This is a genomic window from Streptomyces sp. NPDC029044, from assembly GCF_040637495.1.
Taxonomy (GTDB): domain Bacteria; phylum Actinomycetota; class Actinomycetes; order Streptomycetales; family Streptomycetaceae; genus Streptomyces.
In genome coordinates, this window is record NZ_JBEZWN010000013.1 from 1 (window position 1) to 112,678 (window position 112,678).

96 protein-coding genes, 3 tRNA genes and 2 pseudogenes are annotated in these 112,678 nt (G+C 72.4%); 37 read left to right on the top strand and 64 right to left on the bottom strand.

The features are described from left to right. Both AB0E85_RS13985 and AB0E85_RS13990 read right to left on the bottom strand, forming a co-directional pair. On the bottom strand, window positions 1–182 hold a 182-nt coding region (locus tag AB0E85_RS13985), incomplete at its 3' end, for a hypothetical protein (protein ID WP_361925921.1). Continuing rightward, window positions 158–586 (bottom strand): peptidase inhibitor family I36 protein, encoded by a 429-nt coding sequence (locus tag AB0E85_RS13990; RefSeq protein ID WP_051814286.1) that lies wholly within the window; start codon window positions 584–586, stop codon window positions 158–160. The genes AB0E85_RS13985 and AB0E85_RS13990, both read right to left, overlap by 25 nt. Window positions 587–819: 233 nt before the next feature. On the opposite strand from AB0E85_RS13990, the gene AB0E85_RS13995 reads away from it, so the two are divergent. Beyond that, the gene (locus AB0E85_RS13995) at window positions 820–2,112 is read left to right on the top strand and encodes a helix-turn-helix domain-containing protein (RefSeq protein ID WP_361925924.1); all 1,293 of its coding nucleotides are present in this window, start codon (window positions 820–822) and stop codon (window positions 2,110–2,112) included. 83 nt (window positions 2,113–2,195) lie between these two features. Here AB0E85_RS13995 and nirD read toward each other — a convergent pair whose 3' ends face one another. Genes nirD through AB0E85_RS14010 form a run of 3 tightly spaced genes read right to left on the bottom strand, consistent with a single transcriptional unit; the run spans window position 2,196 to window position 6,375 of the window. Then, on the bottom strand, window positions 2,196–2,546 hold the full coding sequence (nirD, locus tag AB0E85_RS14000; RefSeq protein ID WP_361925925.1) for a nitrite reductase small subunit NirD: 351 nt from the start codon (window positions 2,544–2,546) through the stop codon (window positions 2,196–2,198). Next, complete coding sequence (nirB, locus tag AB0E85_RS14005; protein WP_361925927.1) at window positions 2,543–5,158, bottom strand: nitrite reductase large subunit NirB; 2,616 nt, start codon at window positions 5,156–5,158, stop codon at window positions 2,543–2,545. Before nirB ends, nirD begins: the two co-directional genes overlap by 4 nt. Then, entirely contained in the window at window positions 5,158–6,375 is a 1,218-nt protein-coding gene (locus AB0E85_RS14010; protein WP_361925929.1) for an FAD-dependent oxidoreductase, read from the bottom strand. Before AB0E85_RS14010 ends, nirB begins: the two co-directional genes overlap by 1 nt. Window positions 6,376–6,590: 215 nt before the next feature. On the opposite strand from AB0E85_RS14010, the pseudogene AB0E85_RS14015 reads away from it, so the two are divergent. After that, a pseudogene (locus AB0E85_RS14015) lies at window positions 6,591–7,443 on the top strand (TSUP family transporter). Window positions 7,444–7,479: 36 nt separating this feature from the next. On the opposite strand, the gene AB0E85_RS14020 reads toward AB0E85_RS14015, so the two are convergent. After that, window positions 7,480–8,382 (bottom strand): NAD(P)-binding domain-containing protein, encoded by a 903-nt coding sequence (locus AB0E85_RS14020; protein WP_361925931.1) that lies wholly within the window; start codon window positions 8,380–8,382, stop codon window positions 7,480–7,482. 105 nt (window positions 8,383–8,487) lie between these two features. On the opposite strand from AB0E85_RS14020, the gene AB0E85_RS14025 reads away from it, so the two are divergent. Then, window positions 8,488–8,880, top strand: coding sequence for a helix-turn-helix domain-containing protein (locus AB0E85_RS14025; RefSeq protein WP_361925933.1), 393 nt, complete (start codon window positions 8,488–8,490; stop codon window positions 8,878–8,880). Here the strand turns inward: AB0E85_RS14025 and AB0E85_RS14030 are convergent. Together AB0E85_RS14030 and AB0E85_RS14035 are read right to left on the bottom strand one after the other, a co-directional pair. Next, on the bottom strand, window positions 8,818–9,477 hold the full coding sequence (locus AB0E85_RS14030; RefSeq protein ID WP_361925935.1) for a class F sortase: 660 nt from the start codon (window positions 9,475–9,477) through the stop codon (window positions 8,818–8,820). The genes AB0E85_RS14025 and AB0E85_RS14030 overlap by 63 nt on opposite strands. 109 nt (window positions 9,478–9,586) lie before the next feature. Next, complete coding sequence (locus AB0E85_RS14035; protein ID WP_361925938.1) at window positions 9,587–10,108, bottom strand: hypothetical protein; 522 nt, start codon at window positions 10,106–10,108, stop codon at window positions 9,587–9,589. 267 nt (window positions 10,109–10,375) lie between these two features. On the opposite strand from AB0E85_RS14035, the gene AB0E85_RS14040 reads away from it, so the two are divergent. Beyond that, window positions 10,376–10,993 (top strand): NAD(P)H-dependent oxidoreductase, encoded by a 618-nt coding sequence (locus tag AB0E85_RS14040; RefSeq protein ID WP_361925940.1) that lies wholly within the window; start codon window positions 10,376–10,378, stop codon window positions 10,991–10,993. Between the two features lie 62 nt (window positions 10,994–11,055). Here the strand turns inward: AB0E85_RS14040 and AB0E85_RS14045 are convergent, their stop codons facing one another. After that, window positions 11,056–11,466 (bottom strand): gamma-glutamylcyclotransferase family protein, encoded by a 411-nt coding sequence (locus AB0E85_RS14045; protein ID WP_361925942.1) that lies wholly within the window; start codon window positions 11,464–11,466, stop codon window positions 11,056–11,058. A gap of 139 nt (window positions 11,467–11,605) precedes the next feature. Between AB0E85_RS14045 and AB0E85_RS14050 the strand changes: the two genes are divergently transcribed. Beyond that, window positions 11,606–13,252 (top strand): M4 family metallopeptidase, encoded by a 1,647-nt coding sequence (locus AB0E85_RS14050; protein ID WP_361925944.1) that lies wholly within the window; start codon window positions 11,606–11,608, stop codon window positions 13,250–13,252. A gap of 1 nt (window position 13,253) precedes the next feature. On the opposite strand, the gene AB0E85_RS14055 is transcribed toward AB0E85_RS14050, so the two are convergent. Then, window positions 13,254–15,374, bottom strand: coding sequence for a molybdopterin oxidoreductase family protein (locus AB0E85_RS14055; protein ID WP_361925946.1), 2,121 nt, complete (start codon window positions 15,372–15,374; stop codon window positions 13,254–13,256). Between the two features lie 393 nt (window positions 15,375–15,767). Here AB0E85_RS14055 and AB0E85_RS14060 point away from each other — a divergent pair, with 393 nt between their 5' ends. From AB0E85_RS14060 to AB0E85_RS14070, 3 genes are read left to right on the top strand one after another with little or no spacing between them, the layout of a single operon-like run. Beyond that, window positions 15,768–17,288 carry an amino acid adenylation domain-containing protein gene (locus AB0E85_RS14060; protein ID WP_361925948.1) on the top strand — a complete coding sequence of 507 codons (1,521 nt, stop codon included), beginning with the start codon at window positions 15,768–15,770 and terminating at the stop codon, window positions 17,286–17,288. Beyond that, window positions 17,285–18,541, top strand: coding sequence for a hypothetical protein (locus AB0E85_RS14065; protein WP_361925950.1), 1,257 nt, complete (start codon window positions 17,285–17,287; stop codon window positions 18,539–18,541). Before AB0E85_RS14060 ends, AB0E85_RS14065 begins: the two co-directional genes overlap by 4 nt. Window positions 18,542–18,572: 31 nt before the next feature. Then, window positions 18,573–19,340, top strand: coding sequence for an enoyl-CoA hydratase-related protein (locus AB0E85_RS14070; RefSeq protein WP_361925952.1), 768 nt, complete (start codon window positions 18,573–18,575; stop codon window positions 19,338–19,340). 135 nt (window positions 19,341–19,475) lie between these two features. On the opposite strand, the gene AB0E85_RS14075 is transcribed toward AB0E85_RS14070, so the two are convergent. Next, window positions 19,476–20,174 (bottom strand): ElyC/SanA/YdcF family protein, encoded by a 699-nt coding sequence (locus AB0E85_RS14075; protein ID WP_361925954.1) that lies wholly within the window; start codon window positions 20,172–20,174, stop codon window positions 19,476–19,478. Between the two features lie 214 nt (window positions 20,175–20,388). Between AB0E85_RS14075 and AB0E85_RS14080 the strand changes: the two genes are divergently transcribed. The 4 genes from AB0E85_RS14080 (at window position 20,389) to dnaG (ending at window position 25,925) form a co-directional block, all read left to right on the top strand. Continuing rightward, window positions 20,389–21,156 (top strand): sirohydrochlorin chelatase, encoded by a 768-nt coding sequence (locus tag AB0E85_RS14080; protein WP_361925956.1) that lies wholly within the window; start codon window positions 20,389–20,391, stop codon window positions 21,154–21,156. Window positions 21,157–21,298: 142 nt separating this feature from the next. Further along, complete coding sequence (locus AB0E85_RS14085; RefSeq protein ID WP_361925958.1) at window positions 21,299–22,576, top strand: deoxyguanosinetriphosphate triphosphohydrolase; 1,278 nt, start codon at window positions 21,299–21,301, stop codon at window positions 22,574–22,576. Between the two features lie 134 nt (window positions 22,577–22,710). After that, window positions 22,711–23,976, top strand: coding sequence for an FAD-dependent oxidoreductase (locus tag AB0E85_RS14090; RefSeq protein ID WP_361925960.1), 1,266 nt, complete (start codon window positions 22,711–22,713; stop codon window positions 23,974–23,976). A gap of 29 nt (window positions 23,977–24,005) precedes the next feature. Further along, complete coding sequence (gene dnaG / locus AB0E85_RS14095) at window positions 24,006–25,925, top strand: DNA primase (RefSeq protein ID WP_361925962.1); 1,920 nt, start codon at window positions 24,006–24,008, stop codon at window positions 25,923–25,925. A 6-nt stretch (window positions 25,926–25,931) separates the two neighbouring features. On the opposite strand, the gene AB0E85_RS14100 is transcribed toward dnaG, so the two are convergent. Next, entirely contained in the window at window positions 25,932–26,189 is a 258-nt protein-coding gene (locus AB0E85_RS14100) for a hypothetical protein (protein WP_361925964.1), read from the bottom strand. A 139-nt stretch (window positions 26,190–26,328) separates the two neighbouring features. Here AB0E85_RS14100 and AB0E85_RS14105 point away from each other — a divergent pair, with 139 nt between their 5' ends. Then, window positions 26,329–27,624, top strand: a complete 1,296-nt coding sequence (locus tag AB0E85_RS14105; RefSeq protein WP_361925966.1) for an RNA polymerase sigma factor — start codon at window positions 26,329–26,331, stop codon at window positions 27,622–27,624. Between the two features lie 100 nt (window positions 27,625–27,724). Here AB0E85_RS14105 and AB0E85_RS14110 read toward each other — a convergent pair whose 3' ends face one another. The 4 genes from AB0E85_RS14110 to AB0E85_RS14125 form a co-directional block, all read right to left on the bottom strand. Further along, window positions 27,725–29,653, bottom strand: coding sequence for an ABC transporter ATP-binding protein (locus AB0E85_RS14110; RefSeq protein ID WP_361925968.1), 1,929 nt, complete (start codon window positions 29,651–29,653; stop codon window positions 27,725–27,727). After that, window positions 29,653–31,386, bottom strand: coding sequence for an ABC transporter ATP-binding protein (locus AB0E85_RS14115; protein ID WP_361925970.1), 1,734 nt, complete (start codon window positions 31,384–31,386; stop codon window positions 29,653–29,655). Before AB0E85_RS14115 ends, AB0E85_RS14110 begins: the two co-directional genes overlap by 1 nt. A 110-nt stretch (window positions 31,387–31,496) precedes the next feature. Continuing rightward, window positions 31,497–32,945 (bottom strand): FGGY family carbohydrate kinase, encoded by a 1,449-nt coding sequence (locus AB0E85_RS14120; protein ID WP_361925972.1) that lies wholly within the window; start codon window positions 32,943–32,945, stop codon window positions 31,497–31,499. Between the two features lie 174 nt (window positions 32,946–33,119). Continuing rightward, window positions 33,120–33,425, bottom strand: coding sequence for a YtxH domain-containing protein (locus AB0E85_RS14125; protein WP_062926707.1), 306 nt, complete (start codon window positions 33,423–33,425; stop codon window positions 33,120–33,122). A gap of 159 nt (window positions 33,426–33,584) precedes the next feature. Here AB0E85_RS14125 and AB0E85_RS14130 point away from each other — a divergent pair. The 3 genes from AB0E85_RS14130 (at window position 33,585) to AB0E85_RS14140 (ending at window position 34,002) form a co-directional block, all read left to right on the top strand. Further along, window positions 33,585–33,657: transfer RNA gene (locus AB0E85_RS14130), tRNA-Asn, on the top strand. A gap of 5 nt (window positions 33,658–33,662) precedes the next feature. Beyond that, window positions 33,663–33,735, top strand: a tRNA-Asn gene (locus AB0E85_RS14135). 190 nt (window positions 33,736–33,925) lie between these two features. Further along, window positions 33,926–34,002: transfer RNA gene (locus tag AB0E85_RS14140), tRNA-Ile, on the top strand. 105 nt (window positions 34,003–34,107) lie between these two features. Here the strand turns inward: AB0E85_RS14140 and AB0E85_RS14145 are convergent. The 8 genes from AB0E85_RS14145 to AB0E85_RS14180 all read right to left on the bottom strand — a co-directional run bounded on the left by AB0E85_RS14145 (window position 34,108) and on the right by AB0E85_RS14180 (window position 41,794). Next, window positions 34,108–35,376, bottom strand: a complete 1,269-nt coding sequence (locus tag AB0E85_RS14145; protein ID WP_361925975.1) for a DUF418 domain-containing protein — start codon at window positions 35,374–35,376, stop codon at window positions 34,108–34,110. Window positions 35,377–35,609: 233 nt separating this feature from the next. Continuing rightward, window positions 35,610–36,719 (bottom strand): histidine kinase, encoded by a 1,110-nt coding sequence (locus AB0E85_RS14150; protein WP_361925977.1) that lies wholly within the window; start codon window positions 36,717–36,719, stop codon window positions 35,610–35,612. Further along, a complete protein-coding gene (locus AB0E85_RS14155) occupies window positions 36,716–37,411 on the bottom strand; it encodes a response regulator transcription factor (RefSeq protein ID WP_361925979.1) in 696 nt (231 codons plus the stop codon). Before AB0E85_RS14155 ends, AB0E85_RS14150 begins: the two co-directional genes overlap by 4 nt. 144 nt (window positions 37,412–37,555) lie before the next feature. Further along, on the bottom strand, window positions 37,556–39,349 hold the full coding sequence (gene uppS / locus AB0E85_RS14160) for a polyprenyl diphosphate synthase (protein ID WP_361925981.1): 1,794 nt from the start codon (window positions 39,347–39,349) through the stop codon (window positions 37,556–37,558). Between the two features lie 148 nt (window positions 39,350–39,497). After that, the gene (locus AB0E85_RS14165; RefSeq protein WP_361925983.1) at window positions 39,498–40,463 is read right to left on the bottom strand and encodes a YihY/virulence factor BrkB family protein; all 966 of its coding nucleotides are present in this window, start codon (window positions 40,461–40,463) and stop codon (window positions 39,498–39,500) included. Window positions 40,464–40,532: 69 nt separating this feature from the next. Then, entirely contained in the window at window positions 40,533–40,775 is a 243-nt protein-coding gene (locus AB0E85_RS14170) for a DUF6411 family protein (RefSeq protein WP_031131162.1), read from the bottom strand. A gap of 27 nt (window positions 40,776–40,802) precedes the next feature. Further along, window positions 40,803–41,003: a hypothetical protein gene (locus AB0E85_RS14175; protein WP_361925985.1), complete on the bottom strand. Its 201-nt coding sequence runs from the start codon at window positions 41,001–41,003 to the stop codon at window positions 40,803–40,805. A gap of 92 nt (window positions 41,004–41,095) precedes the next feature. Then, on the bottom strand, window positions 41,096–41,794 hold the full coding sequence (locus AB0E85_RS14180) for an ANTAR domain-containing protein (RefSeq protein WP_361925987.1): 699 nt from the start codon (window positions 41,792–41,794) through the stop codon (window positions 41,096–41,098). A 185-nt stretch (window positions 41,795–41,979) separates the two neighbouring features. Here AB0E85_RS14180 and AB0E85_RS14185 point away from each other — a divergent pair, with 185 nt between their 5' ends. Continuing rightward, complete coding sequence (locus AB0E85_RS14185; protein WP_361925989.1) at window positions 41,980–42,336, top strand: STAS domain-containing protein; 357 nt, start codon at window positions 41,980–41,982, stop codon at window positions 42,334–42,336. Beyond that, window positions 42,333–43,286, top strand: a complete 954-nt coding sequence (locus AB0E85_RS14190) for an anti-sigma factor RsbA family regulatory protein (RefSeq protein ID WP_361925992.1) — start codon at window positions 42,333–42,335, stop codon at window positions 43,284–43,286. Before AB0E85_RS14185 ends, AB0E85_RS14190 begins: the two co-directional genes overlap by 4 nt. Before the next feature lie 14 nt (window positions 43,287–43,300). On the opposite strand, the gene AB0E85_RS14195 is transcribed toward AB0E85_RS14190, so the two are convergent. From AB0E85_RS14195 to AB0E85_RS14250, 12 genes are all read right to left on the bottom strand, one after another. Continuing rightward, a complete protein-coding gene (locus AB0E85_RS14195; protein WP_361925994.1) occupies window positions 43,301–44,338 on the bottom strand; it encodes a rod shape-determining protein in 1,038 nt (345 codons plus the stop codon). Window positions 44,339–44,507: 169 nt separating this feature from the next. Then, window positions 44,508–48,779 carry an SAV_2336 N-terminal domain-related protein gene (locus tag AB0E85_RS14200; protein ID WP_361925996.1) on the bottom strand — a complete coding sequence of 1,424 codons (4,272 nt, stop codon included), beginning with the start codon at window positions 48,777–48,779 and terminating at the stop codon, window positions 44,508–44,510. Then, entirely contained in the window at window positions 48,769–49,773 is a 1,005-nt protein-coding gene (locus AB0E85_RS14205) for a MoxR family ATPase (protein ID WP_361925998.1), read from the bottom strand. The genes AB0E85_RS14200 and AB0E85_RS14205 overlap by 11 nt, the downstream gene beginning before the upstream one ends. Before the next feature lie 117 nt (window positions 49,774–49,890). After that, window positions 49,891–51,579, bottom strand: a complete 1,689-nt coding sequence (locus tag AB0E85_RS14210; protein WP_361926000.1) for a trypsin-like peptidase domain-containing protein — start codon at window positions 51,577–51,579, stop codon at window positions 49,891–49,893. Then, window positions 51,576–51,914: a CU044_2847 family protein gene (locus AB0E85_RS14215; RefSeq protein WP_361926002.1), complete on the bottom strand. Its 339-nt coding sequence runs from the start codon at window positions 51,912–51,914 to the stop codon at window positions 51,576–51,578. Before AB0E85_RS14215 ends, AB0E85_RS14210 begins: the two co-directional genes overlap by 4 nt. Before the next feature lie 80 nt (window positions 51,915–51,994). Beyond that, window positions 51,995–53,335, bottom strand: a complete 1,341-nt coding sequence (locus AB0E85_RS14220) for a carboxyl transferase domain-containing protein (protein WP_361926004.1) — start codon at window positions 53,333–53,335, stop codon at window positions 51,995–51,997. Then, window positions 53,328–54,773: an acyl-CoA synthetase gene (locus tag AB0E85_RS14225; protein ID WP_361926006.1), complete on the bottom strand. Its 1,446-nt coding sequence runs from the start codon at window positions 54,771–54,773 to the stop codon at window positions 53,328–53,330. Before AB0E85_RS14225 ends, AB0E85_RS14220 begins: the two co-directional genes overlap by 8 nt. Window positions 54,774–55,141: 368 nt before the next feature. Continuing rightward, window positions 55,142–55,588 carry a hypothetical protein gene (locus tag AB0E85_RS14230; protein WP_361926008.1) on the bottom strand — a complete coding sequence of 149 codons (447 nt, stop codon included), beginning with the start codon at window positions 55,586–55,588 and terminating at the stop codon, window positions 55,142–55,144. Next, window positions 55,585–56,985 carry a hypothetical protein gene (locus AB0E85_RS14235; protein WP_361926010.1) on the bottom strand — a complete coding sequence of 467 codons (1,401 nt, stop codon included), beginning with the start codon at window positions 56,983–56,985 and terminating at the stop codon, window positions 55,585–55,587. The genes AB0E85_RS14230 and AB0E85_RS14235 overlap by 4 nt, the downstream gene beginning before the upstream one ends. A gap of 185 nt (window positions 56,986–57,170) precedes the next feature. Continuing rightward, window positions 57,171–58,706 carry a DNRLRE domain-containing protein gene (locus AB0E85_RS14240; protein WP_361926013.1) on the bottom strand — a complete coding sequence of 512 codons (1,536 nt, stop codon included), beginning with the start codon at window positions 58,704–58,706 and terminating at the stop codon, window positions 57,171–57,173. Between the two features lie 196 nt (window positions 58,707–58,902). Then, the gene (locus tag AB0E85_RS14245) at window positions 58,903–59,202 is read right to left on the bottom strand and encodes a hypothetical protein (RefSeq protein ID WP_361926015.1); all 300 of its coding nucleotides are present in this window, start codon (window positions 59,200–59,202) and stop codon (window positions 58,903–58,905) included. A gap of 80 nt (window positions 59,203–59,282) precedes the next feature. Then, window positions 59,283–60,359 carry a MerR family transcriptional regulator gene (locus AB0E85_RS14250; RefSeq protein WP_361926017.1) on the bottom strand — a complete coding sequence of 359 codons (1,077 nt, stop codon included), beginning with the start codon at window positions 60,357–60,359 and terminating at the stop codon, window positions 59,283–59,285. A gap of 177 nt (window positions 60,360–60,536) precedes the next feature. On the opposite strand from AB0E85_RS14250, the gene AB0E85_RS14255 reads away from it, so the two are divergent. Both AB0E85_RS14255 and AB0E85_RS14260 read left to right on the top strand, forming a co-directional pair. Further along, window positions 60,537–61,415, top strand: a complete 879-nt coding sequence (locus AB0E85_RS14255; RefSeq protein ID WP_361926019.1) for a hypothetical protein — start codon at window positions 60,537–60,539, stop codon at window positions 61,413–61,415. A gap of 56 nt (window positions 61,416–61,471) precedes the next feature. Further along, the gene (locus AB0E85_RS14260; protein ID WP_361926021.1) at window positions 61,472–62,845 is read left to right on the top strand and encodes an MFS transporter; all 1,374 of its coding nucleotides are present in this window, start codon (window positions 61,472–61,474) and stop codon (window positions 62,843–62,845) included. Window position 62,846: 1 nt separating this feature from the next. Here the strand turns inward: AB0E85_RS14260 and AB0E85_RS14265 are convergent, their stop codons facing one another. From AB0E85_RS14265 to AB0E85_RS14310, 10 genes are all read right to left on the bottom strand, one after another. Continuing rightward, window positions 62,847–63,455 carry a hypothetical protein gene (locus AB0E85_RS14265; protein ID WP_361926023.1) on the bottom strand — a complete coding sequence of 203 codons (609 nt, stop codon included), beginning with the start codon at window positions 63,453–63,455 and terminating at the stop codon, window positions 62,847–62,849. Beyond that, window positions 63,421–64,248, bottom strand: coding sequence for an FkbM family methyltransferase (locus AB0E85_RS14270; protein WP_361926025.1), 828 nt, complete (start codon window positions 64,246–64,248; stop codon window positions 63,421–63,423). The genes AB0E85_RS14265 and AB0E85_RS14270 overlap by 35 nt, the downstream gene beginning before the upstream one ends. Beyond that, window positions 64,245–64,466: a Trm112 family protein gene (locus tag AB0E85_RS14275; protein ID WP_107454782.1), complete on the bottom strand. Its 222-nt coding sequence runs from the start codon at window positions 64,464–64,466 to the stop codon at window positions 64,245–64,247. Before AB0E85_RS14275 ends, AB0E85_RS14270 begins: the two co-directional genes overlap by 4 nt. Further along, window positions 64,463–65,368, bottom strand: a complete 906-nt coding sequence (locus tag AB0E85_RS14280) for a hypothetical protein (protein WP_361926188.1) — start codon at window positions 65,366–65,368, stop codon at window positions 64,463–64,465. The genes AB0E85_RS14275 and AB0E85_RS14280 overlap by 4 nt, the downstream gene beginning before the upstream one ends. A 15-nt stretch (window positions 65,369–65,383) precedes the next feature. Beyond that, window positions 65,384–66,130 (bottom strand): class I SAM-dependent methyltransferase, encoded by a 747-nt coding sequence (locus AB0E85_RS14285; RefSeq protein WP_361926028.1) that lies wholly within the window; start codon window positions 66,128–66,130, stop codon window positions 65,384–65,386. Continuing rightward, window positions 66,127–67,374 carry a condensation protein gene (locus AB0E85_RS14290; RefSeq protein ID WP_361926030.1) on the bottom strand — a complete coding sequence of 416 codons (1,248 nt, stop codon included), beginning with the start codon at window positions 67,372–67,374 and terminating at the stop codon, window positions 66,127–66,129. The genes AB0E85_RS14285 and AB0E85_RS14290 overlap by 4 nt, the downstream gene beginning before the upstream one ends. Beyond that, window positions 67,371–71,543, bottom strand: coding sequence for an alpha-(1->3)-arabinofuranosyltransferase (locus AB0E85_RS14295; protein ID WP_361926032.1), 4,173 nt, complete (start codon window positions 71,541–71,543; stop codon window positions 67,371–67,373). The genes AB0E85_RS14290 and AB0E85_RS14295 overlap by 4 nt, the downstream gene beginning before the upstream one ends. Next, a complete protein-coding gene (locus AB0E85_RS14300) occupies window positions 71,540–72,265 on the bottom strand; it encodes a class I SAM-dependent methyltransferase (RefSeq protein ID WP_361926191.1) in 726 nt (241 codons plus the stop codon). The genes AB0E85_RS14295 and AB0E85_RS14300 overlap by 4 nt, the downstream gene beginning before the upstream one ends. A 56-nt stretch (window positions 72,266–72,321) precedes the next feature. Then, window positions 72,322–73,512 (bottom strand): glycosyltransferase family 4 protein, encoded by a 1,191-nt coding sequence (locus tag AB0E85_RS14305; protein ID WP_361926034.1) that lies wholly within the window; start codon window positions 73,510–73,512, stop codon window positions 72,322–72,324. 218 nt (window positions 73,513–73,730) lie between these two features. Beyond that, window positions 73,731–74,726: a DUF3068 domain-containing protein gene (locus tag AB0E85_RS14310; RefSeq protein WP_361926036.1), complete on the bottom strand. Its 996-nt coding sequence runs from the start codon at window positions 74,724–74,726 to the stop codon at window positions 73,731–73,733. A 214-nt stretch (window positions 74,727–74,940) separates the two neighbouring features. On the opposite strand from AB0E85_RS14310, the gene AB0E85_RS14315 reads away from it, so the two are divergent. Together AB0E85_RS14315 and AB0E85_RS14320 are read left to right on the top strand one after the other, a co-directional pair. Continuing rightward, window positions 74,941–75,093, top strand: coding sequence for a hypothetical protein (locus tag AB0E85_RS14315; RefSeq protein ID WP_167345865.1), 153 nt, complete (start codon window positions 74,941–74,943; stop codon window positions 75,091–75,093). A gap of 2 nt (window positions 75,094–75,095) precedes the next feature. Further along, window positions 75,096–76,352, top strand: a complete 1,257-nt coding sequence (locus AB0E85_RS14320) for a helix-turn-helix domain-containing protein (RefSeq protein ID WP_361926041.1) — start codon at window positions 75,096–75,098, stop codon at window positions 76,350–76,352. A gap of 6 nt (window positions 76,353–76,358) precedes the next feature. On the opposite strand, the gene AB0E85_RS14325 is transcribed toward AB0E85_RS14320, so the two are convergent. Beyond that, entirely contained in the window at window positions 76,359–76,664 is a 306-nt protein-coding gene (locus tag AB0E85_RS14325) for a hypothetical protein (protein WP_361926043.1), read from the bottom strand. A gap of 21 nt (window positions 76,665–76,685) precedes the next feature. Then, the gene (locus AB0E85_RS14330) at window positions 76,686–78,302 is read right to left on the bottom strand and encodes a M6 family metalloprotease domain-containing protein (protein ID WP_361926045.1); all 1,617 of its coding nucleotides are present in this window, start codon (window positions 78,300–78,302) and stop codon (window positions 76,686–76,688) included. A 315-nt stretch (window positions 78,303–78,617) separates the two neighbouring features. Between AB0E85_RS14330 and AB0E85_RS14335 the strand changes: the two genes are divergently transcribed. The 3 genes from AB0E85_RS14335 (at window position 78,618) to AB0E85_RS14345 (ending at window position 81,386) form a co-directional block, all read left to right on the top strand. Next, window positions 78,618–79,577 carry a trypsin-like serine protease gene (locus AB0E85_RS14335; protein ID WP_361926048.1) on the top strand — a complete coding sequence of 320 codons (960 nt, stop codon included), beginning with the start codon at window positions 78,618–78,620 and terminating at the stop codon, window positions 79,575–79,577. 190 nt (window positions 79,578–79,767) lie between these two features. Further along, on the top strand, window positions 79,768–80,541 hold the full coding sequence (locus AB0E85_RS14340; protein ID WP_361926050.1) for an IclR family transcriptional regulator: 774 nt from the start codon (window positions 79,768–79,770) through the stop codon (window positions 80,539–80,541). Continuing rightward, window positions 80,538–81,386, top strand: a complete 849-nt coding sequence (locus AB0E85_RS14345) for an SMP-30/gluconolactonase/LRE family protein (RefSeq protein WP_361926052.1) — start codon at window positions 80,538–80,540, stop codon at window positions 81,384–81,386. Before AB0E85_RS14340 ends, AB0E85_RS14345 begins: the two co-directional genes overlap by 4 nt. A gap of 57 nt (window positions 81,387–81,443) precedes the next feature. Here the strand turns inward: AB0E85_RS14345 and AB0E85_RS14350 are convergent, their stop codons facing one another. The 3 genes from AB0E85_RS14350 to AB0E85_RS14360 form a co-directional block, all read right to left on the bottom strand. Further along, complete coding sequence (locus tag AB0E85_RS14350) at window positions 81,444–82,844, bottom strand: FAD-dependent monooxygenase (protein ID WP_361926054.1); 1,401 nt, start codon at window positions 82,842–82,844, stop codon at window positions 81,444–81,446. 213 nt (window positions 82,845–83,057) lie between these two features. Further along, window positions 83,058–84,287, bottom strand: coding sequence for a DUF6545 domain-containing protein (locus tag AB0E85_RS14355; RefSeq protein ID WP_361926056.1), 1,230 nt, complete (start codon window positions 84,285–84,287; stop codon window positions 83,058–83,060). Next, window positions 84,284–84,895, bottom strand: coding sequence for a toxin-antitoxin system, toxin component family protein (locus AB0E85_RS14360; RefSeq protein WP_361926058.1), 612 nt, complete (start codon window positions 84,893–84,895; stop codon window positions 84,284–84,286). The genes AB0E85_RS14355 and AB0E85_RS14360 overlap by 4 nt, the downstream gene beginning before the upstream one ends. Window positions 84,896–85,104: 209 nt before the next feature. Between AB0E85_RS14360 and AB0E85_RS14365 the strand changes: the two are divergent. Both AB0E85_RS14365 and AB0E85_RS14370 read left to right on the top strand, forming a co-directional pair. After that, window positions 85,105–85,266: pseudogene (locus tag AB0E85_RS14365) on the top strand (carbohydrate ABC transporter permease); the annotation flags it as partial. A gap of 52 nt (window positions 85,267–85,318) precedes the next feature. Then, window positions 85,319–86,830, top strand: coding sequence for an alpha-N-arabinofuranosidase (locus AB0E85_RS14370; protein ID WP_361926060.1), 1,512 nt, complete (start codon window positions 85,319–85,321; stop codon window positions 86,828–86,830). A 19-nt stretch (window positions 86,831–86,849) separates the two neighbouring features. Here the strand turns inward: AB0E85_RS14370 and AB0E85_RS14375 are convergent, their stop codons facing one another. Continuing rightward, entirely contained in the window at window positions 86,850–89,828 is a 2,979-nt protein-coding gene (locus tag AB0E85_RS14375; RefSeq protein WP_361926062.1) for a beta-galactosidase, read from the bottom strand. Between the two features lie 174 nt (window positions 89,829–90,002). On the opposite strand from AB0E85_RS14375, the gene AB0E85_RS14380 reads away from it, so the two are divergent. The 3 genes from AB0E85_RS14380 to AB0E85_RS14390 all read left to right on the top strand — a co-directional run bounded on the left by AB0E85_RS14380 (window position 90,003) and on the right by AB0E85_RS14390 (window position 91,945). Then, the gene (locus AB0E85_RS14380) at window positions 90,003–90,461 is read left to right on the top strand and encodes an Rrf2 family transcriptional regulator (RefSeq protein ID WP_020272842.1); all 459 of its coding nucleotides are present in this window, start codon (window positions 90,003–90,005) and stop codon (window positions 90,459–90,461) included. 311 nt (window positions 90,462–90,772) lie between these two features. After that, a complete protein-coding gene (locus tag AB0E85_RS14385; protein WP_361926064.1) occupies window positions 90,773–91,426 on the top strand; it encodes a DUF4360 domain-containing protein in 654 nt (217 codons plus the stop codon). 360 nt (window positions 91,427–91,786) lie between these two features. Then, a complete protein-coding gene (locus AB0E85_RS14390) occupies window positions 91,787–91,945 on the top strand; it encodes a hypothetical protein (protein WP_361926066.1) in 159 nt (52 codons plus the stop codon). 167 nt (window positions 91,946–92,112) lie between these two features. On the opposite strand, the gene AB0E85_RS14395 is transcribed toward AB0E85_RS14390, so the two are convergent. After that, window positions 92,113–92,892, bottom strand: a complete 780-nt coding sequence (locus AB0E85_RS14395; protein WP_361926194.1) for an alpha/beta hydrolase — start codon at window positions 92,890–92,892, stop codon at window positions 92,113–92,115. Between the two features lie 64 nt (window positions 92,893–92,956). On the opposite strand from AB0E85_RS14395, the gene AB0E85_RS14400 reads away from it, so the two are divergent. The 3 genes from AB0E85_RS14400 to AB0E85_RS14410 all read left to right on the top strand — a co-directional run bounded on the left by AB0E85_RS14400 (window position 92,957) and on the right by AB0E85_RS14410 (window position 94,418). Continuing rightward, window positions 92,957–93,505 (top strand): YciI family protein, encoded by a 549-nt coding sequence (locus AB0E85_RS14400; RefSeq protein ID WP_361926068.1) that lies wholly within the window; start codon window positions 92,957–92,959, stop codon window positions 93,503–93,505. A gap of 207 nt (window positions 93,506–93,712) precedes the next feature. Further along, entirely contained in the window at window positions 93,713–94,171 is a 459-nt protein-coding gene (locus AB0E85_RS14405; protein WP_361926070.1) for a PPOX class F420-dependent oxidoreductase, read from the top strand. 19 nt (window positions 94,172–94,190) lie between these two features. Next, the gene (locus AB0E85_RS14410; protein WP_361926072.1) at window positions 94,191–94,418 is read left to right on the top strand and encodes a hypothetical protein; all 228 of its coding nucleotides are present in this window, start codon (window positions 94,191–94,193) and stop codon (window positions 94,416–94,418) included. Window positions 94,419–94,531: 113 nt separating this feature from the next. Here AB0E85_RS14410 and AB0E85_RS14415 read toward each other — a convergent pair whose 3' ends face one another. The 8 genes from AB0E85_RS14415 to AB0E85_RS14450 form a co-directional block, all read right to left on the bottom strand. After that, entirely contained in the window at window positions 94,532–96,337 is a 1,806-nt protein-coding gene (locus AB0E85_RS14415) for a histidinol-phosphate transaminase (RefSeq protein ID WP_361926074.1), read from the bottom strand. 171 nt (window positions 96,338–96,508) lie between these two features. Next, entirely contained in the window at window positions 96,509–97,654 is a 1,146-nt protein-coding gene (locus AB0E85_RS14420) for an aldose epimerase family protein (RefSeq protein WP_361926076.1), read from the bottom strand. A gap of 56 nt (window positions 97,655–97,710) precedes the next feature. Beyond that, window positions 97,711–98,955 (bottom strand): multiple monosaccharide ABC transporter permease, encoded by a 1,245-nt coding sequence (mmsB, locus tag AB0E85_RS14425; protein ID WP_361926078.1) that lies wholly within the window; start codon window positions 98,953–98,955, stop codon window positions 97,711–97,713. Next, a complete protein-coding gene (gene mmsA / locus AB0E85_RS14430) occupies window positions 98,952–100,502 on the bottom strand; it encodes a multiple monosaccharide ABC transporter ATP-binding protein (RefSeq protein ID WP_361926081.1) in 1,551 nt (516 codons plus the stop codon). Before mmsA ends, mmsB begins: the two co-directional genes overlap by 4 nt. 46 nt (window positions 100,503–100,548) lie before the next feature. Next, entirely contained in the window at window positions 100,549–101,661 is a 1,113-nt protein-coding gene (chvE, locus tag AB0E85_RS14435; RefSeq protein WP_361926084.1) for a multiple monosaccharide ABC transporter substrate-binding protein, read from the bottom strand. A gap of 138 nt (window positions 101,662–101,799) precedes the next feature. After that, window positions 101,800–102,768 (bottom strand): hypothetical protein, encoded by a 969-nt coding sequence (locus tag AB0E85_RS14440; RefSeq protein WP_361926087.1) that lies wholly within the window; start codon window positions 102,766–102,768, stop codon window positions 101,800–101,802. Between the two features lie 127 nt (window positions 102,769–102,895). Next, a complete protein-coding gene (locus AB0E85_RS14445; protein WP_361926090.1) occupies window positions 102,896–103,900 on the bottom strand; it encodes an alcohol dehydrogenase catalytic domain-containing protein in 1,005 nt (334 codons plus the stop codon). Then, window positions 103,897–105,060 carry a mandelate racemase/muconate lactonizing enzyme family protein gene (locus AB0E85_RS14450; RefSeq protein WP_031108125.1) on the bottom strand — a complete coding sequence of 388 codons (1,164 nt, stop codon included), beginning with the start codon at window positions 105,058–105,060 and terminating at the stop codon, window positions 103,897–103,899. The genes AB0E85_RS14445 and AB0E85_RS14450 overlap by 4 nt, the downstream gene beginning before the upstream one ends. A 255-nt stretch (window positions 105,061–105,315) precedes the next feature. Here AB0E85_RS14450 and AB0E85_RS14455 point away from each other — a divergent pair, with 255 nt between their 5' ends. Together AB0E85_RS14455 and AB0E85_RS14460 are read left to right on the top strand one after the other, a co-directional pair. After that, window positions 105,316–106,131 (top strand): hypothetical protein, encoded by an 816-nt coding sequence (locus AB0E85_RS14455; protein ID WP_361926093.1) that lies wholly within the window; start codon window positions 105,316–105,318, stop codon window positions 106,129–106,131. A gap of 137 nt (window positions 106,132–106,268) precedes the next feature. Further along, complete coding sequence (locus tag AB0E85_RS14460) at window positions 106,269–106,487, top strand: hypothetical protein (RefSeq protein ID WP_361926096.1); 219 nt, start codon at window positions 106,269–106,271, stop codon at window positions 106,485–106,487. Window positions 106,488–106,695: 208 nt separating this feature from the next. Here AB0E85_RS14460 and AB0E85_RS14465 read toward each other — a convergent pair whose 3' ends face one another. After that, window positions 106,696–107,145, bottom strand: coding sequence for a MarR family transcriptional regulator (locus AB0E85_RS14465; RefSeq protein WP_361926099.1), 450 nt, complete (start codon window positions 107,143–107,145; stop codon window positions 106,696–106,698). A gap of 102 nt (window positions 107,146–107,247) precedes the next feature. Here AB0E85_RS14465 and AB0E85_RS14470 point away from each other — a divergent pair, with 102 nt between their 5' ends. Continuing rightward, on the top strand, window positions 107,248–108,270 hold the full coding sequence (locus AB0E85_RS14470) for an NADP-dependent oxidoreductase (RefSeq protein ID WP_361926102.1): 1,023 nt from the start codon (window positions 107,248–107,250) through the stop codon (window positions 108,268–108,270). Between the two features lie 94 nt (window positions 108,271–108,364). Continuing rightward, window positions 108,365–108,784, top strand: coding sequence for an organic hydroperoxide resistance protein (locus AB0E85_RS14475; protein WP_361926104.1), 420 nt, complete (start codon window positions 108,365–108,367; stop codon window positions 108,782–108,784). Between the two features lie 78 nt (window positions 108,785–108,862). Here AB0E85_RS14475 and AB0E85_RS14480 read toward each other — a convergent pair whose 3' ends face one another. Together AB0E85_RS14480 and AB0E85_RS14485 are read right to left on the bottom strand one after the other, a co-directional pair. Then, window positions 108,863–110,008 (bottom strand): serine hydrolase domain-containing protein, encoded by a 1,146-nt coding sequence (locus tag AB0E85_RS14480; RefSeq protein WP_361926106.1) that lies wholly within the window; start codon window positions 110,006–110,008, stop codon window positions 108,863–108,865. Then, window positions 110,005–112,587, bottom strand: a complete 2,583-nt coding sequence (locus AB0E85_RS14485; protein WP_361926110.1) for a M14 family zinc carboxypeptidase — start codon at window positions 112,585–112,587, stop codon at window positions 110,005–110,007. Before AB0E85_RS14485 ends, AB0E85_RS14480 begins: the two co-directional genes overlap by 4 nt. Between the last annotated feature and the right edge of the window lie 91 nt (window positions 112,588–112,678).

Sequence of the window (112,678 nt, forward strand, 5' to 3'; positions counted from 1 at the left end):
GGTGATCTAGGGGCGACTCCGCTCGCGGCGTCCTCGACCTGGGAGGCGGGCGGTTCGTCCGGCACGTTCACCTGGTCGTATCCGCTGCGCACCCCCCCGGCCGCGCCCGAGCAGACGGGCGTGCACGCCACCGCGTTCGTGCCGATGGCCGGTCCGGTCAGCCGCAGCTGCCCGAGATCCACCGGTGGGAGCGGACCTTGTACGTACCGGCGAGGTTTCCGCCGTGCTGCTGGCGGGTGCAGCCGACCCGGTCGCTGTAGTTGGCGCCCCGGTAGTAGGCGACACCGCTGGAGCTGCTGGTGCCGGCGTTCCACACGGACTTCACGTTGGTCGTGGCGGCCCAGGAACACCGGACGGCACCGCTCTGCCAGTCGGGGTCGGCCACGTCCCAGGCGCACTTGCTGCCGGTGAAGTTGGCTCCGGTCCAGAAGCAGATGTGCCCGGACGCGCAGTCCACCGCGGCGGGCGCGGCCGGAGCCGCCGACGCGGAGCTCGGCACGGCCAGGGTGGCGACGGCCGCGGCGCTGACGGCGAGCACGGCGAGCAGCGGGTTCGCACGGGAGTTCCGGCGGACGGAAAGGCGCATGAGCCTGGTCTCCTCGGAGGTCTGGGGACGGTGGTGCGGACAGCCCGACGCTGGCAAGGCTCGACCGGGCCGGGCAAGGACGTGGGGGCCCGATGGGACGCCGGGACGCCGGCGGGCCGAGCACCTGGCGCGTTCCGGAACCGTTGGGACGGCCATGGGACGCCTTTGGTGGCACAGTGTCGGCACGAGACGCCCGACCAGCGTCCGTGGGGATTCCCGAGGGGGGAACGGCCTTGTCCGCATGCCCGGAAACGGAGCGGTTCGCCGCGCTGTTGCGTTCGTTGAAGAGCCGGTCCGGCCTGAGTTACGAGGCCCTCGCCAGGAAGTCCGGCCTGGCCGGCTCCACCTTGCACCGTTACTGCCGGGGCGCGTCGGTGCCCCAGGACTACGGGAGCGTGCACCGGCTGGCCACGGTCTGCGGCGCGACCCCGGACGAGCTGCGCACCTTGCACCGCCTGTGGGCACTGGCGGACGCGGCGCGTGCCGCCGCGGAACGGGGAGCGGTGCCGGAAGCGGCAGGGAGTACGGAACCGGAAGCGCCCCAGGAAGCCGAACCGAAGGCCGAACCGCCGGCAGAGGGCAAGGCCGAACCGAAGGCAGAGGCAAAGCCCGAGCCGAGGGCAGAGGCGAAGGCTGAGGAGCCCATCAAGGCCCCGCCCCCGGACCAAGTCCCGGCCTCGACGGCCCAAGGCGCGGCCCCGGCCTCGACGGCCCAAGGCGCGGCCCCGGCCCCGGACGGCGACCGGGCACCGGAGCAGCCCGCCCTCGACGCGGCATCCCGGCCCGCGCGGCAGCCGCGCCGGCACCGGCTGCGCGTCACCGTCGTCGTCGCCGCGGTCCTCGCCGCCGTCACCGTGTCGGCCTGGGTGCTGTCGAGCGTCCGGTCACCCTCAGGCGACGGCGACGGCGACGGCGACGGCGCCGGTGCCGGAGGCGGCCGGAGCACCGGCGAGGCGGTCCGGCCGTTGTTCTCGGCCGGCTGCCCGCCCGTGATCGCGATGGGCGAGCACGACGAGTGCGTGCGGGAGGTGCAGCGCCTGCTGCACGCCAAGGGCGCGGACATCGGTGTGGACGGGGACTTCGGCCCCCAGACCCTGCGCCGCGTCACGGCCTTCCAGGTGCTCGCCGGACTACAGCCCAACGGGGTCGTGGCGGAGCCGACGAAGAAGGCGCTGTACACCTCGCCCGTCCGGATGCGGGTGTGGTCGCCGCGGAAGGTGCGGCAGCGGGTCCGGGAGGTGTTCCCCGAGGTGCCGGACAAGGCGGTGGCCATCGCCGACTGCCAGTCCTTCCTCGACCCGCTGCACATCCTCCCCAACACCAACGGCACCCGGAACTGGGGCCTGTTCCAGATCTCCGACGCCCGGCTGCGCGAACTGGGCGGCACACCGCGCGAGGCCCTGGACCCGGAGTGGAACATCCGGGCGGCCCGGAAGCTGTGGAGCAGGGACCGCGACTTCGGCGACTGGCCGCACTGCGAACGCGCGGCCGACGCACCCCGCTCCCCGGCTCCGGAACGGACGTGATCAGTACACGCTTCCGGGTCGAACAGCGGGGCGGGCGTCGATCATCAAGACGTCCGGTCAAGACCGTCGGTCCAGAGCCGCTGCTACGAAGTCCGCACCTTGTAGGCCGTCACCCGCACCGCCTCGTCGTCCAGGCACTGCCCGGACGTCAGGTCGAAGCGCTGCTTCAGCAGGGGCGAGGCGACGAACGGGCGGCCCTGGTGCGTGCCCGTCAGGCCGCGGGAGAGGACCGCCGCACCGGTGAAGGGGTCGCGGTTGTCGATGGCGAACAGCTCGCCGGAGCGGTCGCGGAAGATCGCGGCCTGCCTTCCGTCCGGCAGCAGTGCGGCCACCCCGCGGCCCGGGAGCAGCGTGCTCAGGTCGCAGACCGCGAACCAGTCGTCGTTCAGGGCGAGTTCGACCTTGAGGTCGGTGGTCTCCGGTGCCAGGGTCATCGCTGGGCGCTTCCTTCCAGTACGTCGGCGGGTCGCATGCCGATGGACAGCAGCGGCAGGTCGGGCTTCATCTGGTCGCGCTCGGGCACGAAGGCGACGACCGGGTCCGGGGTGTCCGGGGCGTTCACGAAGGACACGAACCGGGCGAGCTTCTCGGGGTCGTTGATGGTCTCGGCCCACTCGTCGCGGTAGTGCGCGACGTGCGCCCGCATCAGCTGCTCCAGCTCGTCGCAGATGCCGAGCGAGTCGTGGACGACGACGTCCCGTACGTGGTCGAGGCCGCCCGGGATCCGCTCCAGCCAGGTCGAGGTCCGCTCCAGGCGGTCGGCCGTACGGATGTAGAACATCAGGAACCGGTCGATCAGGCGGACCAGTTCGGCGTCCGACAGGTCCTGCGCGAGCAGGTCCGCGTGGCGCGGGGTCGCGCCGCCGTTGCCCCCGACGTAGAGGTTCCAGCCGTTGGCCGTGGCGATCACGCCGAAGTCCTTCGACTGGGCCTCGGCGCACTCGCGCTGGCAGCCGGAGACCGCCGACTTCAGCTTGTGCGGGGAGCGCAGTCCCCGGTAGCGCAGCTCCAGGTCGATCGCCATGCGGACGGAGTCCTGGACGCCGTAGCGGCACCAGGTCTGCCCGACGCAGGACTTCACCGTGCGCAGCGACTTGCCGTAAGCGTGGCCGGACTCGAAGCCGGCGTCGACCAGCCGGGCCCAGATCACGGGCAGTTGCTCGACGCGCGCACCGAACATGTCGATCCGCTGACCGCCGGTGATCTTCGTGTAGAGGCCGAAGTCGCGGGCGATCTCGCCGATCACGATCAGCTTCTCCGGGGCGATCTCGCCGCCGGGGATCCGCGGGACGACCGAGTACGAGCCGTTCTTCTGGAGGTTGGCCAGGAAGTGGTCGTTGGTGTCCTGGAGCGCGGCCTGCTCGCCGTCCAGGACGTAGCCGCTCGCGCCGATCGTCGGGGCGAGGGAGGCGATGATCGAGCCGACGGCCGGCTTGCAGACCTCGCAGCCGTCACCGCCCCGGGCCCCCTCGCGGCCGTGCCGGTCCAGCAGGTCCTGGAAGGTGGTGATGCGCAGTGCGAGGACGATCTCGTACAGCTCCTCGCGGGTCTGCCCGAAGCAGCCGCACAGGCCCTTGTCGACCTCGACGCCGGACGCCTCCAGCTCGGCGGTGACCAGCTGGCCGAGGACCTTGACGCAACTCCCGCAGGTCGTACCGGCCTTGGTGCACTTCTTCACCTCGGGCACGGTGGTGCACTTGTGCTCGGTGACCGCGTCGCGGATCGTGCCCTTGCGGACGTTGTTGCAGGAGCAGATGATCGCGTCGTCCGGCAGCGCGGCCGGGCCGAGCTGGGCGGGCGCCCCGGCACCGGCGGGCAGCACCAGCGACTCGGGCGAGACCGGCGGGACCGAGCCGGTGAACGCCTTGAGCGTGCCGTAGGCCTCCGCGTCGCCGACCAGGATGCCGCCGAGCAGCGTGCCGTCACGGCCGATGACCAGCTTCTTGTACAGGCCCGCGCGGGAGTCGGAGTAGACGACGTCCAGGCAGTCCTCGGCGGTGCCGTGCGCGTCGCCGAAGGACGCCACGTCCACGCCGAGCAGCTTCAGCTTGGTGGACAGGTCCGCGCCGGTGAACGACGCCTCGTCCGCGGCGATCGTGGCCGCCGCCGTCTCGGCCTGCTCGTAACCCGGCGCCACCAGGCCGTACACCCGCCCGTCGGAGGCCAGCGCGCACTCGCCGATCGCGAAGACGTGCGGGTCGGCGACCGTACGGCACTGCTCGTCGACCGTGATGCCGCCGCGCTCGCCGACGGTCAGGCCGCAGTCGCGGGCCAGCTGGTCGCGGGGGCGCACACCGGCGGAGAACACCACCATGTCGGCGGCGAGTTCGGAGCCGTCGGAGAGCTTCATGCCGGTGACGGCGCCCTCGGCGTCGACCAGGATCTCCTGCGTGCCCACGCCCGTGTGGACGGTCAGGCCCATCTCCTCGATGGTGCGCAGCAGCGCCGCGCCGCCGCCGTCGTCCACCTGGACGGGCATCAGCCGGGGCGCGAACTCCACGATGTGGGAGGTGAGTCCGAGCCCCTTGAGCGCTCCGGCCGCCTCCAGTCCCAGCAGACCGCCGCCGACCACGGCACCCACCGTGGCCTTCGACTTCGCGTACTCCTCGATCGCGAGCAGGTCCTCGATGGTGCGGTAGACGAAACAGCCCTCGGCGTCCTTGCCCGGGACCGGCGGGACGAAGGGGTAGGAGCCGGTGGCGAGGACGAGGACGTCGTAGTCGAAGACCTCGCCGGACCTGGCGGTGACCTTGCGGGCCTCGCGGTCGACGGCGGTCGCCGGGTCACCGACGTACAGCTCGATCCCGTGCGTCTCGATGAACTCCATGTCCGTCATGGACAGGTCCTCGGGGGTCTTCCCCGAGAAGTACGACGTGAGCGCCACGCGGTCGTAGGCCGGGCGCGGCTCCTCGCAGAGCACGACCACACGGTGCGTGGCGGTCAGGCCGCGCGCGGCGAGCGCTTCGAGGAAGCGCTGGCCGACCATGCCGTGGCCGACGAGCACGATCGTGGGGGTGGCCTCCGTGGCCTCCGGGGTGGCGGTCATCAGGAGCCTCCATCGTTGGTGAGCAGGTGGAGCAGCGGGCCGCCGTCGGAGGGGAGCGGCTCTGCTCCCTCCCAGGCGCGGGCGAGCGCGCCGACGGTGCCGAGTTCACCGACGAGGACCCCGCCGACCAGGCGGTCGTCGCGGACGACGACCTTGCGGTAGGTGCCGCGGGTGGCGTCGGTGAGCTGGACGACGTCGTCGCCCGGGAGCGCCTCGGTCTCGCCGAACGCGGCGAGGTCGAAGGGGCTGTCGTGCCCGTTCAGCGTGAGCCGGGTCAGGGAACGGGTGCCGGTGTAGCGGGCGTTCGCGTCACCGGCGAGCAGTTCCGCGAGCGCGTCGGCCTGTTCGAGCGCCGGAGTGGCGAGTCCGTACAGGACGCCGTCGTGCTGGGCGCAGTCGCCGATCGCGTGGATGTACGGGTCGGAGGTGCGCAGTTCGTCGTCCACGACGACGCCCTTGCGGACCTCCAGGCCGGCCGTCTGGGCGAGGCCCACCCGCGGATGGACACCGCAGGCGATGACCACCAGATCGGCGTCGAGCGCGTATCCGTCGGCCATCTCCACGGAGCGGACGGCGCCGCCGACGCAGCGCACGTCCCGGACGCGGCACTCGGTGTGCACCTCCACGCCCAGGTCGGTCAGGTGCCGCCTGACGAGCTTCGAGGCAGCCGGGTCGAGCTGGCGCTCCATCAGCCGCTCGGACTGCTGGGCGAGCACGACCTGGGCACCGCGCCGGGCGAGCGCCCGGGCGGCGGAGACCCCGAGGAGCCCGCCGCCGATGACGACCGCCTTCACACCCGGGCGGACCGCCTTGGACAGGCCCAGGCAGTCGTCCATGGTGCGGAAGGCGTGGATGCCCTCGGGCAGTTCGTGGTTCTCGGTGAACAGGCCGCGCAGGGGCGGCAGGACCGGGTTGGAGCCGGTGGCGAGGACGAGCCGGTCGTATGCGATCACCGACCCGTCCGCACAGGCGACGGTCCGCCGCTCGCGGTCGATCCCGGTGACCCGGCCGCGCGTGACCCGCGCGGGCGCCGGCAGGGCGATCACCTCGGGGCTGTACCGTCCGGCCAGCACCTCGGCGAGGAGCACCCGGTTGTACGGCCGGTGCTCCTCCTCGCCGATCAGCAGCGCGGGCGTGCCGAGCTCACCGAGCCGCCGGGCGAGCCGTACGCCCGCCAGGCCGGTGCCGATCACCACCACACGCTCATTCGAGGTCATGCACTTGAGCGTGCGGTGCCGGTGTTACCCGGCAGCATCACCTCTGTTTCCCGCGGGGAACGCTGCCCTCAGCGGCCCGGGGTGGTGGGTGTGAGGGTTCCTGACGTGCGGCGACGGCGGCTGTGAGGGTTTCTGACGTGCGGCGACGGCGGATGTGAGGGGCGTCGCACCGCCGTCGGCCCGGTGGCGCACCGGCCTCGCATAGGGTCGCGATCATGCCCGACATATCGCTGACCATGATCGTCCTGCTCTGCGTCGCGGCCCTCGCCGCAGGCTGGATCGACGCCGTGGTCGGCGGGGGCGGCCTCCTGCTGCTGCCGGTGCTGCTGCTGGGACTGCCGGCGAACACACCCGCCGCGCACGCGCTGGGCACCAACAAGGCCGTCGCCATCGTCGGCACCACGGGCGCGGCCGATGGGGGCACCTCCCACGCCCTTTAGGCAGTGGGGGAGTACGCCCGCAAGGCTCCCGTGGACGTCCGCACGGCCGTCCGCATCGGGCTGGCCGCCCTCGCCGGTTCCTCCGCCGGGGCCTTCTTCGCGGCCGGGATGAGCACCGAGGTTCTCAAGCCGGTCATCATGGTGGTGCTGCTCGGGGTCGCCGCCTTCGTGATCCTGCGCCCGGCCTTCGGTACTGCCCCCGCGGCCGGCCCGGCTTCCCGCCGGCGGATCCTCGCCGCGATCGGCCTCGCCGGCCTCGGCATCGGCTTCTACGACGGCCTCATCGGCCCCGGCACCGGCACGTTCCTGGTCTCGCGCTCACCGCCGTGCTCCACCTCGACCTCGTCACCGCCTCCGCCACCGCCAAGATCGTCAACTGCTGCTCCCCCAAGCTCTCGGCTTCGCTCGACCAGGGGGGACCCCCATCGCGGGCGCCCTCGCGACCTTCGCCTGGCAGGGCGCGGTGCTGTGGCAACTGGCCGCCCTGATGGCCGTCTTCAACCTGGCGGGCGGCACCCTCGGCGCCCACACCGCCCTGAAGAAGGGCAGCGGCTTCGTCCGGATCGTGCTGCTGACGGTGGTGTTCGCGCTGGTGGGGAATCTGGCGTACGAGCAGTGGATCGCCTAGCCGCCCCCCGGATCGCCTAGCCGCCGACCGGATCGGCTAGGCGCCGCGCCGCAGGTCCAGCAGCTGGATCATCCCCGTCCCGTCCTCGTCCCCGTGCCCCTGCGCCACCCGCCTCTCCATCAGCTCCAGGTACGGCGCCAGCAGCTCGGGGCTGACGTGCTGCTCCTCGGCCGTGCGCAGGAACGTGGGGACGCCCGCCGCCTGCATCGCCAGGTTGGAGACGACGTCGCGGGTGTAGTCGCCGCTCTCCAGCCGGTCGGCCGTCTGGTGCACGGCCGGGGCCATCGCGGTCAGCCAGTCCGCGAGCAGCGGCGCGAACTCCTTCGGGGCGATGTCCTCCGGGCGCACCAGGGCGAACGCGTGGAGCATCCCCGCGAACATGCCGTTCATGGCGCTCAGCAGGGCCACGTCGTAGAGGGCGGCGAACCCGGGGTCGGCTCCGACGTAGCGGGCGCCGGCCGGGACGGCGAAGGTGTCGCGGTGCTCCTCGAACAGCTCCGCCGAGCCGCTGTAGAGGACGTAGCCGCCGGAGCCGGCGACCCCGATCATCGGCGGTACGGCCATGATCCCGCCGTCCAGGAACCGGGCACCGCGCGCCTCGGCCCAGGCGGCACGCGTACGGCCCTCGCCCGGGGTGCCGGTCGTCAGATTCACCAGGTCCCGCCCGGCGAGACCGGCCCCGTCGAGGGCGTCGCCCACGGAGGCGTCGTCGAGCAGGCAGACGATCACGAGCCGGTTCGCGGCCACGGCCTCGGCGGCGCTCCGGGCGACGACGGCACCCTCGGCGGCGAGGGCCTCAGCACGGGCGGGGGTGCGGTTCCAGACGGTCACCTCGTGCCCGGCGGCGAGCCAGGCCCGGGCGAGGGCGGTGCCCATGGCGCCGGTGCCGAGGAGGGTGAGAGAAGAAGGGGTCCGGGGAGCAACTGCGTTGTCGGTCATGGCGTTTAGGCTCGTCGCAGGGGAAGCGCCGCTCAAGTACGTACTTCGAAGTGGGTGGTTACCCCGGGGGAAGAGTCCAGGCAGCGAAGGGGGAGGAGACCGGGCATGGCGACGACGGGACGGCGGCCGGGCGCGTACGTCTGCGGGATCGACGCGGCGATGGACCTGATCGGCGGCAAGTGGAAGGTGCTGATCCTCTGGGCGCTGAACGAGCGGCCCTGCCGCTTCGGCGAGCTGCGCCGGGAGCTGCCGGGCGTCACCGAGAAGGTGCTCGCCTCGCACCTGCGGGAGATGGAGGCCGACGGCCTGGTGCACCGCGAGGCGTACGACGAGGTGCCACCGCGCGTGGAGTACTCGCTGACGCCCCGAGGCGTGACCCTGAACGCGGCGCTGGAACCGCTGGGGGCCTGGGGGAGGGCCAACGTCCTGGGCGGGTCACCGGCTCCCGGTCAGATGCGCGAAGACGACGACGTTGCCCTGGTACCCGGTGCCGCGTGAGTAGGTGCCGCCACAGGTGATGACCCGCAACTCGGGGCGCCGGGCGGGGCCGTAGACCCTCTCGTCGGGGAAGTCCTTCGCGGCGTGGACCTCGACGGCGTCCACGGTGAACACCGCGACGCCGCCGTCCCGCCGGTCCACCTCGATCGTGCTGCCCCTGGCCAGGGCGCCGAGGTCGTAGAACACGGCGGGTCCGTCGGCGTTGTCGACGTGGCCGGCGACGATCGCCGTGCCCCGCTCCCCGGGGGTCGTGCCGGCCTCGTACCAGCCGGCGAGGTTCTTCTCCGCGGCGGGCGGCACGTCGAGACTGCCGGTCTTCGTCAGGCCGAGCCCGGTCAGCGGCGCGTTCACCCCGATCGCGGGGATGCGGATCCGGTCGGGCGGTGAGGGCGGCAGCGCGGGCGCGGCGCGCCGCTCACCGGCCCGGCCGTCCAGCCCGGCCCGGGCCTGCGCGGCGGACGGCTGCGGCGGGGCTTGCGTCCCGGCGCCGTCACGCAGCAGCCACACCCCGGAGCACAGGGCGAACACGGTCAGGGCGGCCATGGCGGTGTTCGCGGGATCGCGGACGCCGCTGCCGAACCTGGGGAACCCGCGCATACCCACCCCCTTTCTGATCCGGCCCCGTGCCCCCTCCGGGCCGCGAGGGGCGTCGGACCCGGAGGGGAGGGGACATGCGGTACCGGCGACGGACAGCGGAGGGTGTCCGTCAGATCCCGTCGCCTCTCGCCCGGCGATGCAGGAGCCAGGTACCGCCCGCGGCGGCGACGGCGAGGGCCGCCACACCTGCCGCGGTCTGCACGGGATCGGGGCCCAGAGCGCCGCCGACCCCCGTCTTCACGCTCCCCCGGGGATGGACCTGTTCGCGCACCGGTGTCAGCGTGACCACCAGGTCCCCGGTGATCCGCCGGCCGCTGCCGGTACAGGTCGCGGTGATCTCGTACGTTCCCGGCTGCGCGCTCGGCGGCACCCGGAAGCGCCCGGTCGCGCCCGGCCCGTGCGCGTCCGGCGCCAGGCCGAGGGAACCCGCCCCGACCGCGTCGGCGTCACCCGTCGCCGAGCCGCCGTCGCCGCAGGCCGCCGTGCGTACCGTGACCTGGCCGCCGGGCACGACCGAGGCCGGGGACAGCTCCAGGCCACCGGCGGACGCGCCGTACGCGGGGGCGGCGGCGAGGGCCGCGGCGGCGACGGCGAGCGCGGTACCGGTCAGCGGCGGGGCGGTACGTCGCATCGGAGCTCCTTCGAGCGGTTCGGTCGGCGCCTGCCCTTCCGAGGTAACGGCCGGCGGGACGACCGCGCTTGCTGATAGGGCGTCAGAATTGGGGTGAACGGGTGTCAGGCGGGGCTGAACCGGCTGCCTTCGGCGGCCGTTTCGGCAGGTCACGGGCGTTGGGTGGGCGCGGTACGGAAAAGCGCGGGGTGCGCGTGTGAACGGGTGACCCGGTGGTACGCGGCCGGTGCTTGACCTCAAGTTTGGTTGAGGTACGAGGCTGTCCGCATGAAGACAACCGCCACCGATCCAGCCGCCCTGCCGCGGACCGCCGCCGACCCGCTCCGGCTGACCCTGGTCGTGGGCAGCAACCGGCACGGCCGCTTCGGTCCCGTCGTCGCCGACTGGCTCCTCGGCCGCATCCGGGACCGGGACGACCTGGTCGCCGAGGTCGTGGACGTCGCCGAGGCCGCGCTGCCGATGTCCCTCGAACCGACCCCGGAGGCGACCGCCGCGCTGTCCGGCATCACCCCGAAGCTGGCCCGCGCGGACGCGTTCGTGGTCCTCACCCCCGAGTACAACCACTCCTTCCCGGCGGGCCTGAAGAACCTCGTCGACTGGCACTTCACCGAGTGGCAGGCCAAGCCCGTCGGACTCGTCTCCTACGGCGGCCTGGCCGGTGGCCTGCGCGCCGCGGAGCACCTGCGCCAGGTCTTCGCGGAGCTCCACGCCGTGACCGTCCGCGACACCGTCTCCTTCCACCACGCCGGCGCCTCCTTCGACGACCGGGGCACCCTGCGCGATCCGTCCGGCCCGGACGCGGCGGCGAAGGCCATGCTGGACCAACTGGTGTGGTGGGGCAACGCGTTGCGGGAAGCCAGAGGGAAGCGGCCGTACGGGGGCTGAGCCGGCCTCAGCCGCGCACGGCCCTCGCGCCGGGCCCGTTCACGCGGGCCCGGCCCGATCCCTCACCCCCGCCAGTCGCCGCCCTCGATCGCCCGCCCCCGCGCCCGCAGCCGCGTGGCGACGGCGGGCGCGGCCAGGTACACCCAGGCCCGGACGGCCACCCCGTCCGCCGCCCGGACGACGTTCCGCTCGACGCGTTCGTACAGGCTGCGCGGATCCCCCGGCACGTACTCCTCCAGCCGGTCCAGCTCGGCGAGCAGCTCCTCGTACGCCTCCGGCAGGGCGGTCACCAGCTCCCCGCTGACCACGCCACCGCCCGGCTCCTCGACCGCGTAGGGGTAGCCCGGTCCGGCATACAGCACCGCGTCCGCGAGCCTCCCCGGCTCCTCGGCGCGGGTGCGGCCGCGCAGGAAGAGGCCGTGGTTGACCTCTCCCGGACGGAGGGTGCCGTAGACGAAGAAGGGGAGGGTCACAAGAACGATTCTGCACCCTCACACACCTGCACAACGGCGCTATGGACATGCCATGTCCGGGCCGCCTTAACTCGCGGTCAACATCAACGCCGCCCCCGGTCGACCCCACGCGACCGGGTGCGCCCGTATGAGGAGACCGATGAGTCGGATACGTCATGTCCGCGGTTCCCGTCTCGCCCTCGCCGGTGTGGCCCTCACCGGCACCACCGCCCTGCTGGCCGCCGTCCTCTCCCCGGCCGCCGGCGCGGCGGACCGGCCGACCAGGTCCGGCGCGATCGAGGACGCGGAGGCGGTGCTCGCGGACCGGGCCGGAGCCCTGGGCCTCACCCCGGCCCAGAAGACGGAGGTCCGGGACGTAGTCGTCGACGAGGACGGCACCCGGCACGTCCGCTACGACCGCACCTACCACCGGCTCCCGGTCCTGGGCGGAGACTTCGTGCTCCACCAGAACCCGGACGGCACCTACCGCGGTACGAGCCGGGCGACGAAGTCCGCGCTCTCCCTGGCGAGCGTCACCCCGAAGGTGACCGCCCCCAAGGCCGCCGACCTCGCGGCGAACCTGCTGCGCGCCGCGCACCTCGGCGAGACCCTGAAGAAGCTCACCGCCAAGCCCCGGCTGGTCGTCGACGCCCTGCACGGCGCCCCGAAGCTGGCCTGGCAGACCGACGCCGTGGCGCACGACGAACGCGGCAACCCGGTCGGGCGCACCCTGCTGACCGACGCGACGACCGGCTCCCGGATCGACGCCTGGGACTCCCTGGAGTCGGCCTCCGGCGACGGCAAGTCCCTCTACGGCGGCACGGTCCCGCTGGAGACGACGGCGTCCGGCTCGTCGTACCAGCTGAAGGACGCGACACGCGGCGGCACCTACACCGGCGACGCCGAGAACAAGACGGACCAGTGCCTGCTGACCATCTGTCTGACCCGAGCGCCCGCGACGCTCTTCACGGACGCCGACAACCAGTGGGGGACGGGTACGGCAGCCGACCGGTCCACGGTGGCCGTGGACGCCCAGTACGGCACCGACGTCACCTGGGACTACTACAAGAAGGTCCACGGCCGCGCCGGCATCGCGGGCGACGGCAAGGGCTCCTTCAACCGCGTCCACTACGGCAAGGACTACAACAACGCCTTCTGGGACGACAACTGCTTCTGCATGACCTACGGCGACGGCGACGGCAAGCTGATGGGGCCGCTGGTGTCGCTGGACGTCGCCGGGCACGAGATGTCCCACGGCGTGACGTCCAAGACGGCGGCGCTGACGTACTCGGGCGAGTCCGGCGGCCTGAACGAGGCCACCTCGGACATCTTCGGCACGCTGGTGGAGTTCCACGCGGCCAACCCCGAGGACCGGGGCGACTGGCTCATCGGCGAGAAGGTCGTGCGCTCCGGCCTCGGCCGCGAGGCCCTGCGCTTCATGGACAAGCCGTCCAAGGACGGCAAGTCGGCCGACTGCTGGAACGCGAAGCTCGGCGACCTCGACGTGCACTACTCCTCGGGCGTCGGCAACCACTTCGCCTACCTGCTCGCTGAGGGCAGCGGCGGCAAGACCCTCAACGGTGTCGCCTACAACTCACCCACCTGCGACGGCTCCACGGTGAACGGCATCGGCCGGGCCGCCCTGGGCAAGATCTGGTACCGCGCGCTGACGGTCTACATGACGTCCTCGACGGACTACGCGGACGCCCGCACGGCGACCCTGAGCGCGGCCGAGGACCTCTACGGCGCCGACAGCACCGAGCAGAAGGCGGTGGCGGCAGCCTGGAAGGCCGTCGCGGTGAGCTGACCTAGGGGGCCTCCAGCCGCACCGCGCACGCCTTGAACTCCGGCATCCGGGACGTCGGGTCGAGCGCGGGGTTGGTCAGGGTGTTGGCGCGGCCCTCGCCCGGCCAGTGGAAGGGCATGAAGACGGTGTCGGGCCGGATGGCGTTCGTGATCCTCGCGGGCGCCACCGCCCGGCCCCGCCGTGACACCACGGCCACCGGATCCCCCTCGGCGGCTCCCAGCCGGGCCGCCAGCCTCGGGTGCAGCTCCACGAACGGCCCCGGCGCGGCGGCGTTCAGCTCCGCCACGCGCCGGGTCTGCGCACCGGACTGGTACTGCGCCACGACCCGCCCGGTGGTCAGCAGCACGGGGTACTCCTCGTCGGGTTCCTCGGCGACCGCACGGTGGACGACGGGGACGAACCGGGCCCGGCCGTCGGGGGTGGCGAAACGGTCGAGGAAGAGGCGGGGCGTGCCGGGATGCACGGCCGGTGCCTCCTCGTCGTCGAGGGCGTCCTCGCCCACGTCGGCCGCCTCCACCGCCGGACAGGGCCAGAAGACCCCGTTCTCCTGCGCCAGCCTGCGGTACGTGATCCCCGAGTAGTCCGCCGCCCCGCCCGCCGACGCCCGGCGCAGCTCCTCGAAGACCTCCTCCGGGTCGGTCGGGAAGCCCTTCTCCACACCCAGCCGGGCGGCGAGTTCGTGCAGCACCTCCAGGTCGCTGCGGATGCCCTCGGGCGGGGTGATCGCCCGGCGCCGCAGCAGGACCCTGCCCTCCAGGTTGGTCGTCGTGCCCGTCTCCTCGGCCCACTGGGTGACCGGCAGGACCACGTCCGCGAGCGCCGCCGTCTCCGACAGCACCACGTCGCAGACCGCCAGGAAGTCCAGCGACCTGATGCGTTCCTCGATGTGCGCGGCCCGCGGCGCCGACACCACCGGATTGGACGCCATCAGCAGCAGCGACCTGATGTCGGTGCCCAGCGCGTCCAGCAGCTCGTACGCGCTGCGCCCCGGGCCGGGCAGGCTGTCCGGGTCGACGCCCCACACCTCGGCGACATGCGCCCGCGCCGCCGGGTCGTCGAGCTTGCGGTAGCCCGGCAACTGGTCGGCCTTCTGCCCGTGTTCGCGCCCGCCCTGCCCGTTGCTCTGCCCGGTCAGACAGCCGTACCCGGACAGCGGGCGGCCCGCCCGGCCGGTCGCCAGACACAGGTTGATCCACGCGCCCACGGTGTCGGTGCCCTTGGACTGCTGCTCGGGCCCCCGGGCGGTGAGCACCATCGCCGACTCCGGCTCGCAGAACAGCCTCACGACCTCGCGGAGTTGAGGAACGGACACCCCCGTGATCCGCTCCACGTACTCCGGCCAGTGCGCCATCGCCGCCGCCCGGGCGTCCTCCCAGCCGGCCGTGCGCTCAGCGACGTACTCCTCGTCCACCCGTCCCTCGGCGATGACCAGGTGCAGCAGGCCCAGGGCGAGGGCCAGGTCCGTGCCCGGCCGGGGCGCCAGGTGCAGGTCGGCCTGCTCGGCGGTCTTCGTGCGGCGCGGGTCGATCACGATGAGCGTGCCGCCGTTCTCCTTCAGCTCGGTGAAGAACCGCAGCGACGGAGGCATGGTCTCCGCCAGGTTCGACCCGACGAGGATCACACAGCCGGACTTCGGGATGTCCTCCAGCGGGAACGGCAGCCCGCGGTCGAGACCGAACGCCTTGATGCCCGCGGCGGCCGCCGACGACATGCAGAAACGCCCGTTGTAGTCGATCTGCGAGGTGCCGAGCACGACCCGCGCGAACTTTCCGAGCGTGTACGCCTTCTCGTTCGTCAGCCCGCCCCCGCCGAACACCCCGACCGCGTCCGGTCCGTGCTCCGCGCGCGTGCGGCCGAGCCCCGCGGCGATCCGGTCCAGCGCCTCGTCCCAGGAGGCGGGCACCAGCGTGCCGCCCTCGTCCCGCACCAACGGGGACGTCAGACGGACGTTGCTCGCGAGCACCGCCGCGGACGTACGGCCCTTGCCGCACAGCGCGCCCCGGTTGACCGGGAAGTCCGTGCGCTCGCTCACCTCGACGGTCCCGTCCGGCGCGGGCGTCAGGTTCATCCCGCACTGCAGGGCGCAGTACGGGCAGTGCGTGGGCGTCACGGTGCTCTGCATGCCGTTCAGCGTGCGTCGGCCGTGTTACGCCCGGGACGGTTCCCTGTTACGCGGCCGGGACGGCAACCTCCCCGCCGCCGGCCCGCCCGCGTGAGGCAGCAGCCCCGGGCCTGATCAGGCACAGGCTCGCCCTCCTTCAGGTCGTCGCCGACCGCCACGGACGTTGCCCCTGGGACGAAGGACGCCACATGTGGCTCATTGCGTTCCTTTCTTGGCCGATCCGACCTCGTTGAGTGTTGAAGCAGCCGCACTACGCTCTCGCTACGCGCAGCGCTCGCACGACTCCGCACGGCGTTCGACACCCGGGCATGCCCGCCGCTCACGGCTGCATCCACCCGCGGCCCCGCCGCGGGTGGCAATCCGACCTCGAAACAGCCAGGAGGCCACCCGACCATGCCTCTGCGCCACTTGACCCCCCAGGACCAGCAGCTCTTCCGGCAGTACGGCCGAGGCCCCACCGTCCCCGTCCCCGACCCGCTCCTGCACCACGCCGTCGCCCGGCACGCCAGGGCCACCCCGCACGCCGTGGCCGCCGAACACCAGGGCGCCCGCATCACCTACGGCGAGCTCGACCGGTACGCCGGCGCCCTCGCCGCCCGCCTGGCCGACGAGGGCGTACGCCCCGGCGACCACGTCGGCCTCTTCGTCCGCCGCTCGATCCCGATGCTGGTCGGCCTGCTCGGCATCCTGAAGGCCGGCGCCGCCTACGTCCCGCAGGACATCGGCCTCACGCCCCCGGCCCAGCTCACCCACGTCATCCGCACCGCCCGCACCCGGGTCGTCCTCACGGTCGCCGAGCACGCCCACCGCGTCCCCCTGCCGGACGGCCATCTGCTGCTCCCGATCGACGAGCCGCTGCCGTACGCCCCGGCCCCGCGCGTCCGCGTCACCGGCGACGACGGCTGCTACGTGCTGTTCACCTCCGGCACCACCGGCCGCCCCAACGGCGTGAAGGTCACCCACCGCAACGTCGCCAACCTCCTGCTCACCGCACCTGGCGGCCTCGGCGTCCGGCCCGGCGACCGGGTCGCCCAGCTCCTCAACATCGCCTTCGACATGGCCGCCTGGGAGATCCTCGGCTGCCTCGCCCAGGGCGGCACGCTCGTCATCCGCGGCAAGGACCTCGCCGCGGCGGCCCGCACCGCGGACGTGCTGATCGCGACCCCGACCGTGCTCTCCGGCCTCGACCCGGCCGCCTGCCCCCGGGTGCGCACGGTCGCCGTCGCGGGGGAGCCCTGCCCGCGCCCGCTGGCCGACCGGTGGGCCCGGCAGGCCGCCTTCTTCAACTGCTGCGGCCCCACGGAGACGACGATCGTCAACACGATGAGCCGCCACCACCCGTCCGCCCCGCTGCTCACCATCGGCCGCCCCACCCCCAACAACACGGTGTACGTCCTCGACGCGGACCGCCGCCCCCTGCCGGTCGGCGAGGTGGGCGAGATGTGGGCCGGCGGCGACTGCGTCTCCGCCGGCTACCTCGGCGACGACGCCCTCAACGCCGAGCGCTACGCACCCGACCCGTTCCTCGGCGGCGGCCGGCGCATGTTCCGCACCCGCGACCTCGGCCGCTGGACCGCCGGGGGCGAGCTGGAGCACCTCGGCCGCACCGACGACCAGGTCAAGGTGCGCGGCTTCCGCGTCGAGCTGGACTCCGTCTCCTCGGTCCTCGAATCGGCCGCCGGCTGCGCCCGGGCCGTCACCCTCAAACGCGACGCCCGCACCCTGGTCTCCTTCGTCTGCCCGGCGGACGTCGACCCGGACGCGGCGCGCCGCGCGGTCGCGGACGCCCTGCCCTACTACTGCGTCCCCGAGCGGGTCCTGCCGCTCGCGTTCCTCCCCGAGACCGACCGCGGCAAGGTCGACAAACAGGCGCTGCTGCACATGATCGAGGAGCGCCTGGCGGTGGCGCGATGACCACGTCCCCTCCCCGGAACGACCAGGCCACCGGCGGGCTCCCGCCGCTCCTGCCCGGCCCCCGCCGCCTGCTCAAGCACCCCCGCCTGATGCACTACAACCGGCTCGCGGCCCTGGTACTCCTCGCCAACGTGGTCTTCGCGTGGGCCGTTCGGCCACTGGATGACGCCACCCTCGGGCACGCGGCCCTCGCCAACCTCGCCCTCGCCGTCGTCGTACGCCAGCAGTACGTCGTCAACCTGCTGTTCCGCCTGGCGACGTCGGCGCCGACCAGCTGGCCGCTGCGGGTCCGCTGGACGCTCGGCAAGGTCTACCACTTCGGCGGACTGCACGTCGGCGGCGCACTGGCCGGCACGGCCTGGTTCCTGGCGCTGACGATCACGACACCCAGCGGCCCCCTCAGGGCCGTCGGCTGGACCCTGATCGCCCTCCTCGGGCTCGTCATCGCCACCGCCCTGCCCCCGTTCCGCTCCCGCCGGCACGACCACTTCGAGAAGATCCACCGCTTCGGCGGCTGGACGTCCCTGGCCCTGTTCTGGACGCACACGCTGCTGTCGTCACCCGGCCCCTGGGAGGTCGGCACGCTCACGGTGGTCACCTTCAGCGTCGCCCTGCCCTGGCTGCGGCTGCGCAAGGTGGACGTCCGCCTCGAACGCCCCTCCTCCCATGTGGTGCTGGCCCGCTTCGACCACGGCGAGACGCCCTTCGCGGGCTCCTCCACCGCGATCAGCCGCAGCCCGCTGAAGGAGTGGCACTCCTTCGCCAACGTCCCGGCCCCCGGCGAGCCGGGCTTCCGCCTGACCATCTCCCGGGCCGGCGACTGGACCGGCTCCTTCATCGACGAGCTGCCCCGGCAGGTGTGGGTCAAGGGCATCACCACAGCCGGTGTCGCCAACATCGAGGTCCTGTTCACCAAGGTCGTCTACGTCGCCACCGGCAGCGGCATCGGCCCCTGCCTGCCCCACCTGCTCGCCGCCAAGGTGCCCTCCCGGCTGGTCTGGGCGACCCGCGACCCCCGCGCGACCTACGGCGACGCCCTGGTCGACGAGATCCTCGCGGTGCAGCCGCACGCCCTGATGTGGGACACCTCCCGGCACGGCAAGCCCGACATGGTGCGCCTCGCCCACGAGGCCTACCGGGACTTCGGCGCCGAGGCGGTCATCTGCATCTCCAACAAGAAGCTGACCTGGCAGGTGGTCCACGGCCTGGAACGACGGGGCATCCCGGCGTACGGCGCGATCTGGGACTCCTGACCCGTACCCGATGCTCGAAAGGAGAAGAGGGATGAACCATCTGAAGGTCGAGCGACACAGCCGTGTGGTGACCGTGCGCCTGCACCGCCCGCACGTCCGCAACGCGCTCAGCAGTGAGCTCCTCACCGAACTCCTCGGACTGCTCCGCCCGTTGGACACGGATCCGGACACCGGCTGCTTCGTCGTCACCGGCTCGGACACGGTCTTCGCCGCGGGCGCCGACATCAAGGAGATGGCGGGGAAGTCGGCCGTCGACATGGCGGCGGAGGACTACTTCGCCGCCTGGGAGGAGTTCGCGGACCTCCGCACCCCGAAGATCGCCGCCGTCAACGGACATGCCCTGGGCGGCGGTTGTGAACTGGCGATGATGTGCGACCTGGTCGTCGCGGGGGAGTCGGCGGTGTTCGGCCAGCCCGAGATCAAGCTGGGCGTGATCCCCGGCATCGGCGGCACCCAGCGGCTGACCCGTCTCGTCGGCCGGGCCACGGCCATGGACCTCGTCCTCACCGGCCGCACGATGGACGCACGGGAGGCTGGACGCTGCGGTCTCGTCTCCCGCGTGGTCCCGGACGACCGGGTCCTGCCCGAGGCCCTGGAAGCGGCGGCGGCGATCGCCTCCCACGGCCGTGCGGCGGTCAGGGCGGCCCGCGAGTGCGTCGACCGGGCCCTGGAGACCGGCCTGCGCGACGGCATCCGCTTCGAACGCCGCGTGTTCCACGCCCTGTTCGCCACCGATGACCAGAAGGAGGGGATGACGGCGTTCCTGGAGAAGCGCCCACCGCGCTTCCAGGGCCGCTGACGGACCCGGCGGATCCGGGGGTGGGGACGCGCCGCCGCTCCCCACCCCCGGACGCGTTCAGGGACGGTGCCCGGTCAGGACACGGTCCCGGTCACCCCGCGGTCCGATCCACCGCCGCCCGGCGAACGTCGGGATTCATCCGAGCGTTTCCCCGGCCCTGGCCAACGCCCTTTCCACGCCCGGCTCCCGGGGCCCGAGGAACCGCGGATCCGGCCGGAACACGGCGTCCAGAGCGGCCTTCCCGGCGGCGAAGATCTCACGGGCACCCCCGTAGTACCAGGTCGCGTCGTGCACGGCGTCCACCCCGACCCCGTACGACTCCACCCCGGCCGCCTCGCACAGCGCCACCGCCCGCCGGATGTGGAAACCCTGGCTGATCAGCACGGCCTCGTCCACCCCGAAGATCTTCTTGGCGCGCACACAGGAGTCCCAGGTGTCGAACCCCGCGTAGTCGCTGACGATCCGCCCGTCGGGCACCCCGTGCCGCGTCAGGTAACCGCGCATCGCGTCCGGCTCGTCGTAGTCCTCCCGGCTGTTGTCCCCGGTGACCAGCACCACCTCGACCCGGCCCTCCCGGTACAGCTTCGCCGCCGCGTCCAGCCGGTGCGCGAGGTACGGCGAGGGTTCCCCGTCCCAGAGCCCGGCACCGAACACCACGGCGACATCGGTGCGCGGCACATCCGCGGCCGTACGCAGCCGGTCATCCGCCACGGCGTACATCCACGTCGCCGGAAGCAGCGCGAGCACGCACCCGGCCATCACGGCCTGCACCAGCCTCCGCTGCCCCCGCCGGGTACGCGGCAGCCGCGGTCCGCGGAACGTCACTCGACGCATCGGACGGTCCCTCCCCAGGTCGGCCCCTCGACAGTCAGGGACGTCCTCCCGGGCCGCCCGGTTCATCCACAGCCACGTGACCAGCTTCACGCCATTCTTGGAAACCACAGGTCAAGGGGGCTCACAGCCCTCCCGTCCCGCATGGTGAACCGCTGGAAAACACCCGTGACGCCGCCGCAACGGGAAGGCAACGTGGCGCCGCGACCATCGGTGCATGCCCAGTCAGCTCAGCCTCGTCCCGCCGCCCGCCACGCGCCGCCCGGCCCCGCCCGCCCTCGTGGTCGTGGCCCACGGCAGCCGCGACCCCCGCGCGCTGAGCACGGTGAGCGCGCTCCTGGACCGCATCCGGGCCCTGCGCCCCGACGTGCCGGTGCACCTGGGCCACATCGAACTCAACGCCCCGCTGCTCCCCGACACGCTCGCCGTCCTCGGGGACAGGGAAGCGGTCCTCGTGCCGCTCCTCCTCAGCCGCGGCTACCACGTCAAGCGGGACATCCCCGAGATGGCGGCGGCCTCCCGGGCCCGCACCCACCTGGCCGCCCCCCTGGGCCCGCACCCGCTCCTGGTCGACGCCCTCCAGGCCCGCCTCGGGGAAGCCGGCTGGGGCGGAACCCCCCACCGCACCAGCGCGGTCGTCCTCGCCGCCGCGGGCTCCCGCGACCCGGACGCGAAAGCGGACACGGCCCGCACGGCCCACCTCCTGGCGGCCCGTCTGGGCGTCCCGGTCGTCCCGGCCTACGCCTCGGCCGCCACCCCCACGGTCCAGACCGCGGTCCGCACCCTCCTGGCGAGGGGCCGCCGCCACATAGCCCTCGCGTCCTACTTCACGGCCCCGGGCCGCTTCGCCACCGAGTGCGCCCAGCAGGCCCCCTGGCTGGCGGCGGCACCCCTCGGCACCCACCCCGCCATGGCCGACCTCGTCCTCCACCGCTACGAGGAGGCGTTGGCGAAGGCGGCCTACAGGGAACTGGCCTCAGCCTGAGATCAGGGAGCGGGGCCGAGCCCCCAGGGGCGCGGGGCTGTATCGATGTGCGGCTCCGCCGCGTGGGCGCGACCAGCCCAAAACAACCCGCACACGCCCCGCAACAGAACCCGGCACACGCAGACGCGCTTACTGTCGTCACATGGACGGCACCGCACAACACCCCCCCGCCTACGACCCGACGTCAGTCGACCGCTGGGCCCCGGAACCCGACAAACGACCTGGCCGCACAGCCTTCCAACGCGACAGGGCCAGGGTCCTGCACTCCGCCGCCCTCAGAAGACTCGCCGGCAAAACCCAAGTGGTGACGCCCGGCACCCAGGGCCCCGCCTGGGACGCCAGCCCCCGCACCCGCCTCACCCACTCCCTCGAATGCGCCCAGGTCGGCCGCGAACTCGGCGCGGCCCTCGGCTGCGACCCCGACCTCGTCGAAGCCGCCTGCCTCTCCCACGACCTGGGACACCCGCCCTTCGGCCACAACGGCGAACAGGCCCTCAACGAGTTCGCGTCGGACTGCGGCGGCTTCGAGGGCAACGCCCAGTCCCTCAGACTCCTCACCCGCATCGAACCCAAACGGTTCACCCCCGACGGCTCCGTCGGCCTCAACCTCACCCGCGCCGCCCTCGACGCCGCCACCAAGTACCCCTGGCCCCGCGGCTCCCACCCCACCGACCCGGCCTCGAACAAGTTCGGCGTCTACGAGGACGACCGCCCCGTCTTCGACTGGCTCCGCAAGGACGCCCCCGGCACCCGGACCTGCTTCGAGGCGCAGGTCATGGACTGGTCCGACGACGTGGCCTACTCGGTGCACGACGTGGAGGACGGCCTGCACGCCGGCCACATCGACCCGAACTGCCTGCACGCCGATCCCGAACGCCGGGACGTCTTCGAGGTCGCCCGCGGCCGGTACGTCCCCGCCGGCACCGACCCCGCCGAGCTCGCCGAGGCCCTGGACCGGCTGCTCGCCCAGGAGTGGTGGCCGCACGGCTACGACGGCACCGCCGTGGCCCAGGCCCGCCTCAAGGACGCCACCAGCCAGCTCATCGGCCGCTTCTGCCTGGCCGCCGAGACCGCGACCCGCTCCGCGTTCGGAGCCGGACGGCTCACCCGTTACGCCGCCGAGCTGGTCGTCCCGCGCGAGACCCGCATGGAGTGCGCCGTCCTCAAGGCCGTCGCCGACCTGTACGTCATGCAGCGCGCCGAGCAGGAACGCCTGCGCGCCGACCAGCGGATCGTCGTCGCCGAACTCGCCGAGGCGCTCACCGCCCGCGCGCCGGACGGCCTGGACCCGCAGTTCCGCACCCTGTTCGACCAGGCGGCGGACGACCGAGCGCGCAAGCGGGTGATCGTCGACCAGATCGCCTCCCTCACCGACACCTCCGCCCGTTCGCTTCACGTCCGCCTGACGGGGCAGGCATGAGACTGACGCGATGGGCGGAGTGCGAGCACCCTCCCTCGTGACCCTCTGTGGCCTGATCGGGTCACTCCCTCTTCCCGCACCACGCTCCGTGCGGGACGCTCGCAAGTGGCGACACCGTTACGAGGAGGCATCAAGTGGTCGACGCGGATCAGACTTTCGTCATCGTCGGAGGCGGACTGGCGGGCGCCAAGGCGGCGGAGACGCTCCGCGCGGAGGGCTTCACCGGCCGCGTGATACTGATCTGCGACGAACGCGACCACCCCTACGAGCGCCCGCCCCTGTCCAAGGGCTACCTCCTCGGCAAGGAGGAGCGCGACAGCGTCTTCGTGCACGAACCCGCCTGGTACGCGGCCAACGACATCGAGCTGCACCTCGGCCAGACCGTCGACGCGATCGACCGTACGGCGAAGACGGTCCGCTTCGGGGAGGACGGCACGGTCGTCCGGTACGACAAGCTGCTCCTGGCGACCGGCGCCGAGCCCCGCCGCCTCGACGTGCCGGGCACGGACCTGGCGGGTGTGCACCACCTGCGCCGCCTCGCCCACGCCGAGCGCCTCAAACACGTCCTGACCAACCTCGGCCGGGACAACGGCCACCTCGTCATCGCCGGTGCCGGCTGGATCGGCCTGGAGGTCGCGGCGGCGGCCCGCGAGTACGGCGCGGAGGTCACGGTCGTCGAGCACGGGCCGACCCCGCTGCACGGCGTGCTGGGCCCGGAGCTGGGCGGTCTCTTCGCCGAGCTGCACCGCGAGCACGGGGTGCGCTTCCACTTCGGCAGGCGGCTGACGGAGATCGTCGGCCAGGACGGCATGGTCCTCGCGGCCCGCACCGACGACGGCGAGGAGCACCCGGCGCACGACGTGCTGGCGGCGATCGGCGCGGCCCCCCGCACCCACCTGGCGGAGGCCGCCGGCCTGGAGATCGCCGACCGGGCCGACGGCGGCGGCATCGTCGTCGACGAGCGGCTGCGCACCTCCGACCCCGACGTGTACGCGGCCGGTGACGTCGTCTCCTTCCCGCACGCCCTCTTCGGCACGCGGGTACGGGTCGAGCACTGGGCCAACGCCCTCAACGGCGGACCGGCGGCCGCGCGCTCCATGCTGGGCCGCGAGGTGACGTACGACCGGGTGCCCTACTTCTTCTCCGACCAGTACGACCTGGGCATGGAGTACTCCGGCTGGGCGCCCCCGGGCAGCTACGACCAGGTGGTGATCCGCGGGGACGCCGGCAAGCGCGAGTTCATCGCCTTCTGGGTGAAGGACGGCCGGGTCCTGGCCGGGATGAACGTGAACGTGTGGGACGTCACGGACAAGATCCAGCGCCTGGTCCGCTCCCGCGCCCGGGTGAACACGGAGTCGCTGGCGGACCCGCACGTCCCGCTGGACGGCCTCGCACCGTAGCTGTCGGTCCGCCCCCGTAGAATTCACGCGTGGCAGGACGGATCAACGACGAGGACGTGAAGGCGGTACGGGACGCGGTCCCGATCGACGCCGTGGTGTCCGAGTACCTCCAGCTGCGCAACGCGGGCGGCGGCAACCTGAAGGGACTCTGCCCGTTCCACGACGAGAAGTCGCCCTCCTTCCAGGTCAGCCCGAGCAAGGGGTTCTTCCACTGCTTCGGCTGCCAGGAGGGCGGCGACACCATCACGTTCGTGATGAAGATCGACCACCTCTCCTTCTCGGAGGCGGTCGAGCGCCTGGCCGGCCAGGCGGGCATCACCCTGCGCTACGAGGAGGGCGGCTACAACCCCTCCCACCAGCGCGGCGAGCGGATCCGCCTGGTCGAGGCGCACAAGATCGCCGCCGACTGGTACGTCGAACAGCTCGCGACCAGCCCGGAGGCCGACACCGGCCGCCAGTTCCTCGCCGAGCGCGGCTTCGACCAGGCGGCCGCCCAGCACTTCTCCGTCGGCTACAGCCCCCAGGGCTGGGACCACCTCACGCGCTTCCTGCGCGGCAAGGGCTTCACCGACAAGGAGCTGATCCTCTCCGGCCTCTCCCAGGAGGGCCGCCGCGGCCCCATCGACCGCTTCCGCGGCCGCCTGATGTGGCCCATCCGCGACATCGGCGGCGACGTCGTCGGCTTCGGCGCCCGCAAGCTCTACGAAGCGGACAACGGCCCCAAGTACCTGAACACGCCCGAGACGGCGATCTACAAGAAGTCCCAGGTCCTCTACGGCATCGACCTGGCGAAGAAGGACATCGCCAAGGCGTCCCGCGCGGTCGTCGTCGAGGGCTACACGGACGTCATGGCCTGCCACCTCGCCGGTGTGACGACCGCCATCGCCACCTGCGGCACCGCCTTCGGCGGCGACCACATCAAGATCCTGCGCCGGCTACTCATGGACAACGGCTCGGCCCGCGTCATCTTCACCTTCGACGGCGACGCCGCCGGCCAGAAGGCGGCCCTGCGCGCCTTCGAGGACGACCAGAAGTTCGCCGCCGAGACGTACATCGCCATCGCCCCCGACGGCATGGACCCCTGCGACCTGCGCCTCGCCAAGGGCGACGAGGCCGTCGCCGACCTCGTCGAACCCCGCACCCCGCTCTTCGAGTTCGCGCTGCGCCAGATCGTGAGCCGCTACGACCTCGACACCCCGGCGGGCCGGGCCTCCGCACTGGACGAGGCCGCCCCGATCGTCGCCCGCATCAAGAACAGCGGCGCCCAGCACGAGGTCGCCGTCCAGCTCGCCGGGATGCTCGGCATCCTCGACACCCAGTTCGTGGTCAAGCGCGTGGCCCAGCTGGCCCGCTGGGCCCGCGACCGCGGCGGCAAGGGCCCGGCCCCGGAGCGGCAACAGCAGGGCGGGCAGTACGCCGGCCCGCCCCAGCCGGCCACCCCCCGCGGCCCGGCCCTCAACCTCCGCAACCCCGTCTTCGCCACCGAGCGGGAACTCCTCAAACTCGCCCTCCAGCGCCCCGAGCTGGTCTCCCCGGCCTTCGACGCGTACGGCGTGGACGAGTTCACCGCCCCGCCCTACGCCGCCGTCCGCCAGGCCATCCTCGATGCCGGCGGCGCCGAACCGGGCGTCGCCGACCCCCAGGGCTACCTGGTCAGGGTCCGTGAGGCCGCCCCGGACGACGCCGTCCGCGCGATGGTCACGGAGCTGGCCGTCGAGGCGATCATGCTCCACAAGGGCGTGAAGGGGGCCGACGAGGTGTACGCGGGCGCCCAGTTGGTGACGGTCCGCCGCCGGGCCGTCGAGCGCCGCATCCGCGACATCACCGGCCGGCTCACCCGCCTCGGCACCCATGGCGACCCGGCCCAGCTCGCCGCCGTGCAGAACGAGCTGTGGGTCCTCCAGCAGTACGACCAGACCCTCCGGGAGCACGGCGCCGCCGCGCTCTGACGCGGGTCAGGCCCCGGCCCCGTCGAAGGCCGGCGTCACCGCGCGCACCAGCCGCTCGGCGAACTCCCGCACGCGCGCCGACTCACAGGAGTACGACGGCGAACCGGACAGGGTGAGCATCGGCTGGTCGCGCATCCGGCCCCTGGCCAGCACGATGTGCGTGAGCTTGAACCCGCCCGCCGCCGCCCACCGGCCCAGCCGGGCGGACTCGTCGGGGCCGGAGCAGCGGACCGTCACATGTGACTCGTACAGGGAAGCGGACATCGGACGATCGTCGCAGACCAGTGGTGCGTGAGGCATCCGGGTTTCGCACGAGGGGCGACCGCGCGGTCACGGACCGGAAGCAAAAAGTCATCGCACGCCCCTCGTGGCAGCGATGTGTCTTACCCCACACTGGGTTCCGGTGCCTGAGTCCTCGGAGCGCGGCCGATCCGTCACCGACGGGTCCCAGACCCCCGCGGTTCCGCTCATCGCGTACGGGACGGAAAGCGGCGAGGCCGACTCCGTCCCCGAAGTACCGCTGCCGTACCCGCCGGCAGCGATCATCCTGGAGGTCGCCCCCGTGCAGACCCAGACCCTCACCCAGACCGACGCCGGTGCCGCCCCCGGCGCCGACGGGACCGCGCCGGACGCGGAGGCCGACGCCCTGTCCGGGGTCCCCGCGCAGAGCCGTGCCGTGCACCACCCCGAGGCGGAACCGGAGCCGGAGGAGCCGCCCGCCGGAGCCGTGGAGCCGGCCGAGGTGCCCGAGGCCGTCGAGCCGCCGCCCCTGCGCACCGAGACCGGCAGTCCGTCCTCGGACCTGTTCCGCCAGTACCTGCGGGAGATCGGCCGCATCCCCCTGCTGACCGCCGCCGAGGAGGTCGAACTCGCCCGCCGGGTCGAGGCCGGCCTGTTCGCCGAGGAGAAGCTGCGGCTCACCCCCGACCTGGACAGCCAGCTCGCCCTCGACCTGGACCGGCTCGTCGTGATGGGCCGCATGGCCAAGCGCCGCCTCATCGAGGCGAACCTGCGCCTGGTCGTGTCGGTGGCCAAGCGCTACGTCGGCCGCGGCCTGACCATGCTCGACCTCGTCCAGGAGGGCAACCTCGGCCTGATCAGGGCCGTGGAGAAGTTCGACTACGCCCGCGGCTACAAGTTCTCCACGTACGCCACGTGGTGGATCCGCCAGGCCATGTCCCGTGCCCTGGCCGACCAGGCCCGCACGATACGGGTCCCGGTCCACGTCGTGGAGCTCATCAACCGGGTCGTCCGCGTCCAGCGGCGCATGCTCCAGGAGCGGGGCTACGAGCCGACGCCCGAGGAGGTCGCGGCCCACCTGGACCTGGCGCCGGAGCGGGTCAGCGAGGTCCTGCGCCTCGCCCAGGAGCCGGTGTCGCTGCACGCGCCCGTCGGTGAGGAGGACGACGTCGCCCTGGGCGACCTCATCGAGGACGGCGACGCGGCGTCCCCCGTCGAGTCGGCGGCGTTCCTGCTGCTCAGGGAGCACCTGGAGGCGGTCCTGTCGACGCTGGGGGAGCGGGAGCGGAAGGTGGTCCAACTCCGTTACGGCTTGGCGGACGGCCGCCCCCGCACGCTGGAGGAGATCGGCCGCATCTTCGGTGTGACGCGGGAACGGATACGCCAGATCGAGTCGAAGACTCTGAACAAGCTGCGGGATCACGCCTTCGCGGACCAGCTGAGGGGCTATCTGGACTGACGCCGGCTGCGGGCCCCTTCAGGGGCGCGGGGAGCTGCGCGACCGGCCCCCACCGGCCCGCAGCCGCCCCACGACACCACTCGGCACCTCCGAATGCGACTCAGTCGACCTCGGCGACGGCCTGCGCGAACTGCGCCTTGTACAGCCGCGCGTAGGCACCGTCCGCCGCCAGCAGATCCTCGTGCGCCCCCTGCTCGACGATGGACCCGTTCTCCATGACGAGGATCGTGTCCGCGTCCCGGATCGTCGACAGCCGGTGCGCGATGACGAACGACGTGCGACCGTGGGCGAGTTTCGCCATGGCCTTCTGAATGAGCACCTCGGTACGGGTGTCGACCGAGCTCGTCGCCTCGTCCAGCACCAGGATCACCGGGTCGGACAGGAACGCCCGGGCGATGGTGATGAGCTGCTTCTCACCCGCGCTGACCCCCGTCCCCTCGTCGTCGATCACGGTGTCGTACCCGTCCGGCAGCGTCCGGACGAACCGGTCCGCGTGCGCCGCCCGGGCCGCCTCCTCGATCTCCCCGCGGGTGACCTCCCGGGAGGCTCCGTACGCGATGTTCTCCGCGATCGTGCCGCCGAACAGCCAGGTGTCCTGGAGCACCATGCCGATCCCGGCGCGCAGTTCGTCCCGTGACATCCGTGCGATGTCGACCCCGTCGAGGGTGATGCGCCCGCCGGTGACGTCGTAGAACCGCATCAGCAGATTCACCAGCGTCGTCTTGCCGGCGCCCGTCGGACCGACGATGGCCACCGTGTGCCCGGGCTCCACCTTCAGCGACAGGTCCTCGATGAGCGGCTTGTCGGGGTCGTAGCGGAACGACACGTGCTCCAGCGCCACCTGCCCGCGCAGCTCCTGAGGCCGTACGCCCGGCACCGGGTCGGCGCTCTGCTCCTGTGCGTCGAGCAGCTCGAAGACCCGCTCCGCGGAGGCGACACCCGACTGCACCAGGTTCGCCATGGAGGCGACCTGCGTCAGCGGCATGGAGAACTGCCGCGAGTACTGGATGAAGGCCTGCACGTCACCGATCGACAGGGAGCCGGAAGCCACCCGCAGCCCGCCCACCACCGCCACCAGCACGTAGTTGAGGTTCGACACGAACATCATCAGCGGCTGCATGACCCCGCTGTTGAACTGCGCCTTGAACCCCGCCTCGTACAGCGCGTCGTTCTGCTCGGCGAACTGCTTGGCCGACTCCGCCTGCCGCCCGAACACCTTCACCAGGGCGTGCCCGGTGTACATCTCCTCGATGTGCGCGTTCAACTGCCCCGTCGAGCGCCACTGCTGGACGAAGTGCGGCTGCGACCGCTTGCCCACCCGCGTGGCCACGACGAACGACAGCGGCACGGTCACCAGCGCGACCAGCGCGAGGATCCACGAGACGTAGAACATCATCGCGAGGACGCCGATGATGGTCAGCACCGAGTTGATGAGCTGCCCCATCGACTGCTGGAGCGTCTGCCCGATGTTGTCGATGTCGTTGGTCGCCCGGGACAGCACCTCACCGCGCTGGCGCTGGTCGAAGTACGAAAGCGGCAGCCGCGACAGCTTCGTCTGGACGTCCTCGCGCATCCGGAACATGGTCCGGTTCACGGCCCGGTTCACCAGCCGCGTCGCCACCGCCATCAGCAGCCCGGCCACCGTGAACACGCCCAGCGCCAGCAGCAGCACATGCCCGACGGCCGTGAAGTCGATGCCCTCGCCCGGGGTGAAGTCGGTGCTGCGCAGCATGTCGGCGACGTCTCCGTCCCCCCGCTGCCGCATGGAGTCGAGGACCTGCTCCTTGCTCGCCCCCTCCGGCATGCCCCGTCCGACGATGCCCGCGAAGACCAGGTCGGTCGCCTTGCCGAGGATCTTCGGCCCGACGACGTTGAGGCCGACGCTGAGCACCACGCACAGCAGCAGCACGTAGATGGTCGCGCGCTCCGGCCGGAACTGCGCGACGAGCCGTTTGCCGGATCCCTTGAAGTCCAGCGAGCGCTGGTCGGGGCCGCCCCCGGCCATCATCCGCCCCATGGGCCCCGCCATCAGGCAGCCTCCGCTTCCGTGAGCTGGGAGAGCACGATCTCCCGGTAGGTCTCGTTGTCCGCCATCAGCTCGTGGTGCCGCCCGGTGCCGACGACCCGGCCCTCGTCCAGGACGACGATCCGGTCGGCGTCCCGGATGGTCGCCACCCGCTGCGCGACGATCACCACGGTCGCCTCGGAGGTCTCGCGCGTGAGGGCGGCCCGCAGGGCGGCGTCCGTGGCGTAGTCGAGCGCGGAGAAGGAATCGTCGAAGAGGTAGATCTCGGGCCGCTGCACCAGCGTCCGGGCGATCGCGAGCCGCTGCCGCTGCCCGCCGGAGACGTTCGTCCCGCCCTGCGCGACCGGTGCGTCGAGTCCGCCCTCCAGCCCGTCGACGAAGTCCTTGGCCTGCGCCACCTCCAGCGCGTGCCACAGCTCCTCGTCGGTGGCGTCCGGATTGCCGTAGCGCAGGTTGGTCGCCACCGTGCCCGCGAACAGGTACGGCTTCTGCGGCACCAGCCCGACGGTCCTGGCGAGCAGCTGCGGCTCGATCTCCGCGACCTCGACCCCGTCGACGAGCACCTGCCCGTCGGTCGCGTCGAACAGCCGCGGGACCAGCCCGAGCAGCGTGGACTTGCCGCTGCCGGTGGAGCCGATGACGGCCGTCGTCTCGCCCGGCCGGGCCACCAGGTCGACGGCCCGCAGCACCGGCTCCTCGGCACCCGGATAGCGGAAGCCCGCCCCGCGGATCTCCAGATGCCCGTGCCGGCGCAGCTCCCGCACGGGCGCCGCCGGCGGCACGACGCTGGAGGAGGTGTCCAGCACCTCCTGGATGCGCTCGGCACACACCTCCGCGCGCGGCACCATCATGAACATGAAGGTGGCCATCATCACGGACATGACGATCTGCATCAGATAGGCCAGGAACGCCGTCAGGTCGCCGATCTGCATCCCGCCGCTGTCGATCCGGTGCGCGCCGAACCACACCACGGCGATCGACGACAGGTTCACCACCGTCATGACGATCGGGAACATCAGCGCGAGCAGGTTGCCGGTGCCCAGCGCGAAGTCGGTGAGATCGGTGTTGGCCTTGCGGAAGCGCTGCTGCTCGTACTCGTCGCGGACGAAGGCCCGGATCACCCGGTTGCCGGTGATCTGCTCGCGCAGCACCCGGTTCACCGAGTCCAGCCGCTCCTGCATCGCCCGGAACAGCGGCCGCAGCCGCCGCACGATCAGCGTCACGCAGATGCCCAGCACCGGCACGACCGCCACCAGCACCCCGGACAGCGGCACGTCCAGACCGAGCGCCAGCACGATGCCGCCGACGCACATGATCGGGGCCGACACCAGCAGCGTGAACGTCATCAGCGCCAGCATCTGCACCTGCTGGACGTCGTTCGTCGTCCGGGTGATCAGCGACGGCGCCCCGAAGTGGCCCACCTCACGGGCGGAGAACGACTGCACCCGGTCGAACACGGCACCGCGCACGTCCCGCCCGACCGCCGACGCCGTACGGGCGCCGTAGTACACGGCGCCGATGTTGCACACGACCTGGACCAGCGAGATGCCGATCATCAGACCGCCGTAGCCCAGGATGTAGCCGGTGTCGCCGTTCACGACACCCTGGTCGATGATGTCGGCGTTGAGCGTGGGCAGGTAGAGCGTGGCGCAGGTCTGCAGGAACTGCAGCAGCACCAGCAGGGCGATGGGTCTTCTATAGGGCCTGAGGTAGGTCCGCAGGAGTCGTATGAGCACGCTGCTTCTCTCGGAGTGGGCGACGGAGCGGTTGGTTGCCCCTGGCCCCTATCGTCGAACACTCCACCGGTGTTACCTCAACCGAATTAACCCAACAGGCGGTCAAAAGGTCAGAGGGCTCCGGGATGCGTCTGCTCCCGCACCGCCACGAACTGCTGCCGCACCGCCTGCCCCACGGCCAGTTCGTCCCCGGGCTCCAGGACCTGCGCGACCGCGCCCTGCCAGACCGGCGGGTTCCGCACATCGAGCGTGCCCTGCGAGGCACCCAGCGCCCAGGCCGCCTGACGGGCGGCGCCGATCGCCGCGTAGTCCGCCGGCTGCGGCACCACGACCTGCGTCCCGAACAGCATGGGCGCCGCCGCCTGCACCGCGGGCAACTCGGCGGCCGGCCCGAGCAGGAACACCCGGCGCACCTCCACACCCCGGCCGCGCAGCACGTCCAGCGCGTCCGCGAGTCCGCACAGCATCCCCTCGAACGCGGCCCGCGCCAGGTGCTCCGCCTTCATCGACTCGCGCCTGAGCCCGGCCAGGGTTCCCGCGGTGTGCGGCAGGTTCGGCGTCCGCTCGCCCTCCAGATAAGGCAGCAGCACCAGCCCGTGCGATCCGGGCGTCGACTTCATCGCCAGGTCGGACAGGCTCTCCAGATCGGGCAGCCCCAGCAGCTCGGCGGCCCCGCGCAGGGTCCGTACGGCGTTCAGCGTGGTGACGACGGGCAGGTGCATGCCGGTCGCGTCCGCGAGCGCGGTGATCATGCCCGACCCGTCGACCAGGGCCTCGGGGTGCACGGCCATCACGGACCCGGAGGCGCCCAGTGACACCACCGCGTCACCGAGGCCGATGCCGAGACCGAACGCCGCCGCCATGGTCTCGCCGGTCCCCACGGAGATCAGCAGGCCCTCCGGTGTCGTACCGGCCGCGTCAGCCGGGCCGATCACCTCCGGCAGCATCACCTGGTGCCCGAGCGCCAGCTCCACGAGGTCGGGCCGGTAGCCGCCGGTCGCCGCTGACCAGTAACCGGTGCCGGACGCCCCACCCCGGTCGGTGGTTCTCCTGACCGGCCGGCCCAGCAACTGCCACACCAGCCAGTCGTGCGCCTGGAGGAGGATCGCGGTGCGCTGCGCGTTCTCCGGCTCGGTCCGGGCCATCCAGCGCAGTTTCGTGACGGGTTGCGCGGCCTGCGGCACACAGCCCACGGCCTGCGCCCACGCCTCACGTCCGCCGAGCGCGTCGACCAGGTCGGCCGCGGCGACCTGCGTCCGCTTGTCGCCGCCGACCATCGCAGGCCGCACGGTGTTGCCCTGCGCGTCCAGCGGCACGACGGCGTTCTGCTGGGCGGAGACACCGATCGCCTGCACACCTTCGAGCAGCCCACCGCCCGCGGCCTCGCCCAGGGAGAGCAGCCAGGCCTGCGGATCGACGTCCGACGGCCGCCCGCCGCCCGCGGGGCTCTCCACCGGATGCGGTGCATATCCCTGCCTGAGCACGGCTCCGGTGTCCCCGTCACAGACGACGATACGAGTGAAATCGGGTGAACTGTCCAACCCGGCGACTATCCCCATGGCCAAAATTCTGCCGTACCGCTGCGCTGGCTGGAGCCGTGGGCGCCGCAGGGGTGCGTCGCCGGGTTCGCGTGCGGGTGCGTCGGGGCTGGTCGCGCCCACGCGGCGGAGCCGCACATCGATACAGCCCCGCGCCCCCGTTCAGCGGGTCCGGGGCTGCTCGGCATCAGGAGATCAGGTATTGGTCGTGCCCCAGTCGTCCTCGCCGCCGTTGTGGGTGGCTCGGTCGCGGAGGTGACGGACCCGGTCCGCCACGGAGTCGGGGACTCGGTCACCGACCTTGTCGCTCACCACGTGGTACGCCTTGCCCGCGAACTCACGGCCCTGGTGGGCCGCCGTCTCGGCGGTGTTGCGGACCGCGGGGTTCTGAGCGAACTGCCGGGCTGACTTCTTCAGCTGCTCGTAGCGCTCGCGCCCGGCCCTCGTGCCCAGCACGTAACCCAGGACGACTCCGGCGACGAACGTGAGCCGGTAACGCATGGCGGCCACCCTTTCCTTGCGTAGGTCTCCGGTGCGGCGTCGGTGCCGGGGAGTACCGATTGGCGGAGCACCCCCCTGCTTGCGCTAATGTATGTGTCGCAGCGAACGCGCGCCCCCTGGCGGATACCCAGGTAGGTACGTTCGATGCAAACGAGACCTTCCTCGGTAGCTCAATTGGCAGAGCAGCCGGCTGTTAACCGGCAGGTTACTGGTTCGAGTCCAGTCCGGGGAGCTCGGTCCTCCGTAGCTCAATTGGCAGAGCAGCCGGCTGTTAACCGGCAGGTTACTGGTTCGAGTCCAGTCGGGGGAGCAGGTTGAACAAGGACCCCTCTCAGGGGTCCTTTTTCATGTCCGTTTCCCTGGTCCGGGAACCGCGCGGCACCCGGCGCAGTCCTCAAGGTCATGTAGGCCGCGCGAAGCCGCCCAGCCGAAGCAGGAGATCGTATGAGCGGCTATGCTGCGGCAGACGGCGCGCACACATGTACGCGACACGCCGCTATGGGGCGGTAGCTCAGCCGGTTAGAGCAGCGGACTCATAATCCGTCGGCCGTGGGTTCGAGTCCCACCCGCCCCACCACGCGCTACGCGAGGAGAATCGATTAGTCCGGCGACTGATCGATCTCCGACTGATCGCTCTCGACGCGGGGCTCCGCCATCTCGGCGCTGTGGCACTCCTTCCGGTTCACCGGATGCGCTTCGCCGGTTTCGTGGCGGCGTTGAGGAGGTGTTCCAGCGGTCCGCGGCGGAAGAAGCGGGACCAGATCGCGGCGAACACGATCGCCCCGAGGACGAACATGAGCAGGGGCACCCAGGACGTCTGGGTGCTGGTCCCGGCGGGCACGGACAGCGCGGACTGGGCGAGGAAGTGGCCGACGTAGGCGGTCAGGGACATGGTGCCCACGGCGATGACCGGTTTCGCCAGGCGGCGCAGTCGCGGCAGGCGGTCCATCGCCACCGTCGCGCCCACGATCACGAGGATCGCGACGCCGACGCTGCCGATGATGTCGAACGTGGTGCCGCTGTGCGGCCCGGCCGCCAGGAGCGAGGACGCCGGCATGTCGGGGAAGGAGCCGCCGCCGGGGGGCATCGACCCGCTGCCGGGGGGCATCGAGCCGGAGCCGGAGGACGACGATCCGCTTTCCGCGAGGCTCTTCAACGCGTCCTTGCCGGCGAGCAGCAGGGACATGCCGTACGCGGTCACGGTGAGGGCGGCACCGAGCGCGGCCAGGCGCCGCTGGACAGTGCCGGCGGTCAGGTCGAGGCGGCCCAGCGCCATGCCCGCGATCACGAACGACATCCACGTGAGCGCCGGGTAGAAGCCGGTGAGCAGCAGATCGAGCACCCCCACCTCGCTGAGGCGGCGCAGCGGGTCGTAGGCGTTGATGCTCTGCTGGACCGAGGGGGTCAGCAGGGCGTTCAGGGCGAACGCCAACTGCGGTGTGACGAGGGCGAGCGCGGCCGCGGTGATCGCGAGGGTCCTGGCGCGCAGTCGCACCAGGGGCAGGGCGAGGAGGAAGTAGACGCCGTAGAAGCCGAGGATGATCACTCCGCCGTACTCCACGGCCATCGCGGTGCCGAGCGCCAGCAGGACCACGGCTCGGATCGCGATGCGGGCCTTCGCCTGCCGGCCGGCCAGGCCGGTCTTCGGCTCCCGGCGGCCGGCGAGCAGCATCAGTGAGAATCCGGCGAGGGTGGCGAACAGCACCGATGAGTGACCGTCCGACATGTACCGGATCCAGCCGGCGACGCCGGTCGTGGCGGACAGCGGGGGGCCGATGTGCACGACGTACATGCCGAACACCGCCAGCGCGCGGGCCAGGTCCACCCCGACGAGGCGTCCCATCGAGGGACCGGGCGAGGCCGGCACGGCGGACTCGGGGGAGGTTCGGGGCGGCGGAGGCGAGTTCTCCTGCGGAGCTGACGTCTCCTGTGGCGGCTGTGTCTGTGTCATACGGCGAATCTCGCGTGGTCGGCGGCGGCGGACCATCCGGCAGTCTTCGGCAACGGCCCCGCCGGTCGGCGGGTGACGCCCCGCCGACCGGCGGAACTCCCGTCCGGACCGGTCCGGCGCAACCGCCACCGGCTGTACGCGCAGCCGGTGGCCAACCAGCTCCCGACCCCCGCTCGGTGACCCATCCCCTGTGGTGGGGGCGACCGCGCTGCCCACCGCACCGGCCCGGTCGGTCAGTCCGTGCCGAGGGGAATGCGCAGCCGCACCCGGTAGCCGCCCTCCGGGGTCGGGCTCGCGTCCAGGGTGCCGTGCAGGATCTCGGCCCGTTCCCGCAGGCCGACCAGACCCTGCTGCGAACCGGGCAGGGACAGCGAAGGGCGGGTGGGCGGCGTGTTGGTGACGGTCACTCCGACGTCATCACGGTCCTGCCACAGCTCGACGCGCGCCCTGGCGCCGGGCGCGTGCTTGCGGACGTTGGTCAACGCCTCCTGGACCGTGCGGTAGAGGGCCCGTTGGGCGGGGGTGCCCACGGCAGGCGGCAGCTCGCCCGACAACTCCGCGTGAGTGCCGCTCGATTCCACGAGCCTGTGCAGGTCGGCCAGGGTGGGCTGGGGCGTCAGCTCGGTGGCGTGGCCGCCGGAGGCGCGCAGCAGCGTGACCATGGTGCGCAGCTCGTCGAGCGTGGTGACGCTCAGCGAACGGATCGTCCGGGCTGCCTCCTCGGCGTCCGCGTCCTTGGTGGCGACCTGAAGGGCTCCGGCCCGTACGGCGATCAGGCTGACCTGGTGGGACACCACGTCGTGCATCTCGCGGGCCAGCTGGGCGCGCTCGCGGGCCAGCACCGCCTGGGCGTGCAGGGTCCGCTCGTGCTCCCTGGCCTCCTCGATCTCGCCCAGCCGTCGCGCCAAGTCCCGTTGCGCCTGGAGAAGCTGACCGAAGAGGACCGGGGCCGCGGCGGTCGCCAGGCCGTAGACGAAGAAGACCAGCGTCATGGTCCGGTCGATCTCGTCCAGGGGCGAGGGAACGCTACTCGCGACGGCGGCCAGGGCGACGCACGCCGCGAGCAGACGGCGGTCGCGGGAGCGTGCGGCCAGGGTGAACAGCGCCACGAGCACGGCGACGGCGACGTCCTGCATCAGCGCGATGGGCAGGGTGAGCAGGAACACACCGATCGGGAACCTGCGCCGGAACATCAACGCGGCGCAGCCGACCGCGGCCAACGCGACTCCGAGGCCCGTGTGCTCCCACATGTTCAGCCGCACGTCCATGGCCGCCACCGCCACCAGCAGGATGTCGACGACCGGTGCGGGGACCCGCTGCCACAGGGCGCGGGCACGGCTCATCGGCCGGCCTCCGACCGCGGGCGCTCGTCGAGCAGACCGGCCCGCTGCGCCAGCAGCGCGGCCTGCACCCGGCTGGTCACCCGCAGCTTGGTGAGGATCGCGCTGACGTGATCCTTGACCGTGCCGGCGCCCAGGTGGATGCGGGTCCCGATGTCGGCGTTCGACAGCCCCTCGGCCACCAGGACGAGGACGTCGCGCTCGCGGGCGGTGAGCAGCCGGACGCGGGCCGCTTCCTCGTCGACTGCCGCCTCGGTGCCCGGGTGGCTGTGCAGCAGGGCCCGCGACGCCTTGGGCGACAGCACCACACCGCCCGCGGCGAGGGTGCGCACCAGGTGGGCGAGCTGTTCCGGCTCGGTGTCCTTGAGCAGGAAACCGGCCGCGCCGGAGTTGAGCGCGGTCAGGATGTACTCGTCGGCGTCGAACGTGGTCAGCATCGCCACCACCGGGGCGTCCGGCCTCGTCCGCAGCTCGCGCAGGACGGTGAGTCCGTCGACGTCCGGCATCCGGATGTCCAGCAGAACCACGTCGGGCCGCTCCCGGCGGACGGTCTCGACGGCGTCGCCCCCGCCGGCGGTCGCGACGACCTCGATGTCCTCGGCCGCGCCCAGGATGAGCCCGAACCCCGAGCGGACCAGTGCCTCGTCGTCCACCACCACTACCCGGATCACGCGCTCCGCCTCACCTTCACCCAAGCTCTGCAACCCATGCCGCCTCGACCCTAAAGCCGCCGGGAGCCCCTGCCGTCCGACGGGCGGCAGCTCCAGCCACACGGCGGGGTATCGCCCCCCGGTCGGCAGGGCGACCGGGATCGCCCGGCGCTTCCGGTGAGGACCGGTTCACCCGCCGGGCCTCGTGGCAGGAGCCGTCGGACAGGGGGCTGCCGGCGGTCCGTCCGCACCCGTCGGGTCCGGGGTCGCGCCGTGGTGGCGCCGGCGGTGGGTGTAGGCGGTGATCGCCTGCCAGAGGTCGCGGCGGTCCGTGTCGGGCCAGAGGCCGGGAGTGAAGTGCAGCTCGGCGTAGGCCGTGTGCCAGGGCAGGAAGTTGGAGACGCGCTGCTCGCCGCCCGTGCGCCAGAGCAGGTCCACGTCCGGCAGGTCCGCCAGGGGCAGGTGCCGTGCGAAGTCGTCCTCGGTGATCAGGCCGGGCTCCAGACGGCCGGCCCGGGCCCGGCCCGCCAGGGCGGCGGCCGTGCGGGTGAGTTCGTCGCGGCCGCCGTAGTCGATGCACATCGTCACCGTCAGGCCGGTGCGGGCGCGGGTGGTGCGCTCGCGCAGCTGGAGGACGTCGGCCAGGTCGGGCGGCAGGCGGCCGGCGCGGCCGTGCCAGCGCAGCCGGACGTCCAGATCGCGGAAGGGGTCGTCGGCCAGCTCGCGGCGGAGCAGGCCGAGGATCGCGTCGACCTCCTCCGGGTCGCGGTGCCAGTTCTCGGTGGAGAAGGTGTAGAGCGTCAGGTGGCGCAGGCCGATGTCCAGGGCGCCGTGGACCACCTCGCGGACGGCGTCGGCGCCGGCGCGGTGGCCCTCGTGCCGGGGCAGGCCGCGCTGCTGGGCCCAGCGGCCGTTGCCGTCCATGATCACGGCGACGTGGGTGGGCAGATCACCGGGCGGGATCCCGGGGGGCCGCTCGCCGCTGGGGTGGGGCGGCGGCCGCAGGAAGGTGCCGGCGGGTGCCGGCAGGGCGGGTGCCGGCGGCCGCTGGGCGTCGGGGTGCCGCGGTGGCGGCACCGTCAGCGGGGTCAGGCTCCAGGCCAGGGCCGCGCGCGCCCGGGCGGGGGCGAGGATGCGGGCCCGGGTGCGCAGCGCGGGCCGGGGCGGGGAGCGCAGGAGCGCCGGTCCGGCCGCGTCGACGGCGTCGAGCTGTGCGTGCAGCAGGGCGGCCATCGTGTCCAGGACCGTCGCGGGGCCCGGGTGCATGCCGCGGGTGAGGGCCTCCTGGGCCACCCACTGGCGGGCCAGGCCGGTCAGGTGCGTGACCAGGGCGGCGACGGCGGGGCTCCAGCGGCGCTGCGCCAGGTCGGCGGCCGACCCGGGGTGCAGGTCGAGGGCCTCGGCGGGCAGCAGGAGGTCGCCCTGGGCGAGGTCGGCGGACAGGTCGGTGAGGATGTCGGTGAGCCGGACGCCGTCGAGGAACTCCTCGTAGGCCTCCCGGGTGTCCAGGCGCAGCGCCACGGGGACGCCGGCCCGGTCGAAGACCGTGCGGACCTGGCCGAACCAGGGCAGGAGGTTCTCCCGGCCCCAGGCGCGCCATTCCGCCCAGTCGGCGAAGTGCCTGCCGCCGGTGTCGTCCTGGACCTGGGCCATGGCGTCCCGCAGCTCGGACAGGTCCAGGCGCCAGCGGTTCGCGGTGTCCACCAGGGCGTGGCGGACCGGGTCCGGGCTGGAGCCGGTGGGCAGTTCGCGGTGCAGAGCCGTGATCCAGGCCTCGACCCGGGTGGCCCGTTCGGCCGCGGGCGCCGTGCGGTCGTCGCCGAGGTCGTCGAGGGCGTTGGCGGCGGCCCACAGGGCGTGGAGCGCCGGGCGCAGGGCCGCGGGCACCAGCTGGATCAGCGCGTACTCCGCCGGGTCCTCGTCCTTCGTCCGGCGCCGGCACAGTCGGTAGGCCGCCCGCAGGGCCGGATCGTCGTCGCTCACCGTGCCTCCGGCCGGTCCGGGGGTTGCGTGGGCCGTTCCTCGGTCTGCCGTTGCTGTGGTCGCGGGGGGCGCATCGGTCACACCGAGGACGATACGTCCTGGTTCAGCGCGGTGATCACAGGGGCCGGGCACGCGTCAGGGGGGTACGTCACGGGCCCGGGCCCGGGTCGGGGTGCACGGCCTCGGTGATGCCGGCCCGGGCCGCTTCGAGCTGAGCGGCGAAGGCGATGCCGAGGAACAGGGCCACACCGGTCAGATTGGCCCAGAGCAGCAGGGCGACGAAGGCCGTCAGCGGGCCGTAGACGGCGCCGAAGGAGCCGCTCTTGGCGACGTAGAGCGCCAGCAGCCAGGTGGCCGTGATCCACAGCACCAGATGGACCGCGGAGCCGAACGCGAGCCAGGTGTAGCCCGGCTGGTCCCGGCGGGGCGCCCAGCGGAAGATCGCCGCCGAGGCCACCCAGGCCAGCAGCACGCCCAGCGGCACGTCGAGGGCACCCCACCAGTCGAGCCAGGTGCGGGACCAGCCGAGGGACTCGACCACCGCGCTGCCCACGGCGTCACCGGCCACCAGCACGAGGAAACCCAGGACCATCGGCATGCCCGCGGCCATGGCCAGGAGCAGGGAACGGCCGTACTTGGCCAGGAAGGGCCGGTCGCGCTCGATGCCGTAGATGCGGTTGGCGCCCCGCTCCACCTGGGCCATCGCCGAGGCCAGGTTGAGTACGGCGAAGGCCAGGCCCAGCCACATGGCGACGGCGCCCCAGACGCCCGAACCGGCACTGCGCGCGGTGCCGTCCAGGGCGTCCTCGACGAGGTCCGCGCTGGCGCCGGGCACGATCCGGCCGAGGGTGAGTTCGATGATCCGCCCCACGCTCTCCGTGTGCACGGTGGTGGCCACGCCGACCAGGGCGATGGTGAACGGCACCATGCCCAGGACGACCTGGAAGGCGAGGGAGCGGGAGCTGCTGAACCCGTCGGCGTAACGGAAGCGGGTGAACGCGTCGAGGAACAGCCGGCGGCCCCCGTAGCGCCGCAGCGCGGTGAACGCCTCGTCCCCGGAGAGTTCCTCCCCGATCATGTCCCGCGTCTGCGGGACGTGCACTGCGGTGCCCATCGAGAGGTTCTCCTTCTGCCTGCCCTGCGTACCGGACCAGCATGCCGGGCGGCACGGCCGCGCGGTGGGTCAGAAGGGCATGCGGCCGCGGGTGCGGCGGCCGGCCGAGCCGCTGCGGCTCACCGCGCGGGAACTGGAGTGGAAGGGCTTGCTGAACAGCCTGCCCAGCACTCCGGGCGCCTTGCCGCCGGCCCGGGCGCCGGCGCCGAGCGAACGCTGGGTGCCGCGCTCGGGGTGGCGCGAGAGGCGGGGGACGAGGAAGGCCAGCACGGCCAGGAGGACGCATCCGGCGATGACGACGGCGACGATCACGGACAACTCCCTTGTGTAGTGGGGGAGTTACGGGTTCCCCGTCACGTCGTCTCCATGTGGCCTCTCTGTGGCCTCCGTCCGGTCGCCGTCGCCCTCGTCTTCGGCTTCGTCCTCGGCGCTCGTGTCGTCGCGGTCGCCCTCGGCCTGGGAGGGGGTGGGACGCGGGGTCGTGTCCTGCTCGTCGTCGCGGTCGCCTTCGGCCTGGGACGACGGAGTGTGGTCGCTCATCGGGCACCTCCTCGCGCGGCTGGTCGGCTGCCGGGTACCCCCGCTGCGGCGGGAGCACCGGCCCGGCGCGCGGAACCCCGGGCTCCTGCCCCTCAGCCCCGGCGGCGCCTCGCGACGGCCCGTTGCAGCGCCGTGCGCAGCTCGGGCGACGGCGGCGGGCCGTCCGCCTCCGCGCTCGCCGTCACCGCAGCCGCGACGTCCCGCAGCTTCGTGTTCGACAGCTGGGACGTCTCCCGCAGGATGTGCCACGCCTGGTCCGAGGTGCAGCCGTGGGTGGCCATGAGGATGCCCCGTGCCTGGTCGATGACGGGGCGGGAGGCGATGGCCTGGCGGAGCTGCTCGACCTCCTCCTGTAGGACGTGCAGGCGCTCCGCGCGTTCCAGGGCGACCGCCGAGGAGGCCGGGGCGGCCGGCGTCACCGCGGAGACCGCACCGGCGGTGTCCGGACCGGCCAGCGGATCGGTCGTGTCCAGGCCCGCCAGCTCCAGGATCCGGCGCGGCTGGCCGTTCCAGTTCGCCGTCGTCACCGTCAGCGACCGCTGCCGGCCGTGGTCGGCGAGCACGTCCAGGAACTGAAGACCGGCCGTGTCCATGAAGTGCACGCCCGCCATGTCCAGGTCGACCCGGGTGACGGTGACCGGCAGGCCGGCCAGAGTTCGCGCCAGGATCTCCGCGCAGCCGTGGACGAGCTCACCACGGGGGGTGAGCTCGGCGCGGTCCGCGTCGACGCGGCCGGGGATGACCAGGGTGTCCAGCCCTCCGGTGAGATGTGGTGATGCCGCTGAGGTCATGTCACCGCCTTGTCGGTCCTCGTCTGTCGTGTTCGTCTCGCCGGACTGCACGACGTCACTCGCCCCCGTGGACGTCGGTGTGAGGTGCGCCTGCCCGCCGTACGGCGTACTACACACGTTCCGGGGGAATGAGCCTTTGCCGTACGGGTAAGAGCGCTGTGGTTCAGAAGCGTGGGGAGAGGGGCTTGAACACTCGGCAGCAGCTGTCGGCGACCGGCCCTCGCGGCCCGGTGCCCGGTCTGGCGGTGTTCCCGCTGGCCGGGCGGCAGGGCGTCCGGGCGGCCGGTGAGGTCGGCCTGACGACACGTGCGATCTGGGAAGGCGTTCTGGAGCAGGCGGTCCGCGAGGATGACGACGTGTACTACCTCGAACTGTCCGGCGTGACGTTCGTCGACGTCGCGGGCGCCGGTGCGCTCGCGGCCGCCGCCGGACAGCTCCGCGACGGCCGGCGGTTCGTGGTGCGCCGGCCCCCGCCGGTCCTGCGGCGCACGCTGGACCTGCTGTGGCCCGGCCAGAAGGGAATCGAGGTGTCCACATCATGACCGCCACGGTCACCGAGCCCTTCGGGCCCCTCGACCCCTTCGTCCACCCCGCGCTCTTCTACCGGGACGAGCAGGACTACCTCGACGGCACCCTGCCCTTCGTACGTGAGGGGCTGGAAGCCGGAGAACCGGTGGCCGTCGCCGTGCCCGGCAAGAACCTCGCCCTGATCCGGGACGCGCTGGGCGACGAAGCCGCCACCGTGCGGCTCCTCGACATGCGCGAGGCCGGACGCAACCCCGGGCGGATCATCCCCGGCGTGCTGCGCGCCTTCGCCGACGCCCAGCCGGCCGGCCGCCGGGTGCGCATCATCGGCGAGCCGATCTGGGCCGGCCGCTCCGACGCCGAGTACCCGGCCTGCGCCCAGCACGAGGCGCTCATCAACGCCGCCTTCCGGGGCCGTACGGCGACGATCCTGTGCCCGTACGACGTCCGGCAGCTGCCCGAGCACGTCGTCGCCGACGCCTACGCCACCCATCCGACCGTCATCCACCCCGGCTCCCGCGCCGAGCAGCGCAGCGACGCGTATGCCCCCGAGGGCGTCGTCACCCGCTACAACGAGCCGCTGCCGACCGTGCCGGAGGCGCTGTCGTTCGCCTTCGACTCCGACTCCCTGCCCCACGCCCGGCACGTGGCCGTCGGGGAGGGCGCCCGGCTCGGTCTCGTCGGCGTGAAGCTCGACGACCTGGCCCTCGCCACGGCCGAGCTCACCACCAACAGCGTGGTGCACGGCGGCGGTTCGGGCACGCTGCGGGTGTGGGCCGAGGACGGGTACGTGGTGTGCGAGGTCCGCGACGAGGGGCGGCTCACCGACGTCCTGGCCGGACGCCGGCCCGTGCCCCGCGACCAGCGCGGCGGGCGCGGGATCCTGCTGGTCAACATGATCGCCGATCTGGTGCGGCTGCACCGGAGCGACAGCGGGACGACCGTGCGCTGCTGGTTCGCCCGCTGACCCGCGCCTGACGCTCAGGTGTGCAGCGGGTCCAGCGCCAGCGGCGCGATCCTGCCCTCCAGCATCGCGCCGAGACCCTGCACGGCGCACACGTCCGGCCGCTCGGCGATGTGCACCGGCATGCCGGTCGCCTGCCGCAGCATCTGGTCCAGGCCCGGCAGCAGGGCACTGCCGCCGACCATCATGATCCCGCGGTCGGCCAGGTCGGCGACCAGGTCCGGCGGGCAGGCCCGCAGCACCTTGCCGATGCCGTCCAGGATCGCGGTGAGCGGCGTCTGGATGGCGTCCCGGACGGCCGCGGTGTCGACCTGGACGGACCGGGCCAGGCCCGTGGCGACGTCCCGGCCGTGGATCTCCGTGGAGGCCGGGCCCTGCGCGGTCAGGCCGTTGCCCGACAGGGCCAGCTGGAGAGGCCGCACCGACTGGCTCGGCAGCATCAGCTCGTGCTCGTGACGCAGGTGCTGCACGATCGCCTGGTCGACGGCCTCGCCGCCCACCGGGATGCGCTCGGCCGTGACGATCGAGCCGAGGGACAGCACGGCCACCTGCGTGGCCGCCGCCCCGCACACCATGATCATCGTGGCCTCGGGCTGCTCCACGGGCAGCCCGCAGCCGACGGCGGCGGCGATCAGCGTGTCGACCAGCTCCACCTTGCGGGCCCCGAGACCGACCAGCGTCTCGATCGCGGCGCGCTGGGCCAGCGGGTCGGCGTCGTGCGGGGTGCAGGCCGCGGCGCGCAGGATCGGCTTGCGGCGCAGCGCGCGGCGCATCTTGTCACCGAGCAGGTGCCGCAGCATGCGCTGCGCCATCTCGATGTCGACGACGGTGCCGCCGGAGACCGGCCGGACCACCCGGATGTAGTGCGGGGTGCGGCCCGTCATCTTCTCGGCGAGCTCGCCGACCGCGATCAGCGCGCCGGTGCGGGTGTTCACGGCGGCGGCGGACGGCTGGTCGACGACGAGCCCGGCCCCCTTGACGTAGACGCGTGTGCGGGCCGCCCCCAGGTCGACGGCGAAGTGGCAGCGGCGCAACTGCTCCAGACTGGCGGTCATGGCAGGTCCTCCCGAGAGCACAGACCGTGGGGGGCCGCCAGGTGGCGGGCCTCGCAGACGTGGGTCCGCCGGGCGGCGGGCCTCCTTCGCATCGTGCTCGGGAGGGGGCCGGGCCGCCTTTCGTGGGGGGCCGGGCGGGGCGCCGCCGAACGGGGGGTTCGGCGTCCGGTCACAGGGAGTGCGCGGCCTCCAGCAGCGGCGCCAGGGAGGTCACCGTGGTGGTGCAGCCGGCCTCGCGCAGCTGCCGCTCGGTGGTGGCGTTGCGGGCGAGGCCGACGAAGCGCAGTCCGGCCCGCTGCGCGGCGGCCAGCTCGGCGACCGTGGAACCGATCACCAGGCCCGTCGCGGCCGACCCGTCGCAGGCGTCGAGGGCGCGGAGCATGCAGTCCGGGTGTGGCGTGAGCAGAGCCAGGTCCTCGGCGCGTCCGTGGACGCCGGCCAGGGGCAGGGAGCCGTAGGGCCGCAGATAGCGGGGTACGGCCTCGGCGCAGACGTCCGTGATCACACAGACGCGGCGACCGGAGGCGTGCAGGGTGCGGACCAGGGGCGCGGAGTTGTGCGTCGCCGGCGCGTGCGGCACCGCCCGGAGTTCGATCTCGTCCAGACGCTCCCGCAGCAGCGGCCCGAGCGGGTCCCGCGCGAAGGCCCGGAGCACGTCGAGCGGATGGGCGAACGTCTCCCGCACCGCGCCGGGCGGGGCGTGCCGCGGGGCGCGGTGCTCGTCGACGAGGGCGAGCAGGCCGAGCACGGCCTCGCGGGCGGTGCTCGCCGAGAACAGGCGGGCCATCGGGCCGTCGAACCCGACCAGGACCGTCTCGGCCTCGCCGAGGAGCCGCGGCAGCGGGAGCTGTGCGGGAGCGGTCCCCCGCGGTTCGGGCAGGGCCGTGCCCTCCCGGTCCAGCTGCACCGACGCCGTCACCGACAGCCCGGGCACCGGCCAGTGGCGCAGCCCGGTGCCGACCGCGCGTTGCGCGGCACCCGCCCGGCGCAGCGGGTGCCGCCGGGTGATGCGGGCCGCCTCCTCCAGCAGGTGGTCGAGCAGCACCTCGGACACCCTGCCGGTCCCGGCCCGCACGAACGCGACGGGGTCCTCCACGTGCCAGGACAGCTCGACCGCGGCGGCGAAGGCGCCCTTGCCGGAACTCGGCAGGGAGACCCGGTGGTGGGACTGGTGCGTGGTGAGGTCCACCTCGTAGTACGTCACGAGCCCCGGCGGCCGGTCGCCGTGCGGCCGGGCCGGGTTGAGGAGGGTCAGCGGACCGTCGGGGCGGGTGTGGACGACGGCCGTGCGGCCGGGGGCCGGTATGCCGAGCCGGCGCAGGTCGCGGGTGATGAAGGGGCCCTGCACCAGGTCGCGGGCGCCGGGCTCCGGGGTCGTGGCGGGAGACAGCGGGCAGTACCAGGCGACGGGCGGGGTGTCGGTGGCACCGTCCTGGAAGAGGGGCTGGAAGCGCTGGGGGCCCTGGGCGGCCGAGCTGGCCGCGAACTGCTCGTAGAGGTCCGGGGAGACGATCACCTGGATGTCGGCGGGCACGCGCGGCGGCTCGGGCGGCGGGGCGGGCCGGTCCCAGAACGTGACGGTCAGGGGCGGCGGGTCCACGAGCCCGGTGAGGACCTCGGGCAGGCCCCGCAGGACCGCGGCCAGGACGGGCAGGAGGTAGGTGCCCGGTTCGGTGTGGACGTCGTAGCCGCCGCCGCGGACGCGCACGTCGAACTGGTGGGGGGCGAGCGCGCCGCGGGACAGCATCTCGTGCACCGCGTATTCGAGGGTGATGCGGGCCTCGGGGTGGCCGGTGAGGTCGTCGGCCTCGAAGAGGATCGTGGGCGCGGCGGCCTCCGGCCCGGACTCCAGCCCCTCCTTGAGGGTGCGCAGCCGTTCCCGGGCGGCCGCGGCGGCCGGTCCCGGGACGCCGTCGAGGGGGTCGCCGTACCAGAGGCCGAGGGCGCGCCGGGGGTCGCCGGTGTCTTCCGCGAGGAGCCGCTCGCAGTGCAGCACGTCGACGTACAGGTCCGGCACGTGCAGTGCGTACGCGTCGGAGAAGGCGACGAGACCGCCGTCCGGCAGGACCTGCCGGACCTCCGCCGCCAGGGCGTCGAGGCGGTGGGCGGTCTCGCTCTCCGGCAGGGGTCCCTCCCACAGACCGCGGGCCAGTTCGGAGCGGGCCACGCGCCGGCCGGGCCGCAGGAGCAGCATGCACAGCAGCGCCCGGGCCTCGGGGGAGGGCGGTTCCACGGGCTCCGTGCCGGCACTGATGCGCAGGGGGCCGAGCAGGGTGAAGGAGCGCGGCGGTGGCCACTCGGCGGGCAGGCGGGCGGCGTACGCGGCGGCTTCCCGCAGCTCGTGCCGGTCGATCAGGTCGAGCAGTTCCCGGTGCTCAGGGGGCGCCTGGACGCCGGCGACCAGCTGCTTGAGCAGCCACCGGAACTCCGCGACGTCCGCCTCGGGGGCCTTGCCCCGGGACTCCTCGCCCAAGGTGATGCGGCTGAGCAGCACCGTGCCGTCCGGGCGCAGCAGCAGGCCGGCCGGCCCGCGCTCCCCGCGCACCAGACCGCGTGCGTGCAGGGCCTCCAGCCCTGCCATGCCCTGGCACACCAGGCGGGCGAAGGCCGGGAAGGTGATGCCCGAGAGCACTTCGGAGACGGTCAGGCCGTCCACGAACTCCGTCACCAGGTAGGGCGCGTCGCCTTCCACCCCGAAGTCGAGCACCTTCACCACGTGCGGATCGTCGACCCCGGCCAGTTCCCGCGCCTGGCTCAGGAACCGTTCCTGTGGGGCGGGCTGCGCACGGTACCGGCGCACGATCACCTGCCGGTCGGAGCGGACGTCCACGGCCCGGAACACGCGCCCTTCCCCGTCGCGCCGCCCCGTCAGCCGGTACCGTCCCGCGAACGGCGTCTCCCCGCCGAGGCGCCGCACGGTCTCCTCGCTGACCGTCGCGAACGCCTGGCCCGAGTCGCCCTTCCCGCCGCCCGTCTCGGCCCGGAACTCCCCGGCCGCGAGCCCCGCCCGCTCGTCGATCAGCCCCCCGACCCGTTCGAGGAACTCCCGGGTCCGCCCGCGGGCCGTGCGGGGCAGGGAACGCAGCAGCAACTCCCGTACGCCGGGCCGGAACGCGTAGGAGCCGGGCGGGCCGGGCGCGGAGGTGAGCATGCCGCTGAGGATGACCTCGGCCAGGTGCTGGGGGCGCGGGTCGCGCTCCAGGGTGCGCTGGACGAGGCGCATCACCGGCACCGAGGGGACTGCCAGCGCGAGATGCCCGGCGAGGCGGAAGGCCTCCGGGGACGCGGTCGCCCGGAAGCGCAGGACCAGGTCCTCGGGGGAGGCGGTGGCGACGTCGGGGGTGGGCTCGGCGGGCGGTGCGGGCGCGGGCGGCAGCCAGGCCACCGCGCCCGGGGTCCGGGCGCCGCCCGGGTCGGCGAGCAGGGCCGCCCAGTGGGCCAGCCAGGGAGCGCCCGGTTCCAGGACCGGCAGCGGCAGGGCCCGCTCCGGGGGCGGTGACCCGTCGTACGGGCTGAACGCGAGGGTCGCCGAGGGGGCCGCGGTGGACGGGGACGTCAGCAGGCCCGGCTCTGCGGGTAACGCCGTGGTGGGCCACAGGTGTTCGGGGAGGGGCTGGACCACGGCGAGCGGCATGCGGTGGGCCCACTGCCGCAGGGTGCGGTACCAGCGCTCGCCCGCCTCGCCCGGACGCCACTGCGGTCCCATGCAGTCGCTGACGACGAGGGTGGCCGTGCGGCCGTCGTCGAGGACGGGGACCCGGCGGGCCCGGCCGTCGGGCGTGACGGGGTGCAGGGTGACCGTGCGGAAGATGCCCGACTGGGCGAGCGCCGTGTGCAGTTCGCTCACCAGGGGGCGCCAGACCGGCATGGTCGGGCCGGTGTCGTGCACGAGGTTCAGGCGCAGCCAGCGGTCGGGCGCCGGGCGCAGCACGGGCAACCACACGTCCGGGTGGGCGCCGAGCCGCGCGATCCGGTCGGCCGTCGCCCGTTCGTCCAGCAGGCGCAGGTGCGGGGAGGGCACCTTGCGCTGGAGCGGGCGCAGGGCGCGCTGGAGCGCCAGGGGGTGGGGCAGCATCGGGGGCGCGGGCGCGAGGAGGGGCGATCCCCCGCCGGAGCGGTGGCCGGGGCGGCCCGGGGAGCGCGGGGCGGGGAGGCGGAGCGGGACGCGGCCGGGGGCGGCCGGCGCGGGGGGCCCGGCGGACTGCTGTGATTCGGGGGCGGCGGGCGCCTCCTCCTTGGGGCCGGGAGATGCTCCCTCGGTGACGGGAGTGGTGGGAGCCGACGGCCGGCCGCTCCCGGGCTCACCGGACGGCGGGTCCAACTGGGCGGCCAGCCACACCAGTTCGGCGACCTCCCGCGGGGTCGGCGCGGCACCCGCCGCCGCCAGGGCCGCCTCCAGCCGGACGACCGGGGACGGCCCGGGCCCGCCGTCAGAAGCCATCGCCGTCGGCCGCCGCGCTGAGGTACGGCATCAGCTGCTCGGCGAGGTCGTCGCGGGAGGCGGCGTCCAGGCCCGCCACTCCCGTGAGGTAGAGGGCGTTCAGCAGCTGGTCGGTGGCCAGTTCGCCGCCGGAGGCCCGCTCCAGGAAACGGGTGATCAGACGGTCCGCGTCATCGCCCGGCGTGTCCAGGTGGGCCCGGACGATATGGGTGAGCTGGTCCCGGCCGGGGCGGCGCAGCTTCAGCCGGACGCAGCGGCGCAGGAAGGCGGGCGGGAACTCGCGCTCCCCGTTGCTGGTCAGCACGACGAACGGAAAGGCCCGGCAGCGGACCCGGCCGCGGCGGACGGCGACCGGGATGTCCGTGCCGTCGGCGAGCACCTCGGCCCCGCCGTCGCCGGAGTGCCGGGCGGCACGGACCAGTTCGGGGATCTCGTACTGGCCCTCCTCCAGGACGTTCAGCAGGTCGTTCGGCAGGTCGAGGTCGCTCTTGTCGATCTCGTCGACGAGCAGGGCGCGGGGGCGGTCGTAGGGGAGCAGGGCCGTGCCGAGCGGGCCGAGACGCAGGTGGTCCTCGACGCCGCCCCGTTCCTCCGCCTCCCGGGCCGCGTACAGCCGGGACAGCGGGTCGTACTGGTAGAGGCCGTCGGCCAGCGAGCTGCGGCTGGTGATGTTCCAGCGCAGCACCGGGCCGAGCCGCAGCTCCCGCGCCACCGCGTAGGCGAGGGACGACTTGCCGGTGCCGGGCGGGCCGGTGACGAGCAGGGGGCGGCGCAGGCAGAGCGCGGCGTTGACGAGCCGGACGCTCTCCTCGGTGGCGACGTACGACTTCGCCCGGTGCACACGGTCGGGGGAGACGGCCGTGGCGTCGTCACCGTCGTGCGGCGGCGGCAGGGCGGGCCCGCCGTCGAAGGCACGCCAGGGCGGCGGGGCGGGCAGGTCGTCGATGCCGTCGTGCGGCTCGTTGCGGCCGGTGTAGACGGACCAGTGCGGCATGGAACGTGGTCTCCGCTCTCCGTTTTCGTGCGGGTGTCTCTGGGGGGCGTGGTTTTCGTGCGGGTGTCTCCGGGGAGTGGCAGGCGGCGGGGCAGGCGCGTCGGGTGCGGGGGCGGGTCAGGCCACCGGCGACCTCGCGTGCGCGGCGGTGACGGCGTGCGGGTCGGTGAAGACCCGCGGGTCGTCCCAGAGCAGCTGGATGCCGCGGGCCCAGTGGTCCTCCTCGGCGTGCGCCTCTTCGCGCAGGGCGAGGACCTGGCGCGGGAGTTCGGCGGGCGGTACGGCCATGACGTGAGCGTCGAGCGCGTCGAGGAACGTCTTGCCGGTGCAGCCGTCCGCACCGGCGCACTCCTCCTGCCCGGACCCGCAGCCGCCCCGCGACCACACGATCACCGGAGCCGGCGCGGCGAGCGAGGTGTCGAAGTGGGGCCGGGTGCGGGCGGCGGCCGGGGCGGTGCCGAATCCGGCGAGGCAGGCGTCGTGCTGTCGCAGCCGCAACCGCAGCCGTCCGGGCTCCTCCGGCACGCCGCACTCCACCCGGTGCACCCGCGCGCCCGGCCAGGAGTCCAGGCGATTCCACGTCCGGGTCAGCACGTGCCGGGTGCTGGCCTTGCGGCGGGCGTGGTCGGTGACGACCAGCGGGTAGAGGCAGCCGAGCGGCGTGTCGTCGTCGGGGGCGCTCTCCCAGTGGTCGACCGGCCAGTCCAGCCAGTCCCGGGGCAGCGCGAACGCGACCAGTTCGTCGGCGCCGGGCGTCAGATAGCGGAAAGCCGTCTCGATCCCCTCCTGCACGTACGCGTGCAGCCGGTGCTGCTCGACCGTGCCGGAGTCGACCGGGTGGCGCCGCCCCCCGCTGTACGCGGACACCTCGACCCGGACCAGGCCGTCGCCCGCACCGCTGTGCCCGAGCTCGACGAGGATCGGCGACCAGTCCGGGGCCGACGGCTCCACCGCCGGGGTGTGCAGCAGGTCCTGGAGCCGGTCGGCGAACCGGGTGACGGTCCGCGCGGCGCCCGGGCCGTCCAGTTCGCACAGCACGAACAGGGCCGCCGACCACAGCGAGTCGAACCCCTCCCCGGGCGGCGGAGGATCGAACGGGTCGGCCGCCGCCGTGTACAGCCGCACCGGGTCGCAGTCGACGCCCGCGCGGGCCGCCCTCTCCACCAGGGCGCGCAGCCGGGCGCGGTCGGCGGTGGCGTGGTCGGAGGTGGGCACCAAGCCCTCCAGGCCCGGCCAGTAGCGGGACATGACCTCCGTGGGCATCATCCGGCCGGTGCGCACCTCGCCCCTGCCGGCGTCCGCCGTGACCATGCCGACGACCTCGCCGGTGTCGGCCAGGGTGACGGCCGCCCCGCTGAAGCCGGGGGCCAGGGGCTGGCCGCCCTGGTGCCAGGCCTCCAGCTGGAGCCACTCCCGCCGGATCAACTGCGGCGCGGTGACCCGGCATTCGGTGAGAGTGCCCTCGTCGAAGCCGCGCGGGAAGCCGTAGACGACGAGCTTGCGGTCCGTCGTGCCGTGCGCCGCGTCGGCCGGGGCCAGCGCGGCCGGGGCGACCGGCACCTCCCGGTCGAGTTCCAGCACGGCCAGGTCGCCGGGGTCGGTGACGCCACCGGCCCAGCCGCCGTGCGCGACGACCCGGGCGGACACGGACGGGGTGCCGGGCCGCTCGGTGAAGGTCACCGCCAGGCCCTCGCCGTCACCCACGACATGGGCGCACGTCAGCACCGTGCCCGGGGTGACGAGGAAACCCGCTCCGGCCACCCGGCCCCGTAACTCGATCCGGGCGTGCCACTCGGCGCTGTTCATGAGGCGGAGCTCGCCCCGGGGGCGGCCGGGGACCAGGTCAGCCTGACCACGAGATGGCCCTCGGCGGTGCCCTTGGCGATGAACGCGCCCGTCTCGGCGGCCAGTTTCACCCCGAACTCGATCTCCACGCCGTCGGGTCCGAGCGAGCCGTCCCGGAAGACGCGCAGCGCCGACTCGGCCGCCGCCCGCACACCGTCCAGGGCGCCCTCGAAGGTGCGGGCCGCCTGGACCGTGCCGTCGCCGCGGGCGACCAGGCGGGAGCCGGACGCCTCCTCCACCGCCTCGACCGCGACCACGGCCCCGTCATCGGTCTTGAACTCGACCAAACCGTCCACGACACCCCCGTCGTCCGATTGCGCTGGGCAGCACCATTGTGACGGAAGGTGCTCGATGACGCAGGGGGCATCGGCCGAACTCACTCACCGACGATCCCCCGGATCACCCCCAGCTCCACCAGGTCCTGCGGCCGGATGCGGAGTTGGTCCGCCGTCGCCTCCACCTCGCGCGGGGGCCGCTTGAGGATGGCCGCGGCGAGTTCGGGGCCGATCACCGAGAAGTAACTGTCCGGTGTGGCCCAGGTGTTACCGGGTGCGGCGAGGGCCAGTGCGCCGCCCGAGCCGCCCTCGCCGATCACCAGCGTGGTCACCGGCGTGCGGGCGCCCGCGACCGCGGCGAAGACGTCGGCGATCGCCGCGCCCGCGCCCTGCCGCTCCGCCTCCGCGTCGTTGGCCGCACCCGGGGTGTCCACGAGGGTCAGCACCGGGATGCCGAGCCGGTCCGCGAGGCGGATCAGCCGGGCGGCGGTGCGGTAGCCGGCGGGGCGGGCCGCGGTCCCGGTCTGCGCGGCGTAGGCGACGGTCCGGCCCTCGTGGGTGCCGAAGCCGCACACCATGCCGTCCGGGTCGGTGCCGCCGCAGCGGTCGCCGCTGATCGCGACCCGGTCGGTGAAGTAGGCGTCCAAGTAGGCCGTGGCGCGTGGCCGTTGCGGGGAACGGGCGCGGCGGACGGCGTCCCACCCGGTGGCGGGCAGGGTCGTGGACCCGCCGAGCGCTCCGGGCGGCGGCGCGGGCGTCGTCGACGGGCACGTCAGCAGCCGCAGCCACCGTCCGAGCGTCTCCCGCAGCTCCTCCGGCCGTACGACCGCGTCCGCCGCGCCCGCCGCGAGCTGCGCCTCCGCGGTGTACGCCGCCGGGTCCGCGTCCGCCGGCCGCACCCGGGAGCCGGCGAAGCCCACCTGGGCGCCGGGCAGCGCGAGCACCACGTCGGCGCCCGCGCCCAGGGTGGCCCAGCCGCCCCCGGTGGTCGGGTCGCGCAGGACCGCGACCTGCGCGAGACCGGCCTCCCGGGTGAGCGCCGACTGACGTGCCACACGCTGGAGTTGGGTCAGCGCCCGCATGCCCTCCTGCATGCGGCTGCCGCCCGTCGCCACCAGCGGCACGACCGGGAAGCGGCGTTCCCGGGCGTACGCGTAGGCCGCCTCCAGCCGGTCGCCGGTGCCCTCCCCCAGGGAGCCGCCGAGGAAGCCGAACTCGAACGCGATCAGCACGGCCCGGGTGCCGCCGATCCGGGCGGTGCCGCACACCACGGACTCCTGCTCGCCGGTGCGTTCGGCGGCCCGGGCACGGGAGGCGTCGTAGCCCGGCCAGCCGAGCGGACCGTCGGGCTTCGGCCTCCGCGCCGGGACGGGGAGTTCGGCGAAGGTGGCGTCGTCGGCGAGGGCGGTGACGGCCTCGCGGGCCGAATAGTGCTCAGCCATGGGCCAGCGCCCGCTTCATGATCTTCCCCATGTCGTTGCGGGGCAGCGCGTCGAGGTGGTGCACGACCCGCGGCCGCTTGTGCGGGGCGAGCCGCCGCGCCACATGACCGGCCAACTCCTCCAGCCCGGGCGGCGACTGGGCATCCTCCGGCACGATCCACGCCACGATCCGCTCACCCAGATCGGCGTCCGGCTCCCCGGTGACGGCCGCCTCCCGCACCCCGGGGTGTTCGAGGAGTGCGTTCTCGATCTCACCGGCCCCGATCTTGTAACCGCCGCTCTTGATCAGGTCGGTGGCCTTGCGGCCGACGATCCGCACGTAGCCGTCGGGGTCGCGCACCGCCATGTCGCCGGTGCGGAAGAAGCCGTCGGCGGTGAAGGCGGCCTCCGTGGCGTCGGGACGGTTGAGGTACTCGGTGAACAGGTTCGCACCGCGCACCTGGATCTCGCCCACCGTCTCCCCGTCGTACGCGGTGACCTGCGAACCGTCCTCCTCGACCAGCCGCAGCTCCACGCCCGGCAGTGGCACGCCGACCGTGCCCGGGCGGGCCTCGCCGTCGGCGCGGACGCTGGTGTTCATCAGTGTCTCCGTCATGCCGTACCGCTCGATCACCCGCCGCCCGGTCGCGGTCGCGATGCGGCCGTGGTCGTGCACGGGCAGCGCCGCCGAGCCGGAGACCAGCAGCCGCGCTCCGGTCAGCGCCTTCACCAGTTCCGGGTCGCTCGTCACGGCCTCGGCGATCCGGTGGTACATCGTCGGCACGCCGAACAGCATGGTCGCGCCGGCGTTGAGCTCGCGGGCGACGCCCTGGGTGGTGAAGCGGCCCAGGTGCCGCACCGACCCGCCGCGCCGCAGCGGGCCGAGGATGCCCAGCACCAGGCCGTGCACGTGGAACAGCGGCAGTCCGTGGACGAGGACGTCGTCGCCGGTCCACTGCCAGGCGTCGGCCAGGGCGTCGAGAGTGCTCGCGATGGCCCGGCGGGGGACGACGGCGCCCTTGGGCGGGCCGGTGGTGCCGGAGGTGTAGACGATCAGGGCCGGGGCGCTGTCGTCGGCGGGCTCCACGGGGGCGGCGCCGGTGCCGTGCACGTCAACGTCGACCCGGTCCAAGCCCTGTACCGGGTCCGGGAGTTGGTCGTCGGGTGCTGTCAGCACCAGGCCGGGGGCGCTGTCGGTCAGGATGTGCCCGAGCTCCTTCTCACCGGACTTGGGGTTGAGCGGCACGGCGGGCACTCCGGCCAGCAGTGCCGCGACGACGGCGACGGCCGTCTCCATCGTGGGCGTCGCCCAGACGGCGACCCGGCGGGCGCCCCCGATGCGTTCGGCCGTCGCACCGGCCGCGGCGGCGAGTTCCGCGTACGTCAGTGAGCGCTCGCCGAACCGCAGGGCGGCCCGGTCGGGTGAGCCACCGGTCAGGGCCGGGAAGAGGGAGGTCACGCGTCACGTCTCCTTAGCTGTCTGCCGGCAGCTGTCTGCCTGCTCCACTGGTCGGCGGGTGAGCTGCCCCAGCCGGGGACGACCATCACCAGCCACGCCGCCGCGGGACGACCGCGACCACGATCCCTCCGTACACCATCCACTGCCGGAAGAAACGCTCGCGGTCCACGCCGGGACGGCGGCCAGGACGAGCACGCCGTTCGTGGAGAAGGCGCTGACGTCCACGACGGTCGCGAGACGGCGGGCGCGGCCACGGCGAGCCTGCGCTCCCGCGACCCGGAAGATGCCGGTGCCCGGTGCTGCGGCGAACCGGTGTATGCGCTGCGGGCGGAACCGGGGAATGCATTCCCGGCTCCGCCCGCCGGCACTCAGACCGAGGCGCGTGGTTTGCGACGGATCGCTTTTCTGGATTCGTCGAAGCAGCAGAGGGCCACACCACAACTGATGACGATGGCCAGTGTGCCGATCACCGTGTCCGGCCCGACCGATTCGGCGACGATCGAATTCAAGAACATTCCGGCCACAGCGAGCTCACCGAGCCCGAGCAGTGCGAGCCACACGACACGCAAAGGGCGACCGGCCGTCCTGGCCCGAGCCTGAACCGAGCCCAGCAGCGCGGCTCCTCCGATCAGGCCCAGGAACGCCGCACCGACCACGAGGGCGTAGACGACGCCGCTGCTTCCAGCAGGCTCGGTGTGGTCGATTTCTCCGGTTTCCGGAGCCAGGAAAGCGAACGCGAACTCAAGCAGGGCGAGGTACGCGGCCTGCACCAGCAGCAGGATCGGTGCTACCCGATGGGTCAGTGCGTTCTTCATGCGTTGCTCCTGACGAGCCGGCCGCTCTTGACGATCCACAGGTTGCCCCTGGACAAGTTGCTCTTGCAAGAGGACCTGGCCTTCTTGGAGGCTTCTCCGTTCGAGTGTCGCTCGTTGTAGTACCTCCCTATCGCCCGTCCCTTTTTATTGTTCCTGAGATCCATCTCCTTGTCGTTGCCTCTCGACTGCGATTCGTGCCGGGTGGCTACTTCGTAGGCCGTTTCGTGGTCGATGTAGATCTCCATCAGCGCGTTCCAGTAGCAGTGCCGGAAAGCGTCACCCTTTCCCAGCCAGAGGGAGCTGTCGGCGTAGTAATCCTTGGCGTATTTGACCGCGACCTCTGCCATGTCTCGGGCCTTGGAACAGTCATAGGGGTTCCACATGCAGTACCTGCGCTCGGAGGGAGTCACGTCGTAGCTTGCTCCGCTCGGGTCGAGCAGCACGGGGAACGCGAGCGTCTGCCCGGCGGCGGGGGCGAGGGCAACCTCGATGCTCGCCCCAGCCGCCTTCATCGTCACGGGAACTTCGGTGCCCTTTGCGTCGACGGCCTTGGGGGCGCTGAGGAAGGTGACCACATTGCTCTGCCCGTCCGCGATCATCACCGTGTTGCCGGACACGGCGGAGATCTCCTGCCCTGCCCGCAGGTCGACCTGGTAGGTGAACGTCTGCGGTGCCTCGCTGCTGCGCAGCTGGTGGAAGACTTCGACTCGATTCTCGCTGTCGCGGACGGCGATGGTGTCGGCGTCACGCTGGGTGTTGGGGTATATCACCAGGCCGGTCTCGCTCAATTGTGCAGCCGTGGCGGAGGCGACAGGGAGATCGATCAAGGTCTGGCCCGCGCCGTCTGCGCTGTTGCCGGATATCGAGCCGTCGGATGTGAGGGGCAGCTCGGTCGTCGCCGTCTGGGCTGCGGAGTCTTCGGTTTCCGGCTTCTCCGGGTCGATCTCCTCGATGTAGCCGGGCGGTGTGTCGTCTTCCTCCGGGATCTCGTCCTCCAGCTCCTCGGTTTCCTCCAGTCCTTCGTGAGGGTGGAGGAGGTCCGCGAAGTGTGCCTCGGCGATCTCGTTCACGAACGCCATGGGGAGTTCGCCGGTGATGGCGCCGACGCGGAAGGTGTATTCGGCCCGGTCGGACCAGATGCCCGCGGCGCTCTTGACCCGAGCGGTCAGAGTGTGGGTGCCGCGCGTGGGGGGATTCACCGTGACGGTGGTCTTGCCGCCGGTGAGGACGACGGTCTGCGTTGCCCCGCCGTTGAGGACGTACTCCGCGACGGCTGCCTTGCCGGCGGGATCCGCCAGAGTGAACGTTCCTGCGGTGCCCGCGCCCCCGTGCCACAGTCCATCAGCCGGGTAGGTCGTCGACGAGACGGTCGGAGCGGCGGGAACGGACGGATCCACGCTCAGGGTGCGCCAGGCCGACCAGGTGCCGTTCCAGTCGGTCCCGTCGTAAGTGGCGACCCGCCACTTGTAGGCACCGACCGCCAGAGCGGGCGAGGTCCAGCTGCCCGGCGTTCCGGATGCGACGTACGCCGAGGTGCCGGAGGCGACCCTGCTGGTGCCGGCGGAATCCCACACCTCGAAGGTCAGGCGCACCGGGTTGCCGTCGGCGTCCGTGGCCTTGGCCCGGAGTGTCGCGTGGTGTCGGCGGTGGCCGTGTCAGCGGCAGGGCTCACCGGTGAGGCGACGCCGGGCTTGGTGTTGTACGTGATGGACAGGGCGGGCTCGGTGGGTCCCTGAGATCCGTCGACGTAGTTGGCGGAGCGGAAGCGGCGCCAGCTCTTGGAGTCCAGTTCGTCCACCGCCCTGATCTGCAGGCCGTGGTTGGGAGTACCGTCAGCCCAGGCCTGTGCGATGTCTGTGACGTTCCAGCGCATGAAGTTGGCAGGGCATGCCGAGCTGTGACCGTAGGCCGCTTTGGACACCGCGCCGCCGGCAGTCGTGGTGGCGGGCTGACCGCCCCACGCGACCGTGCTGGGGTCCCAGTTCCCCGTGATCCGCCGGACCTCGACGCCGGAGCCATCCGTGGCGCACGTGGACGCCCAGTACGAATGCAGCCGGAGGCTTGCGCTCAGAATGTGCTTGCCTGCGTACTTCGCGACGTCGAATTTCACGTACGACCGAGCCTGCGTGGTGCCTCCGTCGTACGTCCCTGCTTTCAGCTCCGTGGAACCACGCTGGGAGTCGGGGTAGTTCGTGGCGACCCAGGTATCGGTCGAGGCGGCGAGAGTAGTGGTTGGATCTATGGTGACCGGATAGGTCACCTCCGGATCGCTGAGAAATTCCTGGCTCGGCTTGAGCACGAGCACGGTTCCGTCGGTCGTCTCTTCGACCGTGGTGGCGATCTCCGCGGTCTTGACCGGGTCGCCCGAGCGGGAATCGATGCCCGTACCCCACATCCGGGGGGCAGGTGCGCTCGCCACGAGCGAGCCGCGGGCGTCCTCGAGTCGAAGATGCCGCCGAGCGGTCTTCTCCAGCTTCACCCCCTTCAGGGTTACCGGGAGGCGGAGCTCCACAGGGCCGCTCGGCCGCTTTTTGAGGATCAGTGACTCGGTGAAACCGTGCGGCAGCGCGGTGACGTGGAGGTCCCCGTTCGGCACAACGGAGGGATAGACGGCGGTGTCACCGTCGATCCTGGGAGCAGGCAGTGAGCTGCCCCAGTCCAGTCCGAATGTGCGGTCGCCGCTGCTGACCCGCGCGAAATCCTCGTTGCCGCCGTCGGACAGCTCGACTTCGGCGGCTGCGGTCCTGGGTTCCAGCCGGCTTCCCGCGTCCACCAACCCGGTATCGATGGGATGCCACCGGCCGTTCTCCTTGACCCGGACGGCTCCCGAAGCGACGTCCGTAGTCATCGTGCCGTCGGGATTGGCCCAGGTCGTCGAGTCTTCAGTACGTGCTGAGAGCACCTCGACGTGTTTCCCCTGGAGGACGGCGGCCAGTCCGGCCGCCGTCTCGTCGGGCGCTTCAGTGCTCCGCGCGCGATCTCCCGCGGCCCCCTTGCCCGAAGCAACCTCCTGCAGTCGCTCGGTTCTGCCGTCGTCCAGGGCCGCTTCGGCCGACTGAACGGTGAGTGACAAGCACAAGGCCAGCGACGCGGTCGTCGCCACAAGACGCTTCTTCACTCTCCCCCCTCTATGTGCACACACACCACCCCCCGGTGATGGTCAGGCAACTATAGGGAGAAGATCGGACCGTATGATCACGAGAGAAGCTGCGGAAATCGGAGCAATAGGGGTGGACTCTTCGTGGAGTTCATCACGCTGAGCCGCACCCCGCCCTGGGGTGCGGCGTTGCGTTCTTCCGGGCCCCGCTCCCGGCTCAGGCGCCCCCGTCCGTGCCGGGCGCCACGAATCGCCGGTGTGCCGGTGAGACCTCCACCTCGGGCTGCCCCTGCAATCCGACCTGCTGGACGGCCGGGGCGAGGCGCTCGGCGAAGAAGCGCTGGAAGTCCTCCTCGGCGTCCCACACGTCGGTCACGTGCATGACCCCCGGCTCGAACCAGGCCACGTGCAGGACGAGACCGTCCGGTACCTGCTTCTCCCAGCCCACCGTGTCGAGCATCGCGTCGTACTGCTCGGGCGTCACCCCGGCCCAGCGCAGGGTCAGCACCACAGCCATGAGAATCCCTTCCTCCGTCGGTCTTCCGGCCAGTAGACCGGCCGGGGACCCCCACGGCCCGTGGTCCTACGCCGTCCGGGTCAGGGCTCCACCACGTCCGCCACCACGCAGCTGACGTTGTCCGGGCCGCCCGCCGCGTTCGCCGCCCCGACCAGGGCGGAGACGGTTTCGCCGGGGGAGAGGGGTGAGGCGAGGAGCTCCCTGACGCGGTGGTCGGGGACGACGCCCGTCAGGCCGTCGGAGCAGAGCAGATACCGGTCGCCGGCCCGGGTGTCGTGGAGGCGGAGGTCCGGGGCCGCGCTGGACGCGCCTCCGGTCAGGGCCTTCAGGAGCAGGGCGCGCTCGGGATGGGAGGCCGCCTCCTCGGGCGCCAGCCGGCCCTCGTCGACCATCGACTGGACCATCGTGTGGTCGTGCGTGATGCGGAACAGCTCCCCGCCGCGCAGCAGATACGCGCGGGAGTCGCCGATGTGCACCAGCGCGAGCCGTGAGCCCGTCCACAGCAGGGCCGTCAGGGTCGTGCCGATGTCGTCGGAGCCGTCCGCGACGTCCCGGACGGCCTGTTCGGCGCCCCGTACCGCGTCCTCCAGGACGTCGAGGACGCCGCCGGCCGGTATCTCGTCCGTGTCCAGGAAGCGCAGGGCCTCCACCGCGGCGCTGCTCGCGGGTGCGCCGGCCGGTCCGAAGCCGTCGGCCACGGCGAGCAAGCGGGTGCCCGCGTAGGCGGTGTCCTGGTTGGCGGGGCGTACGCGGCCGGTGTCCGAGTGGGCGGAATAGCGCAGTTCCAGCATGGCGGTGTCCTTCCCGGGCCCGTCCGGGCCCGTCGTCAGGTGATCGACCAGGAACGCGGCGAGGTCCCGCCGGACCGCCGTCTCCGCCTCGACCCGCGCCCAGTAGGCACGGACCTCGCGGGCGGCGGCCGTGGAGTCGCGGTCGTGCAGGAGACACACCCGGCGGATCTCGGCCAGCGGCATGCCCAGCCGCCGCAGCCACGCCACCAGCCGGGCCCGCTCCAGCTGCCCGGCCGCGTAGTACCGGTACCCGGTGTCCGGGTCCACGCGGGCGGGCCGCAGCAGGTCCAGCTCGTCGTACAGGCGCAGTGCCTTCGGCGAGAGCCGGCAGGCCCTCGCGAACGCGCCGATCGTCAGCATGGTCATGCGACCCCCTGCGGTCCCGCGCTCCTCGCGCTCGTCCTCGTTCCGCCACCGATGCTGGGGCTTCACCGAAGGTGAAGGTCAAACGGGGTGTCGCGGTTCCGGACGGGATTGTTAGCCTGCGACGGACATCGCATCGATCGTCCGTGCATCGATCGTCCGTACGAGGATGGAGTCGCCGTGGCCGGCACCCCGCGCATCGCCGTCGTCACCTACGACCCCCGCGGCGAGGAGCACAAGGACCGCGACCTGCCCGTTCTGGTGCGGGCGCTGCGGGAGGCCGGGGCCGACGCCGTCGCCGCTTGCTGGGACGCCCCGGACGTCGACTGGGCCGCCTTCGACCTCGCCCTCATCCGCTCCACCTGGGACTACAGCTGGCGCGCCGAGGAGTTCGCGGCGTGGGCCGAGCGGTGCGCGAAGGCGACCCGGCTCGCCAATCCGGCCGGTGTCGTGCGGTGGAACGCCGACAAGCGCTACCTCGGGCGGCTCGCGGAGGCCGCGGTGCCCGTCGTGCCCACCCGGTACTTCGCGCCCGGCGACGCCCTCGACCTGCCCGCCGACCGCGAGTTCGTCGTGAAGCCCGCCTCCGGGGCCGGTGCCCGGTACGCCGCCCGCTACCCGGCCGGGGAGCGGGACGCCGCCGTGCGGCAGGCCGAGCGCATGCACGCCGAGGGGTTCACCGTCATGGTGCAGCCCTACCTGAGCAGCATCGACACCCACGGCGAGCGGGCCCTGCAGTTCTTCGGCGGACGCCTGCTGCACGCGAGCGTCAAGGGCGCCGTCCTCGCGCCGGGCACGCCGTACGACGCGGACAAGGTCGCCCACCCCGACCTGCGCCCCTGGGAGCCGACCGCCGCCGAACTGGCCGTCGCCGAGAAGGCGCTGGCCGCCGTGCCCGGGGACGCGGAGCTGCTGTACGCACGCGTGGACCTGGTCACCGGGCCCGACGGCGAGCCGTGCGTGATGGAGCTGGAGCTGATCGAGCCGAATCTGTTCCTCCATCTGCACCCGGGATCCGTGCCGAGGGTGGTGGAGGCGGTGCTGGCCGCCGCCGGCTGAGCGCGGCGCGCGAGGCATACGCCCCTGGGTGAGGCTTTTGGTGTAGTGGTACCACCATGCCCCCGGAGCAACGGACCTGGGCACCGCTGCTCGCGGTGTGCGCCGGGTACTTCATGGTGATCCTGGACGTGACGGTCATCAACGTCGCCGTGCCCGTGGTCGGGCGGGAGCTGTCGGCCTCGCTCACCGGCATCCAGTGGATCACCGACGGCTACACGCTGGTCTTCGCCGGGTTCCTGCTGACGGGCGGGGCGCTGGGGGACCGGCTGGGCAACCGGCGGGTCTTCTGCTGGGGCGTGGCGGTGTTCACCGCGTCCTCGGCGGCCTGCGCGCTCGCGCCCGGCGCCGCCTTCCTGGTGGTGGCCCGGCTGGTGGAGGGGCTCGGCGCGGCGCTGATCGTGCCCGGTTCGCTGGCCCTGCTCCAGCAGGCCTACCCGGAGCCGGACGTCCGCTCACGGGCCTTCGGGCTGTGGGGTTCGATGGCGGGCATCGCGGCCTCCGCCGGGCCGCTGCTGGGCGGGCTGCTCGTCTCCACGGTCGGCTGGCGCTGGGTGTTCCTGATCAACCTGCCCGTCGGCGCCGCCTGCCTGCTGCTGACGCTGCGGCACGTGGCCCGCTCGCCCCGGCGCGCCGACCGGGCCCTGGACTGGCCGGCGCAGGTCGCCGTCGTCGCGGCGGTGGCCCTGCTGACCGCGGCGCTCAACGAGGCCGGGCGGCGCGGCTGGTCGGACCCGGCCGTGCTCGCCGGTCTGGGCCTGGCCGTCCTGTCCGCCGCTGCCTTCGCGCTGCGCGAGCGGCTGGCGCGGTCTCCCGCCCTCCCGCTGAGCCTGCTGCACTCACGCGCCATGAGCGGCGGAGCCGTCATCGGCCTGCTCTTCAACTTCGGCTTCTACGGCATGGTGTTCACCGCCAGCCTGGAGTTCCAGCACCAGCGCGACTACAGCGCCCTCGGCACCGGCCTCGCGCTGTTCCCGGCGGTGGCGATGACGATGTTCGCCTCGGTCCTGTCGGGGCGGCTGTCCCGCCGTACCGGCGACCGCCCGCTGGTGATCTCGGGCATGCTCCTGGCCGCGCTGGGCCTGGCCGGCTGGGCCGCCGCCGGCCCCGACCCCGCCTACGGGCTCCTGGTGCTCCCGATGATGGCCGCCGGCTTCGGTACGTCCTTCGCCCTCACCGGCTCCACCGCCACCGTGATGGGCGCCGCGCCACCGGCCTACTCGGGGGCCGCCTCCGCCCTGTTCAACACCACCCGCCAGGTCGGCAGCGCCACCGGCGTCGCGCTCGGCGGCAGCCTGCTCGCCTCGGCTGCGAACTACGGCACCGGAGTCCGGACCAGCATGGGTATCGGGGCCCTCGCCTATCTGGGCGCGGCGGTCCTCGCGTGGTGGTGCGTACCGGCGAAGACGCGCCGCCCTCCAGGGCTCACGTAGCTCAGCCCTCGGCGCCGGTGACGGCCACCCGCTGCACCAGCCCCCAGGTGAACTCCGCGACCGCCTCCCGCCGGACGCCCTCGGCGTCGGGCGCGGTGAACGCCAGTCCCCACCGGGTCGGGGCCGTGCCCTCCAAGGGGCGGGCCGGGGCGAAGGCGCGGGCCGCCTCGTCGACCGTGCAGGACCAGGGGCTGAGGTCGTCCAGCGTGCGCAGCTCGGGGCCCGTCGCGCCCGGGGCGCGAACCAGCCACTCGTTCCACACCGCGCGGTTCGGGGCGGTCAGCACCTCGAAGCGCAGGGAGGGCCAGAGCGGCACCGGCCACAGCCAGGCCTCGCAGTCGAGGTCGCCGATCCGGCGGGACGTACGGGACTCGGGGTCGCCCAGCACCTGGCGATACCGGGACAGGGGGGCGCGCGAACGCGGGGAGCGGACCATCGCCTGCCAGCGCCGGTTGGCCTCGCGCATGTCCGCGATCGACACCCCCAGCTCATGGCGGGCGTCCTCCACCAGGCCGGGATTGTGGTCGGCCATGCGGCGCAGCAGCACCAGCTGGAAGTCGAGCGGGGTGAAGGGGCTAGCGGGGTGCTTTCCGGAGGGCATGGGTCCCATCGTCGCCCACCGGGGTCCTGCCCGGACGGCGGCCGTCGGGGAGGAACAGGACGGAGTTGACGTAGCGCGGGCCCCGCAGGGCCGGGGAGGGCAGGACGCGGCGGAGCAGGCCGTGGGAGACGACGTGGGAGGCGTCCGCCTGGTGGTCCTCCAGGGGGAACCGGGCGAGCGGCACCCAGGTGTCGCCGGGCAGGACCCAGCCGTCGTAGCCCAGCAGGGACAGATAGGTCACCACCGGCGCGATCGGCTGGATGCGGGACTCCAGCTCCACGAACAGGGCCGGCCGGTCGCGGGCCAGCAGACCCGTCGCGCCGCGCAGCACCGCCGGCTCGTTGCCGTCCACGTCGATCTTGATGAAGCCGACGTCGCGCAGGCCCAGCTCGTCCAGCGTGACGCAGGGGACGTCCAGCGCGCGGCCGTGGATGTCGCGGCGGACCAGCGAGGACACGCCCCGGTCGCCCGAGTCGTCCGAAGGCAGCCACAGGCGGGCGATGCCCGGCCGGTCCGAGGCGGCCGCCCGGACCACGCGGACGTTCGGCGGGGCGGCGGCGACCAGCAGCCGGGCCAGATGGGGCACGGGCTCGACCGTCACGACCCGCTCGGCGAGACCCGACAGACGGTGGGTCCAGGGCCCGTACCAGCCGCCGACGTCAACCGCCGTACGGCAGCCCGGCGGGCACAGCTCGGCGAGCCGGGCCAGCTCCGGTTCGAACCGGGGGTAGAGCGCACGGGCCGCCGCGGCCACCAGACGGGTGGGCAGCAGAGGGGCGACTCGGGCCGCCAGGCTGGTCACGGCGCCATCCTCTTCAGGAGTTCCTCGTGCTCGTCGTCCGGCACCTGCTCCCCCGAGGACGGCAGCAGCTGCGGTATGCCGTCGGTGATCGGGTAACGGCGGTGCAGGCGTGGGTTGTACAGCGCCTCCTCCTGCCCGGCCTCCTCGGCGAGCAGATGCAGCGGACCCTTGTCGAGCGGGCACGCCAGGATCTTCAGCAGCGGGTCGTCGGGCTTCATGGTGATGCCAGCTCCTTGGCGGGTGGGGAGGGTTGGGGAGCGGAGTCGTGCTTCGGCATGGTCAGCAGGACGGCGACCGCCAGGGCCGTGCCCGCCACCCGCAGCGCGAGCCGCAGCGGTTCGTCCGGCAGGGCCTCGCCGAACGACAGCGTGCCGAGCACCGCCGTGAACAGGGACGTCACGGTCGTGCACACCGGCACGATCAGCGAGGCACGGCAGCGTTGCAGGGCCGCCTGGGACATCACCAGGCCGAACGCACCGGTGAACAGCAGCAGATACGGATAGGGGGAGCTCAGCAGGTCCAGGAGGGCGCCGCCGACGCCGTGGCTCGTCAGATGGCCGGCGACGCCCTTGATGGCCAGCGAGCTGACGCCGTACAGCAGGCCCACGGCCACGCCGTACTCGACGCCGGTCGTGGGCCGCCGGTGCCGGTTGCGGGTGCGCCGCTCGGCCGAGGTGTACAGCCACACCCCGGCCGCCAGCGACGGCACGCACACCAGCAGGATCAGCTGGTAGGGCGCGTCCTGGCCGACGGTGTCCGACCCTTCCCGCAGCGACAGCACCACCATCAGCAGCGCCAGCAGGATCGCGCCCAGCGCGTACCGCTCCCGGCCGGACGTCTCCTCCCCGAGCAGCCGCGCCGACAGCAGCACCAGCAGCACCAGGCCGGAGACGAAGATGCCCTGGGCGGCGGCGATCGGCAGGGTGCGGTAGACGACGAGCTGCGCGGCGAAACCCGCGGCCAGGGCGAGGGACCCGCCGATCCACAGCGGGCTGCCGAGGACGAGGCGCAGCAGCCGGGCCGGTTGCCGGATGCTCACCTCGGGGAGCGAGGTGAGCGCCCGCTTCTCCAGCACGAAGCCCAGGCTGTACAGGGTGTTCGCCAGCAGGGCCGCGGCCACTCCCCACCACATGGGTTACGTCCTCCTGGCGTGCAGCAGCAGGATCGACGCGAGCTGCGGCCGGGCGCAGGCCAGCCGGTCCAGCGGGCGCAGCGGGCGCGGCACGCCGTGGAAGGGAGCCCCTTCCAGCCGCTGGACCGTGAAGCCGGACGCGGCGACGAACTCCTTCAGCGCGCGGGGGGTGTAGAGGCGCAGGTGCCCCACGACCTCCTTGCCCGGGCGGCCGTGGATGCCGCGCAGGCTGACCTCGGAGAACACGGGCTGTACTCCGGCCAGCAGCAGGCCGCGGTTGTACCAGGCGGCGAGGTTCGGCGTGGACAGCATCAGATGCCCGCCGGGGCGCAGGATCCGGCGGATCTCGTCGAGCGCCGCGTCCGGGTCGACGAGGTGCTCGATGACCTCGCTGAACAGCACGGCGTCGGCCGAGCCGGACGCGAACGGCAGCCCGCCGCCGGTGAGTTCGCCGCGCACCGCGTACGGGATACGGGTGCGGGCGCGGCGCAGGGCGTCCTGGGACCAGTCGACGCCGACGACGCGGTGGCCGGGCAGGAGGGGCGCGGCGGTGGCGGCGGCGGTGCCGTCCCCGCAGCCGATGTCGAGGATCGTCCGCGGGCCCGAGGTCGCCGGGCCGCTCAGGGCACGGGCCAGCATGCGGGCCTGGCGGAGGCTGCGCGGGGTGCCGGAGGCGACCGGGACGGCCGGATTCTCGTAGAAGTCGCGCAGGTCGCGGGGCGGGGGTCCGGTGGTGGTCGGCGTCGTCACGGGGTCACCTCCGTGGTGTGCAGGTAGTGCTCGAAGAGGTCGCGGAGGTGGGCGCCGTCGCCGTGGCTGAGCAGCGCCTTCGACCAGCGCAGGGCCAGATGGAGGCGGCCCGCGGTGGAGGCGGTGGTCACGGTCAGACCGCGCGGCATCCGGGCCGGGGCCGAGAACCAGACGGCGTGCGCGCGGCCCGCCTCGTCGCCGAAGTCCAGCGGGTAGGGGATGCGGCCGATGTTGCTGAGCAGGGTCGTCGACGTCCAGGGCGCGGCGGCTCTGCGCAGGGTGCGGGTGAGGGCGGCGCGGGCGGTGACGGGCGCCCAGGGCGCGGTCAGGAGGGCGGCGCCGTGACCCAGCTGAGGGCGGGGGAGGGACTTCAGGGCACGGGTCCGCTCCGCGGTGCGGCGCAACAGGGCCGGCATGTCGGTGACGTCCAGTTCCCCCGGCGCGTAGGGGACTTCCACCAGGCGGGTGCCGTTGCCGATGGGCATCGTGGTGTCGCGGGGGCGGTCGTCCACGGGCATCGTGATGCGCAGGGGTCGGGGACGGGCGCCGTGCTCCCGGTTCCAGTGCGCGATGGTCAGGGCCGTGGTGGCCATGAGCTGGTCGTTGACGGTGTACGGCGACCCCTTGGGGCGGTGCGGGAGGGGCAGCTCGGCGACGAGCATGCCGTTGCCCGGGGAGGGGTCGGGGGTGCCGTGCGCCACCCGCGCCGGGGGCGACCAGGTGGCCGGGGTGTCCGCGAGGTCCTGCCGGGGCTCGGCGGGGCGGGTCGGGGGCGCCGCCGGGGCGTTGTCCCGGCCGCCGTACAGCTCGGCGGCCGTGGCCAGGACGCGCAGGCACGCCGGGCCGTCCAGGGCGGTGTGGTTGATGGTGAGGAGGAGGACCGAGTCCACCACTTCCAGCCGGATCGGCGGGGACGCCGACAGCGGCGGGGCGGCCGCCAGGGCCCGGGCCCGCGCGTCAAGCAGGGCTCGTGGGCCCGGCGGCGCGAAGGTCACCACCTCCACGTCCGGTTCCGCCGTCAGCTCCCACTCGTACTGCCGCCGGTACCACGGCCCCCGCGCCTCCCGCATCAGGATCCGCGGATGCCGGTGCAGGGCCTCCAGGAAGGCCTTGCGCAGCCGCGCCCGGTCGAGGGGACCCGGGAGGTGGACCTCGATGTGGACGGTCTCCGGCTCCTCCTCCTGGAGGCAGTGCCGGGAGACCTCGTCCACCACCGGGAACGGGATGCGTACCGGTGCCGTCATGCGGGTGTGCCCTCCCCCTGTTCGGTCTTCGGCAGCCGTTGTGTCGGAGCCTCGGGGGCCGGCCCCTCCCGCAGGCCCACCAGGCCCGCGAACAGGCCGATCAGCGCGAGCAGTTGGGCCAGATGCCCGAACGCGCCCGCACCGGCGCCCACCGGCTCCCCGGCGCCGAAGGCCGCGACGATCCCGGCCGCGGCCAGGGCGGTGAACGCGATCGGCACCAGCAGGGTGTGCCGTCGCGCGGCGAGCAGCGCCAGCGCCGGGACCAGCAGCGCGAACCAGCCCGCGATCACCACGGCGACCAGCGTCAGCGCCACCGTGCCGAGCCACAAGCCGGGCAGCGGCGGGGCCGGCTGGGGCGCGTCGGGGTTGGCGGCGCGGCGGCGCCACAGCGCCAGGCCCAGCAGGACCGCGATGCCGGCGCCGCTGCCGATCAGGGCGGCGTCGTACGTCGTGGCCGGTTCGTAGGACAGCTTGACGTCGCCGCCCGCCCCGGCCGGGACCCGCCAGCCCTGCTGCCAGCCGTCCAGCCGCACCGGGGTCAGCTCCTTGCCGTCCAGGGTGGCCTTCCAGCCGTCGTTGAAGTTCTCGTACGTCGTCAGGTACGAGGCGGCGCCCGAGCCCACCGTGACCGCGCGCCGGTCGCCCAGCCAGTCCCGGATCCGCAGGTCGCGCCCGGCCGCCGCGGCGTCGGGGACCGTGCCGCGGGTCAACGTCACGTCCGTGAGCGCGAGCGGTCCGGCGTCTCCGCCCTCCAGCCGGTGCTCTCCGGCCGCGAGCCGCACCTCGGCGTCGCCCCGGCCGTCCTGGCAGAGGGTCACCCGCACGCCCCGGCGCTCCACCAGGTCCCGCACGGTGCCCTTCGCGCTCGTCTGGTACAGCTCGCCGTCCAGCGCCACGTCCGGGCCCTTGCCGCACGGCAGGGAGAACTCCCGGGTGCCGTCCGGCTGCGGGGTGCGGTACTGGTCGAGGGACGGGACGTACGCCTCCGTGAGACCCACCGGCAGGCGCAGGTCCTCGTCGGCGACCGGGTTGTGCAGGGTCAGCGGGGCCGTCTCGGTGATGGTGATGTCGAGCCGGTCCGTGGTGATCGGCGGGAAGCGGACCCAGCCGTTCTCGTCGGCGCCGGCGATGGCCGCGCCGTCGGGGGAGCTGATGTGCACCTCGGAGGCCCGGGCGGACAGGCCGCCCGCGGGGGCCAGGACCAGTTCGCCGACCGGCTGCTTGCCCTCCCAGCGCAGGTGGATCGTCGGCCGGTCGCCCGCGATCCACGCCGTGGTCAGGTCGCCGTCGGTGAGGTTGCGCGCCGCGAGGCCCGCGCCGAGGCGCGCCGTGGAGTCGGCGGTGGCGACGATCCGGGCCTGCTGCTCGGGCGCGACCTCGTAGAGCAGCTCGTCGAGTGCCTCGCCCGGCACCGGCACCGCGTTCGCCCGCACCTCGAACGTCCCGGCGGCCGGTGTCGTGAAGCGGCGGTGCAGGCCCGCCTCGGTGCCGGTCGCGGACAGGCCCGTCGGGTCGGCGGCGCGGTGCAGGGAGACGAGGGTCGCGGCCGACGTGGCGTTCTCGGCGTCCGCCGGGAGCCGCAGCAGACGGGTCACCTGCACGTCCGGCAGGTCGATCTCGGAGAAGCCGGCGCCGGTGAGACCGGTCCGGCGCTCCACGGAGTCCACGATCGTCAGCTTCATCCAGTCCGTCGCGCCCGCGGGCGCCTTGATCCGCTGCGTCGTGCCGTTCGGCTGGAGGAAGCTGGTCCTCTCACCCTTCTCGGTCTCCACCCGCACCTTCGTCGCCGCCGCCCGCACGCTCTCCTGCGGCAGCGGCGTCACCTTGAAGGAGGACGGCATGTCGTAGGAGCCGGTGAAGCCGATGCGCAGCCACTGCCCGTCCGGCGTGTCCGGCGCGCCCTCCGCCCACGCGGTGTCCGGGTTGCCGTCGAAGGCGTTCACCGGGTCGTACTGCGGCAGGTGGAACAGCCAGTTGCCGTACGAGGACGCCGACACCGAGCGGGCGCCGCGCAGTTCGGCCACCGTCTGGTGGTCCGTGCCCTCGGCGGGCAGGATCTGGCGCGGCTTCTCGCCCGGGTCCTGCTGGGCGTCCGGCGCGTTGCGCTCGTCGCGCGTGTACGTGTACGACGTACCGGCGTTGACCAGCCCGAACCGGGTGTCCGCCCGCCGCAGCCCGTCACCCAGCACCTGCACGGCCGGCGTGCCGAGCCCGGGATGGTTGTCGCCGGTCAGGACGGTCGCCCGGCCGCGCAGCCGCTCCGCCAACGGCAGCAGCGCCTCCGGCCCGCCGGACACCACGGCCGTGTCGGAGACCGGGGCGAGTCCGGCCTGCCCGGGCCGGATCACGTCGTCCCCCGTCGGCCGGTAGATCTCCACGGCCCGCTGCCGCGGGTACAGCCCCTCGACCTGGAGCGGCGCGTCCTGCGCGATCCGGCCGCCGGTCATCACCGGCCCGAGCCCCGTCACCCGCTCGTACCCGGACTGCTCCAGGGTGCGCTTGACGGTCGCGGTGGGCACGTACCCGATCTGGTCCGGATCGAGGTCGTTGCGTACGACGACGTAGTACAGCCCGGCCCTGCTCAAGTAGTCGGCCAGGCCGGGTACGTGGGAGCCGGACATCAGCGCCTGCTCGACGGCGTCCATCGCGCGCCGGTTGCCGGGCGTGCCGAACGGTACGTAGTCGCGCTGCGCCCACCGCGACTCGGCGAGCACGTCGAGCGGCTGGTCGATGGGAGAGCCCCAGGTGTAGACGCCGTGCGCGGTCGCCGGGACGACCAGGGCGCGCGAGTCGGGGGAGTACTTCTCCAGCCAGTCGGCGGTCGCCTGCCAGTAGGTGGGGAGCTTCTGGAAGGAACCCGGGTTGAGGATCGAGCCGTTGAGGTAGGGCCACAGCAGCCCCGGCAGGATCAGCACGGCCGCGATCAGCGGGGCGAAGCGCCGGCCGCGCACCCGCCGGGCCCCGTGCGGCTCGGAGGCCACGCCCACCAGATGCGCCAGACCCAGCACGAGCGCCAGCGCCACACCCGTCTGGAACTTGTAGATGTTCCGGAACGGCGACAGCCACCCGTCCAGCCAGCCCTGCACGATGCCGTGGAACGGCGCCCCGAACGCCCCGCCGTACCCGGCGAGCAGGACCAGCACGGCCACCAGCACCGTCAGGACCAGCCACCGCCGCTCGGGCATGTCCCGCCGCGCGAGCCCGGCCAGCCCGAGTCCGGCGGCGAGCGCCGAGCAGACGATCACGACGACGGAGGAGGCCACGGCCCAGCCGGCCGGCAGCCACGCCTCACCGAGGTGCAGATAGGCGACCCAGTTGCCGGCCCCGCGCAGCGCCTCGGTCGCCGCCATGGTGTCCGTCGTCGTCTGCGAAGTCTCTATATAGGGGAGGAAGTTCTCGCCGTAGACACCGAGCAGCAGCAGCGGCACCCACCACCAGGCCGTCACCACGATCACGGCGGGCGCCCACCAGGCGATCAGCTTGCGCTGCCGGGGCCCGGGCGGCCGCGACAGCAGGTACAGCCCGACCGGCAGCAGCGAGGCCAGCGTCGCCGACGCGTTCACCCCGCCCATGAACGGCACGAGCAGCGCCGACCGCAGGGCCGCCACCCGGGCGGCGTACCGCTCGTTCGTCAGCGGCAGCAGCACCCACGGCAGGAACGCCCCCGGCAGCGCGGCCGCCGACGTCGACCCGATCACGGTCGTGAACACCGGCCACAGCGCGTACGCCACCGCACCCAGCAGACGGGACGCCCCGCTCCCGACGCGGAGCCGCTCCGCCAGCCGCAGCGCCCCCCAGAAGGCGACGGACACGATCAGCGACAGCCACAGCCGCTCCGCCAGCCACACTGGCAGCCGCACTAGGTCGCACAGCCAGTAGAACGGCAGCATCGGCCACAGATAGCCGACGTACTGGTCCTGGATCCCGCCGAAGCCGGCCCGGTCGTGCCACAACTGGCCCAGATCGGCGAGGAACTGCCCCGGATCGACCGTGACTCCGAGCTTGGTGTCGAAGGTCTGCCGCCCGGGTTGCACCGCGAGGAACAACACGAACACCACGGCCCAGAAGCCCATCAGCCAGCGCCGCGACCGCGGGCCGTCGGGCGGGCCCGCGGTGGTCGCGGTGGTGGGGACGGCTGCCGGGGGAGGAGCCTGAACCGTGGTCGTCATGCAGGACACCGCCGCAGAATGAGGAGGAGGTTCCAGGTGGCGAACTCGCGGATGCCGGGCGCCTTGACGACGGCCTCCGCGAGGAACGGCCAGTAGCGGGAGCGCGCCGAGACGACCGTGACGTCGTCCCGGGCCCGCACCTGCCGCAGGGTGGAGCCGATGTGCACGGCGAACAGGTTCTCGCCGAGGGTGTGCTTGGCCGGCCTGCCGGTCCGCCGCAGGTAGCGGGCGCGGGCCCGGTCGGCGCCGAAGTAGTGCCACGGGGCCCACTCGTGCCCGCCCCACGGCGACAGCCAGTTGGTGAACGACACGTAGATCAGCCCGCCCGGGCGGGTCACCCGGGCCAGCTCACTCAGGAACGTCTCCGGATCCGCCACGTGCTCCAGCACGTTGGAGGAGAAGGTGACGTCGGCGGCGCCGTCCCGCACGGGCAGCAGGTACCCGTCGGCGACGACGGCCGCGTCGGGGGGCTTCTCACCGAGCTCGGCCAGGTCGGGCTCGAAGAGGAACGCGTTCGCCCCGCGGCGCCGGAACTCCCCGGTGAAGTACCCGCCACCGCCACCGACGTCGAGCACGGTACGCCCGGCGACCGGCCCGTCGTAGGACTCGACCTGGTCGACGGCGTCGCGGGCGAGCAGCGAGTAGCACGCCTCGGGATCGTCCTGCTCATGGAGGAAGGCACGGAACAGGGCGAGAGATCTCCGGAACGAGGGGTCGCGCACATAGGGGCGCGAGGCTGAGACATCTGCGGGTCCGCCGCGCGGGCGCGTGGGCGGCTTCACGGGGCGCAGCTCCTCACCGCCTCCGTGGCGACCGCCCTGAACTGCCGCACCGTCCGGTCCCACCGGAACTGTGCGGCCCGCTCCCGCGCCGCCTTCCCCATCAGCTCCCGCCGCCGCCCGGAGAGGGCCAACGCGCACCACGCCGCGGCGAAGGAGGACTCGCCCCGTGCGAGGACGCCGGTCTCACCGTCGACCACGGAGTCCTTGAGCCCGGGCACGTCGAAGGCGACGGCAGGGGTCTCGCGGGCCGCGGCCTCCGTCACCACCAGCCCCCACCCCTCCACGGCGGACGGGTGCAGCAGCAGCCAGGCCGCACACAGCAGCCGGTGCTTCTCGGCTTCGGAGACGTACCCGGTGAACTCGACTCCGGGACCCGCCAGTTGCTCCAGACGGCTCCGCTCGGGCCCGTCCCCGACGATCACCAGGCGCCCGCCGGTCACCGGCCGTACCCGCTCCCACAGCCGCAGCAGCAGATCGATCCGCTTGTACTCGACGAGCCGCCCGACGGCGACGAACAACGGCTCCGGCGAACGCTCGGCCCTCGGCCCCGGTTCCTCGACCCCGTTGTGCACGACCCGGATCCGGTCCCGCTCGACGCCGATCGCCCGCAGCGCGTGCGCGGTGGAGGAGGACACGGCGACGAGCAGACTCCGCTGCTGCGCGCCGGTCAGCGCCCACTGTTCGAGTCTTCGGCCGATCCGCGCCGCCGGGGCCAGGGGCCCGCCGAAGCGCATCGGCCACAGGTCCGTGTGGACGTGGTTGACCAGGGTCAGCGTCGGCCCCCGGTGCCACAGCGGCGCCAGATAGGGCATGCCGTTGCACACCTCGACCAGCAGGTCGCAGGCGCCGACCTGCCGGGTGAAGGCCGACCGGGCGCGCAGATAGTGGCCGTAGGGGCCGCCGGCGGAGACGACCCGGTAGTCGCGGATGGGGGCACCTCCCTGCTCGAGCGAAGCCGAGAGCTTGGGGGAAGCGGGCCCTCCGCACAGCAGGGTCACCTGGTGCCCCAGCCGGGTCAGTCCGTCGGCGAGTCGGTCGACCAGCAGCTCGGAGCCGCCGGCGGAGGGGTTGTCCAGATCACGATGGGCGAGAAAAACGATCCGGCGCGGATGTGGGGGGAGCGCCGAGAGGTGCTGCGACGCACTGGGGAGCGCGGCACGCAGCCGGGACGGTACGTGCTGGGGCATGGGTGCTCCAACTCGTGTTGGGGTGCGGAACTCAGCGTGGGGAAACCGTGGGGGGTGTCGTCGTCACAGGGGGTCGGTCTGTGCGGGGCCTGAGCTCTTCCTGGGAGGGGAGTGTGGACGGGATGTGCTCGGGTGGGGTTGGACAGTTTTCGCCCGGACGTTCGCCACGGCTACTCACCGACGTGACAATTTCCGGCTTTGTTGGAGCTGACGTCACATCACATCGTGAGGGTGGGCTGGGGCGTACCGGACGTATCGGCCGGAACGGGGCTCTCCGGCTCCTTCCGCCCACGCGCCACGAGAACACCCCCCACCACCGCCAGCACGAAGCCACCCGCCGCCGCCCCGATCGGCAGCGTCGTGCCCACCGTCCGCAGTTGCCCGCTGTCCCGCTTCGCCTGCCGCACGGCTTCCTTCTGCGTCGCGGTGGTGAACGAGACCTTCCGGCTGTCCAGCAGCACCGCCGCGTCCTTCTTCCCGCCCGGCGCCCGCAGGGTCCGCTTCGGGCCGGTCTGCGCGTAGATCACGCGGCCCGTCGCCTGGTCCACGACCAGTTCGAACCCGTGGTTGGAGTACCACTCCTCGGCCAGCACCTGCGGCCGGTTCGGCTGGTCGACGAGACTGCCGGGCACCATGCGCGTGCCGGTCTTCGTCGGCGGCACGGAGCCGGTGAATTTGTAGCCCGTGTAGCCCTGGATCTTCGCGGTGCCCCGGTAGCGCAGCACGACCGTGTCGCCGAGGGTGTTGTCCCACCACTGGTAGGAGCGTTTCTGCACGTCGAAGGGGAACTTCAGGTACGCCTCGCCCTCGATGTAGGGCTTCTCCCCGCAGCAGTGCACGGGCCGCGTGGTCTTCCGGTCCATCACCCAGCGGTGCGGCACGAAGTCCAGCGCGTCGTGCGGATCGGCGGCCGGCAGCGACTTGTCGGTGTCGACCGTGGTCGTCACGTCCCAGACGGCGTTGCCGCTGCGTTCGCTGTCCTCGACGTTGCCCCGTACCCGCTGGGTCACGGTGATCTTCCGGTCGGGAACCGTCTCGATCCGGTCAGTGTCGAAGACGCTGCCCCGGCCGGTGTAGACGGCGGTCGTGTCGATGTCGATCGGGTTCACCGCTGCACGGGGCTCCACGTACCAGGCGAGCAGGGGCGCCAGCACCAGCAGGAACGTACCGAGACCCAGCAGGACCAGGGAAAAGGGAGAGGTTGTACGGCGCATCCGGGCACTCCAGTGGCTTGGGACGGCTCGACGTACGAGAGGGCCGGCACGGCGGCGGAATGCGCACGTGCGGTTGGGCCGGGAACCGTAGGCGGCTCTTGACGGGGTGTCAATGCTTGTCGAAACTGGGCGCGACAGGCAGGGACGGGACGCCGAGGTGGGGAAACCTCCGGACGATCTCCGGACGAATCCGGACAGAGAGGCTGACCCTGCGATGTCGAGACTGCTCGCTGCCGCGCTGACCGTCGCGCTCGCCGCCGCCCTGGCCGTGGGCGCCGCGCTGGGCGTCGTCGCGCTGCTCGAAGCCACACCCGACCAACCGAACACCCCCCTGATCACGTACGAGCAAACGGACCAGGGGAGTTGACCGTGACGGCCGCCCGCACCGCAGCCGCCCTCTCGACGCGCTCGGCCTGGCACGAGGTACCGCGCTTCCAGGTACGCCGGTTCGCCGCGATCGCCATGGCGGAGGCGCCCGCCCTCGCCGAGGAGATCCTCTGCGAGATCCAGCGGGAGTACCCGCACCTGCCCGTCGTCCTCGACGACTCCGGCGAGCCGATGGCCCTGGTCGGCATCCGCCGGGCCATCGAGGTCTTCGTGCAGCACCTGGAGCACTCGGAGGGGCGCCCGACCGTCCCGCCCGGCGTCTTCCAGGACTTCGGCCGCGGCGAAGGCCTCAACGGCCGCTCCCTCGACTCCCTCCAGGCCATCTACCGCATGGGCGTACGCCTGGCCTGGCGCCGCTTCGCCGACATCGGCCAGCGCGTGGAGATCCCGCCCCCGGCGATGTACGAACTCGTCGACGCGGGCTACGAGTACCTCGACGGCCTGGTCGACCAGTCCGTACGCGGCTACGCAGAGGCAGCCGCCCGCCAGGCCGGCGAACGCCTGCGTCTGCAACGCCGCCTCATGGAGCTCCTCCTCGCCGAGCACCACCGCGGCGATCCCTCCGAGGCCCTGACCGAACGCGCCGCCCGGATCGGCTGGCCCTTACCGGCGAAGGTCGCGGTCGGCGTCCTGCTCCGCCCCGCCCGCGAGGCGATGGCCCCCGCGGTCGGCCAGGGCGTTCTGCTGGACATGGAGTACGAGCAGCCCCGCATGGTCGTGCCCGAGCCGGACGCGGCGGGCCGCTCCGAGCTCATGCACCGGGCCCTGGCCGGCTGGTCCGGCGCGATCGGCCCACCGGTCCCGCTCACCGAGGCGGCCAAGTCCCTGCGCTGGGCCGAGGCGGCGGTCCGTCTGATGGAACGGGACCTCCTCCCCTCCGGCGAGGTCCTCTACTGCACCGAACACACCGAGGCCCTGGTCCTCCTCCAGCCCGAAGAACTCATCGACGACCTGGCCCTGAGGTGCCTGGCCCCCCTGACCCACTGCGGCCCCACCCACGGCCGGCGCCTCGCCGAGACCCTCCTGGCCTGGCTGGAGACCCGCGGCGGCGCTCCGGAGGTGGCCACCCGCCTGGGCGTCCACCCCCAGACGGTCCGCTACCGCCTGCGCCAGATCCGCGAACTGTGGGGCGACGAGATCGACGACCCCGACCGCCGCTTCGAACTGGAACTGGTCCTGCGGGCACAGCGGTTGAGGGGAGAGCTGGGAGGGATGCGGGGGCGGCGGGGACGGGCCTGAGACCGCTCAGCGGGGCGGCTCCGCCGCGAACGTGCCCGGCGGGGGCTGCTTCTCGGCCATCGCGCCGCCCCCGGCGAGCTTCGCCCTGAGCCGGATGACGGTCCCCGGGGGCAGGCCCGCCACCAGCGCCCGGGGCGCCGCGAGTTCCAGGCGCTCGCCCACGTACCGGGACAGCAGGTCGGCCCGGCCGGCGACCGGCCGGGCGTCGAGCACGTCGACGACCAGCCGGTCCCAGCCCTTGAGCCGCGGATGGGGTTGCGAGGTGACCAGGCGGGTGGTCAGCGCGGTGAGGTTCTCGATCGCCTGCACCATGAGGTCACCTCCGGGTGTCTCCTACGGCCGGCGATAGGTGTGGACCCTGCCGCCGATGGTCTCCTTCACCGGGCCGGGCGCGCCGTTGAACTCCGGTCGCGAGCCGGCCGCGGCGAGCGGCTCCGGCCCGCGCGCCTCACCCACCGTCTGCTCCAGCGCCTCCAGCCGCGCCCGGAGGGCGTGGACCATCTCGGGCAGACCGGTCTCGGCGGCCGGCTCGGCCCGTGACGCACCGGCGTGGACGGGCAGGTGCACGGGGCCCGGCACGGTGACGTCGACGGTGGCCGTCATGGTGGGGCCGGAGGCGGAGATGCCGGTGACGGAGACGCCGGTCGGGGCGCCCGCGTGGGAGTGCGAACTCGGAGCGGTCGCCGGACCGAAGGCGGTGTTGTTGGTGCTCCCCGGGTAGGGGTCGCCGGGATCACCGCGGTTCGTGCCGTTCTCCAGGTCCTGCGCGTCGTCGGCCTGCACCAGGCCCACCATGTAGTGGGTCTCGTCGGAGTTGTCCGGCTGGTGCGCGTCGATGTGCCAGATCTGCAGCCCCGACGCGGGCAGCGAGGCGTCGTAGCCGGTCTGCTGCCGGTTCTCCAGCAGGAAGTACTCGCTGCCGGGCAGCCCGCCGGTCCACAGCCGGTGCACCTGGTGGCTGTTCTTGACGTCGGGCAGCGAGAGGGCGGCGGGGCCGGTGACGTTGACCACCGTCGCCCAGCCCTGGTCGACCTTGCAGAAGGCCGACGGGTGGGTTGGCCGGTCGCCGCCGAGACCCCATGAACCGCCGCCCATCAGGCACCAGTTGCCGACTCCCTCCGACGTGCCGTCGATGTCGTACAGGTCCGGGAAGCCGAAGACGAGGTGGCCCAGCTCATGGGCGCACACACCGATCTTCGCGTCCTCGGGAATGGTCAGGTAGGCGAAGATCCGCGCGCCGTCCGCGTTGTAGGCGCTCGGCAGGACCCACTTGTGCGACCAGATGTCGCCGGGGTCGCCCGTGACCTCGCCGCCCCTGCCCGCGTGCACGACGATGAAGGCGTCGACGAAGCCGTTGCCGTCGTTGTCGTACGGCGCGTAGTTGATCTGCGGGTCGGCGGTGACCGCGGTGTCCCGGGCCATGAAGTGCGCCCTGGGGGCGCCGGAGGGACGGCCGATGCCGAAGTTGCCGTTCGCGTACCAGGAGAGCTTCTGCGGCAGCCGCACGGGACCGACGACCTCGCCGACGATGTCGACCAGACCGTGCGTCACTTCCCGGAAGTACTCCCGGACGCTGCCGTGCTCCATGGCGCCGAGGGAGAAGAACAGTTTCTCGAAGTGCTGCTGATCGGCCGTCATCTCCTTGTCGGAGAAGTCGGCGAGGATGACGACCACGCGCACGGCGCCGGTGAGCGGGGCGCGTTCGGCCGCCGCCGCGGCGATGGACTCACGCGGGGTGCCGATGGGGTACTCGTGGGCCGGCCTGATCATGCCGTCGTCGAGGCCGGGGTAGCGCGGCCCGCCGCCCATGACGAACCGGCCGCCGAGCGACGAGGCGGACTCGAAGCGCTGCCGCTCTTCCTGGAACCGCTCGCGCAGTTCGGGGCTGGGGGACACGGCGCAGAAGTCGGACCAGACGGCGCCGGTGCGGTGGGGAAGGTGATCGGACATGGTGGTGCCCCTCGATGCGGGAAAGTGGGGTTGGTGCCAGTCACGCACGCGCCCCGGGACGCCGCAACCGCAGCCCCCGGCCCATGCCTGCGCAGGCTCATCTCCCCGTCGTAGGGCCCTCGGTGCGCATATGCGCCGCGGGGGAAAACGAGGTTTGATGGAAGGGAACGCCGGGCCGGCCGCCCGCGCGAAGTCCTCAACAGGACGGCTCAACATTCAACTTCATCGGGTCGTCCCCGATCCCCCGCCGGCGCGGACCCTCGCAGCGTCACCCCCCGCGCCCCTCCACCGGCACACCCTCCGTGGAGCACCCTCATGCCTGGCATCCCGGAATCGAACCGCCCTCCGCTCTCCGCCGCGGAGATCCGCACCTCCCCCCTGCACGTCCCCCAGCACCAGGTCCCCGACCCCAACGGCCTCAAGCCCGTCGAGCTGCCCAAGTCGACGGTACTGCCCGTGAAGACCCCGGCGGCCGGGGCTCAGCCGGCCGCCGACCTCATGCCGTCGATGCCGGACCACCAGGACGGCATCCGCTTCGAACCGAACCGCTTCCAGGTCGGCGAACCTCCGCAGCTCGTCTTCGCCGGGCAGGAACTGGAGCCGCTCCTGGTCTTCAATCCCGACGGCCGGCGCGTCTACGACGACCGCACCTTCCCCTGGGTGCTGGCCTGCAATGTCTCCTCGGGCTCCGGGAGCGGCTCCGGCGCCCTGATCGGCCCGCGGCACGTCCTGACCGCCAGCCACGTCATCGACTGGCAGGCGCTCACCGTCTCCGTGAGCCTCGTCCAGGGCTCCACCCAGCTCGCGAGCGCGGGCGGCACCCACATCATGGCCTACGAGCACATCGTGGACGTGACCTACAGCAACGCCGACGACGACTACGCGGTGGTCATGCTCGACAGCCGGCTCGGCGACGGCTTCGGCTTCTTCGGCTGCCGCACCTACGACTCCGACTGGGACAACGAGACCGCGAACTGGTTCAACATCGCCTACGAGCGGATCATCCACTCCACGGCGGCGAACTTCCAGACCGGCTTCTTCCTCGACGAGGACGACTTCGACCTGGGCGGCGGCCGCATGCTGATCACCAAGACCGGCGACTTCCTCAAGGGCATGTCGGGCAGTCCGGTCTTCGGCTTCTGGAACGAGGGGCCCTTCGTGGTCGGCGTGGCCAGTGCCGGTGCCAGCGGCGGCCTCGGCGGCAACTACAACGCCATCGCCGGCGGCAACAACCTCACCCGTCTCGTCAACAAGGCCAGGGCCGACTTCCCCTGATACACGGCCCACCCGTGCACCGGAGGGAGCCGCCGCAGGAACGCGGCTCCCTCCGGCGCGCGCGTCTGCCCATTGCTTGCCGCTGCCCATTGCCCGGACATACCTCTATGGCTAGCCTGTGTTCGTCATGCCGATCGCCTGTTGAAATCTCGAACACAGGCGCCTGAGACATATAGGGAGGGGGCCGGTCGTGGGACGCCTCGTACCAGCCGTGACCCGGGCTCTCGACATTCTGGAGCTCTTCCTCGACGGGGACGGGACGCTCTCCGCCCCCGACATCGTGCGCAAGCTCCAGCTGCCGCGCACCACCGTGCACGAGCTGGTGACCACGCTCGCCGCCCGGAAGTACATCGTCCCGATGCCCGGTCAGCCAGGACGCTACCGGCTCGGAGTACGCCCGTACCAGCTCGGTGCCCGCTACTCCGAGCAGCTGGACCTCGCGGCCGAGGGCCAGCAGGTCGCCCGGTCCGTCGCCGAGACCTGCGACGAGACCGTGCATGTGGCGATCCTGGAGGACACGGACGTCATCTACATCGCCAAGGTCGACTCCACGCACGCCGTGCGCATGGTGTCGGCGGCCGGCCGGAGGCTGCCCGCCCACTGCACCTCCGTCGGCAAGATGCTGCTGGCCTCCCTTCCCGAGCCGGAGCTCGCCGCGCGCATCCCGGACAGCGCCCAGCTGGTCGCGATGACCCCCAACAGCATCACCGACCCGGGCGCGCTGCGCGAGGCCCTGGCCGGGATCCGTGAGCGGGGCCTCGCCGTGGAGAACCGCGAGTCCAACCCGGACGTGTCCTGCGTGGCCGCACCCGTCCGCGACCGCACCGGGCAGGTCGTCGCCGCCCTGTCGATCTCCGTGCCCATGATCCGCTGGAGCGAGGAGCGCCGCGCCGAGCTGGAGCAGCTCGCCGTCAAGGGCGCCGCCGAGCTGTCCGAGCACCTCGGTCACCGGGGCATGGCATGACGACGCCGTACGAGGTCGCCGTGCGGGCCGAGGCCGAGCTCGGTGAGGGACCCACCTGGGACGCGGCGGCCGGCCGGCTGCTGTGGATCGACATCCTCGGCTCCCGCCTGCACACCTACGACCCGGCCACGGGGCGTCGCGCCGTCCGCCGCACGGAACAGCACATCGGCGCCGTCAAGCCGCGCGCCGGCGGCGGCCTGGTGCTGAACCTGCGCGACGGGATCGGCCTCCTCGACCCGGACGACCGCTTCCGCTGGCTCCACCACGAGCCGGTCCCGGGCCGCCGCGCCAACGACGCCGCGATCGCGCCGGACGGCGCGCTGTGGGCGGGCACCATGCGCTACGACGAGGCGCCGGGGGGCGGCACGCTGTCCCGCGTCACCGGCGGGGGCGCCGTGCAGACCGTGCTCGACGACGTCGCCGTCAGCAACGGCACGGGGTGGAGCCCCGACGGGCGGCTCATGTACTACATCGACTCCCCGACCCGGCGGGTCGACGTCTTCGACTACGCGGACGGTCGGATCTCCGGCCGGCGGACCCTCGCCCGGGTCGAGGAGAGCGCGGGCTTCCCGGACGGGCTGACCGTGGACGCCGAGGGGTGTGTGTGGGTCGCCCTGTGGCAGGGCTCGGCGGTGCGTCGGTACACCCCCGGCGGTGAGCTGGACCGGGTGATCGAGCTGCCGGTGCCGCTGGTGACGGCCTGCGCGTTCGGCGGGCCCGACCTGACCGACCTGTACATCACCACGGCCCGTACGGGGCTGACCGAGCCGCCCGCCCTGGCGGGGTCCCTGTTCGTGGTGCCCGGGGCGGGCAAGGGAGTGGCACAGCCCGCTTTCGCCGGCTGATCACAGGCGCAGGGGCGAGGGCGGCCGGGCCCGGGAGCGGACCGGACCGCCCCCGTCTCAGCCTCCCGTGCGGTCCAGCCGCCGCAGGACCGCACGCTCGTCCTCCGTCAGCGGCGCCCCGACCGCCGCGGGCAGCGGCGGCCCGCTCAGCGTCGCCAGGACCGTCGAGGGCCGCAGCAGCCGGGTCGGCCCCGTCGTCATGCTCATCACGTCCCAGACCGCCGACGCCGCCGTGTACGAGCCGGTCGCGGTGCGGATCATGCGGCGAGTGTAGGCGGTGACCAGACGGTCGGCCATCCCGGGCGAGCCCCCGCGCGTCCCGGGGTACCAGACGTCCTGGCTCACCGCCATCGTCCACGCGGACTCCACCGGCCTGGCCACCCGCCGCTGCACACGCCGGGCGAGCCCGGGCTCGCCGAGGCCGGACCGCCGCAGCTCGCGGTCCAGCGCCCGCGCACCCAGCGCGGCCACCGACATGCCCTGCCCGTAGGCGGGGTTGAAGGTGGCCAGCGCGTCACCGAGGACCACGAGGCGCTCGGGCCAGGAGCGGACCTTCTCCAGGTACCGGCGGTGATTGCTGGTGCTGCGGCTGACATGGACGTCGGTGAGCGGTTCCGCGCCGGAGATCAGCCGGCCCACGATGGGGTCGGGCAGGTCCAGGGTGTACCGGAGGAACGCGTCCGGATCGGACGGCGGTTCGCCGCCGCCCCGCGTGCCGGCGAGGCTGACCATCCAGCGGTCGCCCTCGACCGGCAGCACCATGCCGCTGCGGCCGGGCCGCCCCTGGTACGGATCGGCCTGCACCATGGTCAGGGGGAAACGCCCGGCCCCCTCGGGAGTGCGGTACAGGCGGGTGGCGTTCACCAGGCCGGCGTCCACCGTTTTCTCGCGCACGTCGTCGACGCCCAGCGCCGCCAGCCAGGTCACGATCCGCGAGCCGCGTCCGCCGGCGTCCACCACGAAGTCGGCGGTGAGGTCCTCCTCCCCGGCGGCGGTCGACAGGCGCACCCCGGTCACCCGCTGCCGCGACCCCGTCAGCTCCAGCACATGCGCCTTGCGGACCATCACCCCGGTGCTGTCCAGCACGGCCCCCCGCACCGCCCAGTCGAGCAGGGCCCGGGTGCAGGTCAGCATCCGCGGTCCGGGGTGGCGCCAGCGCCGGAACCAGCCCTCGGGCGTCAGCGCGACCATGCCCGAGCCGAGCGGGATCTCGTGCGCACCGGCGGCGAGCAGGTGCTTGCGCATGCTCACGCCCGGCACCAGCTCCTCCATGGGCGCCAGGCCGCCGGCCATGAGGAGATGCGCGTGACGTCCCTGCGGCAGGCCCTTGCGGTGCTCCGGCCCCTCGGGCAGATCGTCCCGGTCGAGCACGACCACCTCGTCCGCGACGGCGGACAGGGCCGCCGCGGCCAGCATGCCGGCCAGCCCCGCACCGATGACGACAGCTCTACGCGACATGCGACTCCCCGCACTCAGCCATGAAGGCTCCTTTGCCCTGAGGGCATTCCCCGTCGTCCGGCCACAGCCGCGCGGCACACAACACCCGTCCGCCGACACCGGTTTCGAGCCACACGGGCCTCGTTCCGGACGGCTCTCACCGTACCTTCACGTACCGTCCGCGGCCCCCGTGCGGGTCTCGTCCGTGCATTCCGCCGGGCACGACGCGCGTGATCAGCCGGTCAGCGACTTGCCGTCCGTGTGGTCCTGGGCCAGGGCGCGGATCGCCCGGAGGTCCTCCGTGCGGCGCAGGACCCGGGACACGGCGCCGATCTCGCGCAGCAGGTCCGTGGTGTCCCGGGCGCCGGTTCCGTCGTCCTCCCGTGCCCGGTTCCCGGCGTCGGCCGCGTCCAGGATCGCCGCGGTGGCGGCGAGCGTCTTCGCCAGGTCGGGCGGGTGGCCGAGGGTGAGGGCGGCGTCGTGGAACCGCATCCGCCGGTCCTCGTCGATGTGCCGGGCGAGCGGCAGCAGCACGTCGCGGATGAACGTCTCGCGGCGGACCAGCCGCAGCTCCGGCGTCGCGCGCAGCAGGAACGGGACCCCCGTGCCGTTGACCGTCCTCATCAGCAGGTACAGCGGCCGCAGTTCGTGCAGGGCGAGCCGGACGTGCCAGCGGCCGTGCAGGTACTGCCCGGCGTGCGGGAGGATGAAGCCGACCGCGATGAGCACGGCGGACAGGCAGGCGAGCGGCGGGGCGACGGCCGTGCTCAGCCAGTCCACGTTCCGCCCGGACCAACGGGCCACCACGGCGCTGATCTTGGCGGCGTCGAAGAACAACTGCGCCGCGTAGCCGACGCCGAGGAACTTCAGCCCCCAGCGCAGCAGCGAGTCGAGCCCGTCCGTGCGGACCCAGTTCCAGATCAGCCCGTTGGTGACCAGTGCGGCCACCGTGTGCGCGAGCAGGTACAGCACGATCACCTCGCGCATGTACGGGGTGTTCGCGTAGTAGGTGTCGAGATCCCGCAGCCGCTCCACCGGCACGTCCGCGAGGGCGAACAGCACCCACATCGCGACGATCACGCCCGAATAGACCGCCACGACCCCGCGCATCGCGCGCCGGGTGCGGTCCGAACGGTCGGACAGGCCGTTGCGCCAGGCGATGATCAGCAGCAGGCAGAAGGCACAGAAGGCGGTGAGCAGCGAGTAGACCCAGGGCCCGGAGAAGTTCGCCACCCCGGTGAGCCGGTTGACCCGGGCGATCGTCGACGGCGCCACGAACACGAACACCGCGCAGGCGAGCAGCAGCAGCCCGCCGACCGCGCGCAGCATCGGGTCCTTCCAGAGCCGGATGATGCTCGGCAGCTTGATGGCCAGCGCGGCCGCCAGGACCCCCGCGGGGATCCACCAGAAGTTCGGATAGAACTGGTTGACGAACTCGGCCGGGGTCAGCGCCACCGTCGTCACGGTGCCGCACCCCCTCGCGGCCCCCGGTAGTACAGCGACCGCTGCACGGGTTCGAGGGGTGCCGCCGGCTCGCGCCCGCCCGGCAGCAGCGCCCGGCACCCCGCCGCCAGCCGATGCCCGAAGGCGTCGGCCTCGGCCTCGTCCCGTTCCCGGGAGCCGTTGCGGGCGGCCACCGCCAGCGCTCCGTCGTCCCACTCGGGCCGGCCGGCGAACGCGTGGGCCGCCGCCACACCCTCCCCGTGGTGATGCCCGTGCCCCGCGTGCAGATGCCACAGCTCGTGCCCGAGGATGACCAACTGCTGTACCGCCTCGGCCCGTTCCTCGACGATGACGAGGTCGAAGTCCTGGAACTCCACCCACAGGCCGGTCACTTCGATCTCGTCGGGGAAGCGCTCGAAGCGCAGCTCGACGGGCCGCCCGCCGCGCCGGCTGCTCATCTCCTCGCAGAGCGCCCGGCACAAGGCTCGTACGTCGCTGGGGTACTCGGGTCTCTTCCGCACCGCGGTGGCGAGTTCGGCGGCCAGGCCGCGCATGGCCGAGCCACTGCGCGAGCGCCTGAGCGCGGCGGAGATTCGGGCGGCCCGGGCCCGCGCGCCCGCGATGTCCATCGCTCCCCCTTCTCACCGCCGGCCGACGGCCTGTCGCGGGTCCGAGACTACGCGCCCGAAAGTGTGCGCGTCATGCGATCCGACGTCCGATGTTCCATGGGGAACGACCGTTCCTGTCCGGAAAAGTCCCGACCGAACTGTGGCCCGACCATTGACGTGCCAGCGCTTCGAATTTACGGTCCCGTTCGAAGTAGCGAGCGCTATCCGAAATACCGAACGACATCGCGACCGTCATGAACTCCTACGGCATCCAGTGGGCCCAGCTCATGGCCGCAGGCCTGATGGCGGGCCTGCCCCTGATCATCGTCTTCGTGTTCTTCCAGAGGCAGACAGCGGCGGGCGTGGCCCACACGGGCCTGGCAGGCCAGTGACTGTTTCGGCAGCCGCCCACGATAGACGAACCACCCACCCCGAAAGGCGCACATGCACAAGGCCCGCTTCACCCTCGACCCCGCATTCACCGTCGGTGAGGTCAACCCTCGCCTCTTCGGCAGCTTCGTGGAACACCTCGGCCGCTGCGTCTACACCGGCATCTTCGAACCCGGCCACCCCGCAGCCGACGAAGCCGGCCTCCGCCGGGACGTCCTGGACCTCGTCAAGGAACTCGGCGTCACCGCCATCCGCTACCCCGGCGGCAACTTCGTCTCCGGCTACAAGTGGGAGGACTCCGTCGGCCCCGTCGAGGACCGGCCCCGCCGCCTCGACCTCGCCTGGCGCTCCACCGAGACCAACCGCTTCGGCCTCTCCGAGTACATCGCCTTCCTGAAGAAGATCGGCCCCCGGGCCGAGCCCATGATGGCCCTCAACCTCGGCACCCGGGGTGTCGCCGAGGCCCTCGAACTCCAGGAGTACGCCAACCACCCCGCCGGCACGGCCCTGTCCGACCTCCGTGCCGCGCACGGCGACAAGGACCCCTTCGGCATCAAGATCTGGTGCCTGGGCAACGAGATGGACGGCCCCTGGCAGACCGGCCACAAGACGGCGCAGGAGTACGGCCGGGTCGCCGCCGAGACGGCCCGCGCGATGCGCCAGATCGATCCGGGCGTCGAACTCGTCGCCTGCGGCTCCTCCAGCCAGTCCATGCCGACCTTCGCCGCCTGGGAGGCGACGGTCCTGGAGGAGACGTACGACCTCGTCGACTACATCTCCCTGCACGCCTACTACCAGCCCGAGGGCGGCGACCTCGACTCCTTCCTGGCCTCCGCCGTCGACATGGAGTCCTTCATCGAGAACGTGGTCGCCACCGCCGACCACATCGGCGCGAAGCTGAAGTCGAAGAAGAAGATCAACCTCTCCTTCGACGAGTGGAACGTCTGGTACATGTCGGAGTGGCACGAGATCGAGAACTCCGGCGCGCGGGACTGGGCCGAGGCCCCGCGCCTGCTGGAGGACAACTACAGCGTCCTGGACGCGGTCGTCTTCGGCTCGCTCCTCATCGCCCTGCTCCGGCACGCCGACCGCGTCACGGTCGCCTGCCTCGCCCAGCTCGTCAACGTCATCGCGCCGATCATGACCGAGCCCGGCGGCCCGGCCTGGCGGCAGACCACGTTCTTCCCGTTCGCGCAGGCCGCGAAGTACGGCCACGGCCGGGTCCTGGACGTCCGCGTGGACTCGCCGACGTACGAGACGCGGAAGTACGGCGAGACCGACCTGCTGCACGCCACCGCCGTGCGCGCCGAGGACGGCACCGTCACCGTCTTCGCCGTCAACCGCAGCCGCACCGACGCCCTGCCACTCGAAGTCGCCCTGAGCGCCCTCGGCCTGACGCGGGTCGTCGAGCACAGCGCCCTCGCGGACTCCGACCCCGACGCCCGCAACACCCTCGACGACCCCGAGCGGGTGGCCCCCCACCCGGTCGACGGCACGGACCTGCGGGACGGCACGCTGAGCGCCGTCCTGGAGCCGCTGTCCTGGAACGTGATCCGGCTGGCCTGACGGCCCCCGGCCGGTCCGGTCAGACCGGTTTCACGGGCACCCCTCCGGCCGCTGCACCGAGCAGCGTCAGCCGCACCTCGCCCGGCCCGGAGGGGGTGGTCCCGTCGGACAGCACCGCCAGCGCCAGGGTGTTGGCACCCCGTGTGCGCAGGATGCCGTTCGGCAGCACGAAGGTGTGCTGCGGGCCCACGTCGTTGACGTACTGGCCCATGTTCCAGCCGTTGAGGAAGATCTGGACGCGGTACGCCCGGTCGGGATCGTCGTCGAGGACGAGCCCGACCGACGCGTCGACGCCCGGGGCGACGTCCAGCCGGAAGTCCGTCCGGTACCAGGTGACGCCCTGCCGCCGGTCGGCCGCGGGGAGTTCGGCGTCCTTCCAGTCCCCGTCGTCGTACTCGGGCAGGTGCCAGCCCTCGCGCTCCCCGTGCAGCCCGCCGTTGTTCATCGGACCGCGCACGGGGTCCGGCGTGCTCGCGCCCTGGACACGCCACGTCACCCCGGGGGAGCCGCCCTCGAAGGTGACGGCGGTCAGCCCGCGCGCCGCCTTGTGCGTGTCGAGCGCCTCGCCGTCCATGTCGTGCTGCATCCGCCGGACGAGTACGGAGAGCACATGCCGGTCACGCTTCCCGTCCCGCGCCTCGCGGAACCTCTCCCGCAGCTTCTCCGGCAGGTCGAAGCCGGCCTTCGCGGTCCACGTCCCCTGCCGCGCCCGCTCCTTGTCGGGGACCGGCATGCGGTGCGTGCCCAGCGGCTCGCCGTCCAGCCAGGCCATGAGCAGGCCCTGGGTGCCCGTGCTGTAGGCGAGGGACACGGACTCGATGCCGTTCTCGTCGCTCCACTCCCCCCGGTACCAGACGTCGCCGTAGTGGAAGCCGTAGTCGTCCGCGAACAGGACGGGCTGTCCGTCGGGCACGGGCGTGGTGCTGAACGTGGTCTCCTTGTCGGCCGTCGTCCAGTCCGAGTCGTCGAAGTCCGGCTCGGCCTCCGGGTTCCCGGCCCGTCGCCGCCAGCCGTCCAGCGCGGGCAGCGCCGGCCGGGCCACCGCGGGCAGCGGCCGCAGCGCCAGCAGACTGCCGGAGGCGCTGATCCGGGTGGGGACCGGGCGTCCGTTCCAGGTGACGTGGGTGATCCCGCGCGGCCCCCACACCTCCAGGCCGGTCGCGCCGGTGGTGTCGCCGGTGAGGTGGACCGTGGAGCCGCGCAGCTCGGCCGAGCGCAGCAGGGCGGGGCCGTAGACGAGGAGCGGGCCGGACGGGGTCTCGTGGGGCCACAGCCGCAGGGCGGTGGCGTCGTCGGCGAACAGCACCAGCATCGGCGTGTCCACGCCGTCGCCCTCGACCCGCACCCGGCTCAGCCCGCCGGCGCCGAGCGGAGCGGTGATGTTCAGCTTGTTGAGGTTCCAGGACCACGCGGGCTCCGCGTCCAGCCGCATGGGGGTCGGCTCGTCGGGGCACTCCAGCACGACCTGCGCGAGATCGCCCCGCCGGCCCGCGAACACGGCGATGTCCTGCCGTCCGGCGGTCAGGCTCAGCATCGGCTGCACGGTGGCGTGCACCAGCGTCCGCTTCCCGAGCCTCAGATCGGCGGCGATCAGCTTGGCGTCCCGCGCGGGCACCATGACCGGCACGTCGATCCCGGCGTCCGGCAGCGTCACGGAGACCGCCTCGGCGGAGTCGTTGCGCAGGACGTAGAAGCGGGCCCCGGTGTCGGGGTTGGCCAGGGGATAGACCTTGATCCGCTCGTCGGTCGCGCGCACGGACTTCACCCGGTTCAGTCTGGCGAGGTCGGGCACGGACCGCAGCAACTGCCCGATCTGGTGCATCGGGGCGAGCTTCGGGGTGGCGTTGCGGGCCTCGTCGAACGCGGCGCCGTAGTCGTACGAGGTGTAGACGGCCGGCGCGGGCAGCCAGCCCCAGGAGGTGCCGCCGTACGTCATGTAGACGTTGTGCAGGGTGATGCCGTTGGCGAGGTTGGTGAGGTAGAAGCGCCGCTCGTACGCCGCGTCCCGGGTCCGGCGCGCCTCGGCGTACCCCTTGCTGCCGAATGTGGACCCGCCCCACGGGTCGAACCAGCCCCCGCCGAACTCGGGCACGAACCCGGGCGTCTTCGGGCTGGCCGTGGCGCCGCCGGTCCTGCCTCCGGTCCCGAACGACCCCCAGTCCGGCGGCACCTCGTCCGGCTCCGGGTACCCGTCGAACCCGTACAGCCAGCGCCCCTTCTCGCCGCCGGTGCCGAACGAGCCGGGCGCCCAGTAGCCGTTCCTGCCCTTGTCGTTGTGGAACAGCGGCACGTCGATGCCGTCGGCGCGGACCTTCTCGTACAGGTACGACATGTAGGCGCGCGCGGACGGCTCGTCGACGTGCGCGTCGTACTCGTTCTCGATCTGGTAGAGCAGCACCGTGCCCGTGCCCCGGGTGAACAGGCGCTTCGCGACGATGGCGTTGACGGCGGTCAGCCACTCGTCGACGTAGCGCAGGTACGTCGGGTCGGAGGTCCGCGCCCGGCCCTCGGTGGCGGTCAGCCAGCCGGGGAAGCCGCCGGCGTCGACCTCGGCGTTGATGTACGGCCCGGGCCGCAGGATCACGTACATCCCCGTCTCGGCGGCCGTCCGCAGGAACAGGTCCAGGTCGCGCACGCCGGTGAAGTCGTAGCGGCCGGGGGCGGGGGAGTGGTGGTTCCAGGCGACGTATGCGCTGACGGCGTTGTAGCCGTGGGCGCGCATCTTCTCCAGCACGTCCCGCCACAGCGAGGGGCTCGGCAGCCGGAAGGGGTGCATCTCGCCCGACCAGAGGACCAGGCGGCGGCCGTCGACGATCAGCGAGTGGTGGTCGAAGCCGATCTCGTGCGGCCTGCCGTCCGCGCTCGGTACCGGGGGCGGCGGGCCGGTGGGCGCGGTGCGTGCCGGGTTGGCGGAGGTCGGCGACCCGCTGCCGGTCAGCGCGAAGCCGAGCGCCGCCGTGCCGGCCAGAGCGTGGAAGGTACGCCTGCTGAGCTCCAAGGGAGCGCCTCCTGTTGTGCCATGCGTTACGTGGTGCGCGTGCTTGTCGTACGGGGTGGGTGTGCTCGGTGTGGTGCGGGGTGGGTGTGCTCGGTGTGGTGCGGGGTGGGTGTGCTCGATGTGGTGCGGGGTGCGTGTGCTCAATGTCTACAGGGTGACGGCCACAATGGTCCTATGAGGATCTCGGCACGTGCGGACTACGCGGTACGAGCGGTCGTGGAGCTGGCCGTCCGGCAGGGGGAGGGGCCGGTCAAGGCGGAGGCCGTCGCCACCGCGCAGGACATCCCCCACAAGTTCCTGGAGGGGATCCTCGGCGACCTGCGGCGCGGCGGCGTCGTCGACAGCCGGCGCGGCGGGGGCGGCGGCTACCGGCTGGCCCGGGAAGCCGCGGAGATCACGGTCGCGGACGTGATCCGGGCCGTGGACGGGCCGATCGTGTCGGTGCGCGGCGAGCGGCCGACCGGCCTCGCCTACTCCGGCACCGCCGAGCCGCTGCTGCCGCTGTGGATCGCCCTGCGGGCCAACGTCCGCAGGATCCTGGAGGGCGTGACGATCGCCGACCTCGCGGCCGGGGCGCTGCCGGAGCCGGTGGAGCGGCTCGCGGCGGAACCGGCGGCCTGGGAGAACCCCTGAGGGGCGGCGGCCGTGCGCGGCGCTGTGCGCGCTGTGCGTGATCCTCATTCCGTCCTCGGGATGTCCTCGGTCTGACGCACTGGTGCAACGCACCCTATGCGTCCGCCGGTACCGGGTGAATTCCCGCCAGTGTGAATGGCCGGAGAGCGACCTGGTCCACCCCTGTCGCCCTGCGTACGATGCGACCGCTCCCGCTCTTCACACCTCCTTCATGGAATGGTCACAGGCCGGGGGTGCGTGTACTTGTTGCTTTGACATGTGCATGCTCATTCACCTTCACGATCCACCCCCCACGAACGGATGGGAGAACCATGGCCGGTGGCCTGCTCCTGAGCGGCGCGATCGCCGCGCTGCTCACCAGCGCACTTCCCGCATCATCCCCGTCCTCCGGGTTCGACGACCCGCCCCCGGACAAGATCATCATCCAGGTCGCCACGGTGAACGGCTCCGGCTGCCCGCAGGGCACGGCAGCGGTCGCCGTCTCCGAGGACAACACGGCGTTCACGGTCACCTACAGCGACTACCTCGCCCAGGCCGGCGGGAACTCCGACCCGACCGCGTTCCGCAGGAACTGCCAGCTCAACCTGAAGGTGCACGTCCCCGGCGGCTTCACCTACGCCATCGCCAGCGCGGACTACCGGGGATTCGCCTCCCTCCAGCGCGGCGCGAGCGCCACCCAGCGGGCCTCGTACTACTTCCAGGGCTCGCCCAGCACGGTGTACAAGAACCACCCCTTCAGCGGCCCCCTCAACGACAACTGGCAGGCCACCGACGAGACGGACTGGGCCCAGCTGGTCTACGCACCCTGCGGAGTGCAGCGCAACTTCAACATCAACACCGAGATCCGCGTCAACGCCGGCACCCAGTCGGCCGACAAGGTCAGCTTCATGACGATGGACTCCACGGACGGGGACATCAGCACGGTGTACCACCTGGCGTGGAAGGAGTGCCCGAAGAAGTCGTGACGGTGTGAACGGGGGTGGCTCACCGGGTCCGCCCGACAACGGGCACGGTGAGCCACCCTTGGTGTTGAGTTCAGGAGATCGCCTTGATCGCCTGCCATCCTCCCGCGCGTGACCCCGGGGCTCTTGACGTGGAAGCGACAGGGGTAGACCGGCCCGGGGTTGCCGCCCACGTCGTAGGCCCGCACGTAGAGCGTGTGCGGTCCGGGCGTGAGCGGCGTTACTTTCTGCTTCACGGAGCCGCGCTTGGCAGGCTTCTCGTCCGTCGGCTGGCTCGGCGGAGTTCGGTGTCGTAGGCACGTGGGGTGCAGGGACCGGTTAGTCGTGAAGAGGACCAGTGCTGAGCGGCCTGCACACGCTGAGGTGGCCGTCTCAGCAGATCACTTGCCGGGGCGGGTGGCGGGCTCCGCCGAGGTCCTCGCCGACCAGTGGAGTCGGGACGTCAAGTCCCGTCTGCCGCTGGCGCCGGAAGAGTTCAACGCCGCGATGGAACGCGCCCTGGCGGCGCTGATGGCGGCCTGAGGGGCCCCTCGGGCCGCACGGCCTTCGGCCCGCTGCTTCTCCATCGGCCTTCACTCGCCCACCGCCTCCGCGCATCTGAAACTCGGTGTGCGGGTGATCGGAAGCAACATCAGCGTCCAGGCCGAGTCTCTGCCGCGTTCTCAGGTTGCAGGGCGCGGCCACCCGGCTCAGTTCTCGGCTGGGGGCGCGAGGGCGGCGGACACGGAAGCGACGAAGGCCTCCGGGTTGTCCAGCATGATGTTGTGGCCGCAGTCGGGGATCGGGACGACGGACACGCCGGCTTCCGTGAGGGCCGCGGCGCCCAGCAGCGGGCCCTCGGACTCGGGGAGCAGGAAGGTGCGGGGGATCTTCAGGTCCAGGAGGAGTTCGCGCATGGTGGGGACCGTGCCGCGGGTGAGGTGGAACGCGCTGCGGTGCAGGGCCTCGCGGCCGGCCAGGCGCATCGTGGACCACCAGTGCTCGCCGACCCGGTCGCGGACCTCCTCCCAGCCGCCGTCCAGGAACTGCTGCTCGGAGTAGGCGGCGATGCCGCTGCTGCCCGAGGAGCCGGGGGTGCGCGGGATCGGGTCCAGGTTCGCGTCGATCAGGACCAGGCGGGAGACCAGATGGGGATGGCGGGCCGCCAGGACGATCGCCACCGAGCCGCCCATGCTGTGCGCGATCACGTCGGCGGCCGAGACACCCGCCGCCGTCAGGGCGTTGGCGAGCGCGTCGGCGTGGGATTCCAGGGTGTAGTCGAAGTGCGTCGGGCGATCGCTGATGCCGTGGCCCAGGAGGTCCAGGAGCAGCGAGCGGTGCCCGGTCAGCTTCGGGTCGACCGCGACGGAGGTGAAGTAGGCCGGGGATGTGGCGCCCAGCCCGTGCACGTAGACGCGTGGCGGTTCCTGTCCCGGCAGTTCGACCCAGCGGATTCGGTCGCCTTCGGGGGTCACGGCGGCGCTGCGCACGGTCTGCTCTCCTGTGGTCACGACGACGGGAGACACGAGCGTAGCCACCGAGGTTGGATGAGCCATGGAGTTTTTCTGCTACCACCGCGACCGGCCCGGCTCCCTGCCCTTGCGTGAGGAGTTGGGGGAGGCGCACTGGACCTATATGGACCGCTACGAGGCGGAGTTGATCGCCCGGGGGCCGACCTTCGCGGATGACGGCGAGACGCCGACCGGCAGTGTGCACATCGTCGACCTGCCGGATGCCGCCGCCGCCCGGTCGTTCGCCTTCGACGAGCCCAACTATCAGGCCGGGGTGTACCGGGATGTGCTGCTGCGGCGGTGGCGCAATCTGCTGGGGCGGACCATGTGGGAGTTTCCCGGTGGGGCGAGCGGTGGGGATCGGTTCCTGGTGCTCGGATTCGGGGCGGGAGCCGCCGTCGATCTCGATGTGCCGTATGAGCGCGATGAGTTGATCGCGTACGGGCCTTTGCTGTCCGACGACGGTGACGTGTGGGTGGGTACGGCCGCACTGGTCCGGGCCTCCGGCGCGGAGGAGGCGCGTGCCGTGCTGAACGAGGGGCGGTACGCCGGCATCGAGGTGCACGCCTGGGAGTTCGGCGGGCGGCGGTGAGGAGGGCCTGTCGGTCCCCCGAGGGTCAGGCGTCGAGGCTCGGTGCCGTGGCGCGGGGTTCCGTCGGGATGCTGCCGCGGAGGCGTTGCAGGCGACGCCCAGTGCGAAGGTGTTGGCGCAGCCGGCCTTGCGGGCGATGGAGCCGAGGGGCCGGAATCCCACCCGGCACCCTGAAATGATCTGCGCCGCACCGGTGTTGGCGATGTCATGACACAGAGACCGACACCCCGCCTCCTGTCCGACGCAGCCCTCTCCGACCTGCTCGCCGCGCAGCAGTTCGGCACGCTCGCCACCGTCAAGCGCAGCGGCCACCCCCACCTGACCACCATGGTGTACAGCTGGGACGCCGCGTCCCGCACCGTGCGGTTCTCGACGACGGCCGACCGCGTCAAGGTCAAGCACCTACGGCGCGAACCGCGTGCGGCGCTGCACGTACAGGGCGGGGACGTCTGGTCGTTCGCCGTCGCGGAGGGTGATGCCGAGGTCTCCGACGTCACTACGGTCCCCGGCGACGCGGTCGGCCGGGAACTGCTCGCGATGATCCCGGCGGGCGCCGAACCGGAGGACGAGGACGCCTTCCTCCGGCAACTGGTCGACGAGCGGCGCGTCGTCATCCGGCTGAAGGTGGACCGGCTGTACGGGACCGCGCTCGACATCGAGGGATAGGGCTGCGGCAGATGAGCGCATGAACGCACAACGGGGCAGCACTGATGACCCATCCCTCGCGGACCTCGCCCGGCGACTCCCCGCCGCGGACACCGGCGGCTGGACGCCGGACGGGGTGAACTCCCCGGCGGAAGGGCTCGGCTGGGCCCGGGGCGGCACGGCGGACCACCCCGTCCTGGTCACCGGCCGGCCCACGGGCGACGCCCGTCTGCGGCCCGTCGGCCCAGGCTCGGCATCAACCTGCTGAACTGGAACAGCGGTTGGCCGGTCGCCTACTGACCCTGGAAAGTGACAGCGGTGCGGTCCCCCAGGGGCGCGGGGAACTGCGCGACCAGCCACCCCGCACCCGCACCCGCCGGGCTACCCGGCCTGCCCCATCCCCGCCGCGTTGGGCCAGCTCTGCGCGGCGGGCCACCCCGTGGCAGGCGCCGGCGTCAGCCCGTTCGTGCCCCGCACCTGAGCGGCCGTCAGACCACCCCGGGCCGGGACACCGGGCGGTGTGGGCCCGGTGAACGGGGCGGCCATGGGCGAAGGCGCGGGGACGGGGGCCGGAGCGGGGGCGGGGGCAGGGGCCGGAGCGGGAACCGGCGCCGGAGCCTGGGCCACCGGGGCCAGGGGCGGCGCCGGTGCGGCCACCGGCTGGGGAGCGGGCTGCGGCACCGCCTGCGGCATCTGGGGCTGCGGCACCTGCGGCTGGGGCATCTGCGCCGCAACCGGCATCGGCATCCCGCCGCCCGCACCCGCCGGTACGGCGGACGCGGCGGCGGGGAGCGGCATGCCGATGCCGGTGGCCGGAGTGGGCGCCGGGGCGGGGGCCGCCGCGGCGGGAGCGAACCCCGCCCCACCCATGCTGGCGGCCGCCGGGGCCGGCCCCGGCCCCCCGGTCCCCGTGGGCGCGGCAGCAGCAGGCGCCGCGGCCATCCCCACCGCCTGCGCCGCGAGCCCCCGCATGCCCGACCCGTTCGTCTCGCTCACCAGGCGGTCCACGGCCGCCGTGCCCGAGCTGTAGCTGGTCCCATTGCCCAGCTCGGGCACGGCGGCTCCCCTCCTGGACGTCCCGTAGAGCACCTGTTCCAGGCCGGACACCAGGCGACGCACGTCCACCTGGGGGCGCACCACGAGACGCAGGAAGCGACTGGACGAGCCGATCTTGTTGCCGCACTCGCGGACCAGGATCCGGTGCTCGGTGAGCATCCGGTCCCGGACGACGGTGCCCTCGGCACCCACGGGGAGGCGCACGAAGAGGAAGTTGCCCTGCGACGGGTAGACCGTCAGCCCGGGCAGGGAAGAGAGCTGGCCGGACATGTCGAGGCGGTCGCGGCGGACCTGCTGGAGGCTCTGCGCGTACTCGGCGCCGTGCTCCTTGAGCATGAAGACGACGTGCTCGGCGAAGGAGTTGAGGTTCCACTTGGGGAGCATCGAGCGGATGCGGCCCGCGAGCGCCGGGTTGGCGACCAGGTAGCCGAAACGGATGCCGTGCAGGCCGAAGTTCTTGCCGAGGCTGCGCAGCACGACGACGTTGGGCCGCAGCATCGCCTCCTGCACGACGGACGGTTCGGCCTCGGCGTCCGCGAACTCCAGGAACGACTCGTCGATGACGACCAGGTCGAGGTCGGCCATGGCGTCCATGAACTGGACGATGGCGTGCTTGTGCAGGAAGCCGCCGTCGGGGTTGTTCGGGTTGCAGATGACGGCGACCCGGGTGCCGCGGGCCCGGATGAACTCGGCGTACTGCGCGAGGTCGAGGGCGAAGCCGCTGGACTCCTGGAGCGGGAACATGTCGACCCGCTTGCCGGTCTCCATGGGCTGGTCGGTCCAGCGGCCGAAGGTGGGGACGGGCACGGCGAGGGACTCGCGCACCAGCAGGTGATCGATCCAGGTGATGAGCTCGGTGGAGCCGTTGCCCATGGCCACGCACTGCGGCGGCAGCTGGAGCAGGCTGCACAGTTCGGCCGTGATCGTGTCGGCGCTGCTCGGGTAGTACGTGATGATGTCGCGCAGCCGGCCCGCCATGTCGTCGAACATGGCCGGGGTCGGGAAGTACGGGTTGCAGGGGATACAGAAGTCCACGGGGCCGGCTCCCTCGCCGCCCTCACGTGTCAGAGCCGCCATCGACGGGCTGTGTGCCGCGGTACTGCGGAACAGCGACGTGACGTTGTCGGCCATGGAACCTCCGTATGAGGCGGGTCCGTTGGGGACGGCCGGACCCGACGTTTAAGGGCGGCCCGCGCGGGGGAGCGCGGGCCGCCCTTTCATACGGAGACCACGGTGACACCGTTCAACCGTCGGTAAAACGGCTGGAACGTGTGACCATTTCGTGAAGGCCTGTCAGGGGCCTCAGCAGCCGAACGTGTGGATGGTCGTCGTCCGGTACGTCTGCCCCGGTCGCAGCACCGTCGACGGGAACTTCGGCTTGTTCGGCGAGTCCGGGAAGTGCTGCGTCTCCAGGCACAGCGCGTCGCCCTGCCGGTAGGTGCGCCCGGACGGGCCGGTCAGCGTGCCGTCGAGGAAGTTGCCGGAGTAGAACTGAAGGCCCGGCTCGTTCGTGGCGATCTTCATCGTGCGCCCGGAGGCCGGGTCACGCAGGGTGGCGACGTGCTCGGGGCGGGCGGTGATGCCCTTGTCGAGGACCCAGTTGTGGTCGAAGCCCTTGGCGGTCACCAGCTGCGGGTGGGAGACGCGGATGTCCCGGCCGATCGGCTTGGCCTTGCGGAAGTCGAAGGGGGTGCCCGCGACCTTGGCCAGCTCGCCCGTGGGGATCAGGCCCGAATCGGTGGGCGTGTAGCGGGAGGCCGCGATCTGGAGCTCGTGGTCCTCGATCGTGCCGCTGCCCTCGCCGGCCAGGTTGAAGTAGACGTGGCTGGTGAGGTTGACGACGGTGGCCTTGTCCGTGGTGGCCGCGTAGTCGATGCGCCATTCACCGTGCCGGGTGAGCGTGTACGTCACCTTCGTCCTGAGCGTGCCCGGGTAGCCCATCTCGCCGTCGACGCTCGTGTAGTACAGGTGCAGACCGACGTCGGAGCCCTTGGTGAACGGCTCGACGTCCCACACGCGCTTGTCGAAGCCCTGGGTGCCGCCGTGCAGGCTCTGCTCACCGTCGTTCACGGACAGCTGGTAGTTCTTGCCGTCGAGCGTGAACTTGCCCTTGCCGATGCGGTTGCCGTAGCGGCCGATCAGCGCGCCGAAGTACGGGGTCTTCGCGACGTAGTCCGCGAGGTTGTCGAAGCCCGCGGAGACGTTGGCGTACCGGCCGCGACGGTCGGGGATCTCCAGGGACTGGACGACACCGCCCCAGGAGAGGACCTTCAGGCGGGTGCCGCCGTTCTCCAGCGACCAGCTGTAGACCTTGGTGCCGTCGGCGAGCTTGCCGAAGAGCGTCTTCACCGGCTTCCTGCCTCCCGTGGCGTGCGCCGTGCCGCCGAGCGTGGTGGCGGCCATCCCCGCCGCTGCTCCCGCGATGACCGTGCGTCTGTTCAGTTCCATCTGTGCGGCTCCCGCATATGGAGAGGGCCCCGCCTTCCAGCGGGGCCCGAGCTGACTTACGAACCGACCTTGCGCTTGTTCCACACGTCGAACCCGACCGCCGCCAGCAGCACCATGCCCTTGATGACCTGCTGCCAGTCGGTGCCGATGCCGACGAGGTTCATACCGTTGTTCAGCACGCCCAGGACCAGGCCACCGATGATCGCGCCGAGCACGGTGCCGACACCGCCGCTCATCGACGCACCGCCGATGAACGACGCCGCGATCGCTTCCAGCTCGAAGTTGAGGCCGGCCTTGGGAGAGGCCGCGTTGAAGCGGGCGGCGAAGACCAGACCCGCCAGGGCCGCGAGCATGCCCATGTTCAGGAAGACCAGGAAGGTGACCTTCTTGTCCTTCACACCCGACAGCTTGGCCGCCGGGAGGTTGCCGCCGATCGCGTAGATGTGGCGGCCGATGATCGCGTTACGCATGACGTAGCCGAAGCCGACGAGCAGCACGCCCAGGATGAGCAGCACGATCGGGGCGCCCTTGTAGCTGGCCAGCAGCATGGTGAGCGTCAGCACCGCGGCGCCGATCGCGACCAGCTTCAGCAGGAACAGCTTGGTGGGCGGGACGTCCAGGTCGAACTCCTGCTGCCGCTTGCGGTCACGGACCTCCTGGAAGATCACGAAGGCGATCATCGCGAAGCCCAGCAGCAGGGTGAGGTTGTGGTAGTTCGTGTTCGGGCCGACCTCGGGCAGGAACCCGTTGGCGACCTTCTGGAGGCCGTCCGGGAACGGGCCGAGGGTCTGGCCCTCCAGGAAGATCTCCGTCAGGCCGCGGAAGATCAGCATGCCCGCCAGGGTCACGATGAACGACGGTATGCCGCCGTACGCGATGAAGAACCCTTGCACGGCACCCGCGACCGCGCCCACGGCCAGGCACAGCACCACGGCGAGGGGCCAGGGCAGATCCTGTTTGACCATGAACACGGCGGCCATCGACCCGACGAACGCCGTCAGCGATCCGACCGACAGGTCGATGTGGCCGGCGATGATGACCAGCATCATGCCGATCGCGAGGATCAGGATGTAGCTGTTCTGCAGCACCAGGTTGGACACGTTGCGCGGCAGCAGCAGGTCGCCGTCGGTCCAGACGGCGAACAGGACCACGATCAGGCCCAGCGCGATGAGCATGCCGTACTGCCGCATGTTGCGGCGCAGGCCCTCCATCACCAGCTGCAACAGGCCGTCGCCCGCGGCCCCTCCGCTCTTGCCCGGCGGCGCGGGGGCCGGGCTCTTGGCGGTCACGTCCGTGCTCATCGGGTTACCTCTTTGTCCTTCGTCATCTGACGCATCAGCGATTCCTGGGAGGCCTCGGCCCGCGAGAACTCACCCGTCAGCCGTCCCGCGGCCATCGTGTAGATGCGGTCGCACATACCGAGCAGCTCGGGCAGCTCGGAGGAGATGAAGACGACCGCCTTGCCCTGGGCGGCCAGCTGGTCGATGACCGTGTAGATCTCGTACTTGGCGCCGACGTCGATACCGCGCGTCGGCTCGTCCAGGATCAGCACGTCCGGACCCGAGAAGATCCACTTGCTGAGGACGACCTTCTGCTGGTTGCCGCCGGACAGCTTGCCCACCGGCTCGAACACCGTCGGCGCCTTGATGTTCATGGACTTGCGGAAGCCCTCGGCGACCTGCCGCTCCTCGTGCTCGTCGACCACACCGCGCCTCGCGACCTTGCCCAGGGCGCTCAGCGAGATGTTCCGGTTGATGGTGTCGATGAGGTTGAGGCCGTAGTGCTTGCGGTCCTCGGTGACGTACGCGATGCCGTGCTTGACCGCCTCCGGGACGGACTTCGTACGGATCTCCGTGCCGTCCTTGAGGACCGTGCCGGCCGCGTACCGGCCGTAGGTCCGCCCGAAGACGCTCATCGCGAGTTCGGTGCGGCCGGCGCCCATCAGGCCCGCGATGCCGACGATCTCCCCGCGGCGCACGTGGAGCGAGACGTCGTCGCACACCTTGCGCTGCTGGTCGATGGGGTGGTGCACGGTCCAGCCCCGGATCTCCAGGGCCGGGGCCGCGCCCTCCTCGGGCTCGTGCGGGGACCGCTCCGGGAAGCGGTGCTCCAGGTCGCGGCCGACCATGCCGCTGATGATCCGGTCCTCGGTCGTCTTCTCGGCCTTCACATCGAGGGTCTCGATGGTCTGGCCGTCGCGCAGGATCGTCACCGAGTCGGCGACCTTGCGGATCTCGTTGAGCTTGTGGGAGATGATGATCGAGGTGATGCCCTGCTTCTTCAACTCGAGGATCAGGTCCAGGAGTTTGCCGCTGTCCTCGTCGTTCAGCGCGGCGGTCGGCTCATCCAGGATGAGCAGCTTCACCTTCTTCGACAGGGCCTTCGCGATCTCCACGAGCTGCTGCTTGCCCACGCCGATGTCGGCGACGCGGGTGTCCGGGTGGTCGGAGAGGCCGACCCGGCGCAGCAGTTCGGTGGCGTGCCGCAGGGTCTCGGTCCAGCTGATGATCCCCCGGGTGGCGTGCTCGTTGCCGAGGAAGATGTTCTCCGCGAGGGAGAGGTAGGGCACCAGGGCCAGTTCCTGGTGGATGATCACGATGCCGCGTTCTTCGCTGGCCCGGATGTCCTTGAACTGGCAGACCTCTCCCTCGAAGAGGATGTCGCCCTCGTAGGTGCCGTGCGGGTGGACGCCGGAGAGGACCTTCATCAAGGTCGACTTGCCGGCGCCGTTCTCCCCGCAGATGGCGTGGACCTCGCCCTGCCGGACGGTCAGCGTGACGTCCGACAGCGCCTTGACGCCGGGAAAGGTCTTGACGATCGAGCGCATTTCCAGGACGGGTCCCGCCATGGTCGTGCCTTCCAGTCAGTGGTGAATCGTCGGTCGGTGGCGGGGACTACTTGAGGTCGCTCTCCTTGATGTAGCCGGAGTCGACGACCTCCTTCTGGTAGTTCGCCTTGTCGACGGCGACCGGCTCCAGCAGGTAGGCCGGGACGACCTTCGCACCGTTGTCGTAGGTCTTGGTGTCGTTGACCTCGGGCTTCTTCTTGTTGAGCAGGGCGTCGACCATGTTCGAGGAGACCTTGGCGAGCTCGCGGGTGTCCTTGTAGACGGTCATCGACTGCTGGCCGGAGATGATCGACTTCACCGAGGCGACCTCGGCGTCCTGGCCCGTGACGACCGGCAGCGGCTTGCTCTTGGAGCCGTAGTCGTCGGACTTCAGCGCCGAGAGGATGCCGATGGAGATGCCGTCGTAGGGGGAGAGGACGGCGTCGACCCGCTGGCTCTTGTAGGCCGAGGTCAGGATGTCGTCCATGCGCTTCTGGGCGGTGCCGCCGTCCCAGCGCAGGGTGGTGACCTGGTTGAGCTTGGTCTGGCCGGAGCGGACGACGAGCTGCTTCTTGTCGATGTAGGGCTGGAGGACCTTCATCGCGCCGCCGAAGAAGTAGCGGGTGTTGTTGTCGTCGTTGGAGCCGGCGAACAGCTCGATGTTGAACGGGCCCTTCTTGGAGCCGTCCTTCAGGCCGAGCTTCTCGACGATGTAGTTGCCCTGGAGCTCGCCGACCTTCTCGTTGTCGAAGGAGGCGTAGTAGTCGACGTTCTGCGTGCCGAGGATCAGGCGGTCGTAGGAGATGACCGGGATGTTGGCGTCCTTGGCCTGCTGGAGCACGTTGTTCATCGACTTGTTGTCGATCGCGGCGATGATCAGCGCCTTGACGCCCTGCGTGATCAGGTTCTCGACCTGCGAGACCTGCTGGTCGGGGTCGTCCTCGCCGTAGACCAGCTTGGTCTTGTAGCCCTTGGACTCCAGGTCCGCGACGACGTTCTTGCCGTCGGCGATCCAGCGCTCGGAGGACTTGGTCGGCATCGCGATGCCGATGGTGGCGCCCTTGGTGTCCCCCTCGCTCTCCTTGCTGCCCCCCTCACCGCTCTGGCCGCAGGCGGACAGGGTGAGGGCGAGGGACGCGGCTCCGGCTATGGCGGTGAGGGCGGCTCTGCGGTTACGCATGATCGTCATCCTTGATCTGTGGCAGGGCTCGGTCTGAGGCGCGAAGTCGCTCCGGGTGGTCGTGCCGGAAAGACCGAGAAGAGATGTGTGGGATTGTGCGCGGCTGTGTCTTCTTTTGTAAGGCGAGTTTCCGGAACGTTATGACGAGATTTCGAACCGTTGCAGATCGCCCGGCAGTCGTGAGCCGAGCGGCGCCATGTCGCCGTCCGCCCCGTGGCGGGCCAGGAGATCCAGGGCGAGCCGGCCGCGCCGCACCCGCTCCTTGGCGGTGGCCAGGGTCAGCTCCCGCATGTGGTGCCCGTAGGGATAGATCCCGGGCGCCTTGGAGAGGCCGAACTTCAGGTACAACGGGGCGCCGCGACGGATGAGTTCGGCGACCTCGTACATCCGCACGTAGCCGCCGAGGTCGTCGGGGGCCTCGATGTACATGTCCATCGGGGCGCCCGACACCCGCCGGATCTCCGTGAGGTGCTCGAGCGTCAGGTCGCTCGGCACGTTGACCGAGTCGGCGCCGAGGCGCTCGTAGACCGCGTACGCCGCCGGGTTGACCGGGCCGATGAGCGCGGAGACCTTGAGCGTCGTGTCGGCCGGGATGATCCCGGCGGCCCGCGCCCGGTGCAGCGTCCACAGCACGCCCTCGTCGGCGACGAGCAGACACTTGACGCCCAACTCCGTTGCTCTGACGGCGTCTTCGACGCAGCCGGCGACGGCGTCGTGGCCCCGGGCGCGCAGCCCGGCCCCCCGTGAGTCGGTGCGCGTGGACCCGCCGATGTCCCAGGTGCCGCGCGGGCCGGTGAAGAGGCAGAGCTCGATGTCGCGTTCACCGGTCGACTCGACCATCTCGGTGATCTCGGCGTCGGTCAGCATCCACACGCCGCTGCCCTGGCTGATCCGGTGGATCGGCACGTCCAGCCGCGAGGCCTCCTTCAGCACCACCGCCAGCGCCTCGGGGCCCTCGCAGGAGGGGATCTCGGTGCGCCAGCGGCCGCCACCGGGGAAGGAGTGCGGCGACGCGTCGGCGGGGTTCGGGGCGGGCGCGCTCAGGCCCAGGGCGGTGAGCGCCTGCTCACCGGGCCTGCGGGCGGCCGTGATGGGAGCGTCGGTCACAGGAATGTCCTTCGGTTCGATATTTCGGACGAGGTTCGCGGCTCTGGGTACGGCGAGGCTCTGGGTGGGCGGGGCTGGGTGTACGCCGGTACGGGGGCCGTCAGGTTGCCCCCGTACCGGCGTACGACTAGGGGCGGAGCAGGACCTTGCCCACCTTGGGATCGCCGGCCCCGACCAGCTCGATGGCCTGCGAGAACTCGGTGAGCGGCAGCTCGTGCGTCACCAGCGGCAGCGGGTCGAGCAACCCGGCGGCGAACACCCGCACCGTGTGCGCCCAGGCGTCCGGCGGCGCACCGAAGACGGTGTGCACCTCCAGCTGCTTCACGACGAGGTCGGTCGGGTCGAGACCGTCGGCGCCGGGCGCCGGGATACCGGTCAGGACCAGCCGGCCGCCGCGCCGGAGCAGGCCGGCCGAGATCCGGGCGGCGTCCGCGGACCCGGCCGTCTCGATCACCACGTCGAAGTCGTCCGGGAGTTCCTGGTCCTTCGTCCGGAAGTCCGTCGCGCCGTACTGGCGCGACAGCGCCTCACGGTCCCTGCGGGTGCCGACGACCAGCAGCTCGCCCGGCGAGTTCGCCTTCAGGAACTGCACGGCGAACATGCCGAGGGTGCCGGTGCCCACCACGGCGACGCGCTCACCGGGCTGGGCGTTGCCCTTCAGCGCGGCGGCCGCGATGCAGGCGGCGGGCTCCAGGAGGGCCGCGGCCGTGAGGTCGCAGTCGTCCGGGAGGGTGTGCAGGAGACGGGCCGGGAGGGTCAGCGTGGCCGCCATCGCGCCCGGCTGGGTGAACCCGGTCTCCTCGTAGCCGGCCGAGCACAGGGTCGTGTCGCCCGCGTGGCAGCGGTCGCAGACCTGACAGTTTCGAAAGCCCTCACCGACGACCTTGCGGCCCACGAGGGACTCCGGGACACCGGCGCCCACGGCCTGAACCGTCCCGGACCACTCATGGCCCGGGGTCAGCGGGTAACGCACATAGCCCTCGGGCCGGTTGCCCTGGTAGACCTCCCGGTCGCTGCCGCAGATCCCGGAGGCGTGCACCCGGACCAGCGCCTCGCCGGCCTCGGGCCGCCGGGGCTCGTGCGGCACCAGGCGGTGCTCGCCCGGGGCGTCGACGACGACAGCGGTGCTCACTGCGCGCCCTTCGGCTTGCGCTGTTCCCAGCCCTCCGCCCAGAGGTCGAAACGGGCCTGCTGCTGGGGGAACTCGGCGGCGGCGTCGACGTCCAGCTCCACACCGAGGCCGGGGGCGTCGGAGAGGTGGAAGCAGCCGTCCTCCGGGTTCACCTGCGGGGCGCCCTTGACCACCTTCTTGATCTCCGCGTCGGCGAAGTCGTTGAAGTGCTCCAGGATCTTGAAGTTCGGGGAGGTGAAGCCGACCTGGAGGGACGCTGCGGTCAGGACCGAGCCGCCCACGTTGTGGGGAGCCACCAGCATGTAGTGGGTCTCGGCGGTCGCGGCGAGCTTCCTGGTCTCCCAGATTCCACCGATATGGCCGACGTCCGGCTGGATGATGTCGACGGCCTGGCTCTCGAACAGCTCCCGGAACTCGATCCGGTCGTGGATGCGCTCACCGGTGGCGACCGGCATGTCGACCTTGGCGGCGACCTTCTCCAGCGCCTTGAGGTTCTCCGGCGGGACCGGCTCCTCCAGCCACGCCGGCTTGAACGGCGCCAGCTCCTTGGCCAGGCGCACGGCCGTGGCGGGGGAGAAGCGGCCGTGCATCTCCAGCATCAGCTCGGCCTCGGGGCCGATGGCGTCCCGGACCGCCTCGATCAGGGAGACGGCGTACAGGGTCTGCTGGTGGTCCAGCTCGAAGTGGCCGGTGCCGAAGGGGTCGATCTTGAGCGCCCGGTAGCCGCGCTCCATCACGCCCTGGGCGGCCTTGTGGTAGGCCTCCGGGGTCCGCTCGGTGGTGTACCAGCCGTTGGCGTACGCCTTGACCTTGTCGGTGACCTTGCCGCCCAGCAGCTGCCAGACGGGGACGCCCAGGGCCTTGCCCTTGATGTCCCAGCACGCCATCTCGATCACGGCGATACCGGACATCACGATCTCGCCCGCACGGCCGTAGTCGCCGTACTTCATCCGCTTGACGAGGTCCTCGACAGCGAACGGGTCCGAGCCGAGAATGTGATTGGCCTCGGCCTCCCTCAGGTAACCGAGAAGGGCGTCGGTGTGTCCCAGCATCCGGGTCTCGCCGACTCCGGTGATCCCCTCGTCGGTGTGCACCTGGACGTACGTCAGGTTGCGCCACGGCGTCCCGACCACGTGTGTGCTGATTCCGGTGATGCGCACGGCGGTTGTCCCTCGCAGGTTCGTCGGCTCAGTTTTCCTTCAGTGTTTCCGTCGGTGGGCCGTAAGCTGTGTTCGAGATTTCGGCACACGTTCGAAATGCTGGCGTGACAGTAAGGATCCGGCGGCAGGGGTGTCAATGGGTCGCGCGCATAACGGTTTCGACAGTTTCGAAACCATGGGTGAGGCGTGTCCCTACAGAACCTTCACAGCTGGATCTAGGAACGTGACCTGCGCGGAACTTAATCTTCCCGCGACATGGACTTCTGCGACCCGTGCCGACGGCACCTCAACGGCGCCCTTGCCTGCCCGGGGTGCGGCACCTCGGCCGAAACGCTGCGCCGTTCGCGCGAGCCGGAGTACGGCGTGGGGCCGGCGGGGCCGGGGCCGGACGGGCCGGATGCCTCCACCGACGGGTACGTCGACGCGTACGACGACGACCCGTACGACGGCACACGCGGCGACGACGACGGTGACGACGGTGATGGCGACGGCGAGCACCTGGGGCGCGCCGCCCGGCGGCGTGGTCGGGGTCGCGGCCCGGTCGCCGAAGGGCCGGGCGGGGCGAGCCGGCGGGACCGCAAGGCCGCGGCGCACCGCCGGCGACGGCGCCGGACCCTGTTCGTGGCGGCAGGATTCGTGCTGGCGGCGGGCGGCCTGAGCCTCGCCGAACTCGGCATGGACGCCCCCCGTCCGACGCCGAAGCCGGCCGCGGCCGGGGGCGAGTCGGCGGACGGGGACGCCTCGGTGGAGGCGGGGAAGCCGGGCAGCGGTCCGGGCGGGAAGGCCGCCGGGGCTGAAGGCCCGTCAGGCTCGCCCTCGCCGGAGGCGTCCGACTCGCCGTCCGCCTCCCCGTCCCCCGACGACGAGGAGTCGAAGTCCCCGAAGGACGACGACCCGTCGAAGGATCCCGAGTCGGCGACGGCGGGAGGCGCCCCCAGCCGCCCGGCATCCGCTCCCACCGCGGCCCCGCCCCCGGAGCCGGCCCCGACGTCGGACCCGACCACCCGGCCCCCCGAACCGGAACCGTCCCCGTCCGAACCCTGCAAGCGGTTCCTCTGGTGGTGCACGTAGGCCCTGACCGGGCATCCGCATCCGGTGCGTGTCCGCTGACCGCGCGTCACCTCGGTCCGCCCGTCCAGGAGTTCCACTCCGCCTTCTGGTCCGGCCGGCGCGCGTGTCGGAGTCGCCGCCGCGATGCCGGGATGGACGTGACAAGAACACCTGTCGCGCAGGGAAGTCGCCCCCGGGCGGCCTTCGGCCTGTCGTGCACGGCGATGGCCGTCGCCGGCACGGCCTCGGTCTTCACCGGGCGACTCGCGGACCGTCGCGGCAGCCGGCCCGCCTTCCTGGCGGGCGCGCTGCTGTCCGCGGCGAGCACGGCGCTGCGGGTCGGGCACGCGGCACGATCCACGCGCGGATCCCGATGACAACCCCGCAGGCGCCGAGGCCGGCCGCGGAGCGGGTCAGCACGACGTCGACGTGATGGCGTCGACCGGATGGCGTCGACCGGATGGCGTCGACCCGATGGCGCCGGCCACGTCCCGCGGGTCGCCGAGCAGGCGGCCCGGCCCCACGGGCACGGGCGCGGCGCCCTCACGCGGCCCTGCCCACCGGCTTCGCCTGGGCGGTCCGTCCTCAGCCCAGCATCCGCCGCAGCGTGTCCCGCAGTGCCACCCGCTCCCCCTCGGAGAGCCCCGCCAAAGGCTCCCCGGCGAACCGCAGCGACTCCCGCAGGCTCCGGGCCACCTTCCGGCCCTCGGCCGTGGCCGCCGCCACCTTCACGCGGCGGTCGGCGGGGTCCGGCCGCCGCTCGACGAGTCCCCGCGCCTCCAGCCGGTCCACGATCCCCGTCACATTGGACGGCTCGCACTTCAGCTGCCGGGCCAGCCTGCGCATCGGCAGCGGTTCGAGGCACAGCAGGCTGAGCAGCCGCGCCTGCGCGCCGGTCAGGGCGTGGTCCGCCGCCGCCGACTCGTAGTCCTCGTGGAACCGCGCCACGACCTCCCCGATCAGCTCGACGACCTCAAGGGTCAGCGGATCCGGGCGCGTGGTCGTGTCCTGGGGCGTCGGTGTGGTGGAGGCCATGCCATCGAGGGTACCCGGTTATTTGACAACCTGAAATTTTCAGGAGCATGGTTGTTTCAGGTACTGAAACATTCGCATCGAGCCAGTGAGGTAAGGCGCATCATGACCGACACCCCCACCCTCCCCGCCGTCAGCCGCGAGTGGCACCTGGCGAGCCGTCCCGTCGGCTGGCCGAAGCCCGAGGACTTCGCCTTCGTCGAGGCGGAGGTCCCGCAGCCGGGCGGGGGGCAGGTCCTCGTCCGGAACAAGTACCTCTCTGTGGACCCGTACATGCGCGGCCGGATGAGCGACGCGAAGTCCTACGTCGCCCCCTTCGAGCTCGGCAAGGTCATGCAGGGCGGTGCCGTCGGCGAGGTCGTGGCCTCGAACGCCGAGGGCCTGTCCGTCGGGGACCACGTCCTGCACTTCTTCGGGTGGCGCGAGTACGCGGTCGTCGGCGCGAAGAACGCCGTGAAGGTGGACCCGGACGCCGCGCCGCTGTCGACGTACCTCGGTGTGCTGGGCATGACCGGCCTCACCGCCTACGCGGGCCTGCTGCGCACCGCCTCCTTCAAGGAGGGCGACACCGTGTTCGTGTCCGGTGCCGCCGGCGCCGTGGGCGGCCAGGTCGGGCAGATCGCCCGACTGAAGGGCGCCTCGCGGGTCATCGGCTCCGCCGGGTCGGACGAGAAGGTGAAGCTCCTCACGCAGGAGTACGGCTTCGACGCCGCCTTCAACTACAAGGACGGGCCCGTCGCCCAGCAGCTGCGCGCCGCCGCCCCGGACGGGATCGACGTCTACTTCGACAACGTCGGCGGTGACCACCTGGAGGCGGCCATCGGCTCCCTCAACGAGGGCGGCCGGATCGCCGTCTGCGGCATGATCTCCGTCTACAACAACACCGAGCCCGCCCCGGGCCCGAAGAACCTCGCCCGCCTGATCGCGACCCGCGGCCGCATCGAGGGCTTCCTGGTCGGGGACCACTACGACCTCCAGCCGCAGTTCGTGCAGGAGGTCGCTCCCTGGGTCGCCTCCGGCGAGCTGAAGTACCGGGAGACCGTCGTCGAGGGCATCGAGAACAACCTGGAGGCGTTCCTGGGCGTTCTGCGCGGCGACAACACCGGGAAGATGATCGTCAAGCTCTGACGCCTTCTGTCGGTTTTCGGTATGCGGTAAGTTCTTTCCGAATCCGCTCGGCCCGGGCGCGAGCCGCGGCGGACGACCGAAGGAACACATCCGCATGCCGATCCAGCAGTCCGACGTCCTGTACACCGCCGTCGCCACCGCCGAGAACGGGCGCGACGGGCGGGTCGCCACCGACGACGGCAAGCTCGACGTCGTCGTCAACCCGCCGAAGGAGATGGGCGGCAGCGGCGCCGGCACCAACCCGGAGCAGCTGTTCGCCGCCGGGTACAGCGCCTGCTTCCAGGGCGCTCTCGGTGTCGTCGCCCGTGATGAGGGGGCCGACCTCTCCGGTTCGACGGTGACCGCGAAGGTCGGCCTCGGCAAGAACGGGGACGGCTTCGGCATCATCGTCGAGATCTCGGCCGACATCCCGAAGGTGGACCGGGGGACCGCCCGGTCACTGATCGAGAAGGCCCACGGGGTCTGCCCGTACTCGAAGGCGACTCGCGGCAACATCACCGTGACGCTGGTCTGACCACGCTCGTTGCGTACGCGGAGGCCGCACCCTTGGACGTGGGGTGCGGCCTCCGCCCGTGCCCGGGCCCAGGACCCCTCAGAGGGCGAGCGACGCCGTGTGGACCGCCCGCGCCAGCAGGCCGTTCTCCGCGGCCGCCCCACCGGGGAAGGGGTACCGGCGACGCGTGTAACCGTAGGCGAGGCCGCTCCACGGGTCCGCGAAGGCCTGGGAGCCGCCCGCGCCGCTGTGCCCGATCGTCCCGGCGCCGAGGAACGGGTGCCACGTGTCAGCCGTCATCTGGAAGCCGAGCCCGAAGGACTTGTGGGCCCGGGCCACCAGGTCGTAGCCCACCGAGTGGGTCTGCCCGAACTCCGCCACCGTGTCCGGCTTCAGCAGCGCCGGCTGTTCCCCCACCCCGCTGATCGCCGCCGCGTACATCCCCGCGAGGCCCCGCGCGGATGCCACCCCGCCCACCGACGCCGGGCCCTTCGCCCGGATCAGCGGCATGTTGGGAAGCGAGGCGAGCTCGGTCGGCTCCGCCGCGTTGCCGTTGAACGCGATCGAGGCCAGCGTGTGCGGGCCCGTGGGCGTGGCGTCGAGCACGGCCTGCTGCTCGGGGGTCGGGGCCATCGGCTGGGTGCCCCGGAAGCGCGGTTCCTCGGGCGCGGGCAGGCCCAGGTGGAAGTCCAGCCCGTACGGGATCCTGATCCGCTCCTGGTAGACCTCCTGGAGGGTGCGGCCGGTCGCACGGCGCACCACCTCCCCGGCCAGGGCGCCGGCGACCAGCCCGTGATAGCCGAACGCCGTGCCGGGGCGCCAGAACGGCCGCTGGTCGGCGAGGCGTTCCGCGAGCTGGCGGTCGTCGGCCAGCTCCGCGAGCGTGAAGCCGGTGTCCGTACCGACCACGCCCGCCCGGTGCGCCAGCAGGTCCCGCAGCGTCAGGGCGCCCTTGCCCTCCGCTGCGAACTCCGGCCAGTAGTACGTCACTTTGCGGTCCAGTTCGAGCGTGCCGTCCTGGACGAGCAGGGCCACGACCAGGTAGGCGGCGCCCTTCGTGGACGAGAACACACCGTAGAGGGCGTCCGCTCCGGTCCCCGCCCACAGGTCGACGACCTTCCGGCCGTGGACGTAGGCGCACAGCTGCCCCTCGTAGTCGGCTCGTTCCCCGGCGACGAACGCGGCGAACTCCTCGCGCACCGCCTCGAAGCCGTCCGCCACGGTGCCGTGGATCTCCTGCGTCATCCGCTCTCCTTGACTGAAGCGCTGTGTGCCACTGTGAACAATGCCCTCGCCACCTGCGGGAACTCCCCCTTGGGGTGATCACGGAAGAGTGGTTCGGTACCGAACAGGACCGTCCGGTCCCCGCTGACGACCGAGGCCTGCCCGGAGGCGGCGCCGGGACCGCCGGTGCCGTCGCCCCGCGGTCGCCAGTGCCCGGAGACCAGCGGGTTCCCGGTCGCGTACGACTGCTCCACGCGGACGCCGGGGCCCGGGTCGGTGAACCAGAGCGGCGCGTAGACGAAGCCGCGGTCCGGCGCGTCGCGCGTGACGGCGCCCGAGTTCGTCACCCGCACCACGCCGTTCGCATCCGCGTTGCCCTCCACCGGCTCGACGGCCAGCCGGCCCGCCGCCGCGTTCAGGGCCGCTCCGGTCGCGCCCCGGCCGACCAGGCCGTGCCCGGCCAGGAAGGCGTCCAGGGCCTGCCGGGCGGGGGCGGTCAGGGCCGCCCGGTCCAGCCCGGCGGAGACGAACAGCACGTCCGCGCCGGACGTACGCCAGTCGAATCCCGCGTTCAGGACGGCCGTCGAGACCGGCGTGACCTCGAAGCCCATCTCCCGCAGGGCGAACAGCTCACCCGGCGTGACGGCGGCGGCGACGCGAAGGCGGCGCAGCGGTGCCGTGCCGGTCTGCCGCGTGGCCGTGAAGGAGACGTCATGGGCGCGGGCGGCCGAGCGGGCCTCGCGGCGGGCCGACGCCGGGACGATCACGCTGCCGTCCGCCGCCCGCCGGACCGGGACGCCCTGCCGCAGCAGGGAGTTGAGGGCCGCGACCTCGCGGGGGTCGGTCAGCCGCAGCCGCAGGTCGCCGTGCGCGGGCACGTGGGCGACGGGAGCGGCCCCGCTGATCGCGCGCAGCGGCACGCCCCGCAGGCTGCCCGACGGCACCCGCTCGACGGTGGCGCCCCACAGACCGCCCAGGCTCCAGCCGGAGATGTCGTACATCACCGAGACCTTGCCGCTGATGTCCCGGCCGTCGGCCAGCAGCACGTTCGCCATGCCCCGCTTGGGCTGGTGCATGTCGACGACGTACGAGCCCCGGGGGTGGGTGCGTCCGGCGAGCCGGAAGGGGCGGGTGGCGCGGGTGACCCGGACGCCGTTGGCCAGCAGGTGGTCGACCAGGCGGGTCGCGGCGGGTGCCGAGCGCTGGGTGCGGGCGCCGGCGGGCGGGATGACGTAGGCGCGCGGGAACGTGGTCGTGTAGACGTCCTCCGGGCCGATGCCGGGCACACCGGGGACCGTCCGCGGGGACACCGGCACCTGCGCGGCGCCCGCGGCGCCACGGCGGAAGACCTCGATCTGGTCGGTGATCAGGGTGCCGCGGTGCTCTCGGACATGGTCCAGGGTCGCGTGGATCGCCGCGCCCGCCACCGCCGTGTTGACCGCCGAACGGCGGCGCAGCTCGGGGACGGGCAGCTCGTCGTACTCCTCGTTGTTCACCGCCAGCGGGATCTCCACCGTGTGGGCGGCCACCGTGCCGTGGAAGGCCGCGTACTGCGGGGTGAAGATCGGCGGCCAGTCGTCCCAGCCCTCCTCCTGGTCGCGGAAGGGGATCTGGGCGGCCTCCACGCCGTCCTTCGCGGGCGTGTAGCCGAGGGCGTTGACCGCGGACTCCATGCCGAGGGCGTTGGCGTAGCTGTTCTTCAGGAAGAGGTCGTACTCGTAGTTCTCGCCGTGCGGGGGAGTGGTCGGCTCGATGAGGGTGCCGTTGACGTAGCCGTGCAGGTCGAGCAGGACGGCCGGCTGTTTGCCGATCTCGATCTGCCGCATCGCCCGCGTCTCGGGCTGGGAGGCGGTGACGAAGTCGCGGTTCAGATCGAAGCCGTTGGCGTTGGCGCGGGTCCCCGCGATGCGGCCGTCCGGGTTGGCCGTGATGTTGAAGTACAGGCGGCTGTGCGCGAGGAGGTCCCTGGTCTTCGCGTCCTTCGCGGTGGCGAGCTGCTCGACGACCTTCAGGGAGGCGTCCGTGCCCTCCCACTCGTTGCCGTGGATGTTGCTGTTGACGAAGACCGGCGTCTTGTAATCGCGGGTGATCTCACGGGACTTCGCCGCTGTGGCGGGCGCGTTCTCGATCAGCTCGCGCATGCGCTCCTGGGCGCGGGCCTGCCGGGCGGTCTCCGGGGCGGTGACGGTGACGAGGTAGAGGCGGTGGCCGCCGGCCGAGCGGCCCGTCACCTCCACGCTCACCCGGTCGCCGAGGCGTTGCAGGGCGTTCAGCTTCGGCGCGATCGCGTGGTACGGCGTGAGGCCCAGCTTCAGGGACTTGTCGCCGGGGTTGCGAGCGTCGGGGGTGAGGGTCTGGCGCCGGGGGTAGCCGCGGGTGGTGGTGGCAGGGGAGGAGGTGGAGGAGTCCGCGGTCAACGCGCGTCGCGCCGCGCTCGCGGGAGCCCGCGCCGCGCGGTCGTCCAGGGCGGAGCCCTCACGGGTGACGGGTAACGGGTCGGCGCCGGCCGCGCCGGGGGCGAGCAGGAGTGAGCCCGCCGTGGCCAGGGCCAGGGCGGCGATCAGTGCAGGTCTCGCGGGAACGCTTCTCGTGGTGCGCACGCGTGCCTCCTCCGGGGCTTCCTGAGATCGGTACGGCGAGGTGTACCGGTTCGACTCAACGGCAACAAGGGCGCCTTGGTGTCACCGAAGC

What these genes read in the sequence shown, in the direction of transcription:
- AB0E85_RS14330 (WP_361926045.1), bottom strand. Translation starts at nt 78,302, where the DNA reads ATGTCCGATCACCTTCCCCACCGCACCGGCGCCGTCTGGTCCGACTTC.
- AB0E85_RS14410 (WP_361926072.1), top strand. Translation starts at nt 94,191, where the DNA reads ATGAACGCACAACGGGGCAGCACTGATGACCCATCCCTCGCGGACCTC.
- AB0E85_RS14035 (WP_361925938.1), bottom strand. Translation starts at nt 10,108, where the DNA reads ATGCGACGTACCGCCCCGCCGCTGACCGGTACCGCGCTCGCCGTCGCC.
- AB0E85_RS14165 (WP_361925983.1), bottom strand. Translation starts at nt 40,463, where the DNA reads ATGGGCACCGCAGTGCACGTCCCGCAGACGCGGGACATGATCGGGGAG.
- AB0E85_RS14380 (WP_020272842.1), top strand. Translation starts at nt 90,003, where the DNA reads ATGAGGATCTCGGCACGTGCGGACTACGCGGTACGAGCGGTCGTGGAG.
- AB0E85_RS14195 (WP_361925994.1), bottom strand. Translation starts at nt 44,338, where the DNA reads ATGACCGCCAGTCTGGAGCAGTTGCGCCGCTGCCACTTCGCCGTCGAC.
- AB0E85_RS14200 (WP_361925996.1), bottom strand. Translation starts at nt 48,779, where the DNA reads ATGGCTTCTGACGGCGGGCCCGGGCCGTCCCCGGTCGTCCGGCTGGAG.
- AB0E85_RS14040 (WP_361925940.1), top strand. Translation starts at nt 10,376, where the DNA reads ATGAAGACAACCGCCACCGATCCAGCCGCCCTGCCGCGGACCGCCGCC.
- AB0E85_RS14145 (WP_361925975.1), bottom strand. Translation starts at nt 35,376, where the DNA reads ATGACACAGACACAGCCGCCACAGGAGACGTCAGCTCCGCAGGAGAAC.
- AB0E85_RS14415 (WP_361926074.1), bottom strand. Translation starts at nt 96,337, where the DNA reads ATGGCCGACAACGTCACGTCGCTGTTCCGCAGTACCGCGGCACACAGC.
- AB0E85_RS14335 (WP_361926048.1), top strand. Translation starts at nt 78,618, where the DNA reads ATGCCTGGCATCCCGGAATCGAACCGCCCTCCGCTCTCCGCCGCGGAG.
- AB0E85_RS14150 (WP_361925977.1), bottom strand. Translation starts at nt 36,719, where the DNA reads ATGAGCCGTGCCCGCGCCCTGTGGCAGCGGGTCCCCGCACCGGTCGTC.
- AB0E85_RS14305 (WP_361926034.1), bottom strand. Translation starts at nt 73,512, where the DNA reads ATGCCCCAGCACGTACCGTCCCGGCTGCGTGCCGCGCTCCCCAGTGCG.
- AB0E85_RS14070 (WP_361925952.1), top strand. Translation starts at nt 18,573, where the DNA reads ATGAACCATCTGAAGGTCGAGCGACACAGCCGTGTGGTGACCGTGCGC.
- AB0E85_RS14120 (WP_361925972.1), bottom strand. Translation starts at nt 32,945, where the DNA reads ATGGGGATAGTCGCCGGGTTGGACAGTTCACCCGATTTCACTCGTATC.
- AB0E85_RS14010 (WP_361925929.1), bottom strand. Translation starts at nt 6,375, where the DNA reads ATGACCTCGAATGAGCGTGTGGTGGTGATCGGCACCGGCCTGGCGGGC.
- AB0E85_RS14075 (WP_361925954.1), bottom strand. Translation starts at nt 20,174, where the DNA reads ATGCGTCGAGTGACGTTCCGCGGACCGCGGCTGCCGCGTACCCGGCGG.
- AB0E85_RS14350 (WP_361926054.1), bottom strand. Translation starts at nt 82,844, where the DNA reads ATGTCGCGTAGAGCTGTCGTCATCGGTGCGGGGCTGGCCGGCATGCTG.
- AB0E85_RS14100 (WP_361925964.1), bottom strand. Translation starts at nt 26,189, where the DNA reads ATGTCCGCTTCCCTGTACGAGTCACATGTGACGGTCCGCTGCTCCGGC.
- AB0E85_RS14050 (WP_361925944.1), top strand. Translation starts at nt 11,606, where the DNA reads ATGAGTCGGATACGTCATGTCCGCGGTTCCCGTCTCGCCCTCGCCGGT.
- AB0E85_RS14470 (WP_361926102.1), top strand. Translation starts at nt 107,248, where the DNA reads ATGACCGACACCCCCACCCTCCCCGCCGTCAGCCGCGAGTGGCACCTG.
- AB0E85_RS14310 (WP_361926036.1), bottom strand. Translation starts at nt 74,726, where the DNA reads ATGCGCCGTACAACCTCTCCCTTTTCCCTGGTCCTGCTGGGTCTCGGT.
- AB0E85_RS14400 (WP_361926068.1), top strand. Translation starts at nt 92,957, where the DNA reads ATGGAGTTTTTCTGCTACCACCGCGACCGGCCCGGCTCCCTGCCCTTG.
- AB0E85_RS14220 (WP_361926004.1), bottom strand. Translation starts at nt 53,335, where the DNA reads ATGGCTGAGCACTATTCGGCCCGCGAGGCCGTCACCGCCCTCGCCGAC.
- AB0E85_RS14125 (WP_062926707.1), bottom strand. Translation starts at nt 33,425, where the DNA reads ATGCGTTACCGGCTCACGTTCGTCGCCGGAGTCGTCCTGGGTTACGTG.
- AB0E85_RS14290 (WP_361926030.1), bottom strand. Translation starts at nt 67,374, where the DNA reads ATGACGGCACCGGTACGCATCCCGTTCCCGGTGGTGGACGAGGTCTCC.
- AB0E85_RS14065 (WP_361925950.1), top strand. Translation starts at nt 17,285, where the DNA reads ATGACCACGTCCCCTCCCCGGAACGACCAGGCCACCGGCGGGCTCCCG.
- AB0E85_RS14315 (WP_167345865.1), top strand. Translation starts at nt 74,941, where the DNA reads ATGTCGAGACTGCTCGCTGCCGCGCTGACCGTCGCGCTCGCCGCCGCC.
- AB0E85_RS14025 (WP_361925933.1), top strand. Translation starts at nt 8,488, where the DNA reads ATGGCGACGACGGGACGGCGGCCGGGCGCGTACGTCTGCGGGATCGAC.
- AB0E85_RS14030 (WP_361925935.1), bottom strand. Translation starts at nt 9,477, where the DNA reads ATGCGCGGGTTCCCCAGGTTCGGCAGCGGCGTCCGCGATCCCGCGAAC.
- AB0E85_RS14475 (WP_361926104.1), top strand. Translation starts at nt 108,365, where the DNA reads ATGCCGATCCAGCAGTCCGACGTCCTGTACACCGCCGTCGCCACCGCC.
- AB0E85_RS14245 (WP_361926015.1), bottom strand. Translation starts at nt 59,202, where the DNA reads ATGGCTGTGGTGCTGACCCTGCGCTGGGCCGGGGTGACGCCCGAGCAG.
- AB0E85_RS14385 (WP_361926064.1), top strand. Translation starts at nt 90,773, where the DNA reads ATGGCCGGTGGCCTGCTCCTGAGCGGCGCGATCGCCGCGCTGCTCACC.
- AB0E85_RS14175 (WP_361925985.1), bottom strand. Translation starts at nt 41,003, where the DNA reads ATGAGCGACCACACTCCGTCGTCCCAGGCCGAAGGCGACCGCGACGAC.
- AB0E85_RS14085 (WP_361925958.1), top strand. Translation starts at nt 21,299, where the DNA reads ATGGACGGCACCGCACAACACCCCCCCGCCTACGACCCGACGTCAGTC.
- AB0E85_RS14110 (WP_361925968.1), bottom strand. Translation starts at nt 29,653, where the DNA reads ATGGCGGGGCCCATGGGGCGGATGATGGCCGGGGGCGGCCCCGACCAG.
- AB0E85_RS14180 (WP_361925987.1), bottom strand. Translation starts at nt 41,794, where the DNA reads ATGACCTCAGCGGCATCACCACATCTCACCGGAGGGCTGGACACCCTG.
- AB0E85_RS14465 (WP_361926099.1), bottom strand. Translation starts at nt 107,145, where the DNA reads ATGGCCTCCACCACACCGACGCCCCAGGACACGACCACGCGCCCGGAT.
- chvE (WP_361926084.1), bottom strand. Translation starts at nt 101,661, where the DNA reads ATGCGTAACCGCAGAGCCGCCCTCACCGCCATAGCCGGAGCCGCGTCC.
- AB0E85_RS14455 (WP_361926093.1), top strand. Translation starts at nt 105,316, where the DNA reads ATGGACTTCTGCGACCCGTGCCGACGGCACCTCAACGGCGCCCTTGCC.
- AB0E85_RS14405 (WP_361926070.1), top strand. Translation starts at nt 93,713, where the DNA reads ATGACACAGAGACCGACACCCCGCCTCCTGTCCGACGCAGCCCTCTCC.
- AB0E85_RS14295 (WP_361926032.1), bottom strand. Translation starts at nt 71,543, where the DNA reads ATGACGACCACGGTTCAGGCTCCTCCCCCGGCAGCCGTCCCCACCACC.
- AB0E85_RS14060 (WP_361925948.1), top strand. Translation starts at nt 15,768, where the DNA reads ATGCCTCTGCGCCACTTGACCCCCCAGGACCAGCAGCTCTTCCGGCAG.
- AB0E85_RS14360 (WP_361926058.1), bottom strand. Translation starts at nt 84,895, where the DNA reads ATGGACATCGCGGGCGCGCGGGCCCGGGCCGCCCGAATCTCCGCCGCG.
- mmsB (WP_361926078.1), bottom strand. Translation starts at nt 98,955, where the DNA reads ATGAGCACGGACGTGACCGCCAAGAGCCCGGCCCCCGCGCCGCCGGGC.
- mmsA (WP_361926081.1), bottom strand. Translation starts at nt 100,502, where the DNA reads ATGGCGGGACCCGTCCTGGAAATGCGCTCGATCGTCAAGACCTTTCCC.
- AB0E85_RS14275 (WP_107454782.1), bottom strand. Translation starts at nt 64,466, where the DNA reads ATGAAGCCCGACGACCCGCTGCTGAAGATCCTGGCGTGCCCGCTCGAC.
- AB0E85_RS14345 (WP_361926052.1), top strand. Translation starts at nt 80,538, where the DNA reads ATGACGACGCCGTACGAGGTCGCCGTGCGGGCCGAGGCCGAGCTCGGT.
- AB0E85_RS14480 (WP_361926106.1), bottom strand. Translation starts at nt 110,008, where the DNA reads ATGACGCAGGAGATCCACGGCACCGTGGCGGACGGCTTCGAGGCGGTG.
- AB0E85_RS14080 (WP_361925956.1), top strand. Translation starts at nt 20,389, where the DNA reads ATGCCCAGTCAGCTCAGCCTCGTCCCGCCGCCCGCCACGCGCCGCCCG.
- AB0E85_RS13990 (WP_051814286.1), bottom strand. Translation starts at nt 586, where the DNA reads ATGCGCCTTTCCGTCCGCCGGAACTCCCGTGCGAACCCGCTGCTCGCC.
- AB0E85_RS14230 (WP_361926008.1), bottom strand. Translation starts at nt 55,588, where the DNA reads ATGAAGAACGCACTGACCCATCGGGTAGCACCGATCCTGCTGCTGGTG.
- AB0E85_RS14265 (WP_361926023.1), bottom strand. Translation starts at nt 63,455, where the DNA reads ATGGGACCCATGCCCTCCGGAAAGCACCCCGCTAGCCCCTTCACCCCG.
- AB0E85_RS14055 (WP_361925946.1), bottom strand. Translation starts at nt 15,374, where the DNA reads ATGCAGAGCACCGTGACGCCCACGCACTGCCCGTACTGCGCCCTGCAG.
- AB0E85_RS14260 (WP_361926021.1), top strand. Translation starts at nt 61,472, where the DNA reads ATGCCCCCGGAGCAACGGACCTGGGCACCGCTGCTCGCGGTGTGCGCC.
- AB0E85_RS14370 (WP_361926060.1), top strand. Translation starts at nt 85,319, where the DNA reads ATGCACAAGGCCCGCTTCACCCTCGACCCCGCATTCACCGTCGGTGAG.
- nirB (WP_361925927.1), bottom strand. Translation starts at nt 5,158, where the DNA reads ATGACCGCCACCCCGGAGGCCACGGAGGCCACCCCCACGATCGTGCTC.
- AB0E85_RS14250 (WP_361926017.1), bottom strand. Translation starts at nt 60,359, where the DNA reads ATGACCATGCTGACGATCGGCGCGTTCGCGAGGGCCTGCCGGCTCTCG.
- nirD (WP_361925925.1), bottom strand. Translation starts at nt 2,546, where the DNA reads ATGACCCTGGCACCGGAGACCACCGACCTCAAGGTCGAACTCGCCCTG.
- AB0E85_RS14190 (WP_361925992.1), top strand. Translation starts at nt 42,333, where the DNA reads ATGACCGCCACGGTCACCGAGCCCTTCGGGCCCCTCGACCCCTTCGTC.
- AB0E85_RS14325 (WP_361926043.1), bottom strand. Translation starts at nt 76,664, where the DNA reads ATGGTGCAGGCGATCGAGAACCTCACCGCGCTGACCACCCGCCTGGTC.
- AB0E85_RS14420 (WP_361926076.1), bottom strand. Translation starts at nt 97,654, where the DNA reads ATGGAACTGAACAGACGCACGGTCATCGCGGGAGCAGCGGCGGGGATG.
- AB0E85_RS14210 (WP_361926000.1), bottom strand. Translation starts at nt 51,579, where the DNA reads ATGAACAGCGCCGAGTGGCACGCCCGGATCGAGTTACGGGGCCGGGTG.
- AB0E85_RS14205 (WP_361925998.1), bottom strand. Translation starts at nt 49,773, where the DNA reads ATGCCGCACTGGTCCGTCTACACCGGCCGCAACGAGCCGCACGACGGC.
- AB0E85_RS14020 (WP_361925931.1), bottom strand. Translation starts at nt 8,382, where the DNA reads ATGACCGACAACGCAGTTGCTCCCCGGACCCCTTCTTCTCTCACCCTC.